Genomic DNA, 115,343 nt, shown 5'->3' with positions numbered 1-115,343 from the left:
TAATCTTAATGGAGTCATCTTCTGATCCGTCACTGACGCACAGAATCTCAATCTCCCGGAATGTCTGCGCTTCTACAGAATCCATCATCTCTTCCAGGTGACTCTGCGCATTATGAAACGGAATGATCACTGATACCTTCGGCACATGCTCTCCCGACTCTTCTCTGACATTATTCACTTGTATCATTTTTTTATCTTCGTTCTTATCTCTGCTCCTGTTCATAAACTCTCCAGCTTTTCTTTCGAATATTCTGATACTTGCGGTATTCTCCCTTCTGGTAAAAATAAAACGCTTTTTTTCCGTCTATTCCCAGTTCGTGAAACCAGGTTTTCTTTAATATCTGATACAGTTCTTTCTTCTTTGGGCCATTCAGCGTCTCCAGATTCCAGAGCGAAAAATGCAATGCATAATTGATATAGTCCTGCTCCAGTTCATGATAGAGTCCTCTTTTTTTCAACTCCTCTCGAAGTTCCAGAAGTGCTTCATAAAAGCAGGTCCATGACTGTTCTCTTGTGTTAGACAGCGAATTCTGATTGTCTCTGCGCTGATGGATGAGTACTTCATCCAGAATCTCTATATTCTTTGCGGTCACAATAGCAAGGAAGGTAAATAGCAGATCGTTTGATGTGCGCTGTTCCTGGAAATAAAGTCTCTGTTCCTCTACAAAGCTTCGAAGAAAAAGCTTGTCCCATGTCCATCCGACAAATACTTTGAATACATTATCGGTAAACTGTCGGTAATTCATCGGGCGGTATGGAGGAAGTGCATGCCGCCTGATCGTCCATGTCACACTTTTGTACTCGCCGGTTGTTTCGTAGTATTGATCTGATCCAAACACCAGAAGCTCTGCCCGACTTTCTTTTGCTTTTTTATATGCTTTTTCCAGCATATCCGGTTCAAAGAAATCGTCTCCATCCAGAATGGATAAATATTCTCCTCTTGCAATGCGAAGTCCTGCATTTCTCGCCGCTCCGGCGCCGCCGTTCTCCTGACTGATTATTTGGATACGGCTGTCTTTTTCCGCATATTTTTCAAGAATCTGCTGTGTCCGGTCTTTCGATCCGTCATTTACACATATGATCTCAATCTCTTTTAACGTCTGTCCGATGATACTGTCCAGACATTGCGCAAGATATGTTTCTCCATTATAAACCGGAATGATCACCGATATTTTGCACATTTTATCTGCCTCCACGAAGTTTCTTCTTTAAAAGACTCGGTGCTCCAAGGAGAAGTTTTCCAACACGAAATGTTTTGGAACTCCTGATCTTTTTAATCTCTTGGCGAAGTTCCTGATTTTCTTCTTCCAGCTTCGTAATCTGTTCGAACACCTGCTGATTGATGGTTCTTGGATACACGCACATTTTATAATAATGCTCCGGATCTTGCACTATCCGTTCAATGTTATTCCATGTTTTCTTTGTAAATGTATCCGGATTAACATCTCCTAATGCAATTCCTCTTTTTAATTCCTCACTGAACCGCATCAGATACTCATAGCGGTATTCTTCTGCGATCCGCCAAAGTGTACCGAGGTAATTGTGATATTTTTTAAACCAGTATACATGACGAAAACGATTCCACAACGCTTCATCCCGCATTAAAATATCTTTAATATAGTCATATTCCTGATTAATACAATATACCTTTTCACGGTTATTCACGGATGAATTCGGATTATCTCTGCGATTCATATAATAAGGTGTATCTAAAATCATTGCACGCTTCGCATAGATAAACGTCTGAAACCAGAAGCCATTATCCTGAAAAGATGCTCCTGGTGTCTCATGATGTCTTATTTTATACTGTTCAAGAAAATCTCTTCTGTAAATACCACTCCATGTATTCATAATAAAGCGGATTGCATCCGATGTTTCACTCGGATTAAACACATGATTATAATCTTCCGGATTCAAACTCAGATGATTATAATATAATTCTTTATTTCCATTCTCTGCGGTTACAAAACGGTAAAAATCAGCTTTCACAAAATCCAGATTCTGTTCTTTTGCTTTTCTATACAAATCTTCATACATATTTAACGGAACATAATCATCCGGCTCCACAATGCCGATGTATTCTCCGGTCGCCGCATCCAGTCCACAGTTCATCGCCTTCCCATAGCCACCATTTTTCTGTGAAATAATGCGAATCCTGTCATCTTTTTTCGCATACTGCTCCAGAATCTGCTGCGAATGATCCGTTGATCCATCATTAACGCAGAGAATCTCAATCTCTTTCAGTGTCTGATGGATCACGCTCTCCATACATTCTTCCAGATATTCTTCTACATTATAAACCGGTATGATCACCGATACTTTCTTCATATTCCAAATTCCTCGTTTCTTATTGTTCCTTCGCTTTTTTGAAAAGTTTGCGTATCATACGAATGGGAAATCCAATCACTCTGGCTACACGGTAAGTAGCCGAATATTGGATGCCCGACAGCTTTTTCTGTGTCTTTGTAAGCTCTTTTCTGGTTTCCGCAAGTTCTTTTTTCAGCTTCTTAATCTCCACTCCACGGTCAAATTTCTCTCCATATGTGATCTGAAGTTTACGGTTGATCTCGGATTTTTCCTTATATGTCCGAAACAGTTTTTCCGTGATCCGTGTATGCTCTCTCACCAGCGTCTGGAACTGGATCTTATCCAGCCCCCACAATCCTTCATATGCGTACTTCTGTGCCTCCGGCATCTCGGAATATTGTTTTGCCGCACGCCATAATACAGTATGCATTGTATCATAAAGGACATCTGCCATCTCTTCCGGCATGGAATGGATTCCCAGAAAATGTTCCATCGCCACATAGCTCTTCATCAGTCCATAAATATGTTCAAAACTGGTCTTTGCCGTCATAATAGAACCCAATCGCACTCTGCGGTGGAAGAATTCCTTCTTCCAATATCCACATCTCTCTGCCATCAGCATTGTCATAAATGTAAAATCAATATCCTCATGCAAAATACCCGGCTGAAAAGCAAAATGATGTTCCTCAAGATACCGGCGTTTAAAAAACTGCATGCCTACATTTGTGCGGTACTCTTTTGTTTTCTGCATCCTTTGAAACATTTCTTTCCCATCACAACAAGCAGGATAGTTGCCCTTTCTCTGGTAATATCCGTCAAATTCGTTGTGCACATCCTCCATGTCTTTCTCTTCAAAGAACGCACAGCCATCGTAGTATAAAACTTCCAAATCATGTTCCTGACATCTTCCGGCAAGCTGTTCCAGTGCCTCCCGTTCCAGCCAGTCATCACTGTCCATAAAATAAATATAATCTCCGGATGCTGCTTTCATTCCTCTGTTTCTTGTCACAGACAATCCGCAGTTTTCCTGTGTATATACAGAAATTCTCTCATCTTCTTCTGCATAATGCTTCAAAATTCCCAGTGTATAATCCGTGGAACCATCATCAATACAGATAATCTCCAACTCTTTTAAAGTCTGTCCTGTAATGCTGTCCAGACACTCTTCCAGATATTTTTCCACATTATAAGCGGCAATCACAACAGTAACTACCGGATGCCCGATTGACTTTCCTTCCTTTATGCAACGTATAGCTCCATAATTCTGTCTGCGTTCCCGTTCTTTTTTCACCTCTCTGGCGTATGGAAGTCCACGCAGATAATTGATATTTTCAGGCATATCGTATTCTTCATCCGCATGCTCCAACAAATGCATATCCAGAAATCTGTCCGAACATAATTTATCGATCACTTTCTGGCGCACCTGTTCCGAATGAAGTGTCCGGAGATTATAAACACAGCCGGATGCCACCATATTGCAGAATCCTATCTCCAGTTCTTCATAAATACCTCTTCTTGTCAGCTCTTTATAAACCGATTCATACGCTTCAAGAAAACAAAGCGGGTTCTGATCCTTTCTGTTCTGCAGGCTTCCACCATAATTGACTCTGTAATATACCAGATCTTCTCTCACAGCCGCCACACGGTCCGCTGCTCCAAGTGCCATTAATGTAAAATAGACATCATTGCTATTCGGAAGATTCTGGAACTTAAGTTTCTGCTCCTGAATATATTCTCGCCTGAAAGACTTGTTCCACGGAGCAGGTGTTGTCAGTGTAAACAGTTCCCCCTCCATGGTCTTTCTCGAAAACACTTCCTGTACCGGCAGTAATTTTCTCCAGAGATAACGCGGTACGTGCTCCGATCTCCCTGTCAGATCATCATACCTCCTTGCTCCAAAAAGAATCACGTCCGCATTTGTTTTATTACCTTTTTTGGCAATCTCTTCCACAAGTGTATCTGTGAAAAAATCATCTGCATCCAGAAACAACAGATATTCGCCTTGCGCACTCTCCATTCCCAGATTCCGTGCTGCTCCGGCGCCTTGATGATTTTGCCTTAGTATCTGCACACGCGGATCCTTTTCTGTATACTCTTTCAAAATGGAAGCCGAGGCATCCGTCGATCCATCATCCACACATATGATTTCTATATTCGGATTCGTCTGTTTAAGAAGCGAATCCAGTGCTTCTCTTAAATAAGGTTCTGTGTTATATACCGGCATAATCACCGATACGTCTGTTTTTCCTACTTTTTTCATCCTCTTATCAATTTTCTCCACATTCTGACCGGGAAGCCTATACATCTTGCAAGGCGGTATGTTTTACATCCTTTGATTCCGTCAATCTTCTTCTTCAGCTCTCTGTTGATCTGTTTTAATTCTTTAATTTCCACACCACGGTCGAATTTCTCACTATAAGTCTGTTGCAATTTCCTGTTAATCTCCGATTTTTCCTCATAAGTCCGCTGTAACTTTTCCTGAAGCTCCGTTCTTTCACGCACCAATCTGTCTTTCCATTCTTCCAGAAATTGATTCCGTTCTTTTAATTTATCATTTTCTTTTATTTTTTTAGCCGTTTCTTTCCAGGTTCTCTCTCTTCTTTGTCTTTCAGCAACCTTTATTCTTTCTTTCAGTCCCGGAAAGCAAGATTCAAATTGAATCCGCTTCTTATCTTCCAAAAGCTCTTCAGACCTCTGCGCCATCCACGGGAGCTGCATATACACTTCCTTTATTGTTGTATATTTATCATGCCATGTCTCATAATCCAGTGTATCCGCTTCGTTTTGTAATTGCTCAAACTTCTTATAAAACATATCAAATATCCCTTGATTTTCTCCCTGCAATTCTTCTCTTAATGTCAGCAGCTGCTCTACACGGCTTTCAAAGGAATATTCTTCTTGCAACACCTGCCACATCTGTTCTACCCGTTCCCGGATTGCAGGATAATCAACCTGTATTTTTTTTGCCTGTTCTACAAATTGTTCTTCATTAGTATAAAACAGTACCGAATCTCCAAATAATTTTTCTATAATATCTACATAATCGGAAAGAACAGGAACTCCACATGCCATTGCTTCCAGTATCCTAGTATTCATGAAGCCATGTTCCGTCATGTCTTCATAATGATCGTTCAATGTAATCTTCGTCTTCCAGTACAATTCCGGCAGCATATAATTAGGAATGTTCTCTGCCATGACTGCATCGGCGTGCTCCGGCAGTAACTTATCCCATCCTTTTCCCCATATCTTAAGCGGGATATGATGCTCCAGCGCCCAAACAACACTTTTTCTTTTAATTCCTCTGGAATTACCTACAAACACCCAGTCATATTTTTTTTCTTTCTCCACTCTTGCCGGGTGAAAGATCTCCATATCTGCACAGATTAACAACTGACGTACCGGAACCTGCACTTTCCTACAGATCTCTTCCAGATACTCTTCTTTTGCGGAACCAATGCAGACCAGGTCATAGGCATTATACTCTTCCTCCGTAACTCTGTCCGGATGGCTTAAATTCCACATAATGTAAATGGTATCCGGATCCCTTCTGTCCGGATAATATGCTTCCGGTCCCCGCAATGCAACTACAACATCCGCTGCACCTTCGTTTTCCCATTCATCTCTGGATTCTATAACTGTATATACGCCTGCTCTGTTCAGATATTTTTTTAATGTACAGGCAAAAAAATAGTCAGACCAGTTCTTCTTCGATGCATTATTCGGGAATCCGGCTTTGATGACCCATATTTCTTTTCCGTTTGCCAGTTTTCTTCTATCTTCCATATCTGATTTACCGCTTTCTCCTCTGGATTCTTATTTTAGACACAGTATCTCCATTTTCTATATCTTATTAATTATAGAGAATATTTTCCGGACCGTCTAATTGATTTTTTCTATGATAGGTATTTTCTATATATCTTCTTAAGTATAACGAATAAACAACAGAAAAGTCCGCTGCTTCTCCATAACGCACCGGACTTTTCTGTTTATAATTGAGTAAGGGATCTATTCCATTCATTTATGTAGTTTTTCAGCTCTTATTTATACAGCGGATATTTTTCACAGATTTTGTTAACTTCTGCACGGATCTCATCTGCTTTTGTATCGAAATCTGTAACTGTCATCTTGATCAGTTTTGCAATTGTCTTCATATCTTCTTCTTTCAGTCCACGAGTTGTAACTGCAGGTGTTCCGATACGAACTCCGCTTGTTACAAACGGGCTTGCAGGATCATTCGGTACTGCATTTTTATTAACAGTAATATATACTTCATCCAGACGATTCTGTAATTCTTTTCCTGTAATGTTCATATTCTGAAGATCAACTAAGATCAGATGGTTATCTGTTCCACCACTTACAAGGTTAAATCCTTCTGCTACCATAGCATCTGCAAGTGCTTTTGCATTCTTAACAACCTGCTGCTGATACTCTTTGAATTCTGGTTTCAGAGCCTCTCCGAAGCATACAGCTTTTGCAGCGATGATGTGCTCAAGCGGTCCTCCCTGTGTTCCTGGGAAAATGGCTTTGTTAATTGCTTTTGCATGCTCTTCTTTGCAAAGGATCAGTCCACCTCTTGGTCCACGCAGTGTCTTATGTGTTGTTGTTGTTACAACGTCTGCATACGGAACCGGGCTCTGGTGAAGTCCTGCTGCTACCAGTCCTGCAATGTGAGCCATATCAACCATCAGATATGCGCCAACTTCTTTTGCGATATCAGCGAAAACATCAAATTTGATCTCTCTTGGATAAGCAGATGCTCCTGCTACGATTAATTTGGGTTTGCATTCATGTGCAATCTTACGAATCTCGTCATAATCCAAAAATCCTTCATCATTTACATTGTAAGGTACAAAATTATATAAGAGTCCTGATAAGTTTACCGGTGAACCATGTGTCAGATGTCCGCCATGTGCCAGGTTCAGTCCCATAACTGTATCCCCCGGTTTGATGAGCGCCTGATAAACTGCTGTATTAGCATTTGCTCCGCAATGTGGCTGTACATTTGCGTGCTCTGCGCCAAATAATTTCTTCGCACGTTCGATTGCAATATTCTCCAGAATATCTACGTCTTCGCATCCACCATAGTAACGTTTTCCCGGATATCCTTCTGCATATTTGTTTGTTGGAACGGTTCCCATTGCGAGCATAACCGCAGGGCTTACGATATTCTCTGAAGCAATCAGTTCGAGATTTCTTCTCTGTCTTCCAAGTTCCAGCTCCAGTGCTTTTCCAACTTCGTCATCATACTCTTTGATATAATTTGTTACATCTTCAATTCTGTTCATCTTATTGTCCTCCTTCGATACGCCTGTTTCCCCCAATAAAAAACAGGCAAAAAACCTTTGCTTCATTTACTAAAGATCTTTTGTCTGCCTCTGTCCTTTTACCTGAAAGATTGCTGATCGTTTTTCCCCCATATAACTGCCAGTTTACTTCTTCGGTACAATTAAAAATATTGTTCTCCAGAGTGTCGTCCGAATCCATTCCTTTTACCTGAGAGTTTCTGCCTACCCCTTCGGCTCCGTTTCGGATAAAGCCTAGCCCCTGTTCTTTATCCATACGGTATCTCACGAATTCATCTGCCGACTTATCAACTGCCCTTAGTATACACAATGCTTTTGTTTTCGTCAATAATTACAAAATAAGTTATTTTTTTATCATTTTTTTGTGTATTTATTATATCTATAGAGTTATCAATTTTATAGATAATCTATCTGAAAACTTCTTTGATACTGTCATAATGCAGGAAAATGCCTTCTCCGGCAAGATCTTCAATTTCTTTCTTTGTCGCGAAACGGTATCCCGCTGTTTCTTCTTCCTGTAAATGTATATCACTCTCGTCAATATCCAGAACAAAGCGATAAACATCTACAAAGTAATTATCTCCTTCTCCCGGGTTCTCTCTGTGATATGTGAAACAATACCCACCTTCCGCATTCCTTACATCCAGCCCTGTCTCTTCCTTCACTTCGCGTATAACAGCTTCTTCCGAAGTTTCTCCTGCCTGTGCTGCGCCTCCGGATACTTCCCACCATCCCGGTGCCCACGCTTTTGTCATTACACGTTTTGTGATAAGATACGTGTGATCTGATCTTGCAACTACTCCAAGTACTGTCAGATGATATTCATCATCTTTCAAGCACCAGTCATTTCTCTTCATCGTGCGACCGGTTGGATTTTTGTTTTTGTCATAAATATCCCAAAGTTCCATTCTTCTGCCTCCTTCTTCTGTCTTGATATTACTGTCTGCAGTTTCTCTGCCTCATTGCCCCTGTTTATTATACTATAACTGTGCCTGAATTTCCTCTAACATTTCCCGCACTGTTTTTCCATATACCGGATGGCGTTTGTACGGTGCAATTTCGGCCAATGGTTCCAGCACAAAGCTTCTTTTGTGCATTTCAACATGTGGAATACAGAGATCATCTTCTTCCAGTACAATGTCATCATACAGCAGAATATCCAGATCCAGTGTTCTCGGTCCCCAGTGTATAATCCGCTCCCTGCCCGCTTCTTTCTCGATCCGGTTTAATTCTTTTAACAATTCTTCCGGATATAATAGCGTCCGCAGTTTCAGACATGCATTTAAAAAATCCGGCTGATCTGTCACTCCGTAAGGCTCTGTTACAAGATAAGAAGAAACTTTTTCAACTGTACAAGTAGGAATCTGTCCTATTTTTTCGACTGCTTCATTCAGATAAGTTTCACTGTCACCAATATTAGAGCCAAGTGCGATATATGTTGTATGCCATTCGCGCGAAATTTTAACACTGACTGTTTTCAGCGGAAGTCCTACCGGTGCCCATGGTTTCTTGATCTCCAGATCGATCTTGCAAAGTCCCGATATGCTCTTAAGCATCTCTTCCGCAAGGGTTTCTGCCACCCGTTCTAGCAACTGGTAGGTATGTTCTTTCATATATTTTGTGATAAATGCACTGACTTCACCGTAATGGATAGATGCCGTCAGATCATCTGTCTTCCCGGCTTTTCTTGTATCTGTATAAAGCACTGCTGACACAAGAAATTTCTGCCCCAGTTTGTTTTCCTCCGGAAATACACCGTGATTGGCAAATACTTCCAGATCTGTAATTTTTATCTGGTCATAATCCTGACTTGTTTTTTTATTTATATATTTCATAATTATTATTCCTCACACCTGTCACTCTTTCTGCCAGTCTGCTTTCCTGTTTGCAAAACTTCATGAGTATTATTGTCCTAATCAGCTACCTGTTTCCCATATTTTACACTTCATGCTCACGCATAATTGCCTGCGTCATGCGGATTGCGCGAAGATTTTTCTGTACATCATGCACACGCACAAACGCACAACCTTTCTGTACACCATATACAGTTGTAACAAGCGTTCCTTCTTCTCTTTCTTCTACCGGAAGATCAAGAGTAAGTCCGATCACAGATTTGCGCGACGTACCGAGAAGCACCGGATAGCCGAGCTTGTTCAGGCATTCCATTTTATCAATGATTTCCAGATTCATCTCACAAGTTTTTCCAAATCCTACACCCGGATCAAGAATAATCTTATCCTCTGAAATACCTGCTTTTTTTGCAAGTGTCACACACTCCTCCATATCTGTCATGAAATCCGTCAGAAAATCTGTATATTCTGCTTTTTCCCGGTTATGCATCAGGCAGCATGCCACATCATACTTTGTAATCACTCCTGCCATCTTCGGGTCGTATTTTAATCCCCAGATGTCATTCACCAGATCAGCACCCGCCTGAAGTGCCGCTTCGGCAACTCTGCTCTTGTAAGTGTCGATGGAAACAGGAACAGCAAACTCCTGTTTCAGTCTTTCGATAACCGGTGTTACTCTTGCAATCTCTTCATCCTCCGTAATCTGTACATGCCCCGGTCTTGTCGATTCGCCCCCTACATCAATGATCGCAGCACCTTCGTCTATCATCTGTTTTGCATGTGCAAGTGCTCTATCCATACCGTTATATTTTCCTCCATCCGAAAATGAATCCGGCGTTACGTTTAAAATTCCCATTACATACGTTTCATTTTTAATATCAAACTCTTTTTTCCCGATGATCATATCTGTATCTCCCTGTTTTTCTTTTCTTCACTCCAGTTACATTCTTTTTTCGCTGGGCAGGCAAAGCAATTTCTGGAACATTTATCACTTTCGTATAAAAGTCTTTCCAACTTTGTCATATCTTTTCGTTCTCTGCGATGCCCACGGATGGCTGTCAAAATTTCTTTTTTTTCTTCTTCCGTATAGGAGACTGCCTCTGGCAGTGAATCCAGAATCTTCTCTGCAATCTGCGCTCCGGCAATCTCGTGCGGAATCTTTTCTTTGTATTGCAATGCTTTTCCGATATCATGTAAAATCGCTGTCGTATACAGCAATTCCTTCGAATATCCAAGATTATTTTCTAAGTTCCGAATATATGCAATTCTTGCTACATCTAACAAATGTTCCATCTGATGACAGCAGAAGATCCTGTCTCTTTCTTCTTCTCTCAGTTCTTTGTAATACTGCTGATATAACGGATGTCTGAGTACTGTATTTAGCCGTTCCATCTTCTGTTCTTTCTCTGCATGTTCCATTAACTTCCTCTTCGCCATTTCATCTATTTCCCAAGCATCCGGAAGAACCGCTCTTCCAGAGTCGGATCGGTTTCAAATACGCCTCTTCTTGCAATTGTCACGGTCTGACTTCCCGGCTTTTTAATGCCGCGCATTGTCATACACATATGCTCTGCTTCTACCATAACCATTGCGCCTTTCGGACACATATACTGCATCAGCGCATCGGCAATCTGTCCGGTCAGTTGTTCCTGTAACTGCAGCCTTCTTGCAAACACTTCTACTGTTCGTGCCAGTTTGCTAAGTCCTACAACTTTTCCGTCCGGAATATAAGCGATATGTGCTTTCCCATAAAACGGAAGCAGATGATGTTCACAGGTTGAATAAAATGTGATGTCTTTTTCAATAACCATCTCGCTGCTGTCTACGGTAAATGTTTTTGCCAGATGGACTCCTGCATCTTCGTCCATTCCGCCATAAATTTCCTCGTACATTCTGGCAATTCTGTCCGGTGTATCTTTAAGGCCTTCCCTTGTTATATCCTCTCCCATACCTTCCAGTAATAAACGGACTGCCTGTTCTATTTTCTCATGATCGATCATGTCTCTCTCCCTCTATATTTCTACTATCTGTTTTATTCTATCAAAAATGTTGTTTTCTGCAAATATATCACTTTCATGCTTTATCCCATGTTTCCACAATCTGAATCACATCTCCCAGATAAGATAGAGAACCGCAGGCAATCACAACGGATTTCTGATTCTCTTCTATCTCTTTTTTTGCATTTCTATATGCAGTCTTCAATGCCTCTTCCAAATCACTATGTGCGTCTGCTTTTTCAAATGCAATTACGTTTTCACAATATTTCGCTGCGTCTTCCGCAAGCACTCCTGCCAATAATGTGCGTTCTTCATTCGGAAGATGAATCGCATATACACACTCTGCGTCCGGACACAACAATGCTGTGATCTTTTTATATTCTTTATCTTTAAAAACGCCCATAATCAGGTGGATCCTGTAATTCGGAAAATATCGTCTTATTGATATAGCGAGCTTTTTTGCTGCATCTTCATTGTGTGCGCCATCAACAATCAAAGGTGGATTCTCCCGCAGACTGGTAAATCTTCCCGGCCACTTTGTCTCTGCCACACCAATTTGCACAGCTTCTTCCGGTATTTTGTATCCTTCTTTTCGAAGCGCACAAACTATCTCCAGCGCTGTTGCCAGATTTTCTTTTTGATATTCACCTGTAAGTCCACTATGAAGATTTCCAAAATCCGGTGTTTCTACATCCATTCCTTTGTATGTTTCTTTTTGTATTATCAAAAGTTCCGGTTTTGCCTCCGTAAACGGGCAGCCTGTTCTTTCTGCCTTTTCTTCCAGTATCTTTTTCACTTCCGGCTTCTGTTTTGCAGACACAACTTTACATCCCGATTTAATAATCTCACATTTATCTGCTGCAATTTCTTCGATTGTATTTCCCAAAATCCCAATATGATCCATACTGATTGTTGCAAATGCCGCCAACACAGTTGTCTTTACAATATTCGTTGCATCCAGTCTTCCGCCGAGTCCGGATTCCAGCACAACCAAATCACAGCTTTTTTTCTTAAAATATAAAAAAGCCATTGCCGTCTCAACTTCAAACAGCGTCGGTATCGGTGCACCTGCTGTTTCTAATCCGGCAATCGCTTCTTTTATCTCTTCCGTCAACTCTGTAAGTTCGTTTTCGGAGATCCATTCTCCATCCACCTGAATCTTCTCACGATAGGAGAGCACTGTCGGTGAAACATATCGTCCTGTCCTGTATCTTGCTTTACTTAATATTGTTGAAGTATACGCAAGCACAGATCCTTTTCCGTTTGTTCCGGCAATATGAATGAACTTTAAATCCTCCTGTGGATTCCCCAGTTCCTCAAGCAGTCCCCGAATCGTATCCAAGCCAAGTACACTTCCGTATCTGGACATCGCATCCAGATATACCCTTGCTTCTTTATAAGTCACGTTTCTATTTCCTTTCTGAAATTGTTCTAACCTCTTCATAATAGCACTAACCTTTCATTCTCTCAAGAAAAATCACTACCCTATAGTATCATTTTTATTAATAAGCACTTTCTCTTTTGTCTATAATTCATATATTTTATCCCGTTCCTGTCAGGAATAATCTTAAAAGTTAAGAGGTACAGCAACCATTTTTCATTGTTGCTGTACCTCTTAATATCTCTATGTTATATGTCTGCCTTAACCCCAGTTCATTCCTTTTCCTGCTTCCAAGTATATCCTTTTCTGAAATGCTACCGTCCTTTATCGGAATCAATAAATCTCCGGTCTCAGAAAGCGCCGCCTCTTTGGAATCGCAGATGATTTTAGATGCTCTTGGAAGGATCGCCGGATCCATTTCATGCTTATGTGGCTCATAAGTGCCGACACAACTGATCGTTGCTCCGGCTTTGACTTTTGTCCCATCAAATACCGGCTTTGAAGCAGTTCATGGAATTTGCCGCACTCTGGAGCCAGGAACACCAGCTTCTTATATAATACACTGCCGGCGGTGGTCTTCTCGTACTGTTATCCAGTCTTGATTTCATCTACTGTAATCAGTTATCCTGTACCAGTCCTGCGATTACACAGACCATCTTATCTAACTGTATCGGCTTGGAAATATGTGCATTCATTCCTGCTTCTTTACTCTTGCGGATATCTTCTGCAAATGCATTTGCTGTCAGACGCCGGTTCGCAAGAAGGCTTTATACTTTATCATTCACCTTTTCTTCCGTGCGCATTGCCTTTAAAACAGCATCTTTGATGCACTGCGCATAAGCTTCTGCCCCTTTCGGAAGCAAATGTGTATCGTCCTGGTCAAAATATTCCGGATGATCTGCACTTGCCGTATACCAGTCGATCAGATAGGTATGCTCGTGTTCTTTGACAAACTTGCGGATTTCTTCATTATTAGAACCCTCAAAATCTTCCTTCGGAGCATGGACAGTGGTCAGGAACAGTGGTTTGTCTCCGACTTTCTGTCTTATTCGTCCAAGTGTATCGTACATTGGACCATTTGTTCCAAGTGCAAAGATCACGCCATCGCCGTCCCATTTCTTCTGTGTCTGGTATTCGTCAAATACTTTCACTCCTGTCAGGGTAGAACGTCCGATCTTCGTATCGCTGATACTGTTTGGAAGTACTTTGTAAAAATAATCTGTTACATCTACAGTAATGGAATCACCGATCAGCAGCATCTGTACATTTTTCAGCAGTTCTTCATCCGTCATTGTACTCTTGCTGGTCTTTGCTGTCTTTTTTGCTTTCGCTTTCTGTTCTTTTAATTTCTGATTCGTCAGCTTTGTTACTTCGGTTGCTTTCTTTTCACGCTTTGCTACCGTATCCAGTGTTGTCTTCTTCGGAACAAATGCAATACATAAGCTTAATGCAAGTCCTGTGGCTAATACTGCTGCCATCGCCTTAAGACTTCTCCGTGCCACCTGGATCTGTCTATGACGTTCTCTTCTGTTATGCGGTCTGCTGTTGATGATTCCGATATATTCTCCGATAATCCCATGACGGACCGGTGTCTCAATAAAACGATAGGAAAGTTCTGCAAACCCCACACTTAAGACTACTTCTAAAATCACAATCCACCATGCCGCTCTCTTTCCGCCGCTCATCAGCACAATAATCGGATAGTGCCACAGATAAATACTGTAAGAGCGGTCTCCGATCCATTTCAGTATGTTGGAGCCTAATATTATATTTAAAAGGCTTCTGCTTACTGTCACTGCATATACAACAAATGCCGCCAGGACAGATACGATTGCCTGACCTCCATAATATAAGAAACTGCTGTAGGAGCTGATGAGCATCATCATTCCGATCAGGATCAATACAGAAATACTTCCGATCACTGCCCATAGTTTTCCCCGCAGCTTTACCTTTATAATATGATATTCCTTCTGGATCGCAGCCAACGCTCCGATCAGAAGAGAAAATGCTCTTGTGTCTGTTCCATAATATACGCGGCTCGGATCTCCGTCCGGGCTGTAGAGTACGCCCATCAATACTACTGAGATCATCGCAAGCACTGCTGTGACTGCCGCAAACACTTTTCCTCTGTTTCTTGCCTTCGATAACAGAATCAAAAGGATTGGATAAATCAAATAAAACTGTGTCTCAATCGCCAATGACCAGCAGTGGGTAAATGGAGAAGGCGCTCCTGCATTTTCAAAATAGGATACTTTTCTGAAAATCTGCCACCAGTTGTTATACCCAAACACTGCGGATAACAAATCATTACAACCTTTCGTAAATACAACTCGGTTCACGACTGCGCTGACGAAGATCATCACAACTGCCATGGAGAGTACTGCCGGCAGCAGTCTTCGGATTCGCCGCAGCCAGAAGTTCTTCAGATCTACGCCACCGCTTTCTTCTATCTCATTTATCAGAATTCCTGTGATCAAGTAGCCGGATATTACAAAAAATACGGTTACTCCCAATAACCCGCTCTTCGCAAATGGCATCTTCAGATGATATGCCAGAACCATGATTACAGCAAGTGCCCTTAATCCGTCAATTTCTTTGATATACTTTCTCTTTTTCTGTATTTTCTTTTCCATTTTCTTTTCCTCATTCGTATGCTGTCTTTCGTATGTTGTCGTTTTATCTATTGATTATAACATATGCTCCTTCCTCTGCGCTTTCTTAAATAGTTAATATTTCTTTAAGTTTTCTTATTATAATACTTCTATTTCTCCGAATGCTTTCAGAAACTGTTTCTTGCCATATCCCGGAAATTCCATTTCTATCGTCATATCATCTTCTGATGTGATAATGCCTTCACCGTACTTTGAATGTCTGCCTCTCCGTACAACCCGCTCTTCTGTATTTGTCTGTCTTTCTTCTTGTTTTACAGACTCTGTTTCTGTCTGTCTTTCTTCTTGTTTTACAGGCTCTGTTTCTGCCATATTTTCCTCCGCAGATTTTCTCCTTATCGTTTCTACTGCCTGCCGTCTTAAACTCTGTAAATTTGCTTTTCGCTCTTCGCTTCCCGGTTTTTCTTCCCAGTCAAGCAAATGCTCCGGCAGGCGCTTCAGATATCTGCTCGGTGCTTCAAACACACCGGGAATTGTCGGATTCGTGTAATAAGATAATTCCAGATTCTTTCTCGCACGGGTAAGCCCTACGAAAAACAGACGCATCTCCTCTTCTTCCTGCTCCATACCGGTGCACCGAAGGGGAATCAGTCCCTGATTCAATCCGACAATAAATACATAATCGAATTCCAGACCTTTTGATGCATGCAACGTCATAAAATGTAGTACTTCTCCTTCTTTTCCGACATTGGAAAATGTAACCGGCAATTCCGCTCTTTCAAATACCTTTTCCAAAATTTCCGCCTGCAGACGGTTCTTATACTTGATCTTATATCCGTTCGCATCTGCAAGGTCAAGCAGCATCTGCAGCTCTTCTTCCGATTCTATCACTTCAAATTCACGATTCCAGTCGGTTGTCTCATTCTGATTCACTGCTCTATCTGTACCTTCGACTGTACATTTTTCAGGAAGATATTTACAGAGAAGCTGTCTTGCTACACTGTGGAATGTGCCGAATCCCCACATAGATTTTTCAATACCCAGCCGCTCCGCGGTAAGAATGTAATTCATCAATGACAATATATTTAAGATTTGCGAAAATCGTATCAAACCCGTAATTGCTGTGATTTGGCAAAAAAGCTCCATTTAACATCTCCGGGTTCGTCAGGATAATATTTGCGCTCTGTCTGATTCTCGTACGCTCTGCCGGTTTCGTATCTCCATCATATACCCCGGCAGATATCTTCCCGTCACCGAAAAACTCAATCGCCGGCTGCAGGGCACGATACTGGTCGCTTGCCAGTGCCTTCGTCGGGTAAACAAAAATCGCTCTCGCCAGCGGATTCTCAAGAATCTCCTGCAAAACCGGAAGCAGAAATGCCAGCGTCTTACCACTCGCCGTTGAAGTTGTGATCACGACATTCTTTCCCGCTTCCGCAGTTTTGAACATCTCCACCTGATGCGAATAAAGCTGCTGATATCCGTTCTCTTTAAGATAATCTCTCAGCTCATCCTTAAGCGATTCTGGATATGCTTCACAAACCGCCTCTTTTGCCGGTATCTTTCTTGTATGAATAATATAATCTCTGAATTCTTCTGTCATGTATTTCCAGCCCTCTGTCCCCGAACATATATTCGCATTTAAGTATAGCACAGAACTGTTGTTCTCGCCACATTAAAATGCCACCTAATAATAATCATAAAATATTTCCTAATTTCTTCAATTCGTTCGAGAAAATCTCTGTGTCTTCCTTCTCCTCTATGAAATGATCCATTCGCCTGATTCATTTCCCATGCGTGTTCCTTTCTTTGTGGTTTTAATATCCTACTATTTCTTATGATTGACAATATATATTCCGGTGCAGACCAAAAGTAAAGCCACCAGACTTCCAATATTAAATGCCTGACGTACCTCTCCTAATATCAGCGCAGATAATATCACACTGCACAATGGATTCACAAACCCGAAAATCGCAACTTTTGAGACATCATTCCATGCAAGAAGCACCGACCAGAGCGTATATGCAACCGCCGAAACCATTGCAAGATAGAAAATAATTACTACACCGCCAATCGTGACATTTCCAAGGTGTCCGCCCATTCCGGTGCCGATCAATGTCAGCACGATTCCGCCCATTGTAAACTGTGTTCCGCTTAATATTACCGGAGAAACTTTTCTTGAAAATATATTGATCAATACGGTAGAAATTCCATAGGAAAGCTGTGCGATCAGAATAAACCCTTCACCAGTCAGCTTAAATCCCATGTCCAGAGAATTTCCCATGATGTTGATCACAACAACTCCGGCAAATCCCAGTATGCAACCTGCTGATTTTCGTACCGTCATACGTTCATTTCTAAATACCAGACAGGATAGCAAAATTGCAATAAAATTGCCAAGTCCGGTAATAATACCACCTTTCACACCTGATGTATTTGCAACACCTATGTAGAAGAAAAAATACTGTCCGACTGTCTGCGCCAGGCAAACCGGTATCGCGTATTTCAGGACTTCTTTATCAGGAAACATCACCTTTTTCTCTCTTATTGATGTAAATGCCAGAACCAGCAGTCCCGCCAGCGTAAACCGTATTCCGGCAAAGACAATCTGGCTTGCCGTATCTGCTGAGTCCATCTGCATAAGGTGATATCCTGTTTTTATCATTGGTATTGCACTGCCCCATAAAATGCAGCAAACGCAGGCAAGAAGCGCCACGATGCCGGTTCTGGTTAATGTGCTTTGTTTTTGCGTCATTAGTTTATACTCTCTTTCCTGTTGTATGATATAAATTGTTATTTTCTGTTATTCACTATTATAAACTACTATCGCTTCCAAAGAAAACATTTTGTAAAAACATTTCCTAACAAAAAACTGATACCCCATAAATATGAAGTATCAGTTTTCTTATTCATAAGCGTTCTGAATAGTTATTATTTATAATATCTTACTCAAAAATTCTTTCAGTCTCTCATCTTTTGGATTACTGAAAAATTCCTCCGGTTCTGCCTGTTCTTTGATCTTGCCTTCATCGATGAACACAACTCGTGTTCCAACTTCTCTGGCAAATCCCATCTCATGTGTGACAACGACCATTGTCATTCCTTCTCTCGCGAGCTGCTTCATGAGATCCAGAACTTCTCCAACCATCTCCGGATCAAGTGCGGAAGTCGGTTCATCGAAAAGCATCACTTCCGGATCCATCGCCAGTGATCTTACAATGGCAATTCGCTGTTTCTGTCCACCGGATAACTGCTCCGGGTAAGCATTTGCTTTGTCAGCAAGTCCTACTCGTTCCAGTAACTCATCCGCTCTTTTATCAGCTTCTTCTTTTGTCATTTTTTTCAGTGTGACCGGAGCCAGCGTAATATTTTCACGGATCGTCTTGTGTGGAAACAGATTAAAATGCTGGAATACCATTCCCATCTTCTGTCTGTGCAGGTCGATATTGGTCTTCGGATCTGTAATCTCATCTCCGTCAAAAATGATCGAACCGCTTGTTGGCTGCTCCAGAAGATTTAAAGAACGGAGAAATGTAGATTTACCGGAGCCGGATGGTCCGATAACTACAACCACTTCACCTTTTTTAATATCTGTTGAGATACCGTTGAGTACATTATTTTTTCCAAATGATTTATGCAGGTCTTTGACCTGGATCATTGTATCCTTATTATCGCTCACTGTTTCTCAACCTCCTTTCCAGCTTATTCATAAAGAATGTCAGCAGCATAACAAGTGCCAGATAAATGACTGCTGCCGCCAGAAGAGGCATAAATGCATCGAATGTACGGCTCTGAATAATCATTGCCGCCTTTGTCAAATCCTGCTCCCCGATATAACCGATGATCGCTGTCTCTTTGATCAGCACGATCATCTCATTTACCAGCGCCGGAAGCACATTTTTAAATGCCTGCGGAACGATGATCAGACGCATTGTCTGTGCATAATTAAGTCCCAGGCTTCGTCCTGCTTCTGTCTGTCCGATTGGAATAGACATAATACCGGAACGCACAATCTCTGCAACATATGCACCGGAATTAATACCAAAGGCAATACCACCGATGATAATGGAATCCAGTGAAGAAGAGCCGAACACAACCAGATACATGATCAAGATCTGGATCATCGTCGGTGTTCCACGGATCACTGTCAGGTACACTTTACAGATTGCATTTAATATCTTTAATTTGTTTGTCTTATCATGGTAAGAACGAATGATCGCTACAATAAAACCAATGATAACACCTAAAAGCAAAGCCTCTAAGGTGACAATAATTGTCACCTTGAGACCGCTCACAAGACCGAGCCAACGGTCATCCTTTATAAAGTTCGCATAAAACTTTGCTGAAAAATCTGCCATGATTACTCCTATTTCTTAACGATCACTACCTGTGAAGCGTTAGCATATGTATCTGTGAAATCGGCATTTTCTTTTCTCTCATCTGTTACTGTCATACCTGCTGCACCGAAATCAGCTTTTCCTGCTGCAACTGCCGGGAGAATAGAATCAAATTCCATATCTTCTACTTTTAATTTGTATCCTATCTTATCGCAGATTGCCTGTGACATATCAACATCGATACCTACAATAGCATCTCCTTCGTGATATTCATATGGTTCAAACTCAGCATTTGTTGCCATTACAAGTGTTCCTTTGGAAGTATCTGTTCCTTCCGGAGTTTTGTACTGATATTTACCTGCATCATCACCGATGTAGTTACCGATGATCTTATCAACTGTTCCGTCTTTTTTCAGTTCTTCTAATGCTGTATTCATTTCTTTTAACAGTTTGGAATTACCTTTTTTCACGCAGATTGCATACTGCTCATCATCAAAGATACCGTCAATGATCTTCAGATTGTCATTCTTCTCAACAAACTTCTTAGCCGGCTGAGCATCGATAACAACACAGTCTAATTTTCCAGATTCCAGAGCCTGTACTGCTGCTGCACCCTTTGGATAACGTTTCATCTGTGTATCTTTCTTTACGATCTTAGAACTTTCCAGATCTCCGGTTGTTCCCTGCTGAACACCAATTGTAAGATCTTTCAGATCTTCTGCTTTTGTTACTTCTACTTTTTTGTCTTCGCTTTTCTTGTCACTTCCGCATGCTGCAAGTGAAAATACACAGGCAGCTACTAAAACAACACTTACTAACTTCTTGAACTTCATATTTCTTCCTCCTAAAATGATCTTTCTCATTCATACAACTTGTATCGTATTAAACAAGATTCTGTATAATCATACAGCTATAACCTTCATTTTACCATGTTTCAAATAAAAGGCAAGTATTTTTATGCAAGAAATGCTTTTACAACCGTCATAATTATGATGATTGCACCGAGAATGATACGGTAATATCCAAATACTTTGAAGTCATTTTTCTTAATATAATTCATTAAGAACTTGATCGCTACGATGGACAGTCCGAAGGATACGATACATCCGAGCATCAGATAGCCAACCTCAGCTCCTGTAAATGCAAATCCAAATTTGACAAGCTTCAGTAAACTTGCTCCGAACATAACCGGAATTGCAAGGAAAAATGTAAATTCTGCTGCCACTTCTCTGGACACACCGATTAGCAATGCTCCGACGATTGTTGCACCGGATCTGGATGTCCCCGGAATCAGTGCAAGCATCTGGAAGGCACCGATCCAGAGCAACATACGGATATCCAGTTCTGAAATCTTCGTAACCTCTGGTTTTCTGTTTTTATTACGATTTTCAACAACAATAAACAGAATACCATAGACGATCAGCATGATTGAAACCGGAAGTGGTTTATAAAATACAGAATCCAGCCAGTCATTTAACAAAATACCAACAACTGCTGCCGGTACACATGCAATGGCTACTTTGATCCACATCTGCCATGTCAGCAATTTCTGCTTATGAGTCTTCTTCGGTGAAAATGGGTTCAATTTGTGGAAATATAATACAACGACCGCCATAATCGCTCCAAGCTGGATCACGACATTAAACATTTCCATAAAATCATGACTTAAATTCGGTGACAATACATCACCTACCAGAATCAGATGTCCGGTACTGCTGACCGGAAGCCACTCGGTAATTCCTTCTACAATTCCGAGAATAATAACTTTTAATGCGTCTAACATAGTTTCTTTCCTTTCTACTATAATATATAGTAACATCTGGTGGGAAAGCTCCAAACTTTGCCACCTGTTAATTTCTTCGTGTTTTACAATATATATTTTTCAATAAATGTTGCGACACCGTCTTCGTCGTTCGTTCCGGTAATATAATCGGAAACTGCTTTTACCTGATCGGTCGCATTTGCCATTGCAACTCCAATCCCCGCTTTCTTAAGCAGCTGGATATCATTATTGCCATCGCCGAAACCGGCCACTTCCTCATGCGGGATTCCCAGATGATCTGCAAACCACAAAATTGCATTGCCTTTATCTACGCCGGCAGCATTTACTTCTATATTATTGGAAAGTGCTCCGGTCACTTCTATACCTTCTACTGCTTCTAGACGCTTACGTGCTTCTGTCCGCTCTTCATCTATCTTAAATACTCCCTGTACTTTGTCTGTGTCCTGCCCTTTTTCACGAATCAGTTGTAAAATATCCGGCACCGGTGTTCTAGTCGCACGTACATATGCCGCCATCTGCGGAGAACGCATATATTCTCCGACTCTGGAAAATTCTTCTGCTTCTGCATATCCTTTTCCACCATAATAAACTTCGCGCAGTGCGTCATAGTCACTGAAAATCTCCATGATCTGCTCAGCTGTCTTCACAGGTACAAGCCGTTCATAGAGGCATCCACCTGTCTGTATCTCCATGATCCTTGCGCCGTTCGCTGTAATCGCATACTGGACTCCCGGAAATTCTACGACTTCTTTTGGCAGTCCGCCAAGTGGTCTTCCTGTGACCGGCAGAATCCAGATTCCCTGTTCGATTGCTCTTGTCAGTACTTCTCTCGTATGCTCTGCGATATGCTTCTCGCTGTTCAGCAATGTCCCATCCAGATCAAATCCGATAATCCTGCACTTAATTTTCATAGGTTGTCAGTTCCTTTCTCTCTTTTGAAAAGAAATACGGCTGCAGACTGATCTTATCGCCTTCTGCTTCATAGGCTCCTTTTGCATGATCGCGAAGCTGCTCTACAACCTTCTGCTGGCTCGCCGGTGCAAAGATTACGGTATCTTTGTGCGGCACATAGATAACCAGATCGTCTTTTAATTTGTCAGCACACACCTGCCAGATATGGCGAAAGCACACAGAACTTGCCTCATGTACGCCATCCGCAATAATTCCAAATCCGCCGTACCATGTATTTCCAATGACAAATTCTACGTCACGCACCAGATTCTCGCATGCTGTGTGATACAGCTCCTCCACTGCGATCTCCGGTGGGAGCATAGCATCTTTTAATACTTCGTAGCTTTCTTCGCCTCTCTTAATTACAAAAATGATCTTCAGATCTCCGGCAAACCCAATCACCGGTGTATCTTTCTCTGAGAAATTCTTACCATTAAGTGCCTGCTGATCTGTCAGCTCATTTTTCACCCATGGATAAATCTTGTCTTTGATCTTATCATATTGATAGTGTTCTTCTTCATATTTGCGCATCTCATGAATCCCTTTCTTCTTTATACAAATATAGTTTATCTCTTAATTTGGAATATTTTCTTTAGATTAGTTAAATAATATATAAATTTCCATTATCTTTTATTTTACCAAAGTTTCTTATAGAAAGCAATTACATCCGCCTTTTCCTCTTCTCACTGCCTTGACGCTTCCTCTGTGTTACGGTATAATATACTGACACTTGCACAGAAACAGAAAGGATATGTATATAATGAATAATAGAAAGAAACGAGTTTTACTGGCAGCTACAGGGCTTCTGTGTGCCGTATCCATTGCTTCTGCCCAGACTTTCGTATATGCTGCCCCTTCTACAAAAGATCTTGAAAAAAAGACATCGGATCTCAAGGATGATCTGCATAGCATGAACAGTGATCTTGCTTCACTTAGCAAGAAACTGGATAAAACATCTGGTAAGATTGAGAAGATGTCCGAACAGGTCGAGAAAGCCAAACTTGATCTGGCCGCTGCGAAGCTAAACGAAGAGGCACAGTTCAAGTCTATGAAAGAACGTATCAAATTTATGTATGAAGGTGGGAGTGTATCTCTATTCGAGATTCTGCTGACTTCTGAGAATATGGCAGATTTTCTGAACAAGGCAGAGTACGTTTCTAACATCAGTGACTATGACCGCAACATGCTGGATAAGTTCCAGACTGCGCGCGAAGAAGTTGCAAAGAAGGAATCCGGATTGAAAAAGCAGCAGGCTGATCTGGCTTCTATGCAGAGTTCTCTGAACGAACAGAAAAGTAACTTAAGTGATAAGATTTCCAATACTTCGAGTAAACTGTCTGATTATAATGCACAGCTTAAGAAGGCAAAGGCTGCCGAAGAAGCGATGCGTACTGCCCGCAACAACGATGTATCCGGCAACACCGGTAAGCAGAGTTCCGGCAATGGCGGCGGTACTTCCAATTCCGGCAAGAAGTTCAATGCGAACACTTCCGATGTTGCGCTCCTCGCCGGTATTCTGGAATGTGAAGCCGGTGCTACTTATGAAGGCATGCTTGCAGTTGGAACAGTCATTATGAACCGTGTGGAGAGTTCCCGTTTTCCAAATACGATTTCCGGTGTTGTTTATCAATCCGGTCAGTTTGCACCGACATGGAATGGTGCATTGAACCGTGTACTTGGACGTGGACCTTCCTCTTCCGCTTATTCTGCTGCCAAAGCAGTGCTCGGCGGAGCCAGACATAACAAAGTCCGGAATTGTTATTTCTTCTGGGCTGCCTTTACCGGACATGCCGGGATTAATGTAGGTGGCAATGTATTCTGGTAGATTTAATACTATATATTCAATAATCTAATTATAAAAAAAGAAACGAGCAGGCATTCATTTTGCCTGCTCATTTCTTATATATTGCAAATTACAGATATCGAAATTACATTAATTTTCTAAAGAGGTCTTTCAACTCTTCTACATTTGTATCTTTCGGGTTACCCGGACAGCATGCATCTTCTCCGGTGTAGATTTTCTATATCCCAATACCCACTGCGTTGTCATATACACGGAGCCCTGGCAATACATTTCCAGCAGAAATTTAAGTTTTTCATTAAGTTTCTGACCGGTTCTGGATTCTATCTGTCACCTCACTATTACCTCTGCTCCACCTGATGAGCTACGGAATCATCTCCCGGTAGCGCAAATGTCTCTATATCCACCATCCGATTCAGTCTTCCTTCTCTCCATATCATCAGGTACACATGAAATTCAATACTGTCTCTTGCTGTAATAAAAGGCTCTTCCCGGAGAATCACCGTTTCCCTTCCTTCTCTTTTTAATTCCATTTTGCGCTTTCTCGCTGCATCCATGATGAGCTTATATTTTTCCATCGACGCTTCATCGTATTTACGTTTTGGATAAACAGCGCCTGCATGACGGAACTTCCGCATCAAGATATCAATTGTCTTGGCGTGGCTTTTGCGGTGCAGTTTCACAGCAATCCATTTTGCCATCACGCGTGCAAGAACCGGATTCGATACACATTCGGATGCATATTTCCGGTAAGTCTTAAGACTGTGCACGAGGCTCATATCCTCTGCCTCTGCCGCGATCTCTTCCAGAACTTTGATTCCTTCTTCGTCCGGAACCCACAAATGCTCTTTCGGAACAATATATTTCTTCGGCGCTGAAGGATAACAGCCATAACTAAGCGGTGGAAATCCGGCAAGTTTCACAAGCCACTGCTCTCTTTCTGTGCAGTAGGTATCACCCAGGTATTTCCATTTGTCCTGTAAAATAGCAATTTTATATTCCAACTGTCTGAGATATTCATAGCCTCTCACCCAGAAATGCCCGATTTCTCCGTAATCATACAGCATATATTCAAATTCCAGCCGCTGAAAAAATATCGTTACCATTGAATCGCCGCAAAGTACCGCCAGAATATAACGGTCCTTGTCCCGCTTCAAGGTTGCATCAACCGAACCTTCATAACCTTCTTCATAAAATCCGGTCATCTTTGCTTCTTTGAATACAAGAAAGCTCTCGACTGCATCATTCATCAGATAAACAAGTCGAATTTCTTTTTTCTCTTCATTCGGAGGCAACAGCTCAAACTGGTTCTGTGCCAGTAATTCCTCCAACATATCAAATGTATTTAATAACCCCATTTCGACATCCGCTTTCGTAATATTTTTTGATCTTAATATCATTCTAACAAATCATGCCGGAAAATCCAATCGAAAAAAACGCACCAGACAGATTTCCTGCCTGATGCGTTCAGTTAGTTTTTTAGGAGTTTTATAAATGAGTTTATAATTAATTCTATCTTTCCATACTTGCGATGTGGTCTGTGTGAAGCAGCATATGTGCTTTGTGAGAATTTGGTTTCTCAAAATATTCTTCATACATCTTAAGTACATCTTTGTTTTCATGTGAGAAACGGATATCTGCATTCTTATCCAGATAATACAGATTCTTTCCTCGCTCAAACGCAAGCTCTTCTCCATCGTGGATCGGCTGTCCGCCACCGCCTACGCATCCGCCCGGGCAAGCCATAACTTCTACGAAATCGTAATGGACATCTCCGCGCTCGATCTTCTCAAGCAAGGCTCTTGTATTTGCAAGTCCACTGACAACTGCCGTCTTTACAGTGATATCGTCAATGGCAAAATCAGCTTCTACAACACCGTCGTTCTCCTGGAATCCCTGGCTTCTGACAACTTTGAATGCGTCAGCTTCCGGATTCTCATTCTTAAGCAGGTAGTAAGCGCTGCGAAGTGCAGCCTCCATAACTCCACCGGTTGCTCCGAAGATCACACCTGCTCCGGAACCTTCCTGCATCGGTCTGTCACTTGCAATATCTTCTAATGTATCCGGACTGATATGAGCAGAACGGATCATTCTTACCAGCTCTCTTGTTGTAATAACTGCGTCAATATCATGTCCTGCATACTCTTCATAATACAGTTCCATCTCACGCTCGCCCTTCTTAGCCACGCACGGCATTACGGACAGTGTGTAGATCTTCTCCGGCTCTACACCCAGTTTTTCTGCGAAATACGTCTTCATAGCAGCACCGAACATCTGCTGTGGTGATTTTGCAGTTGAGAGCTGTTTTACCAGATGTGGGAACTGTGACTTAATGAAACGAATCCAGCCCGGACAGCAGGATGTGAACATCGGACGTTCTTTTAACTCTCCGGATGTGAAACGTTTCAGGAACTCCGTTCCTTCTTCCATGATCGTAAGATCTGCTGAGAATGTGGTATCAAATACATAATCAACGCCCATTCTCTTCAAAGCATCCAGAATCTTTCCAACTTTGGCATCTTCCGGTGCAAGACCTAACTCTTCACCCCATGCTGTACGAACAGCCGGTGCAACTTGAGCTACTACGATCTTGTCTTTATCCTCAATTGCTTTCCATACTTTCTCTGTATCGTCACGCTCACGAAGCGCTCCTACCGGACAATGTGTAATACACTGACCGCAAAGTGCACAGTCTGCTTCATCAATACTTCTGTGACCTGCAACATTGATCGTTGTTCTGGAACCGGTACCTTCTACATCCCAGATTCCAAGTCCCTGGATCTTATCACAAACCTGTACGCAACGCATGCACTTGATACATTTGGAAGAATCGCGGATCAACGGGAAATGTTTGTCCCATGGCTGTTTCTCCAGCTGCATCTTGAACGGAATATCAAAAATATTCAGATCATTCGCCACTGTCTGTAAACTACAGTTGCCACTTCTTGAGCATGTCACACACTCGCAATCATGCTGAGATAAGATCAGTTCCACTGTTGTTCTTCTATGTCTACGTACCTTCGGACTGTTTGTATAGATCACCATGCCTTCCTTTACAACATTGTTACAGGATGTGATGAGTTTTTCTTTTCCTTCTAATTCAACAACACAAACACGACAGGCTGCAATCTCATTAATTCCTTTGAGATAACAGAGTTTTGGAATCGGAATTCCATTTGATGCGGCAGCCTCCATAATTGTGGTATTCTCTTCTACTGAGATCTTTTTTCCATCTATTGTAAGATTTACCATAATGTCTCTCTGCCTCCTTTAAATATTCCGTATCCAAAGTGATCGCAGCGAAGGCATCTGCTTGCCTCCTGTTTTGCTTCCTTCTCTGTCATACAGTTTTCTACGCCTTCAAAATCACAGACTCTCTCACATGCTTCACGCTCTGTCAGATTGACTCTTCCACATGGAGTTCTGTCACGAAGGGCTGCTTCCGGAATCTCAACATCACAGGAAATCTCGTGATGGTATCCCAGATATTCATCAATATTGGCAGCAACAACTTTTGCAGCAGCAATTGCTTTAATAACAGATGCCGGACCACTTGCACAGTCTCCACCGGCAAATACACCTGGCATATTCTCAAATGTTCCTGTACTCTTTGTAACGATCTTACCACGCTCAACCGGGATACCTGCTTCTTCAAAATGACGCGTCTCGATATTCTGTCCGATTGCTACGATCAGTACATCACATGGGATATAAATGTCGTCTTCTCCGGTCGGTTTGATGCTTGCTCTTCCATCTTTGATAGAACTGATCATCTGCGGAGTTACATAAATTCCCTTAATATGGTGCTTCTCATCAATATCGAGTGAAGCTGGTGCTTTGAGTGTCTGTAATTCGATACCTTCTGCTACAGCGCCTTCTATTTCCCCCGGAAGAGCTGTCATATCTGCTACTCGTCTACGATATACGATACTTACCTTCTTAGCGCCCAGTCTCTTAGCTGTACGAACTGCATCCATGGATACGTTACCACCACCGATGACAGCAACTTCTTTTCCGGTCAAATCCATGATCTCGTTCTTTCCTACATTACGTAAGAACTGCACTGCGGATAAGATTCCATCTGCGTCTTCCCCGTCAAGGCCCAGTTTCTTATCTGTACTAGCTCCGATTGTAATCAGCACTGCATCGTACTGTTCTCTTAATTCCTGAATATTGATATCCTGACCAATCTTCAGACCGTATTTGACTTCTACTCCGGTCTTCAGGATTGCGTTAATGTCATCTTCGAGTCTCTCTTTCGGCAGACGATAGTTCGGAATACCATAACGTAACATTCCTCCCAGTTTCGGAAGCATCTCATATACAGTTGTCTGATGCCCCATTAACTGAAGATAATATGCTGCACTTAATCCTCCCGGTCCTCCACCGAGTACTGCGATCTTCTTACCTGTGCTCTTTGCACACTTCGGCGGCTCTACTTCTCCTGCGAAATCAGCCGCAACACGTTTCAGTCCGCGGATATTTACAGAATCATCTACCATGTTTCTGCGGCATCTTGCCTCACAAGGATGCTCACAGATAAATCCACATGTCGTCGGGAATGGATTATCCTTACGGATCAGGCGGATTGCATCCGCATATCTTCCTTCTCCTACTAATGCAACATATCCCGGAATATCAACATGTGCCGGACATAAAGACACACAAGGTACCGGCTGATTATATGTACAGGTACAACGTCCTCTCTGAATATGCTCTATATAATCATCGCGATATCCGATCAGTCCTTTGTATACCATGTTCGCAGCTTCGTAACCAATCGCACAGTCCGCTGATTCCATAATAGACAATGCTGTCTGCTCCATAGTGTCTAATGTCTCCATTGTTGCTTTACCATCCAGTACATCTTTGATGAACTGGTTTAACTGTCCCAATCCAATACGGCATGGTACACACTTTCCACATGTCTGTGCGTGACATAACTCCAAAAATGCTCTTGCCATATCAACCGGACATAAGCCCGGAGGGCTTGATTCGATTCTTCTCTCCAGATCTTTGTAAAGGCCTTCCATAACGATTTTCGCCTTTTTTGGAGAGGCAATTTCTAACCTACTCATTTCATACGTCCCTTCTTTGTATTATTATTGATGCAGTTTTCTTATTATAGCATTTTTTTTTTTATTTGTAATCATGCACAGCAAAAGTAGATAATTTAACGATTTATTGATGATTTTGTCACAATTTATTTATTTCATCTATACTTACTTGTACCGTTTTCTTTAACTTTTTCTAAATTAATCTTCGAATAAGTAACATCTCATAACTATCTCTTCTTTCAAAATATTTCATTAAACTTTTTACATATTTTCTTTTCACTTTTTCATACAAAAAAAGACTATGAAACAACTCTGCTTCATAGTCTTCCGATATTCTTTCAACAATCTGATAATTAAACCAGTTCGATCAGAACTTCCATTGCTGCATCACCTTTACGCTGTCCGATCTTGATGATTCTTGTGTAACCACCGTTACGATCAGCGTATTTTGGTGCGATCTCATCAAAGAGTTTTGCAACAAGGTCAACATCTTTTGTATTTTTCTTTCTTCCAGCCTGTGCTGTCGGAACTTCTTTTACAGGATAGAGAACTTTTAACATCTGACGACGTGCGTGAAGTCTGCTAGGCATATCTTTCTTGATTGTCTTGTCAACTTCATCGTATACTGTAACTTTCTTACCGTCTACAACTTCTTTTACACGTTTTCCGTCTTTGTCTTTGCGAGCAACTTTAGCTTTAACAGTTACTTCTTCAAAGTTGTCTTTTTCTCTGACAGCCATAGCGATCAGACCTTCAGCGATCTTGCGGATCTCTTTAGCTTTAGCTTCTGTAGTCTTGATCTTACCATTGTTAAGTAATGCTGTTACCTGGTTTCTTAATAAAGCTTTTCTCTGGCTTGATGTTCTGCCGAGTTTTCTATACTTTGCCATTATTCATATCCTCCATATTTACACTTGGTTATACTCTTCGGGCTTACTAGCCAAATGCTCTGCTGTGCACTTTCAGACTTATCAGCAGAAGGCACTTTTAGGAAAAACCGTGGAAACCCGATTTATTCCTCTCCTTTGCTTAAGCTTAATCCTAATTCATCAAGCTTAGCAAGTACTTCTTCTAAGGACTTACGTCCAAGGTTACGAACTTTCATCATGTCTTCCGGTGTTCTGTTTGTCAGTTCTTCAACCGTGTTAATACCGGCCCTCTTCAGACAATTGTAAGAACGTACAGATAACTCTAATTCGTCAATGCTCATCTCAAGCACTTTCTCTTTCTCGTCATCTTCTTTTTCGATCATTACTTCTGCAGCCTGAGCTACTTCTGACAGATCAATGAACAGTTTCAGGTGCTCACTGAGTACCTTAGCTGCCAAACTTACTGCTTCATCCGGGAGCAGTGTTCCGTTTGTGTATACATCTAATGTTAATTTGTCAAAATCTGTAATCTGACCAACACGAGTATTTTCAACGGTAAGATTTACACGTTCAACCGGTGTGTAGATAGAATCAATCGGAATTACCGCAATCGGCAAATCGTCGTTCTTATTCTTATCAAAGCTTACATATCCTCTTCCTTTCGTGATGGTTAATTCCATGTAAAGCTTGCTGTCTGCACCGCCGTTCAGTGTAGCGATTACTGTCTCAGGATTCATGATCTCGATGTCCTGATCCACCTGAATGTCTGCTGCTGTTACAACACCTTCACCCTCGAACTCGATATAAGCTGTCTTAGGCTCATCTGTCTCGGATGTATTCTTGATAGCCAGTGATTTCAAGTTCATGATAATCTCTGTAACATCCTCTTTCACCCCTGGAATGGAGCTGAACTCATGAAGTACCCCATCAATCTTCACCTGGCTGATTGCAGCACCCGGTAAAGATGAAAGCATGATTCTTCTAAGGGAGTTACCTAATGTTGTACCATATCCTCTTTCGAGTGGTTCTACAACAAATCTTCCATATTTCTTATCTTCTGAAATCTCAGTTATTTCAATATTGGGTTTATTAAAATCAAACACTAAGTCCACCTCCTGTGGTGTTACGGGTTATTATTTAGAATATAACTCGACGATTAACATCTCGTCTACTGGAACATCGATTGCTTCACGGTTTGGAAGTTCTTTAACTGTTCCTTTCAGAGCTTCAGCGTCAACTTCTAACCAATCCGGAACCATACGTCCGCCTGTAACTTCTACGATCTCTTTATATCTTGTTGAGCTCTTCTTAGCTTCTTTGATTTCGATCACATCACCAGCTTTGATAAGGTAAGATGGGATGTTTACCTGTTTACCATTAACAAGTACATGTTTGTGGTCAACGATCTGTCTTGCTTCACGTCTTGTTCTTGCAAGTCCCATACGGAATACTACGTTGTCCAGTCTGGACTCAAGAAGAACCATCAGGTTTTCACCAGTCATACCTGACATCTGTTTAGCTTTCTTGTAGTAGTTTCTGAAAGGTTTCTCTAATACACCATAGATGAATTTAGCTTTCTGTTTTTCACGTAACTGAAGACCATACTCGCTCATTTTTCTATTGGATCTTTTTAACTGTCTGTTGGACTTTTTATCAATTCCTAAATATACCGGATCCATTCCGAGAGAACGGCATCTTTTAAGAACCGGAACTCTATTTACTGCCATGTTTTATTTCCTCCTAATTTCAATCAGTTTACGGTAAGCGTATAATAAATCTAAAATAAGTATTACACTCTTCTGCGTTTCGGCGGACGGCAGCCATTGTGTGGTACCGGAGTAACATCCTTGATACTTGTTACGTCAATTCCGCATGCCTGCAGGGCACGAATTGCTGCTTCTCTACCTGAACCTGGTCCTTTAACCATAACGTCAACTGATTTCAAACCATGTACTAATGCTGCTTTAGCTGCTGTTTCAGCTGCCATCTGAGCTGCATAAGGGGTAGATTTTCTTGAACCTCTAAATCCAAGACCGCCTGCACTTGCCCATGAAAGAGCATTTCCCTGAGCATCTGTTAATGTAACGATTGTGTTATTAAAAGATGACTGGATGTGAGCCTGTCCATGTTCAACGTTTTTCTTGACACGTCTCTTTGTCACTTTTTTTGTAACTTTCTTTGCCATAATAAAACTAACCTACACTTTCCTTTTTAATTATTTCTTTTTGTTTGCTACTGTTCTCTTAGGACCTTTTCTTGTTCTTGCATTTGTCTTAGTCTTCTGACCACGAACCGGAAGTCCTTTTCTGTGACGGATACCTCTGTAGCATCCGATCTCCTGAAGTCTCTTAATGTTCAGAGCGATCTCTCTACGAAGATCACCTTCTACTGTCTGTGTCTCATCGATTACTGCACTGATCTTCTTAACGTCTTCGTCTGTCAGATCTCTGCAGCGGATATCAGCATCAACGCCTGCTTCTGCTAAAATACGTGTTGCACTTGCTCTGCCGATTCCATAGATATAAGTTAATCCGATCTCGACACGTTTGTCTCTTGGTAAGTCTACACCTGCTATACGAGCCATGTGATTGTTCCTCCATTTTCTTTTTACTTAATTTTCATTGTCTTTAATAGGGGATTCTCTTAATGAAATCCCAGGTGTGTCGGTATCCACACCCTTTCCGGCCACCGCTTCATAAAACGGTAATGACGAGCCGGCATTAGAAGCAATATACGAGGATAGTCACCGGCTACAGGTGTTTCCTTGTATATTTCAAATAGTCTACACACCTCCTGGTGTGTCGTCTATCAGCCGCCTTAATTAACCCTGTCTCTGTTTATGCTTCGGGTTCTCGCAGATAATGCGAACGCTTCCTTTTCTTTTGATTACTTTGCATTTTTCGCAAATTGGTTTTACTGATGATCTAACCTTCACGGGGATCCTCCTTTCATCCATTGCTCTGCCTTTTGTATCTTGCGCTTTTTCGCTGTAAAAACCGCAACTCATTCGTCTTTACACATAGAAATGCCCGAAAACGCGCTTATATAGTATAGCATCATTTGTCCAGCAAAGTCAATAGACTTTTTATAATTTATTTATCTCTCCAGATAATTCTTCCTTTTGAAAGATCATATGGGGATAATTCCAAAGTTACTTTGTCACCTGGCAGAATCTTGATAAAGTTCATTCTAAGCTTTCCACTGATATGTGCAAGTACCTGGTGACCATTTTCCAGTTCTACCTGAAACATTGCGTTAGGTAATTTTTCTACTACAGTTCCTTCAATTTCAATTACGTCAGCTTTTGACATCTCTAATCCTCCTGATTTTCTTCTTTCTTATTCCATTCCTTTATGATCCGTCTGATCTTTACATCGTCTGCATCCTGTATATCATATTGCTGCAATATGATCTGCACATGTTTCTTCTTTTTCTTTTTTGGTTTCTGCAACGTGCGAAGTCTTCCATCAGCCAGATATACATATGCATCTTCTGTTCCGGTTATGACAAAGATCTCTCCCGTATCATGTCCGGCTTTCGATCTGACAAGCATTCCTTTTTCAAATCTGTCCATACTATATGCCCTCAGTTAAAGAAAGAAGTTTCGGTTCGTTTTCTGTGATCAATACCGTATTCTCATAATGTGCAGATAACGAATGGTCTCTTGTTACTACAGTCCAGTCATCATCCATCCAGTCAACTTCCCATCCACCGATGTTAATCATAGGTTCAATAGCAAGTGTCATTCCGGCTTTTAACAGTACACCTTTACGCTTCATCTCATAATTCGGTATCTCCGGTGCCTCATGAAGTGCTGTTCCTATGCCATGGCCGCACAGGTCACGCACAACGCCGTATCCTCTCTCTTCGGCGTATCTTCCGATTGCCCCGGATATATCAAATAAATGATTGCCTTCTTTCGCGTATTTTATACCTTCGAAGAAACACTCTCTTGTCACGCGTACCAAATCCTGCGCCTCTTTGGATACTTCTCCAACGCAATGTGTACGTGCTGCATCCGAGTGATATCCTTTATAAATAACTCCTGCATCCAGACTGACAATGTCGCCTTCTCTGATGATCCTGTGTTCACTCGGAATTCCGTGAACCACTTCATCGTTCACTGACACACAGATCGATGCCGGATATCCATTATAATCCAGAAATGACGGGATACATCCATAGCTGCGGATGATCTCTTCACCAAGGCGGTCGATTGCCTTGGTCGTCATTCCCGGATGAAGTGCTTTTTCTAATTCCTTATGAACAATTTCCAATATACGTCCGGCTTCTGTCATTAATTCAATTTCTCTGGACGATTTTACTGTAATTGGCATGTTCTTATTCTCCTAAAATCTTTACGATTGTCTGGAATACATCCTCGATATCAATCGTTCCATCGACTGTAGTCAGTATTCCGGCTTTTGTATAATAGTCAATCAACGGCTGTGTCTGCTCATGATATACCCCAAGACGTTTCTTCACTGTCTCCGGCTTGTCATCATCTCTTAAAATTAGCTCTTTTCCGCATGTATCGCAGATACCATCTACTTTGGTCGGAGCATATTCCAGATGATATGTTGCGCCACAACCTACACATGCACGGCGGCCACCCATACGATGAACTATATTCTCATCCGGGACATCTACATCAATCGCATAATCTATTTTCTGTCCCAGTTTTTCAAGTGCAACATCCAATGCTTCTGCCTGCGGGATTGTTCTCGGAAATCCGTCCAGAACATATCCTTCTTTACAATCTTCCTGGTTCACGCGGTCTACAACGAGATCTACAACCAGCTCATCCGGTACAAGAAGTCCCTGATCCATGTACGTTTTCGCTTTTTTACCCAATTCCGTACCATTTTTAATGTTTGCTCTAAAGATGTCTCCGGTTGAAATATGAGGAATGTTATATTTTGCGGCAATTTTCTTTGCCTGAGTTCCCTTGCCCGCTCCAGGGGCTCCTAACATAATAATTTTCATATGAGTTCCTCCTTATAGCATTTTAACCCGCGGATAAAATCCGCGAGTCAAATTGCTTATATGCTTAACTGTTCAAAAATCCTTTGTAGTTACGTACTAATAACTGTGACTCAATCTGTTTGAGTGTTTCAAGTACGACGCTGACAATAATGATCAGTGATGTACCACCAAAGGATACTTTTGCACCTAACCATCCATTAAAGAAAATCGGAATAACCTGTACAATGACAAGTCCGCATGCTCCGATAAAGATGATATAGTTAAGTCTCTTTGTCAAATATTCTACGGTTGGTTTACCAGGACGGATACCCGGGATAAATCCACCGCTTTTTTTCATATTATTTGCAATCTCTAATGGATTGAATGTAATGGATGTATAGAAGTAAGCAAAGAATACTGTCAGTATAATGTATACGACTAATCCCCAGCTGTACTGGATCTGATCTGGATTCAACCAGTTACCCTGATTCATTCCCTTTAAGATCTGACTTCCAATTCCGTTACCGTTTCCCTTGCCTGCCAGTGAAGCAATGACAATCGGAAACTGCATCAGAGATGATGCAAAGATGATCGGAATAACACCTGCGGTGTTTACTTTCAACGGGATGTGTGTTGTCTGTCCACCGTATGTTCTTCTTCCTGTCACCTTCTGTGAATACTGTACCGCGATTCTGCGTTCAGCATCCTGAAGCAATGTAGTAAATACTACAAGTGCAAGAATGATTGCAAGAATAATTACTGCCGCGAGTCCGCCTTTGGCAATGCTCTTGCCTTTTACAAACTGACTGTAAAGTGTTGTCATATCATTCGGTACACGGGAAAGAATATTAATTACCAGAACGATGGAAATACCATTTCCTACGCCCTTCTCTGTAATCTGTTCACCTGCCCACATCAAGAATGCAGAGCCGGCTGTCAGTGTTAATACTACGATTGCAGCATTTACAAAGTTGTATTCTTTCAGAAGTCCCTGACGTCCAAAACCAACTGACATCGCAATTGATTCGATCAGAGCAAGTACAACTGTAAGATAACGGGTAATTTTTGTAAGTTTCTTTCTTCCGTCTTCACCATCTTTCTGCATCTCTTCCAACTGCGGAATCGCAATTGTAAGAAGCTGGATAATGATGGATGATGTAATGTATGGTGTAATACTCAGAGCAAATACGGACATCTGCTCAAAAGATCCACCGGTGAAAGCGTTAAATAAATTAAACGCTTCACCTGTGTTCTGTGCAAAAAACTCTTTGATATAGCTTGGGTTAACTCCCGGTGTCGGCAGTTCTGAACCGAGTCTAATCACGATTAACATTAAAAATGTATATCCGATTCTTCTCCGGAGATCCTTAATTTTAAATGCTCTTCGCAATGTATCAAACATTAGATCACCTCTGCTTTTCCACCTAAAGCCTCAATCTTAGCAATTGCCCCTTTGCTGAATGCATTAGCCTGTACTGTAAGCTTTTTAGTTAACTCTCCATTTCCAAGAATCTTAACTCCATCTCTAGGATTTTTAACGATTCCCTGTTCGATCAGTGTCTCTACAGAAACAACTGCATCATTCTCGAATACTTCAAGAGCATCTACGTTAATTCCAACAATTGTCTTAGAATTTCTGTTTGTAAATCCTCTCTTCGGAATTCTTCTGTATAACGGCATCTGTCCACCTTCGAAACCTGGTCTTGTGCCTCCTGAACGAGCTTTCTGACCTTTGTGTCCCTTACCGGCTGTTTTACCATTTCCAGATCCGTGTCCACGTCCTTTTCTGAAATTATCACTCTGTTTTGATCCATCAGCTGGTCTTAAGTTAGATAAATCCATTGTAACACCTCCTTATCTGATATCTAAATTCTTACGCTTCTTCAACTTTTACCAGGTGTTGTACCTGTTTTACCATACCTCTGGTAGCTGCATTGTCCGGAAGTTCAACTGTTTTGTTGACTTTCTTCAGTCCAAGTGCTTCTACAGTTTTCTTATGCTTCGGTACAGCACCAATTGTAGATTTTACTAATGTAACTTTTAAATTTGCCATTTGGTTCTCCCTCCTTAGCCTAAGATCTCTTCAACAGATTTACCGCGAAGCTTAGCTACTGCTTCCGGAGTCTTAACCTGACGTAATCCTTCGATTGTAGCAAGAACAACATTCTGTTTGTTGTTAGAACCAAGAGATTTTGTACGGATGTTCTTGATTCCTGCCATCTCGATTACGGCACGCGCCGGACCACCGGCGATAACTCCAGTACCTTCCGGAGCTTTCTTAAGTAATACGGAAGCTCCTCCGAATTTACCGATAAAATCGTGTGTAATACTTTCATTTTCATCTAATGCTACATTGATAAGATTCTTTGCTGCATCTTCTTTTCCTTTACGGATTGCTTCCGGAATCTCTGTAGCTTTTCCTAAGCCTGCACCAACATGACCATTTCCGTCTCCGACAACTACTAAAGCTGTGAATCTCATGTTACGGCCACCTTTAACAACTTTGGTTACACGCTTGATTGATACCACTTTTTCATTTAACTCTAACTGACTAGCATCAATACGTTCCTGTCTCATGTGTGCTCCTCCTTATTAGAAATTCAATCCAGCTTCTCTAGCTGCATCTGCTAATGCCTGTACTTTACCCTGGTAAATAAATCCACCTCTGTCGAAAACTACTTCTTTGATTCCTTTTTCAAGAGCTTTCTCAGCGATTACTTTTCCAAGATATGCTGCTGCATCAACGTTGTTTGTTTTCTCTAAGTTTGCCTTCACATCTTTCTGAAGAGTGGATGCGGAAACCAGAGTTGTCTGTGCTACGTCATCGATGATCTGTGCATACATATGATTGTTACTTCTGAACACTGCCAGACGTGGGCACTGTGCTGTACCACTTAAACGGTTACGTAACTTTCTGTGTTTGTTTACACGTACTTCACTTCTAGATTTTTTGCTAACCATTTTCACACTCTCCTTTCTTATTTCTTACCAGTCTTACCGACTTTACGTCTAATTACTTCATCAGCATATTTGATTCCCTTGCCCTTATATGGCTCCGGTCTTCTCTTATCTCTGATCTCAGCTGCATACTGGCCTACTTTTTCTTTATCAATACCTTTAACAGTGATCTTGTTCTGACCTTCAACAACAGTCTCAACACCTTCTGGATCTTCCATCTCTACCGGATGAGAATATCCAAGGTTCAGTGTTAATTTGTTTCCGGATTTAGCTGCTCTGTAACCAACTCCGTTTACTTCCAGAACTTTCTCATATCCTGCTGTAACACCTACTACCATGTTGTTGATCAGTGTTCTTGTAAGACCATGTAAAGATTTCATTTTCTTTAAGTCATTCGGTCTTGTTACGACGATTTCGTCGCCTTCCTGTTTGATTTCCATCTCTACAGGGAGAGCTTTTTCAAGTGTTCCTTTTGGACCTTTAACGGTCACATAGTTATTCTCTGCAATTGTTACTTCAACGCCTGCAGGAATAGCAACTGGATGTCTTCCGATACGTGACATATCCTGTTCCTCCTTAACTTAGATTCTCGGAGTGAGCTTACGCCCACTCTGTTTTCAGTTTGCAGTTACTACCAAACGTAGCAGAGTACTTCTCCACCTACGCCAAGTTTTCTAGCTTCTTTATCTGTGATCACGCCTTTGTTAGTAGAGATGATCGCTGTTCCAAGTCCGCCCATTACTTTCGGAATGTCTGCGCTGTTAGCGTAAACACGAAGACCTGGCTTAGAAATTCTCTTAAGACCTGTGATTACCTTTTCATTCTTGTCTGCACCGTATTTCAGTGTAATATGAATTGTCTTGAAGATTCCGTCTTCGATGACATCATATTTTGTGATATATCCTTCATCTAACAGGATGTTTGCAATCGCAAGTTTCATTTTAGATGCCGGTACATCAACTGTATCGTGTTTCGCAGTATTTGCATTACGAATTCTTGTAAGCATATCTGCAATTGGATCGCTCATAGTCATGAATTGTTTCCTCCTTTACCAACTTGCTTTCTTAACGCCTGGGATCTGTCCTTTGTATGCCAATTCGCGGAAGCAAACACGGCAGATTCCATATTTTCTCAAATATGCATGTGGACGACCACAGATTTTGCAACGATTATATTCTCTTGTGGAGAATTTCTGCTTACGCTGCTGTTTTACTTTCATTGCTGTCTTAGCCATAATTTACCTCCTTATTTTGTGAACGGCATGTTGAACTGTGTTAACAATTCACGAGCCTCTTCATCAGTCTTTGCTGTTGTAACAAAGATGATGTCCATTCCTCTTACTTTATCTACTTTATCGTACTCGATTTCAGGGAAGATGAGCTGCTCTTTAATTCCGAGTGCGTAGTTTCCTCTTCCGTCAAATGCGTTTGGATTAACACCTCTGAAGTCACGTACACGAGGAAGTGCAAGGTTGATCAGACGATCAACGAACTCATACATCTTTTCTCCTCTTAAAGTAACTTTACATCCGATAGCCATTCCTTCTCTTAATTTGAAGTTCGCTACAGATTTTTTAGCACGGCAGATAACTGCTTTCTGTCCTGTAATCTTCTCCATATCAGCGATTGCAGAATCTAACAGTTTTGCATTGTCTTTTGCTTCACCTACACCCATGTTGATAACAACTTTATCGAGCTTCGGTACTTCCATAATATTCTTATATCCGAACTTTTTCGTTAATGCATCAACGATCTCGTTCTGATACTGTTCTTTCAGTCTACTCAAAGTGTATACCCTCCTTTCCAGAATTAATCGATCACTTCGCCTGTTGATTTAGCGAAACGTACTTTTTTGTCTCCGTCCATCTTGATTCCAACTCTTGTAGCTTTTCCTTTGTGGATGTACATTACGTTAGAAATGTCGATAGCAGCTTCCTGCTGGATGATTCCACCAGCCTGGTTTGTTGCACTAGGTTTTGTGTGCTTTGTAACCATGTTTACGCCTTCAACAACAACTCTTGCGTTTTTCTGATCTACGGAAAGAACTTTTCCTTCTTTGTCTTTATCTTTACCAGCGATAACTTTAACTGTATCGCCTTTTTTAATCTTTAACATTGACATCTTCGTTCGCACCTCCTTACAGTACTTCCGGAGCCAAGGAAACAATTCTCATGAACTGTTTGTCACGAAGCTCTCTTGCTACAGGCCCAAAGATACGGGTTCCTCTTGGTGTCTTGTCATCTTTTATAATAACTGCAGCGTTCTCATCAAAACGAATGTAAGAACCATCTTTACGACGAGTGCTGTTTACAGTACGAACAACAACTGCCTTTACAACGTCACCTTTTTTAACAACGCCGCCTGGTGTTGCATCTTTAACAGTAGCAACGATCACGTCTCCGATACTTGCATATCTTCTTGTAGATCCACCAAGTACACGGATACACAGTAACTCTTTCGCACCTGTATTGTCTGCTACTTTCAGTCTGCTTTCTTGCTGTATCATGCAGGTTTCCCTCCTTATACTATTTTGCTTTTTCCATAATTTCAACAAGTCTCCATCTCTTATCTTTAGATAATGGTCTTGTTTCCATAACTTTTACTTTGTCACCAATGTTGCATTCGTTTGCTTCATCATGTGCTTTTAATTTGTATGTTCTCTTTACGATCTTCTTATAAAGAGGATGCTTTACATGATCTTCAACTGCAACTACTATGGTCTTATCCATTTTATTGCTGATAACCTTACCAACTCTGGTTTTTCTAAGATTTCTTTCCACAGTCTCTGCTCCTTTCTTTTATTGGATGCTTATTGAGCTGCCTTTTCAGTAATTACTGTCTGAATTCTGGCAATGTTTCTTCTTACTTCTTTGATTCTGCTTGTATTATCTAACTGATTTGTTGCGTTCTGGAATCTTAAGTTGAAAAGTTCCTTTTTAGCAGCTACTAATTCTTCATTCAGCTCTGCAGCTGATTTTGTTTTTAAATCTTCTACAAATGCATTAATTTTCACTGTTATCACCGCCTTCTAAGTCTGCGCGAGAAACTACTTTACATTTACAAGGAAGCTTGTGTGTTGCCAGACGAAGAGCTTCTCTTGCAACTTCTTCTGATACACCGGCGATCTCGAACATTACGCGTCCCGGTTTTACAACAGCTACCCAGTACTCTAAGGTTCCTTTACCAGAACCCATACGTGTTTCAGCTGGTTTTGTAGTTACAGGTTTATCTGGGAATATTTTGATCCAAACTTTACCACCACGCTTGATGTAACGTGTCATAGCGATACGGGCTGCTTCGATCTGGTTGGAACGGATCCAGCATGGTTCCATTGCAACAATACCATATTCACCGTTTGTAATCTTATTTCCGCGAAGTGCTTTACCTTTCATGGTACCACGGAACTGTTTACGACGTTTTACTCTTTTTGGCATTAACATGATTTATTTCTCTCCTTCCTTATGTGCTTTTTCCGGAAGAACCTCGCCTTTGTAAATCCATACTTTAACACCAACTTTTCCGTAAGTTGTGTTTGCCTCGGCGAATCCGTAGTCGATGTCTGCTCTAAGTGTCTGAAGAGGAATTGTTCCCTCGCTGTAGAACTCTGTACGAGCCATATCAGCTCCACCAAGACGTCCAGAAACAGATGTCTTAACTCCGAGAGCTCCTGATTTCATAGTTCTTGACATGCAGGATTTCATAGCACGTCTGAAAGAAATACGGTTCTCAAGCTGAAGAGCGATATTTTCTGCTACTAACTGAGCATCTTTATCCGGTCTCTTAACCTCTTTGATGTCTACGATTAACTTCTTGTCAGTAAACTGTGTAAGTTCACCTTTTACTTTTTCAATCTCTGCTCCACCTTTACCGATTACTACTCCAGGTTTTGCTGTATAAATAATAATTTTAACGCGGTCAGATGCTCTTTCGATCTCAATCTTAGAAACACCGGCGCTGTATAATCTTTTCTTAAGATACGTTCTGATTTCATGGTCTTCTACTAAGTAGTCTGCGAAATCTTTTTCTGCATACCATCTTGAGTCCCAGTCTTTGATAACACCGACTCTCAAGCCATGAGGATTAACTTTCTGTCCCATGTTTGCCCTCCTTATCTTTCATCAAGCACAAGTGTAATGTGGCTCATTCTCTTCTCGATTCTGTAAGCTCTGCCCTGTGCTCTCGGTCTGATTCTCTTCATTGTTGGTCCTTTGTTTGCATAAGCCTCTGCAATATACAGGTTCTCAGCATTCATGCCGTTATTGTTCTCAGCATTAGCAATTGCAGACTCTAATAATTTCTTTATTAAACTAGAAGCATATCTTGGATTGTATGTCAAAATACCAAGTGCTGTTGTTACATCCTTACCTCTGATGGCATCTAATACGAAGCATGCTTTCTGAACAGAAACTCTTGCGTAAGATAACTTAGCAGAAGGTCTTGTATCTTTGTTAGCATTTCTTTCTCTCTTAATCTGGGATCTATGTCCTTTAGCCATGGATGAACCCTCCTTTCACAATCTAATTATCTAACTTTTGATTTCTTTTCGTCTTTTCCATGTCCTCTATAAGTTCTGGTAGCTACGAACTCACCGAGTTTGTGTCCTACCATATCCTCTGTTACATATACAGGTACATGTTTTCTTCCGTCATGAACGGCAATTGTATGTCCAACCATGCTTGGGAAGATTGTAGAACGGCGAGACCATGTTTTAACAACAGATTTTTCTCCCGCAGCGTTCATTGCGTCGATCTTCTTAAGCAGGCTTGCGTCTGCGAATGGTCCTTTTTTAATTGAACGTGCCATAGGTTCTAACCTCCTTAATTATTTGATTGCTTTACCATCTCTTCTTCTTACGATCATCTTGTTAGAAGATTTATTTTTCTTTCTTGTCTTAAGACCAAGTGCTGGTTTACCCCAAGGTGTACACGGACCCGGACGACCGATTCCTGTCTTACCTTCACCACCACCATGCGGATGGTCATTCGGGTTCATTACAGAACCACGAACTGTTGGTCTGATACCCATGTGACGTTTACGTCCTGCTTTACCAATGTTGATCAGGTTGTGATCTCCATTACCTACAACTCCGATAGAAGCTCTGCAAATGATCGGAACCATTCTCATCTCTCCTGACGGAAGTCTCAGTGTAGCATACTTTCCTTCTTTAGCCATTAACTGTGCGCTATTTCCTGCGGAACGAACAAGCTGTCCGCCTTTTCCAGGATAAAGCTCGATATTGTGGATCTGAGTACCTACCGGAATCTCAGAAAGTGGCAGGCAGTTACCGATCTTAACTTCGGCTTCCGGTCCGTTCATAACTTTCATTCCGTCTTTCAGTCCTTCCGGTGCAAGGATGTATGCCTTCTCACCATCTTCATAACAGATCAGTGCGATGTTAGCTGTTCTGTTCGGATCGTACTCGATACCAATTACAGTTGCGTGAACATTATCTTTTCTTCTCTTGAAGTCGATAATTCTATATTTCTTCTTAGCTCCGCCTCCGCGGTGTCTAACAGTGATTTTTCCTTGATTGTTACGTCCTGCCTGTCTGCTCTTTGAAGCAAGTAAAGACTTCTCTGGTGTTGTCTTTGTGATTTCTGAGAAATCAGAACCAGTCATCTGTCTTCTGGAAGGCGTATATGGGCGGTATGTTTTAATTCCCATGATTGTTCTCCTTTCGATTGTTTATTGTCACGGTTTCTGTCCGTATGCTTTGTGCGTCTTACAGCCGCGTCTCATCCGGCATGCACACCCTCGTTAATTTTAGAGACCTTCGAAGATCTCGATATCAGCGCTGTCCTCTGTAAGCTGAACAACTGCTTTTTTAGTTTTAGCTGTCATACCAAACTGCATAGTTCCACGAACTCTTTTCTTCTTACCTTCGCAGTTCATTGTGTTGACTTTAGCAACCTTTGTTCCTTCGAACATTTTCTCAACAGCTTCTTTGATCTGAGATTTGTTAGCTTCCGGATGTACAAGGAATGTATATTTCTTCTCTCCCATAAGCTCCATACTCTTCTCAGTTACTACCGGTTTAAGGATTACATCATAATACTGAACGTTTGCCATTATGCGTACACCTCCTCAATTTTTGCAACAGCAGCTTTCGTAGCGATTACTGTGTTGTATTTCAAGACATCGTACACATTAATTGTATTGATAGCAGCAGTCTTAACATCTGCAATGTTCTTGGCAGAGATTACTGCGTTGTCATTTCCATCTTCTAATACTACTAATGCTTTGGATACTTCCAGGTTCTTTAAAATGTTTGCGAAATTCTTAGTCTTGATTTCATCGAATTTGATCTCGTCAACTACTACAAATTTCTTCTCTTCAACCTTAGCTGTAAGCGCAGATTTCAGAGCAGCTCTCTTTTCTTTCTTATTCATCTTGAAAGAATAATCTCTCGGTACTGGAGCGAATACTACTCCACCGCCTGTCCACTGCGGAGCTCTTGTAGATCCCTGTCTTGCATGACCGGTACCTTTCTGTCTCCACGGTTTTCTTCCGCCACCAGAAACTTCAGAACGTGTCTTTGCTTTCTGTGTTCCCTGACGATTATTTGCAAGCTGGTTAACAACTGCCATGTGTACCAGGTGTTCGTTAATTTCAACACCAAATACCGCATCGTTTAAGTCGATTGTTCCAACTTCTTTACCTTCGATATTATAAACAGATACGTTTGCCATCTTAAGTCCTCCTTCCTCGTCTAAGCCTAGTTAGCTTTTACTGCTTCTTTAATAGTTACTAAAGATTTCTTCGGTCCCGGCACAGAACCTTTTACTAAGAGCAGATTGTTCTCAGCATCTACGCGGACAACTTCAAGATTCTGAATTGTGATCTTCTTGCTTCCCATGTGTCCCGGCATCTTCTTTCCTTTGAACACCTTGCTCGGATCAGATGCAGCTCCGTTAGAACCGGCATGACGGTGGAACTTAGAACCGTGTGTCATAGGTCCTCTGTGCTGATTATGTCTCTTAATCGCACCCTGGAATCCTTTACCTTTTGAAATTGCAGTAGCGTCAATCTTGTCGCCTGCTTCAAAAATATCAACTTTAATCTCCTGTGCAAGTGTATATTCGCTTGCATTCTCAAGTTTGAACTCTTTTACAAATCTCTTTCCGGATACTCCAGCTTTTGCAAAATGTCCCTGCTCAGCCTTTGTTACACCGTGACGATGAACGATCTCTTTCTTACCGCTCTTGTCTTTGTTGATGATCTTGTCTTTCTTGTCAACGAATCCAACCTGAACAGCTTCATAACCGTCATTCTCAACTGTCTTGATCTGTGTTACTACACAAGGACCAGCCTGAAGAACTGTAACCGGTGTCAGTGTTCCGTCTTCGCTGAAGATCTGTGTCATTCCGACTTTTGTAGCTAAAATAGCTTTCTTCATTATAATTACCTCCTGTGATTTACAGCGGAACGCTTACGCGTTCATCCTAAATATAGGAATTACTGTGTCGTTATTGTGTCGATGAAGTCTTATTTGTTCTTCATCTTGATGTCGATGTAAACACCAGCCGGCATCTCTAATCTTGATAATGCATCAACAGTTTTCTGTGTTGGTGTTACGATATCGATCAGTCTCTTATGAGTTCTCTGTTCGAACTGTTCTCTGGAATCTTTGTATTTGTGAACCGCTCTTAAGATTGTTACTACTTCCTTCTTAGTCGGAAGCGGTACCGGTCCGCTCACCTTTGCTCCATTTTTCTTTACAGTTTCGATGATTTTCTTAGCGGATGCATCTACTAACTGATGATCATACGCTTTCAAAGTGATTCTCATTACTTGACTTGCCATAAAAAAAGTCGCCTCCTTTTCGTACTTTTAACTTCAGTACGACAAGCGGTGACTGTACACTCTCCCGTGTGTGTCGTGAGAAACTCACACGTTGTTTCATACCTTTTACCAGTTGGTAAGCAGTAATCAGTTTTGATTCGTACAGTGACTTGTCGCCAGTTTCCTAACTTGACATTCGCTCCACGGAAAACCTGCCACATTGTGGCAGCAACCTCGCGCTTCTTTGCTATCATGTCACAGCTCTCTTAGTATACAAGATGTTTATATGTTTTGCAAGCTCTTTTTCTATTTTATTGTATTTTTTCGCATACAATTTATTTTATATCTTTTACACGCTCAATCTGTGGTTCAAATGCTTTCATGCTCAGCTTTTCCAACGGTCCAAGAAGCAGCATTCCCATCACAGTACCTTCTCTTACTTTAAGGGACACGCCACCGAGGAACGACAACACCAGAGAAGCTGCGATACATACTCCGTCCAGTCCAATCCGAACCTTTGCGTAATCCACCTTTGCATATCCGCTGAGCACATTACACATTGCTTCACTCGGAATAGTGATCAGATTAAGCAGCAGCATAGGTCCAAGGAACAGACCCAGTCCCAGATAAGACGTGATCACAAGTAAGACTTTTGCCACATAAGCATGTACTTCAAATGTAAGTACATTATAATAGAAGAAATTCAACAACATTCCAAATACAATAACATAAGGAAGCTGGAGAATCTTTCTCTTTTCAAAATCCTTTCTCTGAATCAGAAACTGTACCAGTACACAGATTGCATGCAGGCACATGCTGACCGTTCCGACCTTAATTCCAAATATCTGGTAAACATTCAATCCCACCGCATCCCAGCATGCGCAGACACCAATATTCGCTTTCAACGCCAGCGTCTGTGAAAATGCTGTTCCTGCCGTGCAGATACCAAGTAGCACAAACTGTACAACCATGCTCTTCTTTGTCGCTATATTTTTTCTCTTTTCCACTTTCTCTCATCCTTTTCTTCCTTATATTAATACATTCACAGTATATTCACTCTCTCATGCACTCTGCTCCGTCTTTTTTCCTTATAAATAAAAACAAACAGATTCGCACTATTATATAAAAATACCCGCTGAGCGTTCCCTGTTTCACACAGGCTTACGTGCTTTAATTCTTTCTATATTATTCTATATTATATATAGGCATCTTCTATCTCAGCAACCTTTTCTTTGACATATCATGTTTTTCCTATGTTTTTTCCTCATTGCCCTTGTATTCCCCACCCTTTTGCTTTAGTATTAGAAATATAAATACTTACATAACGTTTTTTAATACAGAAATGAGGAATGACTATATGGATATAAAAAGATGGAAAGTTATGCTTGCAGTGGATGACTACGGAAGTTTCACGCGCGCAGGCGAAGAATTGGGGTATACACAGTCTGGCATTACACAGATGATGAAATCCTTGGAAAAAGAAGTCGGATTTTCTCTGTTTGTCAAAGACAATCACGGAATGACTCTGACCGCAGATGCCAAATCACTGATTCCTTCCATTCGTGCACTGCTCAATGCAGATGAAGTGATCAATCAGGAAATCGCTTCTTTGAAAGGCGCACAGGTTGGTACTATTAAAATAGGAACCTATTTGAGCTGTTCTATTCACTGGATCCCGAAGATCATCCGGGAATTCCAGCATGAGCATCCGGATATTCATTTTAAAATAGTAGAAGGAGTCGAGGGTGAACTTGCCGACTGGATCCAGGAGCGGCGTGTAGACATTGGCTTTATCAGCCATCAGAAGGGACATAATTATCAATTTCTCCCGGTAATGGACGATGAACTCTTTGCAGTCATTCCAAAGAACCATCCTTTTGCTGAATGTGATGCTGTGCCAATCGAAGCTTTTGAAGGGCAGCCATTTATCATTACAGAATATACTCCGGGAAGTGATGTTCACCGGATTCTGAAACAAGCGAAAGTCAAACCGGATATCCGTTATATCACTATCAATGAGTTTTCTATCATTTCCATGGTAGAACATGAACTTGGTCTTTCTATTCTTCCAGGACTGCTTCTGCGTGGTCAGGTCGGCGACTTTATAACACGCCCGATCAAGCCAACGGTATCACGCCAGCTCGGACTCGCATACACTTCCAAAGAAGAACTCTCTCCGGCATCGAAGATCTTTCTTGAATATGCGAAGGACTTTTTACTGGATGATGAGTAAGTATTTGTCATCAAATGCATTTGCGCAAACGCGTACACTTTCCTTGTCGCCATAACAAAAAACAAGGAGCAACCTTTACTGCGAGGAAAGTTGCTCCTTGTTTTTATATAACATTTCTTTATTATTCACTTAATTTTTCTAAAAATTTGCTTTTTTAGAAAATGATTATTTATGCATTTCATCCTGTGCTACAGTTATTACTCCGTAAAGCGCTACTGCTCCAACGATTGTCCATCCGATCATTTCTTACACCTCCCACATAACTAAGAATGTTTTATTTCTTTATCTGACTTGAGTATAGCCCATTTTTCACTGTTTGTGAAACGAGTATTCTTTATATTCTTATTACAGTTTCTTATACCTTCCCGTTTTTATGATTGTGCTTTCTCCCCTATACATATTGTCTGTTTTTCAATCATTGATTCAGATTTTATACAGCATTATTCATATTATTAGCATAAATATTTCTAATGTAGGTATAAGTATTTGTAATATTTGTATTGACTTTCTATTCTCCTGTGGTTACAATAGAAGAGAGGATTGAAATAGGCAAAGGTGCTCTCGCATACATGCAGAGTACCTTTTTTTATATCCATGACCCCCAAAAAGAAGATCCGGATCCCGGTTGTCATGTGGAATCTCAGCAGAAACTCCAGGACAATTTAGATGATTGTCCAGTAATTAATAAAGATAGGAGCGTGGAACTATGAGTAACAATACAAATCAAGCACCTCAACAATGGAACTCCCGCTTTGGCTATATTATGGTTGCTGCCGGAGCTGCAATCGGCCTCGGAAACATCTGGAAATTTCCATATCTTGCTTACCAAGGTGGCGGTGGAATCTTCCTGATCGTTTACATAATTGTTATTGCATTGATGGCACACCCGATGGTCGAGATGGAAACCGCAATCGGTCGACACAGCGCTTCTGACACCGTCACCTGTTTTGAACGGATCAACAAGAAATGGGGCTTCGTCGGCTGGATTGCCAACATCTGTACATGGATGATTAATATGTACTATGTTGTTGTCGGTGGCTGGGTATTAAAATATGCCGTACAGTATATCATCAGCGGTGACTTCGGTGAAGACAAACAGGCGTACTTCAACAATTTTACATCTTCTGCTGTTGAACCAATCATCTGGACACTAGTTATATTAGTATTCGTATCCATAATGCTTTTATTTGGAATTACAAATATTGTTGAAAAGCTTACTAAGTTCATCATGCCACTGTTGTTTGTATTTCTAATCGTCTGTGGTATATGGGCATTATTTGTAACCGATAATGCAATGGAAGGATTAAAATTCTACCTTCTTCCAGACTTTAGCAAATTCAGTTTTTCCGTATTTGCCAAAGCTGCTACACAGGTACTCTTTTCTGTTGGTATTGGCTGGGGTATATACGAAACTTTAGGAGCTAACATTCCGAAAGAAAATAACTTAAAAAGCGACGCAATCCTCGTATCCATCTGCGACACCGGAGCCGCTATTTTAGCTGGATTCGTTATTATCCCTTCTGCATTTGCCGGCGGCGTTGACGTGCAGAGCGGTCCGGGACTTGTATTCCTTGTTATGACTGACATCTTCGGCAAACTTCCAGGCGGACGTATTATTGGATGTTGTTTCTTCCTCGCGCTGATATTTGCCGTTATTTCTTCTTTATTTACATTCTTCGAGATTTCTACAAGAACATTCGAAGACAACTGTAAAATGGGACGTAAGAAAGCAACTGTTGTAACTGCACTGATTATCGGTATCGGCAATATCATCGTATCTCTCGGCTTTGGTGTGTTAAGCGGTGTGAAGCTTCCATGGATCGACGCAACCGGCATTTCACATCTTGGTCTTTACGACTGGCTGGATACATTCACAGGATATATCTTACTACCACTTGGGTGCTGGTTAGTTTGTGTTTTCGTAGCTAAAATTTGGGGATTTAAAAATTACGAAAAAGAATTAACAAATGATGGAAAATATGGTAAACTATCATTATATGATAAGATATTAACAATTGTAGTTGTACCTGCTTTTATGGTAATTGTCATTTTGAATGTCTTTGGATTTATCCAATAGATATATATTTTTCCAAAAGGGGGATTCTTATGAACGTAGCAACAATCTTACTCGTCGTTATGTGGGTATACGCAGCAGTTTATTTTATCTTTCTGCTTAAAGATGTTATCGCACACAAGGACGAAATCAACAACGAAAAACTGCCACACAACATTATCATCAGTCTGGTAGCAAACTTCTTCGACACGCTGGGGATCGGAAGTTATGCAATTGCAACTTCTGCCTGGAAGTTCACCAAATCTAATAGTGATGACCTGATTCCAGGATCCTTGAATGTAAGCTTTGCTATTCCGATCTGTGTGGAGGCAACCATTTTCATTAAGAAAGTGCAAGCCGACTCTCTGACACTGGTCCTTATGATCGCTTCATCTGTTGTCGGCGCAGTCATTGGTGCTAAGATGGTATCCAAGCTCGACATTACAAAGATCCGTACAGTTATGGGTGTTGCACTGATTCTGGTAGCAATCATCACTTTATGCAAGATCAATGCTTTTGGTCCTTTCGGTATCATCGGGACAGCACGAGGACTTACCGGCACAAAACTTGTGATCGGTATCATAGCGAACTTCATTCTTGGCATTCTGATGACTGTAGGTATCGGACTGTACGCACCTTGTATGGCTGTTGTCCTGTTATTGGGTATGAGTACAGATGTAGCTTTCCCGATTATGATGGGATCTTGTGCTTATCTGTGTCCTGCTTCCGGTTTTGAATTTATCAAGAGTGGTAAATATCACCGCGGAGCTGCAATCCCGATGGTTATTAGTGGATCTATCGGTGTATTGATTGCAGGACTCATCGTTACTAGCCTGCCACTTACCGTACTTACTTATTTGGTATGTGTAGTTATGGTAATTTGTGCATGTATGTTCTTCCATGATGCAAGAAAAGCAGCGAAATAATTCTAAACGCTAAGATTTTTGGTACAATTGAACAGGGGAATCATTCAAAGAAGCGCATGAAAATGCGCTTCTTTGCGTTTACCGAAAACCATCCCTATTATTTGGCATATCTTTATTTGCAAGTTTTGTTCTTGAAAATTGCACAATATCTCTTTTCATTTTAATATTTATTCGTTACAATTCATAAAAATATTATTAATTCTTGACGTTAACACACAAAAGTGGTATATTAAAAACAACTTAAAAGAACATAACTTGATAACCAATGGCGGTTTCCTATAGCGAAGAAGATGGGAACTGCTATTTTAGAATATCGAGTACTTTTAAGTTTGATAACCATTATGGTTGTTATTGCAGTTATGTCGATGCCGATTGTTTCCCCCAAGAACAATCCTGCAGAGATAAACTCCAATTAATATATACCTTCCGGAAGGAAGGAGCATTCCCCAGCTTTGTATATTAACAAAACTGCAATGCAACGAGGAAAACCTCTCAATGACATACCAAAAAGAAAAAACACAGCGCATCGGTGCTGTGTTTTTTCTTTGCCATATTCTGTCAGTTGTTTTGTTATTTTGTTCATATTTTTTCATACTTTTCTATCTCATTGATTGACTTTTAACAAATTAACTGATAAACTAGTGAAAAGAGGCATTTTACGGAATATGAATTGTAATACAAATCGGGGTGTGTTCAATTCAACTGGAGGGACGTATTATGTCTGTAGTACATTTACAATTTAATATTATTTTATAATCTGAAGGAGGAGTAATATGTTATTAGCTATCCAAATTTTACTCGGTGTCTTATTCGCAGGTACAGGTGTCGGACTCGTTGTTGACGTTGCCAAGAATCGAATGGACAAAATCAAAGATGCGACTGGTAAACAGTGGGCTTCTGCTTTCGTAGTAGGTATCATTGCCAACTTCCTTGATACGTTAGGATGTGGTTCTTATGCACCATCTACATTCATGTATAAGTTATTCAACCAGATTGATGATATCGATATTCCTGGTACACTGAATGTTGGAGATACTTTCCCTGTTATTTTCGAGGCATTCATCTTCACAACATCAGTTAATTGTGATCCTATGTTTCTGATCGTAATGTATGTTTGTGCTGCAGTTGGTTCGTTTGGTTTTGCTTCTATTGTTACCAAATGGCCTCGTAACAAAATCAGAATCGCTCTTGGTACAGTTATGATTCCACTTGCTGCTGTTATGCTCTGCAAGAATACAGGTGTTGGACCTTTCGGTCTCGTAGGAACTTTAACAGGTCTTACAGGCTGGAAATTAATCGTAGCCGCAGTTCTTAATATTCTGTGGGGTGCTCTGATGGATATCGGATTTGGTCTGTATGCTCCGTGTATGGCTACTTGTCTTCTGCTCGGAGTTGATGCGCAGGCTTGCTTCCCTGTATTCATGGGATCTTGTGCATGTCTGATGCCAGCTTGCTCTATCGAGTTTATTAAGACAAAGAGATACGATGTTCCACATACAATCGGTAACGCTCTTGGCGGATGTATCGGTGTATTTATTGCCTGGAAAGTGGTTACAGGACTTCCGATGTTCTGGCTGATCAACCTGATCTGTGTTGTTCTTCTGTGGACATCTTACACACTGTTAAGCTCAGCTAGAAAAGACGCTAAAGCAGGTGTTGCTTAAACAATAATTGAATATTAATTACAACAATAATATAAGGCGGTTCTTAAATTAAGAACTGCCTTATATATTTTAGCAATATTTTTTTATAAGTCTTATTGCTTAAACTTCTTTAAAAATACAATAATAAAACTACGGAGATTATTTACATGTTTATTAATGAGTATACAATGACTCGCAAGCGTTATGACAAATGGTCTGTTCCAAAGTTCTGGAAATCAGGTCCTATGTTTTTCATTTGGTGTTTTATTTTTATCGTCGGAACTCTGAGTTGGATTTACTTCAATACAATAACTGTACCGCTCAGATGGAAAACCGTATGTGCATTTCTTGTCTTTATATCCGTTTACCGCGGTGTATTTTTCAAATGGATGCACGCTGATAAAACATTTCGCGTAACACGCGGTCAATACTTTAACGGAAAAGACTGGACCTGCAAAGTAATTATCGGCGACAAAAATATCACCCTTTATATCAACAATAAGCTAAACAACAAAGTGGACTGGAAAGATATTAACAGATTTGAAGAGGCAAAGTCCTATTACAAACTTGCTTCTGGAGATCAAAACGAAGGTGTTATGCTAGACAAGGATTCTTTTACAGAAGGTGATTCTGAACAGTTTAAAACCTGGATGCAGGAACATCATCCGGATATCCCTTACGGACCAATTCATCCGGCATATGACAAATAGATATTTTTTGCAATTTTATGCGATATTTTACAAGAGCGAAAAAGACCTGAAACATTTATATTATGATTCAGGTCTTTTCTTACCACAGTTCTAATATTTTTCTAATACATACAAATTCTAACCGAAAATTCTATTTTCATTGTTCCTAAAACATTCAAGGAACAAGCTCTGCAGATTATTCGTTTTTTTCCGGCTGCTTATTCATCTGGCGTCTGATCATTCTTGCTTTATAAATATTTTTCCATTTCATTGGCATCCATATATATTTCGCATTACTTTTCTCTATGATAAATAATTTAAACGCCTCTGCTTCCCCAGTCAAAAATCCATTTTTGGGAAGTATGACCAGTTCATCGTTTTCAATTCCCAGATAAAATGTCTTCTCATCTTCCCACAAACTATATACGTTCTTATAATATCCTACACGTTCTTCGGAATGTTCTTTCTTTGCCCGGATATCCTCATTTCCAAATAAATAATTAATTTCTTCGTTTAAAGCAATATCCGGATTTCTCTTCATCAAAGCTATCGTTATATATTGTCTTCCTATTCCCAAAAGCGTCAGAAATGCCCCAAGAAGGGCGCTGACAGCAACACCTGAGATTCCTATATCCTTCTTTATCTCCGGTCTCACAAATGGCAATAGAATGAATGTAATGCCTATCAGAATCAAGCCCGGTGTTACCGTTGGATGTTCTACTCGATTTTTAAAATTGATGAATCTCTTCATTAGTTTCGTATCACGTCTTGTCTGCACCTCATAATGCACTCGCCTACGATCCTGTGATGTCTTCTTTTCCATCTTGTCACCTCTCATAACATGAAAAAAGGGGATACAGATTCTTAATCCGGAAACTGCATCCCTCCATTATATACTTATGAAATACCAGTAGATAAATTAAAATCACTCATTTTATACATCTTTTGTCCGAACGGCATTCCATATATATATCTACTCCCGGCGCTGCTCTTTCTGGCGCATCTTCAATTTCAGCAAAGCTTTCGCTTTCAGGCAGTCCAGTTTGACCATATTATTCTCGCCTACAACGTCTGTCTCTGTACCATCCGCACTCTTATTGATATCCACGATACCATCCAGATAGTCATTAACAACAACAAACTGTGCTACAGTTCCGCTGAAATTCAGTCCAGTAACCGGAATATCACGGATACCTAACTGCTCACATGTATTTGTAAAGTCTACATCACTGTTGCCCCATCCATCAGATGAAATAATTACGCCATCTGCCCGCATCATCTCTGCCATAGCAGCAGCTCTTGTACCCACACGGATCTTGTCTTTGTTATCATCCGGTGTACCTACAATAATAAGTCCCATCAGGTCCAAATCTGTATCTTCAGCCACTACTTCCAATAACGGATCTCTGAAGTGATGTAACGATGTTTCCTTTGTTGACGGTCCAATTCCCATACTAACACCTCCTACTGCATAGAGCGAATAATACCATCACGATACTCATTCGGAGTGATCATGACCGGCATATTGCCCATTTCAATGATTGATTTACCACCTTCAACCCCTGACGGTTCATCCGGAAACAGATGCGTATCGTACATTGCTCCCTGGCCTGCTACTTGACGAATAATCACCACTCTCTTCTTTCCAGGTCTTACTTTATCATGATATTCATGTCTTTCTGTGCATTTCTCACCTTTAAACTTTTTCAGTTTTTCACGATAGGTCTGAATAAATTTATCGCAAAGTCTGTGTGCAGTAAATGGTCCGTGTCTTTCTTGCCCCATACCTGATGCAAATGTAACGTCAAAGGAAATAATATAATCATCATCTCCCGGTGTACCAGCTCGATTCAAATATAACTGATCTTTCAGATTACCCTCTGACGATCCGAATTCATGACATTGCTTGCCATCTACATCTACACCTGTCAACATTACATATACACCTGTTACCGTATGTGTAATACCTTCTCCCAGCTTTCCAAGAACCTTTGTAGAAATCGGGATAATATCCATAATCGTGTTCGTCCAGCGATCATGATCTCCCGGTTTGATAATCTGGATATCAATCTTCTCAATGCAATCATCTTCTGCTGTCAACTGTTCCAGCATCCCCTTGCTGACAGTCATATGGCCATCCGTTGTAATATTGTTTTCATCGCCCCATTCAACATCCGTCATATGAAAGGCTTTGATAACAAGGCGACGTAAATTAATCTCTTTTTCAGCCATCTTCGTTACCTCCATATTTTTCTCGTCAATGTTTTCACATTATATATTTATTATACAATAAATTCTACGAACTTCCAACAAATTATCATGCAATTATTTTTTCTTTTTTAATCTATTCTTTATATTTTTATAAAAGCAAATGTGTCTTTATAAAAAAGGCAGATGCGCTAAACGCATCTGCCCCTTTTAGCTTAAATTAGATTTTAGCTACATACTCGTATGGCAACGGAACAATAGTTCCAGGTGTCTGGATTTTCTCTAACTGCTCCAGAGTTGCTTTTACAATCTGTGTCTGCTGTTCTACATTGTGCGGTCCACCAGCATTAGCACCCATAGGTACCAGCGGAGCTACTGCACGAGGAGTACCAGTCTGACGAACAACTGGTGGAAGAGCTGCAATAATAATTGTAGGAATTCCAGCTTCTTCAATCGCTCTCTGCACCAATACTGCAGAGCGGTGGCAAGTACCTCAACCAGCTGTGAGGATTACTGCATCAACATCCTCATTTTTGAACATTTCAGCGACAGCCGGACCAGTTTCATGTTTAAATTTCTCCTGGTTTCCGCCACCACCCATGAATCCAGCATGTACCGGAGCGCAAGCTCTGATAAATCCTTCTGCTGCTAATTCATGAATTCTGTCAATCGGGAACATACAGTTGATGTCTTTGTTAACATCACTGTTATCATATCCACCATGGGATACCATCAGATCGCTTGATGGTGTAGTGTTCTCTATCTTTCTCCAAGTGAAGTCACCTGCAAGGTTGAATCTCTCCTGACTCTTCTTATGAACACCTGCTGCTGTAGCAAGAGCGATAGACATATCTTTCAGCTCTTTTGTTACAGGAGTCCATACAGCCGGTGGAGTAATAGGAACGAATATTTCAGACTGTAAGCCTTTAACAACCGTTAAACTCATTTTTAATCCTCCTTATTATCATCCAAACGTGCGCGCATTTCTTCTTGTTTGCGTCGTTCTTTTTCTATGTTACTGACATATTTATCATTTACTTCAGGTCCTAATTGTTCCGGAAAACTCATGTTCCATCCGAATTCCTGACCAACTTTTGGCTCGGTATCACAGATAAACATTCTCTTCGGAGCTTTGAAGAATCCCAAACGACCTTTCAGGTCTATGCTGATGCTGCAATCATCAACGTCAACTACAACACCCTCCATATAAATGATTCTGTCTCCATAATTCAAACGCTCATTATTCATTCACGGTCACCCGGAATTAATCGTATTTCTCTTTACGTTTCTGGCTCATCGGAAGTGCCTGCTCATTGTCAACAAGATCAACTTTCTTGCCATAAGCTTCTTCAATCAGCTCAACGTTTGTAGATTTAACGTTTGGATTCCATTTCTTCTCAGCAGCTTTTACTTCTTCACCAGCCATTGCTGTCTTCAGCATAGCAAGTGCACGGATTGCATCTTCCTGGCAAAGAGTATTGCAACCAAGTACTTCGTTCTCAATACCGGACTCAGATTTGTTGTTATCAACCATGTACTGCATGTGTTTATTACCAACAACAAGTGCTCCCTGTACTGCACAGTAAGACATACCTACTGTCGGAACACCTCTCATACCGATCTGCTCGATATGACTTGCGAAGTCAATGTGGTTATTTCCGAAACCTTCTGTTGTAACGAAAGCTCCATCCGCATCCATCATCTCTACTGTATGACCTACACGACGAGATACATAGAACTTCTCAGCATTGATCTGAGGAGATCCTACAAATACAACTCCGCAAAGGTCAACTTCCGGATCATGAAGTGCTTCCAGTACAAGAGGCTCTCTCCAATAATGTCTGGACATCTCTTTAGATGCAGGTCCGATACATGTTAATGCATGGATACATCCATCCAGTACTTCCAGCGGAGATACGCAGATCGGAACGTTTCCTAAGTCTACGTTAGCTCTTGCGCCAAGGATACCAACAGGTTCTACAGGAAGGATGAAGTTATCATGCATAGCTCCCTGTCCCATGATTTCCTTAACAATTACAACTTTTTTCTTTCCAGGACGACGGATAGATTTCAATTCCTCTGTATCTGCTACAAGGCTTTCATCTAACTCTTTCATTACTTCACGGATTTCCTGTGTAATGATGTCAAATGCTGTATGAGCAGCCATAGGTCCACGACGCTCCATGTTTGTCTTCTCCTGGATTACGATATTACCTTTGATAAAGATCTCTCCTTTATCTGGGCAACCCGGACGTCCCCACATGATGTTCTCATCAAGGTATCCTTCTGAAGAACCGAACTCACCGATCTGAACTCCGCCTTCATCTGTACCAGTCAGCATCATAACAACGCCATCAAGTACTCTTGTAACACCTTCACCGATGATTGCATCGCCTTCTTTTGTAGCGATTGGCTGAACATCCATGATAGTTTCTGAATATGTGTGATATTTATCAGGAGTGATAATTTCCAGATGGAAATCTTTAACTAATTCCTGATTAGCAATAACGTCTGCTTCAATTCCTTCACGGATGTAAAGAGTTGTTCCTTCGATCTTTGTCTCCGGTCCTCTCTTAACTTCTGTGATCTTGAAATGTTTTCTTGTTAATTCACCAGCAACTTTTTCTACGTCAGCGTCTGCTGCAGCTACTGTGTCTGCTGTAGCTGCTCCTGCTGGAACTTCTGCTACCGCTGCTCCTGATGCTCCAAGAGCTCCAACCGGGATCTCAAGATTGATATCTTTTCCTTCTCCGATATGAATCTTTAATGTTCCACCTGCAACCGGTGCTGCTGCAACTGGTGGTGCTGCTTCCTCTGCCGGTGCCTCTGCAACTTCCTCTGCCGGTGCCTCTGTTGTAGGTGCTTTCACACCATCCAGGACATCATTTGTTAACGGGCAAAGAGAATCACAAGTTTTTGTAAGTTTTGCTCCTAATACCTCTTCGATTGTCAGGCATCCATCCAGAGTTAATAATCCTGAATCTACCAAATCATCAAAGATAGCCGGATCTTCCAGATTAGCTGGTTCAATTGTGATGCCAGCTTCTGCTCTACAGCATAATACCGCAGGATCATGAGCATGTTCTTTAGCTGTTTCAGCTGTGATTGACATATTGTTTCCCTCCTTGTATTGGTTGAAAAAATCTACCTGTGCTTTATCGCACATAGTAATGTATATATACAGCCACGCCCGGCAGAGAGATTAGTCTCTTTTTCCCCAGGCCGAAGAATCGGGGGTCTAAGGCCCTTGCCTGTACGTGACGGTATTACCTAAAATAGAATGTGATTAAAAGTCAATATCCTGACTTACCTGTTTAGAAACTCTCAGAGTTCTGTACAGTGGATGTCCGACTGTTCTCATAACATGGTCTGTCTGATGGAATACTTTCAAGCCCATCTTCGGTCCGGATGCCATAACTGTGTTAGAGCAGTCAGAGCAGTTACCGATGATGACATATTCACATTTGTCTTTCTTGAACTGCAGGTTGTTCTTAACCTGTCCAGGGCAGTTACCAGGTCTTAAGCACTTCAGTGGTGCACCCGGTTTATTCTCGATCGCCTGTTTACATCTGCACATAGAAACAACGTTTCCGTTCATCTTCTTAGCGATCTCTCTCATACGTTCTTCACTACCACCGCAGGCACATACTAATATACCTACATTAGCTCCGTGAAGATCCGGGAATTCAACAGTTACAAGAATTGCTCCTGTTGTCTTGGTAATCGGTGCATCTAATTCTGTAGATTTACCAGTGAAGGCTCCTCCCATGATGATCTCACCGTATTTGCCATCAATTCCACCTGCTTTCTCGATCAGTTCGCCAACGCTTACACCGATCGGCACATCCATATATACGTGTGCTGCATTACCACCATTCAGTTTTCCGCGAACCGTTAAGTTCTTGCTGATACATGGTCTCTTCTCATCGATTGCTTCTGCAACTCGACAGGCAGTCTCAACATTTACAACTACTGCTCTTGCAGCTGATGGAAGCTGAGTTGTATCAAGATTCACACCCAGACACTCTCTTACTACCGCACGTTCTTCTCCCATTGGATAAATATCCGGAAGCAGATGCATTGTAATAGCAGACTCCTTCTCAAGAGCTTTCTGCAGAGCTTTGATTGCTTTGTGATGTTTTTTCTTAATTGCGATAATCGTCTTCTCAGCATGTGTGATTTCCATGCAGTATTTGATACCGCGGATTACTTTATCTGTCTGTGTCTCAATCTGCTGTGTATTGTGCTCCAGTCCTGGTTCACACTCAGCAGCATTGATCAGGATATATCCACAGTCGATGCTGAAATCCTTTGGCAGTTCCGGGTTGATCTCCGGATTAATCTCTCCCATCGGAGTCTCTGCCAAGTTAATGTTAAGCTTAACTCCTGTCGGGAATCCAGCTCCTCCCATTCCAACTACTCCGGCTGCTTTTACCATATCCAGTTTACTTGCATCTTCCGGCACATCGATCGGCACGAATTCATCCGGCTGCTCATCTGCAGCTTCAATGATGATTCTGTCATCTGTAATCTCTGTTACTTTTCCGTATACACTGGCATAGATGTTAGCTCCAAGTCCAGTCGGTGTAGCAATCAGTGTACCTTTTTTTACATCTGCCCCAACTTCAACGCACGGTGCACACGGTGCGCCAACATGCTGACGTAATAAAATCTGTACTTTTCCCATGACACTATTCTCTCCTTTTCTTTTATATATAAGTAAAAAACGAAACCTATACCATAGTTCGTTTACTTATTCTGACTTAACTTCGCTGTTACATTCTGTTCTTCTGACTTTTAAACTTTTAATATAATATGTAGATAATGCATACTCTCCAGCTTTCTGCTGTGAGAATATAAATCGTATAATCATTATTATTCTTTTTTATCCGTTGTTCAGCTCGCCACATTCCTTTATTCATAGATGCTTTCTATAAGTTATTTTTTTAACGCAACTTAGCTGCACTTCTTCTGGCGGAGGCATGTGGGAATCGAACCCACCCAGGACGCTCTTAACGCCCCACACTAGTTTTGAAGACTAGGAGGCACACCAGTCACCCATCTACCCCCATATTATGCGCTTTTCATTCGCTTGTTAAGAATAGCACAATATTCGTTATTTTTCAACACTTTTTATTTAAATTTATAATATCAAAAAAGCATTGACTTTTCAAGGGTTTTCGTAGATAATAGAAACAAGAGATTAAACGCGGTACTAGAATACGGTCTATTTGTTAATTTTATGTCGTACTTTTGTATGATTATTCGTGTTTATCACTGAATTTGCTCTCATTTTTTTGAGTCTATTTTAAAAAAGGCACATTGCAAACTCGGGGTTTCTATGTGTTTTTATAAAATTTATAGAGGTTTTCTATAAATAATAATTATTCAATATCTCATATTAAGGAGGGACTAATTATGGAGTTAAAAGCAAATGTGAATTTTGCAAACTACGAGGCAGCACTTCAGGTTGTTGACGCACATACAGCCGGAGAATTTTGCCGTATGGTAATCGGGGGATTTCCAGAGCCGGAAGGCAACACCATGATTGAAAAGAAAAAATGGATGGAGGAGAATTACGATCACGTTCGTACAGCTCTGATGCTGGAGCCTAGAGGACACCACGATATGTTTGGTGGTTTCTTATGCAAACCAGTCAGCGACGAAGCAGATCTGGGAGTTATCTTCATGGATACAGGCGGATATCTGAACATGTGCGGACATTGTACAATCGGTTCCGTTACTGTTGCAATCGAAGCAGGACTTGTTGAATCCCATGAAGGTGAAAACGAAGTTGTTCTGGAAGCTCCTGCTGGAATCATTCGTACAACAGCTGTGGTAGAGAACGGAAAAGTTACAGGTGTTACACTTACAAATGTACCTGCATTCGTTTACAAAGACAACTTAACAGTTAATATTGACGGAGTAGACATTCCTTATACTATTTCATTCGGTGGAAGTTTCTTCGCATTAGTTGATACAACTAAGCTTGACATCGGAGAGATCAACGCCAAGACAGTTCCGGCATACACAGCTCTCGGAATGAAGATGCGTGATAAGATCAATGCTGAAGTTAAGATTCAGCACCCAACACTTGACATCACAGAAGTTGACCTTGTTGAGTTCTACGGACCAACACCAAATCCGGATCAGGCTACTATGAGAAACGTTGTAGTATTCGGTGATGCTCAGGCTGACCGTTCACCTTGCGGAACAGGTACAAGTGCTAAACTTGCTACACTTCATAAATGGGGTGAGCTTGGCGTTGGAGAAGAATTCATTTACGAAAGCTTCATGGGAACACGTTTCAAAGGTGTAATCAAAGAAGAAACTAAGATCGGTGATTACGATGCAGTTATTCCAATGGTTACAGGTACAGCTTACCTGACAGGTGTTGCTACATATATTATCGATGGAGACGATCCGTTAAAATACGGTTTCCTTATCGGATAATTATTCATCAGATTATATTTACGGGAGAGAACCTGTTTCTTGGTTCTCTCTTGTTTTATTATAGCAGTATGGAAAATGTATCATGACAGCACGGCTACATCTCCACTGCTAACCAGCGATAAATCACATTTCACGGAATTTACCGCTCATATAACAACGAGGAAAGGAAACATCGTATGCCAAGGAAAAGACAATCCACAAAGAGCCGCATTGTTAAAGCTGCATGGAATTTATTTTTCAAAAATGGTTATGAAGATACCACTGTCGAGGATATCATAGCAGCATCCAAGACTTCCAAAGGTACTTTTTATCATTATTTCAAAGGGAAGGAAGCTTTGTTAAACAGTTTATCTTATCTCTTTGACCAGAAATACGAAGAATTATATGGTGTGATCGATCCTGCATTGTCTGCTTATGACAAATTGCTTTTCCTGAATCATGAATTATTTTATATGATCAAGACAAGTGTGGATATCAAGCTTCTTGCTTACCTGTATTCTTCTCAGTTGATCACCAAAGACAAAAAATCTCTGTCTGATCACAAGCGTTTTTATTTCACATGGATCACAGAGATTATTCAGACAGCTTTAGATAATGGGGAGTTCAAGAACACCAGCACAACTGAAGAATTAGTAAATATCTATGCTATGTATGAACGTGCCATTCTTTACGACTGGGCATTATTTAAAGGCAAATTTGATCTGACAGACTATAGTGACAAGCTGTTACCACATGTCTTGGATACCTTTGTCGAAGGAGTTTAAAATTTTATAACAACAGGAAAAGAGCAGATGGAAAACCATCTGCTCTTTTCCTGTTGTTAGTTATGTTGTAGTATACTTATACAAGACACTCATGCATATTTTCTTCCTGAATCCCGTTCTTCTCCATCATCGCTTTGATCTGGTCACGTTCATCCAGGTTCGCGCACCAGGAAAGTCCGCATCCCGCTGATATCGCACGCGGCACCGGAATAATCCTTCCCGGAACGTTCTGCTCTTTACAAGCCTTTTCCATAGCCATAGCATCTGCTGTTGTATGGAATGTAATTATAAGTTTCATTTCTTTTTTTCTCATGTCAGTCTCACTACTCCTCTTACTCGTCTTCTGCCAGTTCGTGAATCGCACGAATTGCAGTATCCACTTCCTCGTCTGTATTATAATGGGAAAAGCTGAATCTTACAGCTCCCTGTTCAACCGTTCCAAGCGCTTCATGCATAAGCGGTGCACAATGCCCACCTGGTCTTGTTGAAATACCATATTCAGTAAGAAGTTCATCACTGACTTCTGCGGAATCATAATCACCGATATTCAGTGTCACGATCGCGCAACGCTCCTTCGTATCGAAGTCGCCGTATATTGTTACACCCGGCACATCTTTTACGCCATAATAAAAACGCCACATCAGTTCTTGTTCACGGGCGCGTATTGCATCCACGCCTGTTCTCTCCAGATAGTCCATGGCTGCATGAAGGCCTGCAATTCCATGTCCATTGAGTGTCCCCGCTTCAAGCGCAGTCGGCATCTGCACCGGATGTTTTTTATTGTATGTCTGCACACCACTTCCGCCAACCTTCAGCGGTCTGACTTCCAGTCCTTCTCTCACATAAATTCCACCTGTTCCCTGTGGTCCCAGCAGACCTTTATGTCCCGTAAAGCAAAGAACATCGATATGCATCTTCTGCACGTCTATCGGAAATATTCCTGCAGTCTGTGACGCATCAACAACAAACAATACACCATGTTCTTTCGCCATATCGCCAATCGGTTGTAATGGGATATAATTTCCTGTCAGATTCGATCCATTTGTACAAATAATCATCTTCGTCTCAGGTGTGATCGCATCTTCTATATCACGGATATCAAGAGTCCCTTTCGGATTGCTTTTCACAATCGTAAGTTTCACTCCCTTTTCCTGCATCTCATACAGAGGACGTAATACTGAATTATGCTCCAACATCGTTGTAATCACATGATCTCCCGGATTCAGCAATCCTTTGATCGCTATGTTAAGACTCTCAGTTGAGTTTGCTGTAAATGCAATCTGCTTCGGATTCTCTGCACCAAAGAAACGGCATAACTGATCTCTCGTATCATAAATCACTCTTGCCGCACTCAAGGACGCTTCATTCGCCCCTCTTCCGGCATTGCCCATTGAACTCATTGCCTGCACAACTGCATCAATCACTTCCTGTGGCTTATGCATTGTTGTAGCTGCATTATCCAAATAAATCATAACTCTTATCCTCTCATACAGGCGGATAACCGTCTGCTCTTAGTATACTTGTTTTTAATTCTCCCGTCTAATAGATATATTATATGTTCGTATCGCTTTATAGATTCCATCTATTAGTCTCGTCATTATACCGCTTTCTCGTCCTGTTCTTTCTTAAGTTCATGGCTTTCAAGCCCATAAACTTCTTTTACAATTTTCACAAAACGCTCTGCACTTCTTGATAGCTGATAATTCTTATTATATACAAGATTGATATCTCTGCCGTCATCACTCTCCGGAATAGGGAATGCAAGGAGAAACCCTGCTGCCACTTCATCTTTTGTTGCCAGCTTTGATAATACAGAAATTCCCATTCCCTGTCTGACAGACTTCTTAATTGTCTCCTGATTCTCAATACTTGCAATGATGTCCAGGTCTGTCATCTTGATTCCGGCATCTTTTAACTGATTCTCTGCTTCCTTACGTGTTCCGGATCCTTCCTCGCGCATGATCACATGTTCCTCTTTCATCCAGGAAATATCTTCGGGATTCATCTTCTGCAGTTTCTGATATCTTTCTGTATTCGGCGTAATAATTACCAATTCGTCCTTATAGAACGGAATATATTTGCAATGTTTCTTTTCCAGAACCGTTCCGGTAAATCCGACATCTGCCATATGATCAATAATCTGCTGTACCACTTTGCTGCTATCTGTCTCAACAATTTTAATTTGTTCATCCGGATAACGCGCATTAAAACTCATAAGTGCTTTTGGGAGAAGATGCTGTGCCGGAATTGTGGAAGCTGCAATTGTAATTCCATGTTTTTTCTCACCTTTTTCCGTTCCAAAACTCTCTTCTATCTTCTTCTGCAGATCGATCATCTGCTTTGCATATTTGTATAATTCTGTGCCGTCATCAGACAGACTTACTTCTTTTGTATTTCTTACGAATAATCTTGCGTTTAATTCTTTCTCCAGCGATGAAATATGTGCACTGATCGTCGGCTGTGTCAGGAACAGATCTTTTGCCGCTTTCGAAAAACTACCACCTTCTGCTACTTTTACAAACGCTTCTAACTGTTTCAGATTCATTAGTATGCCACCCTTTCACTCTCTGCACCGGTTTTTTTCGTTACTTTGATACTGTCCATATACTCCAGAATCGGTTTTGCACTTTTTCTGCTCGTATCAAAAATGTCTCTTACCTGTGCAATTGTAATGATTGGATCTTCCGACAGTTTTGCTAAGATGATTTCCTTCGCTTTGCCCATATATTCAGCAAGCGTATACATGTCATCTGTAACTTTGACAATCTTTCCTTCTTCCAGCAAAATATTTAATATATCGTCTCCGATCTCCCGACTGACTTTTCCAAGATCAATCTCCGTATATTTCAGGAAATCATATTTTGCTTTGCGGAAGCTGTCAAGATAGGTCCCGGATACTTTCTCATAAGTATCATCTTTGGTGACTTCATAATCAGGTGTACATAAAAATTCATCTACACGTTTGATGTGTCCGTTGTTTTCTTCTTTTTCAATAATTTTATCAAATACATTTGGCTTCACTTTTTTGAAGAAAGTCATCTGTACTTCTGCTTTTTTCATTCCATAACGGTATGGATGCTCTTCTTCGTATTTCTCCAGTGCATCCGTCAGCTTCTTCGCTGCTTCACGCTCAGAATCCGCATGCCAGACATAAGTATCTTTTCTCATCGGGAATGTGTAAATCGTTCCCTCTTCTTCCAACTCTTTTACATCTTCTGCAACTTCTTCCGGTGACAGTGCAGTAAGCTTCGCAAGCTCTGTACAGGAAATCAGTGTATCGCCGTGTGCTTTCGCATGCAATGCGATAACATCTGCGGAGGAACCAGATTCCTTTCTTTCCAGTTCTTCAATGACATCGTCCTGGAATCTGCGCTTAATCTTCGGATTCGGCTCCAGGATCATGCCTCCACCGATCGTCTCCATCGGTGAATAGAAGCGGACAACAAATTTGTCTCCTCTTCTGACTGCAATCTCTTCTTCCAGGCGAAGCTGTACATAACCACTCTCACCCGGTCCGATTTCTTCCTTGTCAAGAAGAACTGCACGACATAAAATCTCGCTTGTTCCTGTGAAGAAATGAAGCCGCGAATGATTAGTCAGCACACGTAACGATGAGTCCAGCACATTCAGTTTTACATCAAGAAGATCTGTATTCTTCATACTGTTGACCGGCGCAAGCACGCATCCTCTCTTGATCTCCTTTTTCTTAACGTTGGAAAGATTGATTGCAACCCGCTGTCCTGCGTAACATTCTTTCTTATCCTCTCCATGCACCTGAATGCTTCGGATTTTACATTCTTTGCCAATCGGATACATCTCCAATGTGTCTTCTTTGGAAATCGTTCCAGATACAAGTGTTCCGGTGATAATCGTTCCAAATCCCGACAGTGTAAATGCACGGTCAATTGGAAGACGCGGGATCGTGTGAATATCCTTCTGGACAATGTCATCGCTTGTCAGATGCACGATCTCATCGATCAGTTTGTCCAGTCCCTGTCCGGTTGCGGCAGATACTTCCACCACCGGTGCTCCTTCCAGAAATGTGCCTGCCAGCTCGTCTTTTACATCTTCTTCTACGAGTTCCAGCCACTCTTCATCTACAAGATCACATTTATTCAATACAATAATACTTTTTTCAATTCCCAATAAATTCAGAATATCCATATGCTCTCTTGTCTGCGGCATGATTCCTTCGTCCGCTGCAATGACAAGCAGTACAAGATCCATTCCTACTACACCGGCAACCATGTTGTTAATAAATTTCTCATGTCCCGGAACATCGATGATTCCTGCACGATCTCCACCCGGAAGGTCAAAATACGTAAATCCAAGGTCAATTGTAATTCCACGGCGCTGTTCTTCTTCCCATCGGTCTGTATTTCTTCCGGTCAGTGCTTTAATGAGTGTCGTCTTACCATGGTCTATATGCCCGGCCGTTCCAATGATGATATTTTTCATAGCCATTCTCTCCTAACGTACTTCTATCAGACTCTTCTCTTCAAACACCTGCAGTTCCTGTAACTGCTTAGCGAGTAATTTGAAATTCTGTTCATCCATCGTTCTTACGTCGATCAGCACAGTGTCATTTGCTGTTCTCGGAATCAACGGCACCGGCATATGGCGCAGTCTTTCTTCAAGCTCTGTAATGCTGATCTTCTCAGGATTGATCGCAACGCCCATACTTGCGATACGCTCCAGAGGGAGAGAACCTCCGCCAATCTGTGATTCAAGTGGAACCACACTGATCTCGGCAGAAAGCTTTGCCGCTTTTAAAATACGGCATAATTTCTTAGCATCTTTAGTCACTTCGTCTAATGATTTTGTAATCATGCGAAGAACAGGAATGTTCTGAACTGCCTTTTCTTCAGACAGATATTCCTGTAATACAAGTTCCAGCGTTGCCGCTGTAAATTTATCAATACGGAGAGCACGGGTAAGCTGGTTCTTCTTCATCATATCAATGTATTTCTTCTTACCGATAATGATACCTGCCTGTGGTCCTCCCAATAATTTGTCGCCACTGAAGCAGACAACATCCGCACCTTTTGCAATGGATTCCTGTACAGTCGGCTCGTGTGTCAGACCGTATCTTTCCAGATCAATGAGCACACCACTTCCCAAGTCTTCCACTACCGGAAGATCATGTTCCTTCGCAAGCGGGATCAGTTCATCAATCCCTACTGTATCTGTAAATCCGACAATACGGTAATTGCTTGTGTGTACCTTCAGAAGTGCCTTTGTCTCTTCTGTGATCGCATCTTCATAATCATCATAGTGTGTCTTGTTGGTTGTTCCTACTTCCACAAGTGAAGCCCCGCTCTGCTCCATAACATCCGGGATGCGGAACTTACCGCCAATCTCTACAAGCTCGCCACGGGAAACAATCACTTCCCCTCCTTTAGCAAGCGAGCTCAAAATAAGCATAACAGAAGCAGCGTTGTTATTGACTGCCATCGCAGCCTCTGCCCCTGTAATTTTGCACAACAATTCCTCGAAATGCGAATAACGTTCGCCACGTCTTCCGGCTTCGAGATTATACTCCAGATTTGAATATCCTGTTGCAATAGCCGCTACCCTCTTCATATGTTCCGGGCTTATCGGTGCTCTTCCCAGATTGGTGTGGAGAATGGTCCCCGTACCATTCATTACCATGCGCATGTTCGGCGTATGCATTGCAGACACTGTCCGCTCGATCTTCTCCGTCAACGCTTCAATCTGTCTCTTTGCTTCCTCTTCGTCTTCACATTTTGCAATATAAGCACGCAGACGATTCATCTCCAGATGAATGGATTCCATAACCGTCTCCCGGCTATAAGTCTCTATCAACATCTGGACTTTCTCATCAGCAAGCAGCACATCCACTTTCGGGATACTGCGATACAACATATTCTTGTCCATATTTTTCTTCCTTCCACTTTTTCTTTGACTTAAAACAGTCGGATCAACTTGTCGCTCTTAGGTGCAACCTTTCCGATCACCGAAATCGTGGTATCCATGCTTGCATTCTTAAAATCTGCCAGCATCTCATTCAAATTATCCGGTGCCACACTGATTAACAATCCGCCGGATGTCTGTGGGTCATATAGCAGGTCCAGATAATACTCCGGAATAGAACCTGCGTCTACTTTCCCAATAGAATATCCTCGGTTCTTGTATGCTCCGGCCGGGACCAGTCCCATCTTCGCGAAATCGATCGCATCGGTAAGGTATGCAATGTCTTTAACATTGATTTCAAATGTCACATCACTGGCTGATGCCATCTCGACACAGTGACCGAGAAGTCCAAATCCTGTGATGTCTGTGCAGGCGCTGACGTCATATTTCTCAACCGCCTGTTTTCCTCTCTTATTCAGCGATGCCATAACCGTCTGCGCTTCTCTGATTGCTTCCGGTGATGCCATATCTGCTTTGATCGCAGTATTAACGATTCCGCTTCCTATCTGTTTCGTTAAAACCAGGATATCTCCCGGTCTGCATCCGTAATTCTTAAAGATCTTATCCGGATGCACAAAGCCTGATACACAGAGACCATATTTCGGTTCATCATCCTGCACCGAATGCCCTCCTACCAGAACAGCTCCTGCTTCCTTCACTTTGTCTGCTCCTCCGGCAAGGATATCCCCTAAAATAGCTGGATCCAGGCAGTTCGGGAATCCAACAATATTCAAAGCTACTGCCGGTTCTCCTCCCATCGCCCACACATCACTCAGTGAATTGGCTGCTGCAATCTGTCCGAACATATACGGCTCATCTACGATCGGTGTAAAGAAATCCACCGTCTGTATCATAGCAATATCATCTGTCACTTTATATATAGCGGCATCGTCCGACGTCTCAATACCTACGATCAGGTTCTTGTCCTCGAACTTCGGCAACTTACCCAGAACCTGGGCAAGGGTCTCAGGACCAATCTTAGCTGCTCACCCTGCCGTCTTCGTCAAGCTTGTCAGTTTTACATCTGATTTCATACTTGTTTTCTCCTCTCCTTGGTATTGAATGTAACTTCCGCCTCCTGCGAGGCTGTTTCCGCTATACATCTATTATATAGCCTGTTAAATATATACAAATAAGCCGGACTTCCTGTGCGACTCACAAGTGTCCGGCTCTATTACCTCTGTTACAAAATCTGTCTGGACAAATGATTAAGGTCTGATGATCTTACCAGCACCTGCCATTGTCTCAACAATACTGTACATATTTGTTACAGTTCCTACCACCAGTTTTTCTTTCAATCCATAATAATCAAGGCATGTTCCACATGTCAGAATCTGAACCCCCTGTGCTTCCAGTGACTTCAAATCTTCCAATGAATCAGAACCTTCTGTGGTCAGAGTCGCTCCACCATTATAGAATAACATAGTTTTAGGTAAAGTATCAAGCTGTGTTATTGCAAAGATGAAACCTTTTATTAATACTTTTCCAAGTTCATCATTACCAGATCCCATGCGGTCTGAATTAATTACTACAACTGTGTTATCTCTTGCGTCCGGCATACAAGTCTCCTCTCCTTCGCTTACTGTCTCAGGTGCTCCGTTCATCTGGATCGTAACTTTGTATTCTTTGTCAGCGATCTTCTCAGACTTTACTGCACCGCCTGAGCTTTCAGCCATCTTTGTTACGTTCTGAACGGCGATCTCATTGTCAACTAAAACTTCGATCGTCTCCGGGCCTGTGAGCGCCTGCATTGCCTTTTTGGTCTTTATAACCGGGATCGGGCAATTATCTCCCATAGCATTAACTGTAATCATAATGATTCTCCTTTCATGCCTTCCCTTTTTTATCTTATATAGATATATTCTATCATTGATGTGCGGAAAGGTAAATAGATTTCTTATTTGTAATTATATGATATTGTCCATCCTTATAAAAAGCCGGACACATCGTTCCTTTTTTAAACACTTCCAGAAATTCTTCCATTGTATGTACTTTCTCCGGAAAATAAGTGGCGCATACACCAACTTTCTCCGGTACATGGCAGTCACTAGAACCAAGTGTGAAAAGTCCAAGTTCTTCTGCATATTCAGCAGCCTTATAACATGCTTCAAGCGACGTACTTCCATTCAGGACTTCCAACCCATCCAGTCCGTGCACGGTGCGTAAATTATCTTCCAGTCCTCTGTTATTATTGCGAAATGGATGTGCTGCAAAACACACGCCGCCCTGCGCTTTGACAAGATCAATAAAATCCTGTGCAGGTATCCGTTCTTTCGGATACTCTTCAATTCCAAATGCCACTATATCGCCCTGCAGGGAGAAAAATTCAATTCCTGTAAAGATCGGAAAATTCTCACGTCTGGAATATTCTGCTGCATATTCCTTAAGCCCCATGCTGTCATGATCTGTAATGCAGATTCCGTCCAGTCCTTTTGCCCTGGCGATGCGTACCATCTCATCCAGTTTCAGAAAACTGTCTTTGGAATATGTCATCTCATGCATATGTGTGTCGATCAGCATAATCATTTCCTCCCATAGTTGTCTGTTTTTCCAACTGTTCTTCTCTTTCTATTATATAAACTCCTGTCCCGTGCTTCAAATAGAGTTTTTTAATATATATTCATTATTATAGAAGATGTCTATAGGCTTTCTTTTTCTTTTCCGCCATGCTATAATCTTTCATGAATGACTATGCTAACAAATCATGAGAAAGGTTTTTAATTATGTGGATTGCAGATCAATGGAAAGATTATGAAGTAATAGATTGCAGCAAAGGAGAAAAACTGGAACGCTGGGGTGATTTTCTTCTTGTGCGCCCGGATCCGCAGGTAATCTGGGATACCAAAAAGACAAACAGTGGCTGGAAACATCCGAACGGACATTATCACCGCAGTAAAAAAGGCGGTGGCGAATGGGAATTTTTCGATTTGCCAAAACAGTGGCAGATTCATTATAAAAAGCTGACATTTAATTTGAAACCATTCAGCTTCAAACATACCGGACTTTTCCCGGAACAAGCAACCAACTGGGACTGGTTCTCCGATAAAATCAAAAACGCCGGACGACCGGTAAAAGTTCTGAACCTTTTCGCCTATACCGGAGGCGCTACTCTTGCGGCTGCCGCAGCCGGAGCAAGTGTTACACACGTAGATGCATCCAAGGGAATGGTTACATGGGCGAAGGAAAATGCAGCATCTTCCGGTTTATCCGATAAACCGATTCGCTGGCTTGTCGATGACTGTGTGAAATTTGTAGAACGTGAGATCCGCCGTGGCAATCACTATGATGCGATCATCATGGATCCACCTTCTTATGGAAGAGGTCCGAAAGGAGAAATCTGGAAAATCGAGGATGCCATTCATCCGCTTATCAAATTATGTACGAAGATACTCTCTGCTGATCCGTTGTTCTTCCTTGTAAATTCCTACACAACCGGTCTGGCACCTGCTGTTCTGACTTATATGATCGCGACAGAACTTGCACCATGGCACGGACATGTAGAATCCCAGGAAATCGGTCTTCCGGTCAGCAGCACCGGCCTTGTCCTCCCTTGCGGAGCATCTGGACGCTGGTCTAAAGAGATATAGCATTTTTGTCCGATATGATGTATGCTATAACTATAAGATGATGTTTGGGAAAATATCCCAGACAAGGACACGAAAGGTTTCTAACGGAGGAGAAAAGATGGAAAAATATGTATGTCAACCTTGCGGCTATGTTTATGATCCGGAAAATGGGGATCCGGACGGAGGTATCGCTCCCGGAACAGCTTTTGAAGATCTGCCGGACGACTGGCTCTGCCCGATCTGTGGTATGGGAAAAGAAGTATTCGCAAAAGAAGACTAATACGGATACGCCGTGTAAACTTGTCAAAAAAAACATGGACATAACAAAAGGAGACCAGCTGTATATTGAGAACACCTCAGCATACATCCAGTCTTCTTTTTATTATGTACGAAACACACCATATTGCATAATTTCCCCATGATATCTCATTGGAAAATATAATTCTAAAGAGTTTTTATGATTGAAAATTATACACTCCCCTCTAAAAACGGAATCACTTCCCCAAGATCAGCAAACTTCCGGTAAATCAGCTTTTTTATCTCTTCTGTCGGCCGGAGCAGATCCGGAATCATGATGGTATGTAATCCTGCTGCCACCGCCGACCGGATTCCGCCCGGTGCATCTTCAAATGCCAGTCCGTTTTCCGGACGCAGTGCAATACTCTCACAGGCACGGAGATAGATTTCCGGATCTGGTTTTCCTTTTGTCACCATATCGCCAAATACACCGCCGTCAAACCACTGATAAAGTCCCGCATCCATCAACACGCGCTCTGCATACCCTCTGCTTGACGAAGTTGCCACTGCGGTCTTGTAGTCATGCGTCTTTGCATATTCCAGTAACTCTGCTGCTCCTTTTTTCACCGGAAGTCCCTCTGTATCTGTAATCTGATAAAAATATTTGGATGTCAGTTTCTGAAATTCTTCATAAGGAAAATCTGCGCTGATCGCATTTTTAAAATACTGTCTGCGGCTTTTTGCATTCATTCCCAGTGTATGGTAGATCTGCTGCCCCATTCCTTCTATTCCGAGTTCTTTGCCGGACAGCTCCCACGATCTCTGCACAATCCGCTCCGAATCAAGCAGCAGACCGTCCATATCAAATACAAGTCCTTCTATTTTATTTCCATTTATTTTCATGACAATGCTCTCCTGTATCTCCAATTATTACTCATGATAGTTATTTTACATCATTTACCTTAGTTCGATTGTTTTCTATTATACACAATTCCAAATCTAAAGAAAACCTTATGTCTTCCTGAAATTTTTGTGATATCTATTGTATCCATCCGATATAGATACTAAAATGTAAATCGTTTTAGGAGGGATTTTTTTATGAGTATGAATACTGCAAATAAGGGAAAAGATATCTTCGACAATGATTTTGAAGTTATCTACGAAGGGGATCTTCCTGATATTAACATCGATACAGATGATAATTACAAAGACGTACTTTCCAGTCTTTCCGATCTGGATACGACGAAACATATCGATTATGTGGAAGAAAATTATACTACTTCATTCGATGAGACGCCGGAAGAATATATGAAACGGAAGCGCGGCGGTAAGGTATCCGGCAATGATTCTGACAGAAAACGTTCTTCTGATAAAGGCGGGCGCAAAAAGGGCGGTTTTCATCTGCCAAATTTTCTGTCTCCTTTGAAGAAAGGCGCTGCAACCGGTGGAAAGGTCGCTGCTAAAGCAACACGCAAGACGTTAAATCTCCTGCTCCGTGCCGGAACTCTGGTACTCATTGCTATTATTTTCTGCATGCTGGGACTGACATTCTGGAAAAACGCTCCGGCTTACGGAAATATTGCTGCGGCGGTCGCACAGAAGAATTATATTCTGGGTGCTTATCTTGGTGTTGCCTTATTCCTGCTTCTCGTGGAAGCTGTCACATTTTTAATCGTGCTTTTCGGAAGCAGTACTTATGGGAAACGCGGACACCGTTACGATAAAGGCAAAGGCTGGTTTTCTTTTATTTTCATCTATGCAGGTGCATATCTGTCTCTGTATTTTGGAAATCTGATCCCGGCTTCTCCGGCTCCGCTTCAGGGTTTAAAAGGAGCACTGCAACTCTACGGCGGACTTGCTTCCGCTCTTCTGCCACTCTGCGCGCTGGGTGTTGTAAGCTGCTTTGTAAGAAAATATGTGATACGATAGTTAGTCAGTTTTCTACAGAGGCTATAGTTATTGAATATATTTAATAAAGCAAAAGCAGCTCCATGCTATGAAATCTCAACTGAGATACATAACGCGGAGCTGCTTCTCTTATGTTCCGGGGGAAATGTCCCCTTTTACATATTTACTTTTATTTATCCTTAATTTCTTATCAGTTAATCAATTGAAATGAGTGTACGCCGTGTGTACAACCATTGACATCAACGGTCATGTTATTATACTTTCCGACTTTTTCAGCAATTTCTTCCTTGGAAAGTGTTTGACCAAGGAGTTTTGTTGCTGCTTCTTTCTGTCCTGCAACAGTCTTTAAAAAAAGACCACCACTTTCGTGATGATCTTCTTCGTAATTGATATTATATCATGTAGCAAATGCGGATGACAGGACTTGAACCTGCACGTCGGGGACACCAGATCCTAAGTCTGGCGCGTCTGCCAATTCCGCCACATCCGCATGCGAACTGCCTAAATAATATACTATATTTTCTGCATATTTGTCAACTGGTTTTTTATAATCATCTGTTTCCTGTTATTGCCGGGACATTTCGAAAATTTTCCTTAAATAACCTGATGCTCCATCCATTTTCCACTTTTAAAGCGGATACTGTAAATAATCGCACGGACTGACCAGTCAGTGAACATTCCGATCCATACTGCAATCGGTCCGAAACCGAGCACTCTCGCAAGAAACATCGCAAGTGTGACACGACAAAACCACATGATGAGCGCCGATGTAACCATCGTAAATTTCACATCCCCGGCTGCACGGAAACCGTATGCCGGTATAAATGCCAACGACCACACAATTGGTTTTGCAATGGTGATACAGCCAACCATGAAGATACACATTTTTGCACTCTTTGCTTCCATTCCACCGAAAATCGTAATTGGATGTACGAGCGCAAAGATCAGCAGACAGCTTGCAATCACGACAACTTCTGACACGGCTGTCATCTTCTTAATATAGTAGGCTGCCTCATCTTTTCTTCCGGCTCCCATACATTCTCCGACTACCGTCATCAGTCCGACACCTATTCCAATTGCCAGAATACCATTCAGATTTTCCAGGATATTTGTCATTCCCTGCGCAGCAATTGCGGCCGTCCCCATCATAGACACCGTAGACTGGATTGCCAGTTTACCAAACTGGAACATACTGTTTTCGATTCCCGACGGAATACCAAGATACAGAATCCGGCGGATCTGTGACCAGATAGGGCGAATACTAAGATACCCCCTCAGGCGGATAATAAGTTCCGGACGGCGCAGAAGACACAGCACTGCAATCATCGAAAATGCACGCGACAACATGGTCGCTGTTGCCGAACCGATAACTTCCATATGAAATCCCCATACAAACAGTATATTTAATATGAGATTCAGAATATTTGCACACAGTGAAATCATCATCGGCGTTTTACTGTTTTCCTGTGCACGGAATATGGACGAACCATCATCATACAACGCAATAAACGGATAGGATATCGCTGAAATAATAAAATATTGTCTGGAATATTTCATAACCTGTGGTTCTACTTCTCCAAAGATCAGCCGCAGGAGCGGTCCATTTGCTGCCAGACAGATTGCTGCAATCACCACAGACAATACAAATGTGATAAACAGAAGCTGTCTTGCCGCTTCATTTGCTTCTTTTTCTTTTTTGCATCCAAGATATTGGGAACATACAACTGTTCCTCCTGCTGCCAGTGCATAAAACGCCTGAACGATCAGTACGTTGATGGCGTCTACCAGACTGACTGCCGAGATTGCCGCCGAACCCAGATTGCTGACTACCATTGTTCCAACTGTTCCCATCATGGAATTTAGCAACTGATCAAATGCCAACGGTGCCATCAGTTTCCACAATGCTTTATTAGAAAACATGTGTTTTCCCACTTTTTTTCCTTCTTTCTACATAAACAAAAAAACGCAAACCCCAAAGGATTTGCATCTATAATTCAGTGAGCGTGCGGGGATTCGAACCCCGGACAACTTGATTAAAAGTCAAGTGCTCTACCACCTGAGCTACACGCCCATATAACTGGGCTAGTTGGATTCGAACCAACGAATGCAGGAGTCAAAGTCCTGTGCCTTACCGCTTGGCGATAGCCCAATAATACATTCTCTCTTTACAGAAAAAAAGAAAGGTGGGTAATGGGACTCGAACCCATGATATCCAGAACCACAATCTGGCGCGCTAACCAACTGCACCATACCCACCATATATTACTTATCGAACTATAGCTGTCCAACTAAGTACCACATTATTAAATTGTTGTGGTTCTAACGAGCCTGGGGGGATTCGAACCCTCGACCTACGGCTTAGAAGGCCGTTGCTCTATCCAGCTGAGCTACAGACTCTTAAGGATAAGCTCCTCAGAACTATCACTTTCCCAAATGTCTGTTGACACTCGGAAAGCGGGTGATGGGAATCGAACCCACGTATCCAGCTTGGAAGGCTGGTGTTCTACCATTGAACTACACCCGCAAGATTATCGGGGTGACAGGATTCGAACCTGCGACCTCCTGGTCCCAAACCAGGCGCTCTAGCCAAGCTGAGCCACACCCCGATATTGTTTACTTCGTGTCATCTTGTTGTATCTCCGTGACACAATAGCTATTATATAGCAAGGTTCGAACATTGTCAATAACTTTTTTCATTTTTTTGCAATTTTTTTACATGTCTTTTCTTATACATATTTCAGCTCAATCTCCGGCATGCCCGATGCATCAATCTCCATGATCATATAGGTCTTCTGACGCCCGCTCTGACGCGGGTAAGAGATACTTCCCGGATTCAATATCGTCACGCCGTCTTCTTCATGCAGCGATGGCTTATGTGTATGTCCATACATCACAATGTCAGCGTCTCTGCCTTTAGCTTCTTTCAGTAAATCACTCTCTCCCATAGATACATAATAATAGTGTCCATGTGTAATGAAAATGTGATTTCCTTCCACAACGAATTCTTCTTCCTGCGGAAGATCACTGAAATAGTCATTATTTCCGGCAACGATATGTACCGGACAGCCCGCCAGTGCTTCTATATAATCAGCCCCGCCTTCCACATCTCCAAGATGGATAAGCATATCAATCGGCTTCTCCCGCTCCAGAACCTGTTCCAGAGATACGTGAGCCTTATGTGTATCACTTACGATCAGTATTTTCATTTCTTTTTATTCTCCAGAATCTCACGCATTTTCCGAAGTCCTTCTCCTCTGTGGCTTCGTCTGTTCTTCTCTTCCGGCGCAAGTTCTGCGCTGGTACATCCACATTCCGGCAGATAGAAAATCGGATCATATCCAAATCCGTTTTCTCCGGCAATCTCATGACCAATAATGCCCTCCATCGTGCCGCGCACAACTTCATGGCTTCCATCCGGAAGTACAGCTGCGATCGCACAGACAAACCGCGCTGTACGTTTTTCGTCCGGTACACCATCCAGACGGTCTAAAAGCGCCTGATTTTTAATATCATAGGAAGTATCCTCTCCCATGTACCGCGCAGAATAGATTCCCGGCTCTTTGTTCAGATAATCGATTTCCAGGCCGGAATCATCTGCCATCACAACTGCTTCTTTGTATTCCGGCATCTCATGTGCGATTTTCGCAATCTCGGATGCTTTGATCAGTGCATTTTCTTCAAATGTGGTTCCATCCTCTACAACATCTGCCTGAATCTCTGCTTCTTTCTGTGAGAGAATCTCCAGTCCCAGACCGTCAAGGATCATACGGACTTCCACCATCTTATGCTCATTTCCTGTTGCAAATATTATTTTCTTCATCTACTGCTCCTCTCTCGGTTTTCTCGGCGGCTTCGGTCCCATAAACTGATAGAAATATGTCTTCAACATTCCATTGTAAATCTTCCGGTTCTTATCCGCTTTCCGTCCGAAATAACGCTGTGCATCTTCATAAGAAGTAATCATGTAAGCCGACCAGCTGTCAAGTCCTGCAAAGCTTTCGCCAAATGCACGATACAGTTCCGGCAGGTCTTTCTTATCTTCCAGACGTTCTCCGTAAGGCGGGTTCGTCACGATAAATCCGTATTTCTTCGGATGGCTTAAGTTTCTTACATCTCTCTCCTGAAAATGGATCAGATGATCCACTCCGGCTTCTCTTGCATTTCTTCTTGCGATCTTAATGACCGATCCATCGATATCATATCCCTGAATGTCCACATCGATATCGTCCTTAATCAGATCATTTGCCTCGTTGATCACGTCATACCACATCTTCTTCGGGATCAGGTTCGTCCACTCTTCTGCCGTGAAGGAACGATTCATTCCCGGCGCGATATTTGCAGCCATCATTGCAGCTTCTATCGGAAATGTTCCACTTCCGCAGAACGGATCTACGAATACACGGTCTTTCTTCCATGGTGTCAGCTTGATGAGTGCTGCTGCCAGAGTCTCCGTGATCGGCGCTTTGCCGGAAACTTCACGGTATCCTCTCTTGTGCAGGGACACACCGGATGTATCGATTCCTACTGTCACGATATCTTTCATCAAAAATACACGTACCGGATAAGAAGCTCCGTCTTCCGGAAACCACTCGATTCCATAATATTCCTGCAGCCGTCTGACCATTGCTTTCTTCATAATAGACTGGATGTCTGACGGGCTGAATAATTTACTCTTAACAGACGCTGCCTTGGCAACCCAGAATTTTCCATTCTTCGGAATATAACGCTCCCACGGCAGGTTCTTTGTCTTGTCAAATAATTCTTCAAATGTTACCGCTTTGAAACTTCCTGCTTTTACAAGGATTCTCTCTGCTGTCCGCAGGAAAATATTGGCACGACAGATTGCGTCTTCATCTCCATAAAATGTCACTCTTCCATCTTCTACTTCTGCGATATCATAGCCAAGGTCTATGATCTCTCTTTTTAAAACTGCCTCCAACCCAAAATGGCATGGTGCAATCAATTCTATTTTACTCATATATTTCTCCTGTTTCTTCCGTACTTTTCTGTTTGTACTCTTTCTTAGTATATTCTACATAAAAAAAGCGTGCAAGGTTTTTATAACAAAGAATATGACTTTGCATATCTGCCGGAAGATTTTTATATAAAAAAGGCTTCCCTGAAAATACCTGTATCTTCAGGGAAGCCTTTTTGTTTACTTCATTATAAATGACTACCATCATAAAGCGCAAACTGCATCACACATTATTTGATTTTTGCTTTTGCTGCTTTTGACCATGCCGAATAGAGTTTGACACTCTTTCCGCCATATTTCACTGTCTTATAAGTGTGGATTGTTACGCCATTTTCTGATTACTGTCTCTCTTTGTAGCCGTGGCAGTTGCTATCAGAAGAATTTCTATTGGATTCATTCTTGTCGGACTGCCCATATGCATTCTTTTTGGATGCATTCTTATTATATCCGTTTTTGTTAGATGAGTTCTTGTCTGCGATGTTTTTTCCATAAGCATTCTTATCAGATGCATTCATGTTTGATGAGTTTTTTGCCATTTTAAATTCCTCCTAATTCTTTTTTAAGTTACAGGATTATTGTGTCCATCTGCATCTGTTTTATGTATCTTTTTCACAAAAACAAGCTTACAAATATATTAAGATTTTTTTAAGGTTTTTCTTGCTTTTTGACTCTTGCTATATTATACTTAAACTTGTAGAAAGGTTACTTTCTACAACCCCTTATTAATTATTTATACTCCCCTCAAAAGACCGATGGCTCCCCCATCGGTCTTTTACTTTATATTTTTCTTTTTATCACAGGGATTAATCAAATTTTTCTTCTGCTTTCATTTCTTATCTTCGTCTCTGTCCGATTACCCGGAGAATCCACATCAACACAATAAGCGGAAGAACAATCGGCGCAAGAATGCTGATAATCCCTCCGATCACTGCCACGATCAAGACGATAATTCCAACAAGCCCCAGTATCAGAAGCAGTTTCTTCCACCAGCTGTCCAATCCAAATACATGGACATTGCCATATCTATTCTGTTTGCCGGAATCATATTCGCCATTTGCAGTGGTCTCACTTCTGTATTCACCTTCTGTGTACTCCTGGTTCTCCTGTGCATCTATGATCGTACGGGCGATCGCCCATGGATCTCCCAATTCATCTATCACTTCTTTTTCGGATTTTCCTTTCGCTACTTCATCTGTAATATACTGCTTATAATAATTCACATTCTCACTTACAACTGTACCACTTAAGTCATTGCCAAGTGCGGCTCTTAATTTTTCCAGAAATTCCTGTTTTGTCATTCTATTATCTCCTTAATCAGCAAAATGTGCCTAATAAAAAACCTTGCACTTAGGATAGCACATACAAGTTGCCATTCCAAGTGCAAGGTTCTTAAAATTTTCTAATGAATTTATAAAAATCAGGAGTTCATATTTATCGTATCTTTTATCTATCGCAAAACCGATTACACTTCAAAGATCAGATCTCCATATGATGGCATCGGCCATGCTTCTTTGTCTACGATCATTTCCAGTTTGTCAACCGGTGTACGCAGAGTTTCCATTGCAGGTACTACATCGAAGTGATAGAATCTTGCCTGCTCTTCACCTTCATCCATAGCTGCTGCCTTATCAGTTACAGCACTGAGTGCATCCAGTGCGCTCTTTGTCGCAGCCAGGAGATCACTTGTCTCTTTCAGCAGTCCAGCCTGTACGGAAGCGTCTACTCCTGCTTCTTTCACTGCAAGTACTGTATCTGCCAGAGATTTTGTATATTTGATAACAGCCGGGATGATCTGTTTGCTTGCCATGTCGATCATTGTACGTGCTTCAATGTTGATAGCCTTTGAGTAGTTCTCATACTTAATCTCTACACGTGACTCAAGCTCTGCCTTTGTGAATACTTTAAACTTCTCAAACATAGATACTGTATCTTCTGTTACCAGTGCCGGTACAGCTTCTACCATAGATTTGATGTTCGGAAGTCCTCTTCTCTCAGCTTCTTCTACCCATGCATCTGCATATCCGTTACCATTGAAAATGATTCTCTGGTGCTCTGTTGCATATTTCTTGATCAGATCATGTACTGCCATATCGAAGTCATCTGCTTTCTCCAGGACATCACACGCCTCTGCAAATGCTTCTGCTACGATTGTGTTAAGTACAACGTTTGATCCGGAAATAGAATCTCTTGATCCTACCATACGGAACTCAAATTTGTTACCTGTAAATGCAAACGGCGATGTACGGTTACGGTCTGTTGCATCTTTTGCAAGATCCGGAAGTGTACTTACACCTGTCTCCAGTCTTCCACCTTTCAGACTGTGTGTAGCTTCTCCGGTATCTACGAGCTGGCGGATTACATCTTCAAGCTGATCTCCAAGGAAAATAGAGATGATAGCCGGAGGTGCCTCGTTTGCTCCCAGTCTGTGATCATTTCCTACATCTGCTGCAGATTCACGAAGCAGTGCTGCGTGTTTGTCTACTGCTTTCAAGATACATGTCAGCACCAGTAAGAACTGTACGTTCTCATGAGGTGTCTTGCCTGGCTCTAACAGGTTCTTACCATCATCTGTAGTCAGTGACCAGTTGTTATGTTTACCGGATCCGTTGACACCTGCAAATGGTTTCTCATGAAGCAGGCATTTCATTCCATGCTGGCATGCAATTCTCTTCAATGTCTGCATTACCAGGTGGTTGTGGTCAACAGCTACATTTGCTTCACCGTAAATCGGTGCAAGCTCATGCTGTGCCGGTGCAACTTCGTTGTGCTGTGTCTTGGATGCAACTCCAACTTTCCACAGTTCAATATTGACGTCCTTCATAAATCCGGCAATTCTCTGACGGATGGTTCCGAAATAGTGATCGTCCATCTCCTGTCCTTTTGGAGGCATCGCTCCAAATAAAGTACGTCCTGCATAAATAAGGTCTTTTCTCTGCTCAAACTTTTCAGCATCTACAAGGAAATACTCCTGCTCTGCTCCAACAGAAGGAGTTACTTTCTTAGCTGTTGTATTGCCAAATAAACGAAGCAGTCTCAGTGACTGTTCATTGATTGCCTGCATAGAACGCAGAAGCGGTGTCTTCTGGTCAAGTGCTTCTCCTTTGTAAGAGCAGAATGCTGTCGGAATACAAAGTGTAGCGCCTGCTGCATCATGTCTTACAAATGCCGGTGAAGTACAGTCCCATGCTGTATATCCTCTTGCCTCGAATGTTGCTCTAAGTCCTCCGGATGGGAATGAAGATGCATCCGGCTCTCCTTTGATCAGTTCTTTTCCGGAAAAGCTCATCAGCACTTTTCCGTTCGGCAGTGGTGCAGAAATAAAAGAATCATGTTTCTCAGCGGTAGCTCCTGTAAGGGGCTGGAACCAGTGTGTATAATGTGTAGCTCCTTTCTCAATCGCCCACTCTTTCATCTCGTGAGCAATTACATCTGCTGTTGCAAGGTCTAATTCTTTTCCCTCTTCGATAATCTTCTTCAGATCCTTATAGACCTTCTTTGGCAAACGCTCTTGCATGACAGTATCGTTAAATACATCTTCCCCAAAAATCTCAGCTACTTTCAATGCTTCACTCATGTCTTTTCGTTTCCTTTCTTAATCGTGTCTTGTTGTCTGTATTCAAATATTGTTGAATATGTAAGAAAAAGGCACTCCAACTTTCATTGGAACGCCTTTGTTCTCGCTACGCCTGTTAGTATAACTCAATTGTCTGAAAAAGGCAAGTATAAATTGAAATTATTCTGCTTTTCCAACAGATCCGAATAATTCCATCTTCTCCTTGACAGTTTCGATGATTGCTTCGTATCCTGGTTTTAAAAGCTTACGAGGATCATAGCCTTTTCCTTCCTGATCTTTACCCGCCTCGATATATTTGCGTGTTGCATCAGCAAATGAAAGCTGGCACTCTGTATTAACATTGATCTTAGCTACTCCGAGATCAATTGCCTTTTTGATCATGTCATCCGGAATTCCTGTTCCACCATGAAGTACCAGTGGCAGTTTTCCTGTCAGCTTCTGGATTGCATCCAGAGTCTCAAAACTTAATCCAGCCCAGTTTGCAGGATATTTTCCGTGAATGTTACCGATACCTGCTGCAAGCATTGTAACACCAAGATCTGCGATCTGCTTACATTCGTTCGGATCAGCACACTCACCCTGTCCGATAACTCCGTCTTCTTCTCCGCCGATAGAACCAACTTCTGCTTCCAGAGAGATTCCTTTCTTGTTGCAGACTTCAATCAGTTCTTTTGTCTTTGCAACGTTCTCTTCGATTGGATATTTAGATCCGTCAAACATGATAGAAGAGAATCCAGCCTCGATACACTTATAACTTCCTTCGTAAGTACCGTGATCCAGATGTAAAGCAACCGGAACAGTTGTTCCAAGCTCACCCATCATAGCTTCTACCATAGCAGCAACTGTCTTGAATCCAGTCATGTACTTTCCTGCTCCTTCAGATACTCCAAGGATTACCGGAGATTTCATCTCTTCAGCCGCATTCAGTACTGCTTTTGTCCACTCCAGATTGTTGATGTTGAACTGACCTACTGCATAGTGACCTTCAACTGCTTTTTCAAGCATCTCTTTTGCTGATACTAACATATCATATTCCTCCAATTCTTCAATTCACATTTCATTTTTTTATTATAGACCATTACTTTCAAAAAAACAAGGACAAAGAAATCAGCATTCCCGCACTCAGAAACGGGCCAAGCGGGATACTCGACTTCCGTTTCACCTTTTTGCACAAAAGCATCACGATTGTCCAGATTCCTGCCAGCAAAATGCCAGTAAAAAACGCTTGCCAGATTCCATTTGCACCAAATAAACTCCCACCTGCTGCCATTAATTTTACATCTCCGCCACCAACAGCACCCGGCTTCCATGCTGCCAGCAGAAGTAACGGCACACTGACAGCAAACACTCCAATGCACACCGCCTGACACGAAAGTTCAGGGCAGAGCGTCCGGTACGCTGCCGCCAGCGCTCCAAATACCAGCACGGAACGATTTGAAATTCTGTGTGTACGCGCGTCCTGTCCGGCAATCCACACCAGACAGGTGGCAAGCAGATACAGCATAAACCATCTGCACAAATATATTTTTGAAAATATCATCATAAAATTATATCTCCTTTTACTACATTATATGGTGCCAGGTCAAAAGCCTGACATCACGATGTGCTTGCACATGAGTGGTTTTATGGCTTAGCGCCCCTAACATCAATTATATTTATCTGTATGAAAGTAAAAATGTACTATTGCAATGTCATAATTTCAGGAATTATGCAGGCTGAACTGCCTGACTTGATATTGTAGATATATAAAACAAAACCGGAATTCATAATGAACTCCGGTTTCATACTGAGTGACTCCCAGGGGAATCGAACCCCTGATTCCAGCGTGAGAGGCTAGCGTCTTGACCGCTTGACCAGGGAGCCTTGCTCTTTCGTACTTGCCTAGTATAGCAAACATTCTATAAATAAGCAAGTACTTTTTTTCATTTTTTATGTTTTTTTGCAATTTTTTCTACAGCCCTGCATTTTTCGGCTGCTTTCGCTAGTTTTCTTTCTTGTGATTCACAGACAATTTCTTCATTTCATCTTCCGGAACCATTAGATGTAACTGTTTCTGCAAATTCTCAATGACAACTTCATCATGGCTTCCGCCATACTCCCCATCCAATGTCCATGGGATCTCTTCAATCGACTCAAATGTGATCTTGCCTGTCTTGAATGTGTACATATGCTTTGTGTCCACCTGTTCGATCAGAAGTGATGCGATGATCTCCTGTAAAGCAATTGGATTCTTCGGTGTCTTAATCAATGTAACTTCAAACAGACCGTCGTCAAATGCGACTTCCTTTCCTATCATATTGCGGAAACCGCCTACAGATCTGGAATTTGTTACCATTCCGAATACAAATTCGTCCTCGATCACCTCTCCGTCATGTTCTACTTTGATCCGGTAAGACGGAATGTTAAACAGACGCTTCGTTCCTTCCAGAAGGTATGCAAGATGTCCGAGCACGTTCTTCAATTCCTGCTTTGTCTCATAAGATACATCCGTAAATAAACCAAACGCGGCAATATAGACGAAAATACCGTCATTGAATTTACCGACATCACAGCAGAATTCGGAACCATTCACTGCATTGTCCGCAGCTTTCAGAACATCTTTCGGAATATGCAGGCTGTTCGCAAAGTCATTCGTTGTTCCAGCCGGAATATATCCGATCGGATCTCGGTCTTCACGTTTCATCATTCCGGTCACAACTTCATCCAATGTTCCGTCACCTCCGCTGCACACAACCAAATCATATGTACTGGCATCATATTCGGATATTTTCTTATATGCGTCATGATATGCCTGCGTCGGATAGATCACCACTTCATAACCTGCTTTCACAAAAATATCTACAACGTCTGACACCTTTGGTGCGAGCATGCCTTTGCCGGCATGCGGATTATATACAAACAGTAATCTTTTCATACTCCGCTCTCCTTTCACTCGTCTGAAAAAGAGTTCCTTAACCGGAACTCTTTTCTTATGTCTTATATTATCATTATGTATGATTATTTGTTAGCAACGAGGAATGCTTCCACACCTGCTACTGCCTCGGATTCATCCTCTCCGTCTGCTGCAACAGTAATCGCCGTTCCTTCTGAAAGATTCAGGCTCATCATTCCCATAATACTCTTTGCGTTAATCTTCTTATCATCCATCTCGATATATACCTGACTCTTATACTGGCTCGCTTCCTGCACAAGGTGTGCAATCGGTCTTGTTTCCATATCCATGCTGTTTCGAATCGTAACAGGCTTCTTAATCATAGTGTTGCTCCTCCTTATTTTCCCTTAACTTATTCGCTATCTCACTTAATTTCCTCAGTCTGTGATTCACACCTGATTTTCCTACAGGTTCACGTAACAGACTTCCCAGCTCCTTCAGTGCTGCATCCGGATATGCCAGACGTGTAAGGGCGACGTCTTTCAACCCATCCGGCAATTCATCAAAACCAATCGTATCCCGGATATATGCAATATCCTCCATCTGCCTTACTGCGGCAGAAACGGTTTTGTTAATATTAGCAGTTTCGCAATTCACTTTCCTGTTGACGGCATTACGCATCTCTTTCAGGATCCGGACATTCTCCAGCTCCAGTAATGCAACATGCGCCTCCATAACATTCAGCATATCCACAATCTGGGAACCTTCCTTCAGATATACAACATGCATTCGCTTCCGCTGTACAATCTTCGCATCGGTTCCGAAGCTGTTCATCAGAGTCTTCAGATGCTCTGCCCGTTCTTCCTGCGCACATACAATCTCCAGATGGTATGACTTCGTAGGATCACTCATTGATCCCGCCGCAAGAAATGCGCCCCGAATATAGGCTCTTTTACAACAGACTGCCTGAACGTCCGCATTCTTTACCGCAAGGAGTTCTTCTCCCCTCCAGAAAAGATGATAACTCCAGTTGTCCTTTCCTGCATGTCTGCGAATTACGATATCAGTCTTTATATTAAATGTTTTTCTCATTAATGTAAAGCATTTTCTTGCAACTGGATAATTTTCCGTGTCCACCTGCAAAGTGATTCTGCCCTTAAAATCTTCCGAAAAATGCCCACACATTTGCACAATTGCAGAAAGTTCTGCAAGATTGCAATGTCTTGCATCCGTCGAATGTTCTGCCAGTTCTTCTTTTATTTTCCCGGAAAATGACATTTCCTGCTCCTATCTTGCTTTCGTTTTAGCATCCTTTTCAATGTCTCTGTGTTCGATTCTAACACCATAGTTTTCTTCATTTTCCTGAAGTGTTTCATATAATGCATTCGCCAGAGTTACGGATCTGTGTTTTCCACCGGTACAACCGATTCCGATCACAAGCTGCGTCTTTCCTTCTGCCACGTAATTCGGAATCAGAAATTCAATCATGTCTGTCAGTTTCTCCAAAAATTCCCAAGATTTCTCATTTTCCATAACATAATCTCTGACTTCTTTGTCATTACCGCTCTTTGAACGTAATTCTTCTATATAATATGGGTTTGGCAGAAAACGGACATCAAATACAAGATCTGCATCACTTGGGATTCCGTATTTAAATCCAAAAGACAGAACTGTTATGTATAAGTTCTTGTATTCCTTGTTTTCTACGAAAATTTTATTCAGTTCGCCTTTTAATTCGCGCGTCAGCATATGGCTCGTATCCAACAGGTAATTTGCCTTCTTCTTAAGAAAGCTTAATTTTTCACGTTCCTCGGCAATTCCTTTGTCCACTCTCTGGCTGCTGCCGGACAATGGATGAAAACGTCTTGTCTCTTTATATCGTTTGATCAGCACATCGTCACTGGATTCCAGGAACAGAATCTCATAAGTAAGTCCTGCTTCATCCAGCTCACTAAGTACACGCTCCAGTTCTTTGAAACTCTGACCGCTACGGATATCCACGCCAAGCGCCGCCTTATTCATCTCTGTACCCGGCACACTTAAAAGCTCTGCAAATTTTGGAATCAATGGCACCGGCAGATTATCTGCGCAAAAATAACCCATATCTTCCAGCATCTTAAGCGCTGTACTTTTTCCTGCTCCCGACATACCCGTTACAATCACAAATCTCATACTAGAACTCTCCTAATCTTTTTACTTCCGGCTCTAATTTCACGCCGAACTTTTCCTCCACTCTGTCTGACACCTGCTGCATCAGTTCTACGATATCTGCTGCTGTCGCATGATCCTTATTAATAACAAATCCGCAATGTTTTTCGGAAACCTGTGCGCCTCCTACCCGAAAGCCACGGAGATCTGCATCCTGGATCAGTTTTCCGGCGAAATATCCTTCCGGTCGCTTAAATGTACTTCCGGCACTCGGATATTCCAGCGGCTGTTTTGTAATGCGCTTTTCCTTCAGCTCATCCATGTAAGCCCTGATCTCATCTGCATTTCCACTCTTAAGTTCAAGAACTGCCTCTATGACAATGTAGCCTTTTTTTGCGATTACGCTTGTACGGTATCCCAGTTCCAGCTCTTCCTTCGGAATCGTAAGGAATTCTCCCTCATCCGTCAAAACTGTCACTTCCTTCAGAACATCTTTCATCTCACCACCGTATGCTCCGGCGTTCATCACACAGGCGCCGCCGAGCGTTCCCGGAATTCCTGCCGCAAATTCAAATCCCGTAAGACTTTGCTCCAGCGCTTTCGCTGCAACCTGTGAAAGCAGTGCTCCCGCCTGTGCGCAGATTACATTTCCCTCGCAGGTAATCTCATTCATCTCTTTGAAAATCTGGATTACAACGCCTCTGTAGCCTTTGTCTCCGACCAGAAGATTACTTCCATTTCCAATTATATAATAAGGAACATTCTCCGCTTTACAGCATGTAATAACCTGTAAAAGTTCTTCCTTTGTCTTCGGTACCACGTATACGTCTGCCGGGCCACCTACCCGGAACGTAATATGATTCTTCATCGGTTCGTCTGCTTTCACCTGTGCAGACGAAAGAATCTGTTTCAATTTATCATATATATTCTGATTCATCTATGATTTCTCCTTATAAAATAGAGTTTGTCTTTTATTCCTTGTACATCATACAATAAATAAACTGCAAATTCAACGAACTCTTGCAAAATACCATGAAATGCGCTATATTAGTGCCATATACAAACCAAAAGGAGTGATATTTAAATTGGGTTCGGATGACGCCATACAATTTATAATTCTGATAATTCTGCTGCTTCTGTCGGGGTTCTTTTCTTCCGCAGAAACGGCTCTTACAACTGCAAGTCAGATTCGCATGCGCACATTGGAAGAAGAAGGCAATAAGCGCGCGAAGACTGTACTTCGTATCACGGAAAATTCCAGCAAATTGCTAAGTACAATCCTCATTGGAAATAATATCGTGAATACGGCTGCCGCTTCTCTGGCAACAACTATTGCCTACAAGCTGGGCGGATCTATGGTCGCTGTCACAAGTGCGATCATTACAGTGCTGATTCTTCTGTTCGGAGAAATCACGCCAAAGACAACTGCGACTGTTTACGCGGAGAAGATTTCTCTGCTTTATTCACCTGTCATCAGCTTTCTCATGAAAGTCATGACACCGGTTATTTTCATCATCAATGGACTGTCCTCTTTGATTCTTCTTATTTTTCATATCGATCCAAATGCGAAGAATCGTACAATGACTGAAAATGAACTTCGTACCATTGTAAATGTCAGCCATGAGGAAGGAGTTATTGAATCCGATGAGAAAGAAATGATCTACAACGTGGTTGATTTAGGAGATGCGAAGGCAAAAGATGTTATGGTACCGCGTGTACATGTAACATTTGCAGATGTGGAATCGACTTACGAAGAACTGATTGAGATTTTCCGAGAAGATAAATTTACAAGACTTCCGATTTTTGAAGATACAACCGACAATGTGATCGGTACAATCAATATGAAGGATCTTCTTTTATATGATAATACGAAAGAATTTCATATCCGTGATATTTTAAGAGAAGCATATTTCACTTATGAGTATAAGAATATTTCCGAACTTCTCGTTGAGATGCGAGAATCCTCTTTCAATATCGCCATCGTTCTGGATGAGTATGGCGAAACTTCCGGTCTGATTACACTTGAAGACATTCTGGAGGAGATCGTCGGTGAAATCCACGATGAATATGATGAAAATGAAGAAGATTTCGTACAGGAAGTCGGCGAACGGGAGTACCTGATTGAAGGTTCCACGAATCTGGATGACTTAAATGACCGTCTGGATCTTGATCTTACTTCAGAAGATTATGATTCCCTCGGTGGATTTATCATCGAACATCTGGATCGTCTTCCGGAAGTCGGAGATTCAATCACAACGGAAGATGGTATCCGTCTTATTGTCGAAAAACTAGACAAAAACCGTATCGAAACTGTCCATGCTTACTTGCCGGAACCACAGCCGGAAGAAGAGGGCGAAGAAGATTAGGGCAAAATTAAGAGGTGGATTATTCCACCTCTTCTCCTGCTAATTTCAGAATATCTGCGATCTCTGCTTCTGTAATTCCAAGCTTATCTGCAACTTCATCCACTGCAACTTTTCTTCCATTCTCCTCGGTCATATCACGGATCGCCTGATCCAGATCTGAGACTTTCTCTACCATGCGGTGATCTCTTCTCGTTGTCTCATCCTGTGACTCCAGAAGTACATCGATTCCTGCCCGTACTTTTTCCATAATCTTCTCTTCTTCCTCTGTCTGGGAAAGGGCGAGTACCAGACTTAAACTTCCTTCCTGTATCATATCTCCAAGGAATACATTACCGCGATGCATTTTCAATGCTTCATCCACGATCTTCGGAAGATAGTAAGCCATCTTCTCTTCCATCGGTTCTTTTGCCGTTTTCTTCTGTATCTCTTCGATACTTCTGCGGTATTCCACGAGATATGCCTGTTCTTCTGTACTGAGTTTTGTCGGCTCTTCCGCCATTCTCACTACGCCCGACTTCTTCTGATAACCATAAACCGATACTTTCTGAGACAACAGATAATCACACACAAGATCAATCTGCTCTTCGGAAAGTCCGTCTTCTGAGAAAAACTTCTCGACTTCCTCTTTCTGCATCTCGCCGCCCTGTGCAACTGCTTCTTTTAATATATCACCTAATTTTTCTTTAAACTCTAAACGACCTGCCATATATGCCTCCGCTTTTATATTATTTCCTGATATGTGTATCAATCGTATCAATAATAACATAAAAGCCGGTGGCGCGTCAAAATATAGTAATTATAGCAGTCCTGCTTTCGCTTGAAACTCTTCCACAGAATCTGCTCTCGCCACTGCTTTCAGCCAGCTTGTCAAAACCTGTAAATCTTTTTCTGATTTAATTCGAGTTTGAAGCGCTTCTGGAACATCGCCGAGTTCCTGTAAAATTTCCATCAGAGAATCTATCTTACCTTTTAGTTTGCCAACAGCTTCGCCCTCACGTATTCCAGCGGCTTTGCCTTTCAGCATTCCAGCAGCTTCGCCCTCACGCATTCCTTCCGCTTTTCCATCTGCATACTCTTCCATGCGTATTAATCTTTCCCGCTTTTCCCATGTGTAATCCAGATGTGTCATTTTCTTCACTTCATCCCTTCTGTTTTTGAAAAAGTCTTCCAATACATGATTATCTATGCAATCTTTTATCGCACTGTCCACTGCTTCTTCCAGATTCATTTCCTGCCTTTGATTCTCTCTTACCTTTTCCACAAAATATGTATAGCCTTCCAGTACTGTTGATTTCTTTTGTGAGTCCTTCACAAGAAATTTGTGCGGTCTTTTTAGTACCTTCAGGACTCCTGCTGTTATTCGTGAAATTTAAAAGCATGAATTCCTTTCAGATACTTTAGATATGAATAAGACACGTTCAAAAGCGCAAAAGAAAAAGATGCTTTTATAGGAGTTTAACACCAACAAAGCATCTTTTCAACTTATTTTTTATAACTTTTGTTAAAGCCTGTAAATCTTTTTCTGGTTGTATCCGGGTCTGAAATGCTTCTGGGATATTACCGAGTTCCTGCAAGATTTCCAATACAAAATCTATCTTGCACTTCCGGCTCCCGGTCTGTGATGGCGGAACAGATAGAAAATACCTCCGAACAATCCGAAGATGATTGCCGCATAAAGTGCCATGCACATTACATTTACAATGCATCCTGCCGATGTAGATCCTGCTGCCATTACGCAAAATAACATTCCAACACCAAATACCAGCACGCACCAGCCTACGATCAACGTTGTCAGGAACACACCGTCTGCCATATTTTCAGGGACATATTTATTTACCGTTTCCCATATAAAGTTCATAACTTTTCCCTCCTCATCCGGAACAAAACCTCTATTATGCTTATATCTTTGTGAATCCTTGGAATTTACAGCCACTTATGAGCGGCGCTCATGTGGCTTTCGTTCTCTGGTTCTGGTATCATTATAAGTATAGAGCGTAAAATCTAAGGAGTATCTTATGTTAAACTCTTGTAAAACTCTGCCTGAAATTTTATGAGCATCGGTATTTTATTTTCCCCGGATGACAAGTGTATCGTACCCGTCTCTGCGGAGTTTTCTCTCCATACGGACAGCTTCCATAAGCGTCATGAATGGACCAACCTGCACGCGGATATACGGACCGGATTCATCCAGATATGCCGGATAGCCTGCCGCCAGAAGTTCATCTAACAGGCGCTGTGCATATACCCAATTGCGGTACAGACCGACCTGTACACGGTAAGCACCCGGACGTGGCAGGCGGGCTTTCTCAGATAATCTGTTGTCTGAGATGACGTTGCCCGAAATTGTATTTCCGGATGGTTCTGCGCTGTTGTTCGTTGTAATGTTTCTGGTTGTTTCTATATTATTGTTCAATGTAGCAGTATTCCCGGATAACTCTACGCTTTGATCCTGTCTCATATCCTGTAAAACTCCTGGATTTTCTGCAGCACCAGCGATTTTATCTGAAACATTATCTTCAGAATATTCCACATATGCTTTATTTCTATCTTCAAAATATGTCTCGTTTTGTTTATTTTCACTATTCTCAAAATATGCTCCGTTCTGTCTGCTTTTACCGCTCTCAGATGACAACATTTCCTGCCCGGTTTCCGTCTGGTTCACAGCACTTTCTCTCGCCACTTCTTCCAGCGTTTCCAGTATCCCATCTGCAATTGCAAGTGCGATATCATCAAAATTCTCGTCAAATAACTGATTGTCTGTATTTGAATTAAGGAATCCGACTTCAACGAGAACTGCCGGCATTTTTGTCCGTTTCAGAACAACAAGATTTGGTCTTGCTTTCACACCCAGATTTACAAAGCCTACCGTTTCGAGATTCGCATTGATATTTTCCGCCATCCTGTATTTGATTCCGGAAAGATCGTAAACCAGGCTTTCTACACCGGATACAATATTATCCTGTTCAAAAGAGTTGCGATGAATAGAAACAAAATAATCGACACCTGCTTCATTTGCCTCCATTGCTTTCTGAAACGGTGTCTCATAAATATCTGTCGTCCGTGTATATTCTACATCTACTCCGCGGTTCTGCAGAATCTGTCCGATTGCAAGTACAAGCCGCAGAGTATCATCTTTTTCTCTTCTGCCATTATAAACAGCACCCGGATCGGTTCCTCCGTGTCCCGCGTCCAGCATAATTGAATATGGCATAAGCTGCCTCCTGCATATTTTTTCTTATTTAGAATATGCGAAAAGGCAGCTTATGTGTACGAATGTTATTCATTTTTTGATCCCATATTTAGCTTAATCAAGAAAAGCACCAGAAGTATCTCGGATGGCTCTGCTTTCGTATTCACTGTCGGAATCAGTATCAGATCTGCTCCCATCAGCGCTTCTGTAAAGAAAATGCTGAAACTTGAACAGTCCCAGCATTTTCTAAATCAATCATCCCATAAACGTGATGAACCTTACATATTTAAAACAATTCAGATAGAAACCTGATTATCCAACAATACGATATTTCTTATCTACTGCGTTCAGAAGTTCATGTCCGTCTTCCGTTACAAGAACAAGGTCTTCTACACGGACACCGTATTTGCCTTCGATGTAGATTCCCGGCTCGATAGAGAAGATCATTCCCGGCTCAGCAACATTCTTGTTGATCGGGCTTACATCACCGTACTCGTGATCTTCCTGTCCGATGAAGTGTCCAAGACGGATTCTCCAGTACTCGCTGTATCCAGCCTCATCGATCAAATCTCTTGCCTGTGCATCGATATCGCAGAAACGCATACCCGGTTTGATTACTGCTTCTGCTTTCTCAACTGCCGTACGAACAAGATCGTGAATAGCAGCCTGCTCATCATCTACACTCTTGCAGTAGAATGTTCTTGTCATATCTGAGCAGTATCCTTTCCAGATACATCCCATATCAATCAATACACATTCACCGGCTTTTAATGTACGTGTCTCACTTGGTGTGTGATGCTGGTCAGCAGCATTTGGTCCGAAGCATACGATTGTATCAAAGCTTACTCCGCTTGCCCCCTCTTTTAAATACTCAGCATCAATGAAATCAGCAACCTGTTTCTCTGTCATGCCTTCTTTGATATACTCAGCAGCTCTCTCCATAACTTTATCGTTGATAATGGAAGCTTCTTTCATGATCTGGATCTCTTCTGCGTTCTTGCAGGCACGAACATCATCTACACAATCAGATCCCCAGATTGTTTTCATCTTCGGGCAGCGCTCCTGAAGCGGGATCAAGAAACGAGCCGGCCATGTCTTGTCGATTCCAAGTGTGCTCTCTGTATCGATGTGTTCCATCAGAACACCGATCTGGTCATCCATATCGCTGAACCATACTTCTTCAAATCCTGTGTTTGATACATAATACAGGTAGTTTAGGAATAAAGTATGTTTTCCGTTTGCTCTCAGAAGCAGTGCGTATAATCTCTCTCCCGGATTAACCATGATTCCTGTCAGGAAACGGATACTCAGCGGATCAGATACTAATAACTGAGACAATCCTTTATCTTCCATTTTTTTCAATACGCGGTCAATTCTTTCGTTCATTTCGAAATACCTCCTAATGTATAATTTCGTTTTTTTTATCATATCACAATTAGTTCACGCAAACCAGTACTTTAGTCTAAACTACGGTCGAAAATTTTATATCTGCGCAACCTTGTGCGGATTCAGAATATTCTTTGGATCAAATACCTGCTTGATTCCGTTCATCAGGCGAATATTTTCTTCCGGAAGCGACTCCATAAGATATGGCTTTTTCGCAAATCCGATACCATGCTCCCCGTACACCTGTCCTCTTAACTCATGCGCCTTTCGATAAATCAGTTCCATTGCGTTTTTCATTCGCTTTTCCCATTCTTCGTCACTCAGCTCATTTTTCAAAATATATGCATGCAGGTTTCCATCTCCTGCATGGCCGAAGCTCTTAATCCGGATATCGACTGTTTTCTGCAGATCATGCAAATAAGTTACCATCTCATTGACACGATTTCTCGGAACAACCATATCCACTTCATCCATATAAGTGGTAGACCCTTTGATTGCTTCCTGATACACCACATGTGATAATGAGTTTCAGGCGTACTGTACGTCCGCTTAAGCCGATCTGGCATTTTGCCGGAAGCCATCCTGCCTCTGCCACCGGTCTTGTACAGGCAAGCTGTCCGCCAAGAAGATCTGCCAGTTTCTGTAAATTTGCCAGATCCTCCGGCTTTTTTGTATGACGAAATTTTCATATCGTTATAACATAAAAAGAGTCCCCTTAAGTAGATTTGGGTTATTTACCATGTCTACTTAAAAGAACTCTTTCAAATATCTACAGAGCTTTTCTTAACCAAGTACTTCATCGATCATCTCGAAATGCCACTTAAGTGCCTGAAGTCCTTTCTCTCTGTCACCTTCTCTGAGTGCATCCACAAGATGTCTGTGACACTCGTTTAATTCTGTTTTTCGATTTTCGTTTTTCAAAATCCCATATCGCATATCTTCAATAAAGATATCAAATACACCGGAGCACTCTTCCATCTTTGCAAGAGCCTCCTCCCTCACACGATCCAGAGCCAGTGTAAATGCAAGCACTTCCAGAGAGTATCGTACCTGTGAGATCTGTTTGTCATTGACCTGATCCATGGCAAACATCATCGCCATCGTCTCGGTGATGCTCTTCTGAAATTCACAGGTAACATAATTGCCGGAGCCTTGCTGTGAGCTGACAATTCCCATCATATCCATAATCCTTATCGCTTCCCGCACAGAATTACGGCTGACTTCCAGTTTCTCTGCAAATTCCCTTTCCGGTGGCAGCTTTTCACCCGGTTTTAATTCACCGGACAAAATCATTGTCTTTACTTTTTCTATAACTCTGGCATATGCTTTCTCTTCGCGTGCCATACTTTTCACCTTCCGGTCTTACATTCTTCTCCATATAATCCTGTACATATCCTCTATGCAATCACAAGAGAGATATTGGATTCCTGCGCTTTTTTAATGTTCTCTCTGCTCACATCACTGTCCGTGATAATCTTATATACATCCTGGATCGGGCAGATCACAGAGACGTATCCGCCTCCGAATTTACTGCTGTCAGCAAGTACATAAACCTGTTCCGCAACTTTCAGTATCGTACGTTTCACCTGCATCTGCGGTGTCGCAATCGACGTCAGTCCCACATCAAAATTAATACTGTGCACACCAATAAATGCTTTATCTACATGGAACTGTTCCATATTCTGAAGTGCTGCTTCTCCCATTGTTGCGGACAGATGTCCGCCTACATGTCCACCAATCATATAAAGTTCTACATGATCTACCCCAGCCAGCTCATTGCCCGCAAGCAGGGAATTTGTTACAACGGCAAGTCTCTTCTCCGGATGTTCTTTGATATAAGCAGCCAGGTAAAAACTGCTTGATGCATCATCTATAATAATCGTATCTCTGTCCTCAATAAATGCGTAGGCACAGGCTGCGATCTGTTTTTTACGCTCTACATTGCGGTAAATACTCTCTGCCGAATATTTTCTTACCGTCTTGCTGTCAATCTGCAATGCCCCGCCATGGGTACGTTTCAGAAGCCCTTCCTGATCCATATTTTTAATATCGTTTCGGATCGTCACTTCTGAACATCCCAGTTCTTTACTGAGTTCTGCTACTCTGACACTTCCCTTTTCTTCCAGTTTTCGTAATATTGCCTGTCTGCGTTCTTCCATTTCTATCACCTTATAATTTATTACCGAGAACATTTGCTCTCTTCTTATACTTTTCCTCTTATATTTCATATCATCTTAAGACTCTGCCACTGGCAGTTTTCTCCGGCAGAATCTATAACAACAACGACTGCATTGCCATTAGTGCATACGCACTTTGCTCTGCCCAAGCTGCGTTGCAATGATCGTAAAAATCGGTACAAACTGATCACCAAAATCAACTTTTGGAATGATCATTGCATTATCTTTTCCATAATAAATACCTATCGTCTTCGGCGTTACCACTGCACGCTCGATCTCATCCCATTTATAATTCTTTGTATTTCCATCATTTTCTGCAACAATACCTTCATCTGAAAATGTATAATCCACAGGATTGCAATATTCCTGGTTCACTTCCACTTGCTTTGCTGCACGCATCTTAAGCTGCAACGGTGTACCGCCAAGGAAAATCACTGCTGCGATCAGGTAAAAAACAAGACCTGTCACTCCTGTATGATTCGTCGTATACATAATGACTCCCATAAAGGCAACTGCCAGTCCAAGAATGTTGATCAGAAATCCGCTGAATTTTGAATAAGCATGAAACAAAAGGAAATCATAAAGATATTCTTTTGTCATGCGAACGGTAATTTTATTCATGATACCAAAAACCTCCTGCAAATATTTTCTTTTAATGCGTATAAAACAAAAAAGCCCTTTTATATTATACCATACAAAAGGACTTTTTTTCAGTAAATAATTCTTAGTGAGCCATTTTCTCGTATGCCCATCCTTCCGGACTATAGATACCTTTCTGTCTCTTCTGCATATATTTATCAAATGCAGCAGTGATGAACGGACACAGGAACAGTGTAATAATAGATGCTGTTGCACACTGTGCTGTTGCCAGACTTACAGAATCTGCCAGAGTCGGATCTGCCTCTGCAACAGCTGCCGGTGTCATAGCTGAGTTCAGAGCTGTTGTACCGATTGCAGCACCCATAGCATTTCTCTCTTTCTTCGGAAGCAGTAAGTTGATAATGAAGAAGAACAGTACTGCAGTTGCTGCTGAAATCAGTCCAAGTACAATTCCTGATGCTCCTGCTTTTAAGATTGTCTTTACATCTGTCTTAGCTCCGATAGAGATTGTCATGAAGAAAGTTACGATCGGCTGTGCTGCTTTACAAGCATTACGGAAGCCTTTATCTAAGTTACCCCATACAAATCCAATCAACAGAGGAATGATAACTGCGATCAGAGAGTTGATCGGGATATTGGCAAGTCCTGTTGCTCCAAGTGCGATCAATGTGAAGAACGGACCGTCATTTAATGCCAGGATGGATACAGCTCCTGTATCTGTTGCATTACCAAACTGAGAAGATAATGAAATATACAGAGAACTGTTAGAGTTTGTAATCGCTGCAATAAATACGAATGGTGCGATTCCTAAGAATCCCTGTGGTCCGCAAAGCTTACCAACTACAACTCCTACGATAACTCCAAGTAAAAATTTAACACCAGTCATAACAACACCTTTATATAAAGGCAGACCAACCTGTTTTACGTCGATCATAGATCCACATACAATCAGGAAAAATCCCATCATGCAGGCATTTCCTTCATAAAACAATGCTGTTACATATCCACCGATCTGGAAGAACTGTGGAATAAATGTTGCAATTACAACTGCGATAACCAGCGGGATGATTACAAGTCCACCCGGAAGGTTTTTCATTTTTTCAAGAATTGGGTAATCTTTGCGTTCACTTTGAACATTTGTCTTTTCGTTGCTCATTTTCTCTCTCCTTATCTCTTATCGTGCAGATTCTCTGAACAGTCTGCTTACAATATCACATGCGGTATTGTCATTTCCGGTAAGTCCCCCTTTACCGACAACCGGGAGTCCGCTGTACTTACTGCCTACGAGGCGTCCGACATCTGTCTGTGGGATGACATAATCCATAACTTCGATACACTCTACTCCAAGCTGGTAGCATACATTTACCATGGTGTCCCCACCGGTTGTGTAAAGTCCTGCGACTTTCTCTTTTCCGACTTTCTCCAGAAGCTGTGAAACAATCATACCCAGACCTGCATTGATTCTGTTCGCGCTCATGCCACCTGCGTAGTGTCTCTTGTTGTCTTCTTCATCCAGATTCAGAAGTTCTCCATGAAGAGCTGTCTCAAAAAGGATCGCTCTTGGCTGATTGTCAGATTCCAGAAGTTCTGCCGCTTTGTTTACAGCTTTGAATACTTCATCCAGGGCAACATCACCGCCCTCAATAAGTGGAAGCGGTTCTACACTAACTCTCACATGACGAGGATCCTGACACAAGATTTCCATCTGTTTCTTTGTAACCGGAGTCGCGCTTCCTGCTGCGATCAGAACTGTCTTTCCTGCCTCATCAGCCTGCGGAGGAATATTCGGTTCCTCGGCACTGATCAGTTCTCTATAAAATGCAAGTTTTGAAGTAAACGGTCCCGGATCTACTGCAACAACATCCCATCTTAAGTTGATACATGCCTTTGCAATGTTTTCTACATCTTCCAGTGTGATTCCGTCTACGACAATCACTTCACATCCTGCTTTTTTCTGTTCTGCAAGAGCTTCTTCAATGACTTCTTCTCCTGCAAGAACTTTATCTAATGTAACCAGACCGACTTTTCTTCTTGTCTGGCCTTCCAGTAATCTTGGAATATAATTTTCTTTTACCGGAGTACGCACATCCTGTGCAACCGGCGTATTGATCAGCGCCACACCATCGATAACGGAATATCCGCCAACCAAGATTCTTCTGGACTGTGGCATAGCAGGTACTACTACTGCAACTGTACCTTCTTTCATCTGATCCAGCATTGCATCGATTTCTACACCAACACCGCCGCGAAGTGTAGTATCAATACGTTTTGAAAAATATTCAACGCCCATTTTCTTCAGAGCGATCGTTGCTGATTTTACTTTATCATAAGCTTCATTTGCAGGAAGCGGACGGCTGTTACTGCTGATCAGGATTGCATCCAGTTCATCAATTCCTTCTGTCTTCTCTGCTGCTTCTTCGTTAAAAAATACCGCTGTTCTGGCTTTGGATCTTGCAAGGAGCACACCTGTTGTTGTTGCTCCTGTCAGATCATCTGCCACTGCTCCGATTAATGGCATTTATTTACCCTCTCTTTCGTGCTGTTTTGCAGCATACTCAGCTACAACCTTCGTAGATTCGATCAGACTTACACATCCTGCGATTCCTTTTCCCGCGATATCAAATGCTGTTCCGTGATCTACAGAACTTCTGATAAACGGAAGTCCGAATGTCAGTGTTACGGATTTTTCGAAATCAAGTGTCTTACAAGCAATGTGTCCCTGATCGTGATACAGAGAAAGGATTGCATCGAATTTACCGGATTTGCCAATGTTAAATACAGAGTCAGCCGGGCAAGGTCCGATTGCATTGATTCCTTTTGCTTTTGCAGCTTCAACAGCCGGTCCGATATCTGTAAGCTCTTCTGTTCCGAATAATCCGTTGTCTCCGTTGTGTGGATTTAATCCGGCAACTGCGATCAGTGGATTCTCGATTCCGACTTTACGAAGTTCTTTATCAATGTTGATAACGTTCTCTAAGATTACGTCTTTTGTTGCATAGTGGCAAGCGTCTACCAATGACATATGACGGCTTACAAAGAACACTCTTAATTTATGGCAGGAGAACATTGTCAGCGCATATGGAGAATTTGTCTGATGCTGATAAATCTCTGTATGTCCAGGCTCTTTTACTCCGACTAATTTGATAGCTCCTTTATGGATCGGAGATGTAGAAACTGCATCTACTTTCTTAGCCATTCCAAGTTCGATAGATTTCATAACCCAGTCGATTGCCATCTGTCCTGCAAGCTTCTGCTCTTTTCCCCACTCGATAGAGTCTGTATCGTAATCTCCTGTTTCCAGAATATCGATTGTTCCAAATTCATATTTTGCTTCGGAAGGATCTGTGATCTTGTTGTATTTTAATTCTTTTCCAAGAACCTTTGCAGCTCTTTCCATGATTGCCTGACTTCCGATCACAAATGGTTTGCAGCATTCATGAATCTCTTCTGAAAGCATAGTTCCTACTACAATCTCTGGTCCGATACCTGCCGGATCTCCCATTGTAATTGCTGTAACTGGTCTGAATTTCTCGCTCATTTTTCTCTTCCTTTCGTTTTTGAATACTTTCGTTTTATGTTTTATATTTTTGTTTTGTTTTCATTTGTTGGTTTTATTTTATTACTTTCGCTTTCGTTTTTCAATAGTTTTTTATCATTTCAGTAGATTCAAACACATTTGCATTACAGTTTTTGTGAATATTTACTATTATTTGCGCCTATTCTTTCGTTTTTTTTCGTTTTTTCGTTTTGTTATTTTTTTGTCATGGATTTTGTTGCATTTTTTTCGTTTCGGATGTATAATGAAACCAACAATTTTTCATATAGAATCGAGGAGGATGACATGAAGAAAAAGTTATACTTTGGAAGTAACCTGAAAATGTACAAGCCTATCAAGGAGACTGTAGAATATCTCCAGTCACTGGTTGAACATACAAAGGACATCAGCCGTGACGAGATTGAACTGTTCATCATTCCTTCCTATACAACACTGGAAAGTGCAGTGAATAAAGTAGACCGCAATTATGTAAAAATCGGTGCACAGAATATGTGTTGGGAAGACGAAGGTCAGTTTACCGGAGAGATTTCACCGGTTATGTTAAAAGAACTCGGGCTGGATCTTGTAATGATCGGACATTCCGAGAGACGTCATGTATTCGGAGAGACAGACGTTGAAGAGAATAAGAAAGTAAAAGCCGCTCTGAATCATGGCTTCACAACTCTGCTCTGCATTGGTGAGACTGCTGAAGAGAAGAATTTCGGTATCAGCGCAGAAGTGCTCCGCACACAGTTAAAGGTCGGCTTCCACGATGTTCCGGTTTCACAGGTTCCGAATATCTGGGTTGCTTATGAGCCGGTATGGTCCATCGGTGTAAATGGAACACCTGCTTCCGCAGATTACGCAGAAGAGATGCACAAAGTTATCAAAGAGTGTCTGCAGGAGATCTTCGGTGATGCTTCTAAGGACATTCCGGTTCTGTACGGTGGAAGTGTCAATCCCGGCAATGCCAATGAACTCATTGTTCAACCATCTATTGACGGATTATTTACCGGACGTGCTGCATGGCAGGCAGACAAGTTTGACAAGCTGATCCGTGATGCAAAAGCTACTTACGAAGCAGCACAGGCATAAGTCCTTTTGCTGTTTGCTTACTTATATTATTTTTCAATTCCAAAAGAAGCTCCGTTTCACCGGTATGTGTGAAACGGGGCTTCTGCTGTTATTTCCCTATTAGTTTTTATCCACAATACAGACTTTGAATTTTGTAATTTATCCACACTGCTTTTTACTTCTCTTCACAGATATTCTCTACAAATTCACGCATTCCCTGAATGATCAGCCACACAGACGTTGCTCCTGCATCCTGGTATCCGATGGCACGTTCCATCAGTGATTTGGCGCGTCCAAATGCTGCCTGATATTTCTTCGTGTTCTCGACACCTGCTTTTGCGGCTGCCTCCGCTGCGCGCAGCATCTCGGCCAGGCTCTTTTCACTGTTTGCTTCCATTGCCTCTACTGCCGGAGCAAGTGCATCCACCATCGTCTTATCACCGACTTTCGCTTTGCCTCTCTCCTGGATTACTGCAAGGCTTTTCTTTTCCATATACGCCAGTTCTTCTGCACCGATAGCCTTCTTCGCTTCCATGCCTTTGGCACCGGCAAGATACAAGCTTCCGAAAATAACACCGGATGCGCCGCCCATTGACAGGAGCATTGCCTTTCCTGCCGCCTCGAAGAGTGCATAGACATTCTCTTCATTCTCCATGTGGGAGAGTTTTTTCTTAACTTTCTGCATGCCGCCCGCCATACCGATTCCATGGTCTCCATCACCAATGGCACTGTCTACTTCTGTCAGATATGGTTTCTTTGCAATGATCTTATCGGCAATATATAAAAGCATATTTCTTGCATCAGCCGCATTCAGTTCTTCCAGAATTCCGGCTTTGCTTCTTACAATCTCTGCCGCTTCCACGTCATTTACATCAAATTCCGGTTCTGACTTAATCTGTACATCTTCCGTCTGGCCACCGGCCGCTTCACCGGTATTTCCCGTAAGCTCTCCCTTCGCGTAATACGGACAGTAACATGGCATATCGTAGTATTTCTTCAGTTCTTCATCCAGTTTAAATAAAGTAATGGAAAATCCACCCATTTCCTGACTGGTACAATAATTGTTCAAATCTGTATCGTAAACTTTGATTCCATCTGCATCCAGAAGCTTTTTCACTTTGCGGAAAGCAATTGCAAGTTCTGTGATCGTTGTAGAACCGAGACCGTTTACAAGTACACACACTTCATCGCCCGTTTTCAAATCCGAATCGTCCAGAATTTGCTTATACATCTTCTCGGCAAGAACATCTGCATCTTCCCACGTAGTGCGCAGCACACCGCGCTCGCCGTGCAGTCCCATGCCGTATTCAATCTCGCCTTCGCCCAACGTAAATATCGGCTGTTCCACTCCCGGAAGCTGTGCAGGTGCAGTTGCAACACCAATCGTTCTTGTATTATCTCTTGCCTTCTCCGTAACTCTGACAACTTCTTCTAATTCCAGTCCTGCATCACATGCCGCTCCTGCGATCTTCACAACAAATACATCTCCTGCGATTCCACGTCGGTCCTCGATACGCTCCTGCGGTGCGGATGCTACATCATCCCACACGCGCACATGTGCTGTCTGGATTCCATCGTCATTTAAAAACTCTTCGCCCATATCAAAATTCAGATTATCTCCCGCATAGCAGCCATACACAAAAAGAACACCTTTTCCCTGCTCGACTGCCTTCGCTGTCTGGTAAATCGTGTTCGGATCGGGGGATGCAAATATATTGCCGCACGCCGCTGCATCTGCAAGGCCTTTTCCGACAAAGCCGGAAAACATCGGTTCATGTCCGCTTCCTCCACCGATCACCAGTGCCACTTTGTCTTTTCTTCTCTGTTTTAAAATCACACCGTTCACATCCGGATGTTTAACATAATATCTACTGTAAGCGCTGATATAGCCTTCCATCATCTCATCTACAACGTGTTCCGGATTATTTATAATCTTCCGCATCCTGCTGTCACCTCTTCTGTCATTATTTATATCTAAATATCTGCCGCTGCTGCTCTCTTCTGGCTGCTGCCTCTATTATGATTGTCACGTCATTATAGATTTAAAGTTAAAAGATGCCCTTACAGGCATCTTTAACAGACCATTTCTTAGTTATCTTTATTCTCAATCGCCATAATCATATCGACACGAGTCTGGTGTCTTCCACCTTCAAACTCAGCGCCAAGCCATTCATCAATGATCATCTTTGCAAGCTCAATGCCCACAACACGTGCACCAAACGCTAAAATATTTGTATTGTTGTGCTGTTTGGACAGTTTTGCAGAATACGGTTCTGAGCATACAACTGCTCTTACGCCTTTTACTTTGTTGGCAGCCAGCGAGATTCCAACTCCTGTTCCGCAGATCAGAATTCCGCAGTCTACTTCGCCGGATACAACTGCACGTCCGACTTTCTCACCAAATTCCGGATAGTTACAGCTCTCCGGTGTGTTGGTCCCATAATTGATAACTTCATATCCTTTCTCTTCCAAATACTCCATTACCTGATTCTTCATCTCTAATGCTGCATGATCGTTACCAATTCCAATTTTCATAGTATCTATCCTCTTCTTTCATTTAATTTCTTTTTATATTATAATAGTTACGGATTTAATTAGCAAGATACGAAAAGGAGAATACACTTTATGATAAAATACATCGCCAGCGATCTGGATGGAACATTACTTCAAAACGGGGCGCAGAAACCGGATAATGAAACTTTAGAACTTATCCGCCGGCTCACCGAAGTCGGAATTCATTTCATTGCCGCCAGCGGCAGACAGTATATCAATATGTACCGTATGTTTGGTCCTGTGCAGGATATGATTTCTTATGTTTCGGAAAATGGTGCCCTCGTCATGGATCAGCACAAAGCCGTCACCAAAGGCTCTCTTGACCGTGATCTTGTCCTTCGCATCACCGAATATGCCAAAGGATATCCGGCATGCAACTGCCAGCTTTCCTGCGAAAGCTGCTGTTATACCGATTCCAAAGATCCATTTTACATAAAACATATGACTGACGTTGTCCAGTATGATATGGCGGTTGTGGATAATTTAGCTGACATAAAAGAACCGTTTTTAAAGCTTGCCATGTGTGATTTCTCCGGCAAAGGAACTTCCGCAATTGAGCCTTTCTTCCGCAAGGAATTTGGTGATGAGATTAAGATCGTCACTTCCGGGAACGAGTGGATTGATTTTGTCGCACCGGATATTAATAAAGGAACTGCTCTTGAAAAACTGGTACATTATCTTGGATTTGATATGTCTGAAGGAATTGCTTTCGGCGATCAGTTTAACGATATCGAAATGCTTCAGATGGCAGGCGACAGTTATGCACTTTCCGGATGCGCGCCGGGCGTTGAAGCTTATGCGAATCACATGACAGATTCCGTGCAGGAAGTACTGAAGAAAGTGCTTGCTGAATTATAAAGACTACTTTACAACAAAAAAGCACCGCCCCATAACCGATACAAATCAGCTATGAAACGATGCTCTTTCTTATGTATAAATTATACCGCTCTCAATAACTTGTCCTAAGAGTTCTTCTTACTCTTCCGGAACAATGATCAGATCTTTTGTGAAGTCATTCAGAACTTCGCATCCGTCTTCTGTGATGATTACAAGGTCTTCGATACGAACACCGATGTTCTCATCCGGAAGATAGATTCCCGGTTCAACTGAGAAGCACTGTCCAACCTGGATGATATCTGTATTTACAGAAGATACATCACCAAACTCGTGGTCTTCCAGTCCGATAGAATGACCTGTTCTGTGTGTGAAGTACTCTCCGAAGCCTTTCTCCTCGATGTAATTTCTTGCAGCAAGATCAACGTCGCACATTCTTGCGCCCGGTTTTGCAGCTTCGATACCACGTCTGTTAGCTTCTACTACGATATCATAGATCTCTTTTGCACGATCGGAAACTTCTCCGATGAAGACAGTTCTTGTCATATCAGATGCATAGTTGTCTTTGAATCCACCGATATCAAGGATTACGCAATCTCCGCGTTTTCCTTTGGAATCATCTGTTACATGATGTGGATCTGCTGCTCCGTGTCCATAAGCTGTGATCGGATCAAAAGATACATCCTCACATCCTAATTCTTTGTAGATCTCACGCATCTTAGCGTTCAGTTCTTTCTCTGTCAGACCTTTTGATACCCAAGGAATGATCTTCTCCATAGCAACATCGTTGATCTTAGAAGATTTTCTCATTAAATCCTGCTCTTTTTCATCTTTGATCATACGGATATAATCGATGATCGGAGAACCATTGACAAATTTGCTTCCTCCGCCAAGTTCCTGCAGACGGATTAAGAATTTGGATGGCCATGTCTTGTCAATACCCATGGTCTTGTCTTTCTCTACATATTTGCTTAAGATCTCTACTCCGTCCTCAATATCATCATAATAAATGATATCTACTCCGAGATCTCCTTCCTGTGGAAACAGTTTGTTGATTACAAACTTATGATTTCCATTCACATTCAGATACAGTGCTAAAAGTCTCTCTCCCGGGAAGATCCATCTACCTGTCAGATAAAAAATCGCAACCGGATCGGATACGATCATCTGTGGTACATCATGCTCCTCCATTGATTTTAATACTCTTGTTACTTTTCCCTGATCCATTGTCTGTCCCAGCCTTTCTATTTATTTATAGACATTTTAAATCGGCAGTGAAACACTACCGATTTAATTTTGATTACATTATATGCTTTTCCATAACAAAAGTCAAATTTGTCAGACGATTTTTTGTATCATCTTCTTTTTATTATACTTTTATTTCCCGTATACTCTTAATCTGCTGATCTGCTTTCGATATATCCTGCATTCCGGAAGTCGGATTGTCATATCCGTAGCAGAAAATGCCTGCTGCCTTCGCAGCTTCGATTCCCGCACGGGAATCTTCTACTGCCACAGCTTCTTCTGCATTCACTCCGGTAAGTTCAAGCACTTTCAGATATACATCCGGTGCCGGTTTCTTCTTCGGTATCTCATCTCCGGAAACCGTCACATCAAACTGCTCTGCAATTCCCAGAAGCCTGAGCGAATCATCTACAAGAATACGGGTAGATGAGGAAGCAAGCGCAATTCCCATTCCTTTTTCCTTCGCATCCATTATCAATTCTACCAGCCCGTCCGATGGCTTTACATCATTCTCTTCGATTTGCTTTGCCACCAGGTGATACTGCTCTTTTTCCAGTGCGTAAGGCTCTCCCTCAATCTGATAAATCTCGATTACCTTCCGCCAGAATCCGCTGGATGATTTACCCACGGCTTCCGGCATCTTCTCATCCGGAATGATCCCATATTTCTTAAACATCATCTGCCTTGCATTCTCATGCAGTGGCTCGCTGTCTAAGATCACTCCATCCATATCAAAAATGATTAATCTTGCATCTTGTTTCCCCATAATTCTATCCTCAGTCTCCATCCTTCTTATTATCATTGTTTCCTGCACATTTTTTAGAACTGTGTCGCTTATTATTTTACATTTTTTATTTGATCTGTGCAAGTGCCGCAAACTGCGATTTCAAACTTTGATAAGAATCCAGATAGATCTGATATAACTCTTTATATATCGGTATCCATTCTTCCACCGGCTCTACAATTTTCTTAATCTGTAATGCCGCCCTTGATGCGTCTTCCGGTGTCTTGTACTCGCCCATAAATGCTGCATTCATGTAGCCGAGTCCACCCGGTGCTCCAAGATTTACTGACGGTATCTTGATCTCCTGGCCGATGACAGATGCCTTGATCTTCAGCCAGATATCACTCTTGCTACAACCACCGCAGCAGATGAAATCGCGAATTGGGATTCCTGTCTTGACCGCCTGATCCAGATTATCCTGCAGTGCAAAACTGGTGCCTTCCATAACCGCACGTAACATTTCCGCACGGGTTGTATTCATATTCAGCCCCATAAAAGTTCCTCTTGCATTCGGATCCCAGATTGGTGCACGCTCTCCTGCCATATAAGGGAGGAAAATAAGTCCTGTCGGATTTTTTGCACCGGCTTCGATTTCTTTATTTATTCTCGGATAAGCGTCATTTTGCGGTGTCTCGCCGCCGTACAACGCATCGCGAAACCACTTCAGTGAACCGCCGGCTGTATTCATAGCACCGAATAAAATGGTTGTGTTCTCTTTCACACCACGAAGATAAGAAAGCTCATTACATGTCACAAGTCCGTCAAATCCAAACATGACAACAGAACTTGTTCCTGTCATCTCTGCAATGCTTCCATCTCCGTAAACGCCTACTTCCAGGGCTGCTGCCGATGCATCTACTGCACCACCTAAAACAACCGTCTTCGTAGAAAGTCCGGTCTCTTCTGCTGCTTTCTTTGATACATGTCCAATGACATCCATACAGTCATAAATATCCGGCATGATCTTCGTATCTCCGCCAATCGCTTCAAATAATTCTTCGCTCCAACAGTTGTTATGCACATCGTAAAGCTGTGTCAATGATGCATGTGTCGCATCAATGGAAAATACTTCTGTCAGTTTATAATTGATATAACCATTCACCTGAAGAATCTTATGACATTTCTTCATCATATCCGGATGGTTACGTAAAAACCACATAAGCTCTGTCAGCGTAAAATACGTGTCCAGACGGTTGCCGGTGATTTCATACACCTTCTTCGTACCGATCTTCTCTTCTAATATTTCTAATTCTTTGGTGCTTCTCCGATCCATCCAGATCAACGCATCGTGCAGCGGCTCGCCTTCTTTTGTCATAGGAAGAACTGCCGGTGCCTGACTGCTGACAGAGATTACTTTAATATCTTCTGGGGCAATCCTGCTCTCGGTGAGAATAGACCTTATGGACTCTGCGACGCCCTTCCACCAGTCTTCCGGATTCTGTTGTGCCCATGATGCCTTCGGAAGCAGTGTCTTGTACTCTCTTCCAGCTTCTGCTACGACCTGTACACCCTCGCCAAAGAGAATACATTTTACCGTAGTCGTTCCTATATCAATTCCAATGGAATATTTCACCTTGAACGCCTCCCCTCTACTTCAATACCTCCGGATTGCAGATGAATTTCGGCTGCTCATGTGCCAGAATTTTCTTAACATCCGTAAGCACGATTTCTGTCTGATGTCCAACAATATCTCTTGCTGATCCTGCAAGATGCGGTGTCAGAACAACATTTCTCAGAGATAGGATCTTATCTCCTGCCGGAATAGGTTCAACCGGATATACATCCAGACCTGCTCCGGCAATCTTTTTTTCTTTTAATGCATCGTATAATGCGTCATAGTCCAGAACTTTCGCACGTGCTGTATTTACAAAGTAGGCTGTAGGTTTCATAAGTGCGATCTTCTCTCTGCTGATCAGTCCGACTGTCTCCGGAACAACATTACAGTTTACACTGATGAAATCAGCTTCTTTCATAACTGTATCCAAATCTACTTTCTTGGCATCCAGATAATCCATCTGCTCCTGTGATACATATGGATCATAAATGATCAGGTTCATGCCAAGTGCATGTGCTCTCTTTGCAACTTCTCGACCGATCATACCGAAACCGATCTGTCCAAATGTCTTGCCATACATCTCCGGTCCGCCGCCATATAATGCGAAAGGTGCATCCGGATCCATGGACCACTCAGACATTGTCTCAGCACGCTTTCCACCGTTGTCGTGATACTGTACATTTGTAAGCTGGTCTGTATATTTTAACAGATGATCTGTTAAACTCATGTTCTTGGATACACACATCAGAAGTGCGATCGTGTGCTCAGCAACAGCAATTGCATTTCTTCCACCGGCTCTTAATACCGGAATTCCTTTTGCTGTAGCAGCTTCGATATCAATACTTGCAAATGCTTCGTTACGGCAGCATACGATAATCTTTAATTTTTCTGCTGCATCAATAACTTCTTTTGTAATATCTTCAAATTCGGAGATCAGAAGTTCCACGTCTTTAATTTTCTCTTTCATCTCCGGTACCGGCATCTTAATTCCGGTTACACCATATCCTGCGAACTCATAATCTGTAGTGATTGTTTCCAGCATATCTGTGTAGTTTTTATCAAATCTTGCTGTAATTAATGTTTTCATTGGTCATATCTCCTTTTTTTACATCCATCTCTGCTTAAATAGCGCCGGGAGCTTTAAAGCCCCCGGTTATCATGCCTGTAAACAGCTTATTTCTGTCCGTATTTGTGAAGGAAGAAATCATGGAAGAATGCAATATCTTCATCGGAGATCTGTACCGGTCCACCGATAGACTGTACATTGATATATACCATAGCTGCTTTTTCCAGAACCTGCGATCCTGTTAATGCTTCGGAAAGGTTTCTTCCGATTGTAATCTCTCCATGGTTAGCGATAAGAGCTCCTGTACGATCTTTTAAAGCTTCTACAACTGTCTTAGCCATCTCCTGTGATCCTGGCATTGTGTAGTCTGCAACACGGACATCTCCACCAAGAATCTGTACCTGGTCATCGCAGATCGGAGGAATTGGTTTTCTTGCTGTAGCCATTACCAGTGCGTAATTAGAATGTGTATGTACGATACCGTTCATTTCCGGTCTGTCTTTGAAAATAGCTGCGTGGATCGGTGTTTCTACAGATGGTTTTAATCTTCCTTCATATTCCAGAGTGTTCATATTTACAAGAACCATATCTTCCGGACATAAGCGATCATAATCCATTCCTGAAGGTGTGATTACCATATATTCATCATCTACACGAGCGGAAATATTTCCCCATGTTCCTGCTACCAGTCCGCTGTGGTACATTTTCTTAGCTGTTTCACATACTTCAATCTGTGCTACTGTCACTTTGTCTCTGTTCATTTTCATTTCCTCCTTAACCCTTTAAGATCCTTCTTTTTCATTTTATTTTTAAGATGCCTGCCCATGCAGGCACCTTAAAGTTCTTCTTAGTATCTGTACTGATATAATAAATGTTCGCCGTTCAGGAATCTTCGAACGTCAGATACAATCTGTTTTGTATGATTTACAAGTACGTCATTTGTTGCTCCTGCAATATGCGGTGTAATTACAACGTTATCCAGCTCTGTTACATATGGATGGTTGCTTGCGATCGGCTCACTTGCATATACGTCAAATGCTGCTCCCGCGATTCTCTTCTCACGAAGTGCTTCGATGAGTGCTTCTTCATCCAAGATCGCTCCTCTGGAAGCGTTGATGAAATATGCAGTTGGTTTCATCAGTGCGATTCTTTCTTTACTAATGATTCCGGTTGTCTCCGGTGTAACTTTCATATGGCATGTAATGAAATCAGACTCTTTCATCAGTTCTTCTACTGTATTGACTTTGCGGATACCGATTTCCTCAATGTCAACTTCTCCCTGATATGGATCGTAGATCAGAAGCTGCATGCCAAATGCTCTTGCGATATGACCTACACGTCTTCCGATACTTCCGTATCCGAGGATACCAAGAGATTTACCTTTTAACTGCGTACCTTTAAATACCATGTAAGGTGCATCCATCTTCATATCCCAGATAACGTCTGCTTTCAGTCCTTCTTTTGTTGTCTTATGTGCATCCGGGTTGCCGGTATATTTTCCTTCTTTTAATGCTTTGTATGCCATCGGAATCTTTCTTGCGATAGAAAGCATCAGACCGATTGTCATCTCTGCTGTGGAATCTGAGTTTCTTCCAGGTGTATACAGAACCGGGATTCCTCTTTCTTTTGCAGCTGCCATATCAACATTTACCGGCGTTGCTCTTGTGCATGCGATCAGTTTCAGATTCGGTGCACCTTCGATAACTCTTCTTGTAATATCATCATAACTTGTGATGATAATGTCTGCATCTTTTGTCTTCTTTACAAGCTCGTCCTCTTCCATCTTCGGAAGTCCGAGTGCCCATCCGTCCAGCACGACATCGCCCATCTCATATAATGGCTTTAATTCTTCTTCATTGTACTCTGCGGTAAAAAATATTTTCATTTCTCTAATCCTCCTTGATTGCCTGAATTTTCTTATTCATCTGGTGTCTGTAGTCCCAGATCTGTTGATTGTGAATCCGTACCTGTCTGAAAAGTTCATATAACAGATCGTATTTTTCTGTACGTTTCAGATTCGGTTCGTATGTCTGTTTAAATACACAAGCTTTCTCTACCGCCTCCTCATAAGACCTGTATATTCCAAGTTTCACACCTGCGATCAGCGCAACACCTTTTGCACCAAGTTCTTTTCCTGCAGGGATCATAACTTTCATTCCCATTACATCTGCAATCATCTGTGCCCATACCGGACTCTTTGCTCCGCCACCGGCAAGATATAAAGTCGCATGTTTATCTACATTCTGCAGACAGTCGCGGATAGAAAGACTTAAGCCTTCATATACTGCCCGGATCAGTTGTTCTCTCGTTGTAACCTGGCTGATTCCGAAGAAGCTTGCTCTTGCATATGGATGATAAAACGGAGCTCTCTCTCCCGCCACGCTGATGTACGGATGATAAACGACTCCGCCGCAGCCTACCGGCACGCTTTCTACCATTTTATCAATCTCAGTGAAATCTTTTGTATTTGAAATATTCTGAAGCATCCAGTCAATGTTTGGTGTGCCGTTCAGTGTCGGCTGTAATTCTACATACAATTCTTTGATCGGATGTTTTTCGTATCTGGAATTCTCTGCTCCAAAATCGCAGTCTTCCTTGCGCATAACCATCTCACTGGCACATGTTGTGCCGAGGATGACGCAGGCATCTTTCTCATGGATCGCACCAAGTCCGATTGCTGTTGCTGATGTATCCAGTGCTCCGGCAACGACCGGTGTACCTTTGGCAAGTCCGGTCTCTTCTGCCACGCTGTTAAGGATTGTTCCGACTACTTCATCTGAATCCACCGGATCCGGAAGGTAATCACGATATTCAAAAATATCTAATTCTTTCATCAGATCTTCTGCAATCTTACCGGTCTGTGCATCGATCAGGGAAGTGAAACTGTCGGTGATCTCTGTTCCGATCTTGCCGGTCAGATTATAACGGATCCAGTCTTTACAGAATAATATCTTATACCCCTTATCCAGCACATCTTTGCGATGAGACTTCATCCACCGCAGAAGCATCATCTGATTGCCAAGAAGCGGCGGGGTTCCGGTTGTCCGGTGATAAAGTTTACCGATCTCAGGATGTTCTTCCGTGATCTTATGTACTTCTGCAACTGCACGTCCGTCACACCAGAGAATTGCATTCTGCAATGGCTTTCCTTCTTTGTCGATCAGCCAGCATCCTTCTCCCTGTCCGGTAACTCCGATGCCTTTGATATCTTCTGCTGCAACTACTTTTGAATCCATCAGTTCTGTAATGCAGGCTTTGACTTTTTCCCATACGATTGTCATATCCTGTTCTTCATTGTTCCCACCGTCGTTGATCGTCTCGCTCACACGGCTTGCAACCTGTATCTCTGTACCTTTCTCATCGAACAGGACTGCCTTGACATTTGACGTTCCGACATCAATTCCCATAATATAATCCATGCTTTATCACTCCTCTTCTTTTACGATCTCAAGAATCTCTCTTGCCGTCGTTTCATCTGTAATCAATGTATCTATACAATTCGTACGAAGAGCTGCTTTGATTGCCTGCACTTTCTTGGCACCACATGCTACAAGAATTACATTTGGAATTCCCTTCAGGCATTCTACATTGGCACTCAGCAAACGATCTGACAATGGACAATTATCCCAGGATCCGTCTTCTCTGATTGGATTCATTGCAATATCTCCAATAAATCCCTCTGCACGGAGCATCTGTATATCTTCCTTTGTAATATGTCCTCTTGTGCACATCGTAGACTGCTCTGTTAATTCACCAACTCCAAGTACCGCTATATTGCACTTCTTCATTAACTCAAAAGAAGCTTTGATACTTCTCTCCTGCATCAGCATCTTCTTTGTATCTTCATGCTCTACAACCACCGGCGCATATAACATATAACTTGCACAGTCCAGCTTGTTCGCAAGATTTCGTGCGATCTCATCAGACTTTTCAACCTTCTGTTCTATATTCTGCGCTCCCATAAGCTGTACAACCCGGCATTCGCTTCTCTTGTGATAAACCATCTGATCTACAACCTCTGCCAGTGTGTGTCCCCAGGAAACTCCTACTGTGTCTCCCTGCTGAATTTTATCCTCCATATACTGGGCCGCTACGTTTGCTACTTTATATATTGCTGTATCTCTCTCGCCATAATCACTGGCTACAATCACCTGTTTTAAAGTATAGGCTTCTTCCAGCTTACACTCCAACTCAATATTATCTCTTTCGTAGCCTTGGATACTGATATTTACAATTCCAAGATCCATCAGCGAATTGATGATCTGATTCACTTTCTGTCTTGTGAAGGAAAGACGTTTTGCAATCTCATCTTGTGTCATTCCCAGGGTGTAATACCAATATGCAATCTTTATATATACATCTTCTCTCATATATCTCTCCTTGGTTACATTTGTAATTTTATATTACATTTGTATTTAGTATAGCATTTTTTATGCTTTTGTCAATAGTTCTCGGACATATAAGATGGCACTTTTTTGCCTTAAATACGCCATTTTTCAAGCTTTTCATGACACTTTTTTCACAATTCTAAAAGAAGCCGGAAGATGAGTCTTGCTCTCTATCTCCCGGCTTCTTTTAAGCTATCTCAGAACTGTCTTTCCGATGTATGATAGTTCCTTATGCTGTTTAGGTCTAAAAATGCCATACAAATTGTTTCGTACTTCGTACTCCCACAATTCTGCCCTACATTCGCATATCGTGAAGCTTACGATCCACTTTTATGCCCATATTCGGGGCGGAGCACTAAGTCATAAAACCTCTCACATGCAAGCACACCATGGTTTCAGACTTGTGCCCCTGGCATCTTATAATAGTTCGCTGATTCCGTCCGCCATTGCGCTGAGGA

At 41.8% G+C, this 115,343-nt stretch carries 125 protein-coding genes, 9 tRNA genes, 3 pseudogenes and 1 riboswitch (1 of these 138 running past the window's edge); of the genes and pseudogenes, 14 read left to right on the top strand and 123 right to left on the bottom strand.

Annotation, left to right across the window (positions count from 1 at the left end):
* From DXC04_RS07675 to DXC04_RS07565, 24 genes and pseudogenes are all read right to left on the bottom strand, one after another.
* A protein-coding gene (locus DXC04_RS07675; protein WP_118288394.1) for a glycosyltransferase family 2 protein crosses the window boundary here: on the bottom strand, positions 1-223 show its beginning. 989 nt of this gene lie to the left of the window's left edge; only the first 223 of its 1,212 coding nucleotides appear in the window; its start codon is at positions 221-223; the stop codon falls past the left edge of the window.
* Entirely contained in the window at positions 204-1,181 is a 978-nt protein-coding gene (locus tag DXC04_RS07670) for a glycosyltransferase family 2 protein (protein ID WP_118288393.1), read from the bottom strand. The genes DXC04_RS07675 and DXC04_RS07670 overlap by 20 nt, the downstream gene beginning before the upstream one ends.
* Before the next feature lies 1 nt (position 1,182).
* Entirely contained in the window at positions 1,183-2,328 is a 1,146-nt protein-coding gene (locus DXC04_RS07665; protein WP_118660646.1) for a glycosyltransferase family 2 protein, read from the bottom strand.
* A gap of 19 nt (positions 2,329-2,347) precedes the next feature.
* Positions 2,348-4,567, bottom strand: a complete 2,220-nt coding sequence (locus DXC04_RS07660; RefSeq protein ID WP_158580463.1) for a glycosyltransferase family 2 protein — start codon at positions 4,565-4,567, stop codon at positions 2,348-2,350.
* Positions 4,564-6,090, bottom strand: a complete 1,527-nt coding sequence (locus DXC04_RS07655; protein ID WP_118660644.1) for a glycosyltransferase family protein — start codon at positions 6,088-6,090, stop codon at positions 4,564-4,566. The genes DXC04_RS07660 and DXC04_RS07655 overlap by 4 nt, the downstream gene beginning before the upstream one ends.
* A 254-nt stretch (positions 6,091-6,344) precedes the next feature.
* Positions 6,345-7,592, bottom strand: coding sequence for a serine hydroxymethyltransferase (gene glyA / locus DXC04_RS07650; RefSeq protein WP_118519891.1), 1,248 nt, complete (start codon positions 7,590-7,592; stop codon positions 6,345-6,347).
* Between the two features lie 80 nt (positions 7,593-7,672).
* Positions 7,673-7,783, bottom strand: a riboswitch (glycine riboswitch).
* Positions 7,784-8,017: 234 nt separating this feature from the next.
* Complete coding sequence (locus tag DXC04_RS07645; protein WP_118660642.1) at positions 8,018-8,518, bottom strand: NUDIX hydrolase; 501 nt, start codon at positions 8,516-8,518, stop codon at positions 8,018-8,020.
* 72 nt (positions 8,519-8,590) lie between these two features.
* Positions 8,591-9,445 carry a 2-amino-4-hydroxy-6-hydroxymethyldihydropteridine diphosphokinase gene (gene folK / locus DXC04_RS07640; protein ID WP_118660640.1) on the bottom strand — a complete coding sequence of 285 codons (855 nt, stop codon included), beginning with the start codon at positions 9,443-9,445 and terminating at the stop codon, positions 8,591-8,593.
* A gap of 103 nt (positions 9,446-9,548) precedes the next feature.
* Positions 9,549-10,364 (bottom strand): dihydropteroate synthase, encoded by an 816-nt coding sequence (gene folP, locus DXC04_RS07635; protein WP_118660638.1) that lies wholly within the window; start codon positions 10,362-10,364, stop codon positions 9,549-9,551.
* Positions 10,361-10,852: an HD domain-containing protein gene (locus DXC04_RS07630; protein WP_118660719.1), complete on the bottom strand. Its 492-nt coding sequence runs from the start codon at positions 10,850-10,852 to the stop codon at positions 10,361-10,363. Before DXC04_RS07630 ends, folP begins: the two co-directional genes overlap by 4 nt.
* A 50-nt stretch (positions 10,853-10,902) precedes the next feature.
* Positions 10,903-11,460 carry a GTP cyclohydrolase I FolE gene (gene folE / locus DXC04_RS07625; RefSeq protein WP_118660636.1) on the bottom strand — a complete coding sequence of 186 codons (558 nt, stop codon included), beginning with the start codon at positions 11,458-11,460 and terminating at the stop codon, positions 10,903-10,905.
* Positions 11,461-11,533: 73 nt separating this feature from the next.
* Positions 11,534-12,862: a bifunctional folylpolyglutamate synthase/dihydrofolate synthase gene (locus tag DXC04_RS07620; RefSeq protein WP_243112118.1), complete on the bottom strand. Its 1,329-nt coding sequence runs from the start codon at positions 12,860-12,862 to the stop codon at positions 11,534-11,536.
* A gap of 169 nt (positions 12,863-13,031) precedes the next feature.
* The gene (locus DXC04_RS07615; protein WP_330426442.1) at positions 13,032-13,256 is read right to left on the bottom strand and encodes a hypothetical protein; all 225 of its coding nucleotides are present in this window, start codon (positions 13,254-13,256) and stop codon (positions 13,032-13,034) included.
* 67 nt (positions 13,257-13,323) lie between these two features.
* Entirely contained in the window at positions 13,324-13,446 is a 123-nt protein-coding gene (locus tag DXC04_RS16035) for a hypothetical protein (RefSeq protein ID WP_279220497.1), read from the bottom strand.
* 159 nt (positions 13,447-13,605) lie between these two features.
* Positions 13,606-15,471, bottom strand: a complete 1,866-nt coding sequence (locus tag DXC04_RS07610) for an acyltransferase family protein (RefSeq protein WP_243112117.1) — start codon at positions 15,469-15,471, stop codon at positions 13,606-13,608.
* A gap of 117 nt (positions 15,472-15,588) precedes the next feature.
* Positions 15,589-16,473 (bottom strand): 3'-5' exonuclease, encoded by an 885-nt coding sequence (locus tag DXC04_RS07605; RefSeq protein ID WP_279220498.1) that lies wholly within the window; start codon positions 16,471-16,473, stop codon positions 15,589-15,591.
* Positions 16,474-16,486: 13 nt separating this feature from the next.
* Positions 16,487-17,050, bottom strand: a pseudogene (locus DXC04_RS07600) (DEAD/DEAH box helicase); the annotation flags it as partial.
* Between the two features lie 225 nt (positions 17,051-17,275).
* Entirely contained in the window at positions 17,276-18,202 is a 927-nt protein-coding gene (locus DXC04_RS07595) for a DMT family transporter (RefSeq protein ID WP_118660630.1), read from the bottom strand.
* Between the two features lie 180 nt (positions 18,203-18,382).
* Positions 18,383-19,105, bottom strand: coding sequence for an amino acid ABC transporter ATP-binding protein (locus DXC04_RS07590; RefSeq protein WP_147323698.1), 723 nt, complete (start codon positions 19,103-19,105; stop codon positions 18,383-18,385).
* A gap of 10 nt (positions 19,106-19,115) precedes the next feature.
* A complete protein-coding gene (locus DXC04_RS07585) occupies positions 19,116-19,805 on the bottom strand; it encodes an amino acid ABC transporter permease (protein ID WP_021860943.1) in 690 nt (229 codons plus the stop codon).
* 8 nt (positions 19,806-19,813) lie between these two features.
* On the bottom strand, positions 19,814-20,617 hold the full coding sequence (locus DXC04_RS07580; protein WP_118660628.1) for a transporter substrate-binding domain-containing protein: 804 nt from the start codon (positions 20,615-20,617) through the stop codon (positions 19,814-19,816).
* 122 nt (positions 20,618-20,739) lie between these two features.
* Positions 20,740-21,567: an undecaprenyl-diphosphate phosphatase gene (locus DXC04_RS07575; protein ID WP_118660626.1), complete on the bottom strand. Its 828-nt coding sequence runs from the start codon at positions 21,565-21,567 to the stop codon at positions 20,740-20,742.
* An 83-nt stretch (positions 21,568-21,650) separates the two neighbouring features.
* Entirely contained in the window at positions 21,651-22,478 is an 828-nt protein-coding gene (locus DXC04_RS07570; RefSeq protein ID WP_118660624.1) for an HAD family hydrolase, read from the bottom strand.
* Entirely contained in the window at positions 22,468-23,049 is a 582-nt protein-coding gene (locus DXC04_RS07565; protein WP_117537802.1) for a DUF1444 family protein, read from the bottom strand. Before DXC04_RS07565 ends, DXC04_RS07570 begins: the two co-directional genes overlap by 11 nt.
* A 229-nt stretch (positions 23,050-23,278) precedes the next feature.
* Between DXC04_RS07565 and DXC04_RS07560 the strand changes: the two genes are divergently transcribed.
* Positions 23,279-24,343 carry a coiled-coil domain-containing protein gene (locus DXC04_RS07560; protein WP_021860948.1) on the top strand — a complete coding sequence of 355 codons (1,065 nt, stop codon included), beginning with the start codon at positions 23,279-23,281 and terminating at the stop codon, positions 24,341-24,343.
* A gap of 317 nt (positions 24,344-24,660) precedes the next feature.
* Here DXC04_RS07560 and DXC04_RS07555 read toward each other — a convergent pair whose 3' ends face one another.
* The 36 genes from DXC04_RS07555 to DXC04_RS07375 all read right to left on the bottom strand — a co-directional run bounded on the left by DXC04_RS07555 (position 24,661) and on the right by DXC04_RS07375 (position 46,956).
* Positions 24,661-25,677 carry a DUF3878 family protein gene (locus DXC04_RS07555; RefSeq protein WP_117537870.1) on the bottom strand — a complete coding sequence of 339 codons (1,017 nt, stop codon included), beginning with the start codon at positions 25,675-25,677 and terminating at the stop codon, positions 24,661-24,663.
* A gap of 154 nt (positions 25,678-25,831) precedes the next feature.
* Complete coding sequence (locus DXC04_RS07550; protein WP_021860950.1) at positions 25,832-27,571, bottom strand: [FeFe] hydrogenase, group A; 1,740 nt, start codon at positions 27,569-27,571, stop codon at positions 25,832-25,834.
* Positions 27,565-29,397, bottom strand: a complete 1,833-nt coding sequence (locus DXC04_RS07545; protein ID WP_118288380.1) for an NAD(P)-binding protein — start codon at positions 29,395-29,397, stop codon at positions 27,565-27,567. The genes DXC04_RS07550 and DXC04_RS07545 overlap by 7 nt, the downstream gene beginning before the upstream one ends.
* A 332-nt stretch (positions 29,398-29,729) precedes the next feature.
* Positions 29,730-30,266, bottom strand: a complete 537-nt coding sequence (locus DXC04_RS07540; RefSeq protein ID WP_021860952.1) for a bL17 family ribosomal protein — start codon at positions 30,264-30,266, stop codon at positions 29,730-29,732.
* A gap of 122 nt (positions 30,267-30,388) precedes the next feature.
* Positions 30,389-31,348: a DNA-directed RNA polymerase subunit alpha gene (locus DXC04_RS07535; protein WP_118660622.1), complete on the bottom strand. Its 960-nt coding sequence runs from the start codon at positions 31,346-31,348 to the stop codon at positions 30,389-30,391.
* 30 nt (positions 31,349-31,378) lie between these two features.
* Positions 31,379-31,972 (bottom strand): 30S ribosomal protein S4, encoded by a 594-nt coding sequence (gene rpsD / locus DXC04_RS07530; protein ID WP_021860258.1) that lies wholly within the window; start codon positions 31,970-31,972, stop codon positions 31,379-31,381.
* A gap of 62 nt (positions 31,973-32,034) precedes the next feature.
* The gene (gene rpsK, locus DXC04_RS07525; protein WP_117537799.1) at positions 32,035-32,430 is read right to left on the bottom strand and encodes a 30S ribosomal protein S11; all 396 of its coding nucleotides are present in this window, start codon (positions 32,428-32,430) and stop codon (positions 32,035-32,037) included.
* Positions 32,431-32,460: 30 nt separating this feature from the next.
* Positions 32,461-32,829, bottom strand: a complete 369-nt coding sequence (rpsM, locus tag DXC04_RS07520; RefSeq protein ID WP_117537798.1) for a 30S ribosomal protein S13 — start codon at positions 32,827-32,829, stop codon at positions 32,461-32,463.
* Between the two features lie 237 nt (positions 32,830-33,066).
* On the bottom strand, positions 33,067-33,180 hold the full coding sequence (rpmJ, locus tag DXC04_RS07515) for a 50S ribosomal protein L36 (RefSeq protein ID WP_005339020.1): 114 nt from the start codon (positions 33,178-33,180) through the stop codon (positions 33,067-33,069).
* Between the two features lie 157 nt (positions 33,181-33,337).
* Positions 33,338-33,556: a translation initiation factor IF-1 gene (gene infA, locus DXC04_RS07510; RefSeq protein ID WP_004607275.1), complete on the bottom strand. Its 219-nt coding sequence runs from the start codon at positions 33,554-33,556 to the stop codon at positions 33,338-33,340.
* 2 nt (positions 33,557-33,558) lie between these two features.
* Complete coding sequence (locus DXC04_RS07505; protein ID WP_118288378.1) at positions 33,559-33,819, bottom strand: KOW domain-containing RNA-binding protein; 261 nt, start codon at positions 33,817-33,819, stop codon at positions 33,559-33,561.
* A gap of 1 nt (position 33,820) precedes the next feature.
* On the bottom strand, positions 33,821-34,582 hold the full coding sequence (map, locus tag DXC04_RS07500) for a type I methionyl aminopeptidase (protein WP_021859533.1): 762 nt from the start codon (positions 34,580-34,582) through the stop codon (positions 33,821-33,823).
* Positions 34,583-34,586: 4 nt separating this feature from the next.
* On the bottom strand, positions 34,587-35,231 hold the full coding sequence (locus tag DXC04_RS07495) for an adenylate kinase (RefSeq protein ID WP_118519877.1): 645 nt from the start codon (positions 35,229-35,231) through the stop codon (positions 34,587-34,589).
* A gap of 64 nt (positions 35,232-35,295) precedes the next feature.
* On the bottom strand, positions 35,296-36,612 hold the full coding sequence (gene secY / locus DXC04_RS07490; RefSeq protein WP_021859531.1) for a preprotein translocase subunit SecY: 1,317 nt from the start codon (positions 36,610-36,612) through the stop codon (positions 35,296-35,298).
* The gene (gene rplO / locus DXC04_RS07485) at positions 36,612-37,052 is read right to left on the bottom strand and encodes a 50S ribosomal protein L15 (RefSeq protein ID WP_021859530.1); all 441 of its coding nucleotides are present in this window, start codon (positions 37,050-37,052) and stop codon (positions 36,612-36,614) included. Before rplO ends, secY begins: the two co-directional genes overlap by 1 nt.
* A 31-nt stretch (positions 37,053-37,083) precedes the next feature.
* The gene (rpmD, locus tag DXC04_RS07480) at positions 37,084-37,263 is read right to left on the bottom strand and encodes a 50S ribosomal protein L30 (protein ID WP_021859529.1); all 180 of its coding nucleotides are present in this window, start codon (positions 37,261-37,263) and stop codon (positions 37,084-37,086) included.
* Positions 37,264-37,277: 14 nt separating this feature from the next.
* Entirely contained in the window at positions 37,278-37,787 is a 510-nt protein-coding gene (gene rpsE, locus DXC04_RS07475) for a 30S ribosomal protein S5 (protein WP_021859528.1), read from the bottom strand.
* Between the two features lie 15 nt (positions 37,788-37,802).
* Positions 37,803-38,171 (bottom strand): 50S ribosomal protein L18, encoded by a 369-nt coding sequence (gene rplR / locus DXC04_RS07470; protein WP_021859527.1) that lies wholly within the window; start codon positions 38,169-38,171, stop codon positions 37,803-37,805.
* A gap of 17 nt (positions 38,172-38,188) precedes the next feature.
* Entirely contained in the window at positions 38,189-38,731 is a 543-nt protein-coding gene (gene rplF, locus DXC04_RS07465) for a 50S ribosomal protein L6 (protein WP_021859526.1), read from the bottom strand.
* A gap of 68 nt (positions 38,732-38,799) precedes the next feature.
* Positions 38,800-39,201, bottom strand: coding sequence for a 30S ribosomal protein S8 (gene rpsH / locus DXC04_RS07460; RefSeq protein WP_118288376.1), 402 nt, complete (start codon positions 39,199-39,201; stop codon positions 38,800-38,802).
* Between the two features lie 15 nt (positions 39,202-39,216).
* Complete coding sequence (locus DXC04_RS07455) at positions 39,217-39,402, bottom strand: type Z 30S ribosomal protein S14 (RefSeq protein ID WP_021859524.1); 186 nt, start codon at positions 39,400-39,402, stop codon at positions 39,217-39,219.
* An 11-nt stretch (positions 39,403-39,413) separates the two neighbouring features.
* Positions 39,414-39,953 (bottom strand): 50S ribosomal protein L5, encoded by a 540-nt coding sequence (gene rplE, locus DXC04_RS07450; protein ID WP_117537797.1) that lies wholly within the window; start codon positions 39,951-39,953, stop codon positions 39,414-39,416.
* Positions 39,954-39,976: 23 nt separating this feature from the next.
* Positions 39,977-40,288 (bottom strand): 50S ribosomal protein L24, encoded by a 312-nt coding sequence (gene rplX, locus DXC04_RS07445; RefSeq protein ID WP_118288375.1) that lies wholly within the window; start codon positions 40,286-40,288, stop codon positions 39,977-39,979.
* 16 nt (positions 40,289-40,304) lie between these two features.
* Positions 40,305-40,673 carry a 50S ribosomal protein L14 gene (gene rplN / locus DXC04_RS07440; RefSeq protein WP_006427393.1) on the bottom strand — a complete coding sequence of 123 codons (369 nt, stop codon included), beginning with the start codon at positions 40,671-40,673 and terminating at the stop codon, positions 40,305-40,307.
* A 19-nt stretch (positions 40,674-40,692) separates the two neighbouring features.
* Positions 40,693-40,947 (bottom strand): 30S ribosomal protein S17, encoded by a 255-nt coding sequence (gene rpsQ / locus DXC04_RS07435; protein WP_021860016.1) that lies wholly within the window; start codon positions 40,945-40,947, stop codon positions 40,693-40,695.
* A gap of 29 nt (positions 40,948-40,976) precedes the next feature.
* Positions 40,977-41,180 carry a 50S ribosomal protein L29 gene (gene rpmC, locus DXC04_RS07430; RefSeq protein ID WP_021860015.1) on the bottom strand — a complete coding sequence of 68 codons (204 nt, stop codon included), beginning with the start codon at positions 41,178-41,180 and terminating at the stop codon, positions 40,977-40,979.
* A complete protein-coding gene (rplP, locus tag DXC04_RS07425) occupies positions 41,170-41,607 on the bottom strand; it encodes a 50S ribosomal protein L16 (protein WP_117537796.1) in 438 nt (145 codons plus the stop codon). Before rplP ends, rpmC begins: the two co-directional genes overlap by 11 nt.
* Before the next feature lie 3 nt (positions 41,608-41,610).
* A complete protein-coding gene (gene rpsC, locus DXC04_RS07420) occupies positions 41,611-42,264 on the bottom strand; it encodes a 30S ribosomal protein S3 (RefSeq protein WP_021860586.1) in 654 nt (217 codons plus the stop codon).
* 11 nt (positions 42,265-42,275) lie between these two features.
* A complete protein-coding gene (rplV, locus tag DXC04_RS07415; protein WP_004607294.1) occupies positions 42,276-42,662 on the bottom strand; it encodes a 50S ribosomal protein L22 in 387 nt (128 codons plus the stop codon).
* A gap of 26 nt (positions 42,663-42,688) precedes the next feature.
* The gene (gene rpsS / locus DXC04_RS07410) at positions 42,689-42,970 is read right to left on the bottom strand and encodes a 30S ribosomal protein S19 (protein WP_021860954.1); all 282 of its coding nucleotides are present in this window, start codon (positions 42,968-42,970) and stop codon (positions 42,689-42,691) included.
* Positions 42,971-42,988: 18 nt separating this feature from the next.
* Positions 42,989-43,831 (bottom strand): 50S ribosomal protein L2, encoded by an 843-nt coding sequence (rplB, locus tag DXC04_RS07405; RefSeq protein WP_117537795.1) that lies wholly within the window; start codon positions 43,829-43,831, stop codon positions 42,989-42,991.
* Positions 43,832-43,930: 99 nt separating this feature from the next.
* On the bottom strand, positions 43,931-44,236 hold the full coding sequence (gene rplW, locus DXC04_RS07400) for a 50S ribosomal protein L23 (RefSeq protein ID WP_021859837.1): 306 nt from the start codon (positions 44,234-44,236) through the stop codon (positions 43,931-43,933).
* On the bottom strand, positions 44,236-44,856 hold the full coding sequence (rplD, locus tag DXC04_RS07395) for a 50S ribosomal protein L4 (protein ID WP_117537794.1): 621 nt from the start codon (positions 44,854-44,856) through the stop codon (positions 44,236-44,238). Before rplD ends, rplW begins: the two co-directional genes overlap by 1 nt.
* A gap of 26 nt (positions 44,857-44,882) precedes the next feature.
* Positions 44,883-45,563: a 50S ribosomal protein L3 gene (gene rplC, locus DXC04_RS07390; RefSeq protein ID WP_021859839.1), complete on the bottom strand. Its 681-nt coding sequence runs from the start codon at positions 45,561-45,563 to the stop codon at positions 44,883-44,885.
* 89 nt (positions 45,564-45,652) lie between these two features.
* Positions 45,653-45,970: a 30S ribosomal protein S10 gene (rpsJ, locus tag DXC04_RS07385; RefSeq protein ID WP_117537792.1), complete on the bottom strand. Its 318-nt coding sequence runs from the start codon at positions 45,968-45,970 to the stop codon at positions 45,653-45,655.
* A 314-nt stretch (positions 45,971-46,284) separates the two neighbouring features.
* Positions 46,285-46,956, bottom strand: a complete 672-nt coding sequence (locus DXC04_RS07375; RefSeq protein WP_118660620.1) for a YczE/YyaS/YitT family protein — start codon at positions 46,954-46,956, stop codon at positions 46,285-46,287.
* A 350-nt stretch (positions 46,957-47,306) separates the two neighbouring features.
* On the opposite strand from DXC04_RS07375, the gene DXC04_RS07370 reads away from it, so the two are divergent.
* The 5 genes from DXC04_RS07370 to DXC04_RS07350 all read left to right on the top strand — a co-directional run bounded on the left by DXC04_RS07370 (position 47,307) and on the right by DXC04_RS07350 (position 53,514).
* The gene (locus DXC04_RS07370; protein WP_117537789.1) at positions 47,307-48,182 is read left to right on the top strand and encodes a LysR family transcriptional regulator; all 876 of its coding nucleotides are present in this window, start codon (positions 47,307-47,309) and stop codon (positions 48,180-48,182) included.
* Between the two features lie 706 nt (positions 48,183-48,888).
* A complete protein-coding gene (locus DXC04_RS07365; protein ID WP_118660618.1) occupies positions 48,889-50,259 on the top strand; it encodes a sodium-dependent transporter in 1,371 nt (456 codons plus the stop codon).
* A 29-nt stretch (positions 50,260-50,288) separates the two neighbouring features.
* Entirely contained in the window at positions 50,289-51,161 is an 873-nt protein-coding gene (locus tag DXC04_RS07360) for a sulfite exporter TauE/SafE family protein (RefSeq protein ID WP_118660616.1), read from the top strand.
* Positions 51,162-51,934: 773 nt separating this feature from the next.
* On the top strand, positions 51,935-52,825 hold the full coding sequence (locus DXC04_RS07355; RefSeq protein WP_117537786.1) for a permease: 891 nt from the start codon (positions 51,935-51,937) through the stop codon (positions 52,823-52,825).
* Positions 52,826-52,971: 146 nt separating this feature from the next.
* On the top strand, positions 52,972-53,514 hold the full coding sequence (locus tag DXC04_RS07350; RefSeq protein WP_117537785.1) for a YcxB family protein: 543 nt from the start codon (positions 52,972-52,974) through the stop codon (positions 53,512-53,514).
* A gap of 175 nt (positions 53,515-53,689) precedes the next feature.
* Here DXC04_RS07350 and DXC04_RS07345 read toward each other — a convergent pair whose 3' ends face one another.
* From DXC04_RS07345 to DXC04_RS15525, 8 genes are all read right to left on the bottom strand, one after another.
* Positions 53,690-54,316 carry a YcxB family protein gene (locus tag DXC04_RS07345; protein WP_158580459.1) on the bottom strand — a complete coding sequence of 209 codons (627 nt, stop codon included), beginning with the start codon at positions 54,314-54,316 and terminating at the stop codon, positions 53,690-53,692.
* A gap of 150 nt (positions 54,317-54,466) precedes the next feature.
* Entirely contained in the window at positions 54,467-54,946 is a 480-nt protein-coding gene (locus tag DXC04_RS07340) for a glycine/sarcosine/betaine reductase component B subunit (RefSeq protein WP_021859778.1), read from the bottom strand.
* Positions 54,947-54,957: 11 nt separating this feature from the next.
* Positions 54,958-55,725: a proline reductase cluster protein PrdD gene (gene prdD, locus DXC04_RS07335; protein ID WP_021859779.1), complete on the bottom strand. Its 768-nt coding sequence runs from the start codon at positions 55,723-55,725 to the stop codon at positions 54,958-54,960.
* A 196-nt stretch (positions 55,726-55,921) separates the two neighbouring features.
* On the bottom strand, positions 55,922-56,647 hold the full coding sequence (prdB, locus tag DXC04_RS07330) for a D-proline reductase (dithiol) protein PrdB (protein ID WP_117537783.1): 726 nt from the start codon (positions 56,645-56,647) through the stop codon (positions 55,922-55,924).
* Between the two features lie 2 nt (positions 56,648-56,649).
* Complete coding sequence (locus tag DXC04_RS07325; protein WP_021859781.1) at positions 56,650-56,949, bottom strand: CBO2463/CBO2479 domain-containing protein; 300 nt, start codon at positions 56,947-56,949, stop codon at positions 56,650-56,652.
* A 16-nt stretch (positions 56,950-56,965) separates the two neighbouring features.
* Positions 56,966-58,813, bottom strand: coding sequence for a D-proline reductase (dithiol) proprotein PrdA (gene prdA / locus DXC04_RS07320; RefSeq protein WP_118660612.1), 1,848 nt, complete (start codon positions 58,811-58,813; stop codon positions 56,966-56,968).
* 174 nt (positions 58,814-58,987) lie between these two features.
* The gene (locus tag DXC04_RS07315) at positions 58,988-60,388 is read right to left on the bottom strand and encodes a proline reductase-associated electron transfer protein PrdC (protein WP_118660610.1); all 1,401 of its coding nucleotides are present in this window, start codon (positions 60,386-60,388) and stop codon (positions 58,988-58,990) included.
* Between the two features lie 285 nt (positions 60,389-60,673).
* Positions 60,674-60,771, bottom strand: a tRNA-Sec gene (locus tag DXC04_RS15525).
* 348 nt (positions 60,772-61,119) lie between these two features.
* Here DXC04_RS15525 and DXC04_RS07310 point away from each other — a divergent pair.
* On the top strand, positions 61,120-62,154 hold the full coding sequence (locus tag DXC04_RS07310) for a proline racemase family protein (RefSeq protein ID WP_021859784.1): 1,035 nt from the start codon (positions 61,120-61,122) through the stop codon (positions 62,152-62,154).
* Positions 62,155-62,330: 176 nt separating this feature from the next.
* Positions 62,331-62,918: a TetR/AcrR family transcriptional regulator gene (locus tag DXC04_RS07305; protein ID WP_021859785.1), complete on the top strand. Its 588-nt coding sequence runs from the start codon at positions 62,331-62,333 to the stop codon at positions 62,916-62,918.
* Positions 62,919-62,994: 76 nt separating this feature from the next.
* Here DXC04_RS07305 and DXC04_RS07300 read toward each other — a convergent pair whose 3' ends face one another.
* From DXC04_RS07300 to DXC04_RS07265, 8 genes are all read right to left on the bottom strand, one after another.
* On the bottom strand, positions 62,995-63,231 hold the full coding sequence (locus tag DXC04_RS07300; protein ID WP_021859786.1) for a DUF3343 domain-containing protein: 237 nt from the start codon (positions 63,229-63,231) through the stop codon (positions 62,995-62,997).
* A gap of 19 nt (positions 63,232-63,250) precedes the next feature.
* The gene (locus DXC04_RS07295) at positions 63,251-64,390 is read right to left on the bottom strand and encodes an aminotransferase class V-fold PLP-dependent enzyme (protein ID WP_118660608.1); all 1,140 of its coding nucleotides are present in this window, start codon (positions 64,388-64,390) and stop codon (positions 63,251-63,253) included.
* A gap of 125 nt (positions 64,391-64,515) precedes the next feature.
* On the bottom strand, positions 64,516-65,463 hold the full coding sequence (locus DXC04_RS07290; protein WP_021859788.1) for a selenium metabolism-associated LysR family transcriptional regulator: 948 nt from the start codon (positions 65,461-65,463) through the stop codon (positions 64,516-64,518).
* The gene (selB, locus tag DXC04_RS07285) at positions 65,463-67,376 is read right to left on the bottom strand and encodes a selenocysteine-specific translation elongation factor (RefSeq protein ID WP_021859789.1); all 1,914 of its coding nucleotides are present in this window, start codon (positions 67,374-67,376) and stop codon (positions 65,463-65,465) included. Before selB ends, DXC04_RS07290 begins: the two co-directional genes overlap by 1 nt.
* Before the next feature lie 12 nt (positions 67,377-67,388).
* Positions 67,389-68,816: an L-seryl-tRNA(Sec) selenium transferase gene (gene selA / locus DXC04_RS07280; protein ID WP_021859790.1), complete on the bottom strand. Its 1,428-nt coding sequence runs from the start codon at positions 68,814-68,816 to the stop codon at positions 67,389-67,391.
* A gap of 29 nt (positions 68,817-68,845) precedes the next feature.
* Positions 68,846-69,886, bottom strand: a complete 1,041-nt coding sequence (gene selD / locus DXC04_RS07275; protein WP_186855938.1) for a selenide, water dikinase SelD — start codon at positions 69,884-69,886, stop codon at positions 68,846-68,848.
* Between the two features lie 174 nt (positions 69,887-70,060).
* Complete coding sequence (yedF, locus tag DXC04_RS07270; protein WP_021859792.1) at positions 70,061-70,666, bottom strand: sulfurtransferase-like selenium metabolism protein YedF; 606 nt, start codon at positions 70,664-70,666, stop codon at positions 70,061-70,063.
* 52 nt (positions 70,667-70,718) lie between these two features.
* A complete protein-coding gene (locus DXC04_RS07265; protein WP_117537773.1) occupies positions 70,719-71,372 on the bottom strand; it encodes a PHP domain-containing protein in 654 nt (217 codons plus the stop codon).
* A gap of 203 nt (positions 71,373-71,575) precedes the next feature.
* Here DXC04_RS07265 and DXC04_RS07260 point away from each other — a divergent pair, with 203 nt between their 5' ends.
* Positions 71,576-72,439, top strand: coding sequence for a class I SAM-dependent methyltransferase (locus DXC04_RS07260; RefSeq protein ID WP_118660606.1), 864 nt, complete (start codon positions 71,576-71,578; stop codon positions 72,437-72,439).
* Between the two features lie 97 nt (positions 72,440-72,536).
* Positions 72,537-72,698 carry a rubredoxin gene (rd, locus tag DXC04_RS07255; protein WP_117537772.1) on the top strand — a complete coding sequence of 54 codons (162 nt, stop codon included), beginning with the start codon at positions 72,537-72,539 and terminating at the stop codon, positions 72,696-72,698.
* Positions 72,699-72,886: 188 nt separating this feature from the next.
* On the opposite strand, the gene DXC04_RS07250 is transcribed toward rd, so the two are convergent.
* Positions 72,887-73,558 (bottom strand): HAD family hydrolase, encoded by a 672-nt coding sequence (locus DXC04_RS07250; protein WP_118660604.1) that lies wholly within the window; start codon positions 73,556-73,558, stop codon positions 72,887-72,889.
* 195 nt (positions 73,559-73,753) lie between these two features.
* Here DXC04_RS07250 and DXC04_RS07245 point away from each other — a divergent pair, with 195 nt between their 5' ends.
* Positions 73,754-74,584 carry a hypothetical protein gene (locus DXC04_RS07245; protein ID WP_118660602.1) on the top strand — a complete coding sequence of 277 codons (831 nt, stop codon included), beginning with the start codon at positions 73,754-73,756 and terminating at the stop codon, positions 74,582-74,584.
* 388 nt (positions 74,585-74,972) lie between these two features.
* Here the strand turns inward: DXC04_RS07245 and DXC04_RS07240 are convergent.
* The 22 genes from DXC04_RS07240 to murB form a co-directional block, all read right to left on the bottom strand.
* Positions 74,973-75,053 (bottom strand) — tRNA-Leu (locus DXC04_RS07240).
* Positions 75,054-75,157: 104 nt separating this feature from the next.
* On the bottom strand, positions 75,158-76,483 hold the full coding sequence (locus DXC04_RS07235) for an MATE family efflux transporter (RefSeq protein ID WP_021859798.1): 1,326 nt from the start codon (positions 76,481-76,483) through the stop codon (positions 75,158-75,160).
* Positions 76,484-76,561: 78 nt separating this feature from the next.
* Positions 76,562-76,634: transfer RNA gene (locus tag DXC04_RS07230), tRNA-Lys, on the bottom strand.
* Positions 76,635-76,640: 6 nt separating this feature from the next.
* Positions 76,641-76,712 (bottom strand) — tRNA-Gln (locus DXC04_RS07225).
* A 33-nt stretch (positions 76,713-76,745) separates the two neighbouring features.
* Positions 76,746-76,819 (bottom strand) — tRNA-His (locus DXC04_RS07220).
* A gap of 67 nt (positions 76,820-76,886) precedes the next feature.
* Positions 76,887-76,960, bottom strand: a tRNA-Arg gene (locus DXC04_RS07215).
* A gap of 56 nt (positions 76,961-77,016) precedes the next feature.
* Positions 77,017-77,087: transfer RNA gene (locus DXC04_RS07210), tRNA-Gly, on the bottom strand.
* A 7-nt stretch (positions 77,088-77,094) separates the two neighbouring features.
* Positions 77,095-77,169, bottom strand: a tRNA-Pro gene (locus DXC04_RS07205).
* A gap of 120 nt (positions 77,170-77,289) precedes the next feature.
* Complete coding sequence (locus tag DXC04_RS07200) at positions 77,290-77,769, bottom strand: metallophosphoesterase family protein (protein ID WP_021860180.1); 480 nt, start codon at positions 77,767-77,769, stop codon at positions 77,290-77,292.
* Positions 77,766-78,383, bottom strand: a complete 618-nt coding sequence (gene rdgB / locus DXC04_RS07195) for an RdgB/HAM1 family non-canonical purine NTP pyrophosphatase (protein WP_021860179.1) — start codon at positions 78,381-78,383, stop codon at positions 77,766-77,768. Before rdgB ends, DXC04_RS07200 begins: the two co-directional genes overlap by 4 nt.
* Positions 78,384-79,541, bottom strand: coding sequence for a THUMP domain-containing class I SAM-dependent RNA methyltransferase (locus DXC04_RS07190; RefSeq protein WP_021860178.1), 1,158 nt, complete (start codon positions 79,539-79,541; stop codon positions 78,384-78,386).
* A 335-nt stretch (positions 79,542-79,876) separates the two neighbouring features.
* On the bottom strand, positions 79,877-80,074 hold the full coding sequence (locus tag DXC04_RS07180) for a hypothetical protein (RefSeq protein WP_021860176.1): 198 nt from the start codon (positions 80,072-80,074) through the stop codon (positions 79,877-79,879).
* A gap of 297 nt (positions 80,075-80,371) precedes the next feature.
* The gene (locus tag DXC04_RS07175; RefSeq protein ID WP_021860175.1) at positions 80,372-80,836 is read right to left on the bottom strand and encodes a DUF1700 domain-containing protein; all 465 of its coding nucleotides are present in this window, start codon (positions 80,834-80,836) and stop codon (positions 80,372-80,374) included.
* A 164-nt stretch (positions 80,837-81,000) separates the two neighbouring features.
* Entirely contained in the window at positions 81,001-83,112 is a 2,112-nt protein-coding gene (locus DXC04_RS07170) for a glutamine synthetase III family protein (protein WP_021860174.1), read from the bottom strand.
* Between the two features lie 159 nt (positions 83,113-83,271).
* Entirely contained in the window at positions 83,272-84,138 is an 867-nt protein-coding gene (gene fba / locus DXC04_RS07165; protein ID WP_021860173.1) for a class II fructose-1,6-bisphosphate aldolase, read from the bottom strand.
* 58 nt (positions 84,139-84,196) lie between these two features.
* Positions 84,197-84,655, bottom strand: coding sequence for a prepilin peptidase (locus DXC04_RS07160; RefSeq protein WP_021860172.1), 459 nt, complete (start codon positions 84,653-84,655; stop codon positions 84,197-84,199).
* Between the two features lie 248 nt (positions 84,656-84,903).
* Positions 84,904-84,975, bottom strand: a tRNA-Glu gene (locus tag DXC04_RS07155).
* Positions 84,976-85,093: 118 nt separating this feature from the next.
* Positions 85,094-86,026 carry a diacylglycerol/lipid kinase family protein gene (locus tag DXC04_RS07150; RefSeq protein ID WP_021860171.1) on the bottom strand — a complete coding sequence of 311 codons (933 nt, stop codon included), beginning with the start codon at positions 86,024-86,026 and terminating at the stop codon, positions 85,094-85,096.
* A gap of 83 nt (positions 86,027-86,109) precedes the next feature.
* Positions 86,110-86,367, bottom strand: a complete 258-nt coding sequence (locus DXC04_RS07145) for an HPr family phosphocarrier protein (RefSeq protein ID WP_021860170.1) — start codon at positions 86,365-86,367, stop codon at positions 86,110-86,112.
* Complete coding sequence (gene whiA, locus DXC04_RS07140; RefSeq protein ID WP_021860169.1) at positions 86,360-87,262, bottom strand: DNA-binding protein WhiA; 903 nt, start codon at positions 87,260-87,262, stop codon at positions 86,360-86,362. The genes DXC04_RS07145 and whiA overlap by 8 nt, the downstream gene beginning before the upstream one ends.
* A gap of 9 nt (positions 87,263-87,271) precedes the next feature.
* A complete protein-coding gene (gene rapZ, locus DXC04_RS07135; RefSeq protein ID WP_021860168.1) occupies positions 87,272-88,156 on the bottom strand; it encodes an RNase adapter RapZ in 885 nt (294 codons plus the stop codon).
* 1 nt (position 88,157) lies between these two features.
* Entirely contained in the window at positions 88,158-89,069 is a 912-nt protein-coding gene (gene murB / locus DXC04_RS07130; protein WP_021860167.1) for a UDP-N-acetylmuramate dehydrogenase, read from the bottom strand.
* 148 nt (positions 89,070-89,217) lie between these two features.
* On the opposite strand from murB, the gene DXC04_RS07125 reads away from it, so the two are divergent.
* A complete protein-coding gene (locus DXC04_RS07125) occupies positions 89,218-90,498 on the top strand; it encodes an HlyC/CorC family transporter (RefSeq protein WP_199692535.1) in 1,281 nt (426 codons plus the stop codon).
* A gap of 19 nt (positions 90,499-90,517) precedes the next feature.
* Here the strand turns inward: DXC04_RS07125 and DXC04_RS07120 are convergent, their stop codons facing one another.
* The 14 genes and pseudogenes from DXC04_RS07120 to pdxA form a co-directional block, all read right to left on the bottom strand.
* Positions 90,518-91,204 (bottom strand): sigma-70 domain-containing protein, encoded by a 687-nt coding sequence (locus DXC04_RS07120; RefSeq protein WP_021860165.1) that lies wholly within the window; start codon positions 91,202-91,204, stop codon positions 90,518-90,520.
* A 90-nt stretch (positions 91,205-91,294) separates the two neighbouring features.
* Positions 91,295-91,810, bottom strand: a complete 516-nt coding sequence (locus tag DXC04_RS07115) for a hypothetical protein (protein WP_118660598.1) — start codon at positions 91,808-91,810, stop codon at positions 91,295-91,297.
* A 279-nt stretch (positions 91,811-92,089) separates the two neighbouring features.
* Positions 92,090-92,356 carry a hypothetical protein gene (locus tag DXC04_RS07110; protein ID WP_021860163.1) on the bottom strand — a complete coding sequence of 89 codons (267 nt, stop codon included), beginning with the start codon at positions 92,354-92,356 and terminating at the stop codon, positions 92,090-92,092.
* 207 nt (positions 92,357-92,563) lie between these two features.
* Positions 92,564-92,956, bottom strand: a complete 393-nt coding sequence (locus DXC04_RS16190; RefSeq protein WP_226977400.1) for an SPOR domain-containing protein — start codon at positions 92,954-92,956, stop codon at positions 92,564-92,566.
* Positions 92,957-93,181: 225 nt separating this feature from the next.
* Positions 93,182-93,709: pseudogene (locus DXC04_RS16185) on the bottom strand (N-acetylmuramoyl-L-alanine amidase family protein); the annotation flags it as partial.
* A gap of 291 nt (positions 93,710-94,000) precedes the next feature.
* A complete protein-coding gene (locus DXC04_RS07095; protein ID WP_021860161.1) occupies positions 94,001-95,074 on the bottom strand; it encodes a M24 family metallopeptidase in 1,074 nt (357 codons plus the stop codon).
* Positions 95,075-95,170: 96 nt separating this feature from the next.
* Positions 95,171-95,548, bottom strand: a complete 378-nt coding sequence (locus tag DXC04_RS07090) for an FAD-binding oxidoreductase (RefSeq protein WP_118660596.1) — start codon at positions 95,546-95,548, stop codon at positions 95,171-95,173.
* Positions 95,549-95,564: 16 nt separating this feature from the next.
* A pseudogene (locus tag DXC04_RS07085) lies at positions 95,565-95,711 on the bottom strand (FAD-binding protein); the annotation flags it as partial.
* A gap of 146 nt (positions 95,712-95,857) precedes the next feature.
* Entirely contained in the window at positions 95,858-96,418 is a 561-nt protein-coding gene (locus tag DXC04_RS07080) for a FadR/GntR family transcriptional regulator (RefSeq protein WP_118660594.1), read from the bottom strand.
* 53 nt (positions 96,419-96,471) lie between these two features.
* Complete coding sequence (locus DXC04_RS07075; RefSeq protein WP_117537766.1) at positions 96,472-97,233, bottom strand: DeoR/GlpR family DNA-binding transcription regulator; 762 nt, start codon at positions 97,231-97,233, stop codon at positions 96,472-96,474.
* Between the two features lie 138 nt (positions 97,234-97,371).
* On the bottom strand, positions 97,372-97,872 hold the full coding sequence (locus tag DXC04_RS07070) for a YcxB family protein (RefSeq protein WP_118288346.1): 501 nt from the start codon (positions 97,870-97,872) through the stop codon (positions 97,372-97,374).
* A gap of 103 nt (positions 97,873-97,975) precedes the next feature.
* The gene (locus DXC04_RS07065) at positions 97,976-99,007 is read right to left on the bottom strand and encodes a 2-keto-3-deoxygluconate permease (RefSeq protein WP_117537764.1); all 1,032 of its coding nucleotides are present in this window, start codon (positions 99,005-99,007) and stop codon (positions 97,976-97,978) included.
* Between the two features lie 18 nt (positions 99,008-99,025).
* The gene (locus tag DXC04_RS07060; protein ID WP_118660592.1) at positions 99,026-100,369 is read right to left on the bottom strand and encodes a four-carbon acid sugar kinase family protein; all 1,344 of its coding nucleotides are present in this window, start codon (positions 100,367-100,369) and stop codon (positions 99,026-99,028) included.
* Entirely contained in the window at positions 100,370-101,389 is a 1,020-nt protein-coding gene (gene pdxA / locus DXC04_RS07055; RefSeq protein WP_021860154.1) for a 4-hydroxythreonine-4-phosphate dehydrogenase PdxA, read from the bottom strand.
* A gap of 303 nt (positions 101,390-101,692) precedes the next feature.
* On the opposite strand from pdxA, the gene DXC04_RS07050 reads away from it, so the two are divergent.
* Entirely contained in the window at positions 101,693-102,481 is a 789-nt protein-coding gene (locus DXC04_RS07050) for a triose-phosphate isomerase (RefSeq protein ID WP_117537763.1), read from the top strand.
* 154 nt (positions 102,482-102,635) lie between these two features.
* Here DXC04_RS07050 and dhaL read toward each other — a convergent pair whose 3' ends face one another.
* Both dhaL and rpiB read right to left on the bottom strand, forming a co-directional pair.
* Complete coding sequence (gene dhaL / locus DXC04_RS07045) at positions 102,636-104,402, bottom strand: dihydroxyacetone kinase subunit DhaL (RefSeq protein WP_118660590.1); 1,767 nt, start codon at positions 104,400-104,402, stop codon at positions 102,636-102,638.
* Between the two features lie 146 nt (positions 104,403-104,548).
* Complete coding sequence (rpiB, locus tag DXC04_RS07040; RefSeq protein WP_021860151.1) at positions 104,549-104,995, bottom strand: ribose 5-phosphate isomerase B; 447 nt, start codon at positions 104,993-104,995, stop codon at positions 104,549-104,551.
* Positions 104,996-105,085: 90 nt separating this feature from the next.
* On the opposite strand from rpiB, the gene DXC04_RS07035 reads away from it, so the two are divergent.
* Complete coding sequence (locus DXC04_RS07035) at positions 105,086-105,871, top strand: Cof-type HAD-IIB family hydrolase (RefSeq protein WP_118288342.1); 786 nt, start codon at positions 105,086-105,088, stop codon at positions 105,869-105,871.
* 117 nt (positions 105,872-105,988) lie between these two features.
* Here DXC04_RS07035 and DXC04_RS07030 read toward each other — a convergent pair whose 3' ends face one another.
* The 8 genes from DXC04_RS07030 to DXC04_RS06995 all read right to left on the bottom strand — a co-directional run bounded on the left by DXC04_RS07030 (position 105,989) and on the right by DXC04_RS06995 (position 114,867).
* Positions 105,989-107,074, bottom strand: coding sequence for a M24 family metallopeptidase (locus DXC04_RS07030; RefSeq protein ID WP_118660588.1), 1,086 nt, complete (start codon positions 107,072-107,074; stop codon positions 105,989-105,991).
* A gap of 142 nt (positions 107,075-107,216) precedes the next feature.
* The gene (locus DXC04_RS07025; RefSeq protein WP_118660586.1) at positions 107,217-107,858 is read right to left on the bottom strand and encodes an HAD family hydrolase; all 642 of its coding nucleotides are present in this window, start codon (positions 107,856-107,858) and stop codon (positions 107,217-107,219) included.
* 85 nt (positions 107,859-107,943) lie between these two features.
* Entirely contained in the window at positions 107,944-109,449 is a 1,506-nt protein-coding gene (locus DXC04_RS07020; protein WP_118660584.1) for a xylulokinase, read from the bottom strand.
* 16 nt (positions 109,450-109,465) lie between these two features.
* On the bottom strand, positions 109,466-110,518 hold the full coding sequence (locus DXC04_RS07015) for a 2-hydroxyacid dehydrogenase (RefSeq protein WP_117537758.1): 1,053 nt from the start codon (positions 110,516-110,518) through the stop codon (positions 109,466-109,468).
* Between the two features lie 86 nt (positions 110,519-110,604).
* Positions 110,605-111,258 (bottom strand): class II aldolase/adducin family protein, encoded by a 654-nt coding sequence (locus DXC04_RS07010; RefSeq protein ID WP_021860145.1) that lies wholly within the window; start codon positions 111,256-111,258, stop codon positions 110,605-110,607.
* An 86-nt stretch (positions 111,259-111,344) separates the two neighbouring features.
* The gene (locus DXC04_RS07005; RefSeq protein WP_021860144.1) at positions 111,345-112,382 is read right to left on the bottom strand and encodes a 2-hydroxyacid dehydrogenase; all 1,038 of its coding nucleotides are present in this window, start codon (positions 112,380-112,382) and stop codon (positions 111,345-111,347) included.
* A 4-nt stretch (positions 112,383-112,386) separates the two neighbouring features.
* A complete protein-coding gene (locus DXC04_RS07000; protein ID WP_021860143.1) occupies positions 112,387-113,916 on the bottom strand; it encodes an FGGY-family carbohydrate kinase in 1,530 nt (509 codons plus the stop codon).
* 6 nt (positions 113,917-113,922) lie between these two features.
* Positions 113,923-114,867: a sugar-binding transcriptional regulator gene (locus tag DXC04_RS06995; RefSeq protein ID WP_118660582.1), complete on the bottom strand. Its 945-nt coding sequence runs from the start codon at positions 114,865-114,867 to the stop codon at positions 113,923-113,925.
* Between the last annotated feature and the right edge of the window lie 476 nt (positions 114,868-115,343).

Origin of the sequence: Dorea sp. OM07-5, assembly GCF_003481355.1 — a bacterium.
Classification (GTDB): domain Bacteria; phylum Bacillota; class Clostridia; order Lachnospirales; family Lachnospiraceae; genus Dorea_D; species Dorea_D hominis.
The sequence above is the reverse complement of the archived record's forward strand: the minus strand, read 5'-3'. Positions and strand labels throughout refer to the sequence as shown.

Coding starts and splice junctions, on each gene's coding strand:
- DXC04_RS07670 (WP_118288393.1), bottom strand. CDS start 1,181: ATGTGCAAAATATCGGTGATCATTCCGGTTTATAATGGAGAAACATAT.
- DXC04_RS07665 (WP_118660646.1), bottom strand. CDS start 2,328: ATGAAGAAAGTATCGGTGATCATACCGGTTTATAATGTAGAAGAATAT.
- DXC04_RS07660 (WP_158580463.1), bottom strand. CDS start 4,567: ATGAAAAAAGTAGGAAAAACAGACGTATCGGTGATTATGCCGGTATAT.
- DXC04_RS07655 (WP_118660644.1), bottom strand. CDS start 6,090: ATGGAAGATAGAAGAAAACTGGCAAACGGAAAAGAAATATGGGTCATC.
- glyA (WP_118519891.1), bottom strand. CDS start 7,592: ATGAACAGAATTGAAGATGTAACAAATTATATCAAAGAGTATGATGAC.
- DXC04_RS07645 (WP_118660642.1), bottom strand. CDS start 8,518: ATGGAACTTTGGGATATTTATGACAAAAACAAAAATCCAACCGGTCGC.
- folK (WP_118660640.1), bottom strand. CDS start 9,445: ATGAAATATATAAATAAAAAAACAAGTCAGGATTATGACCAGATAAAA.
- folP (WP_118660638.1), bottom strand. CDS start 10,364: ATGATCATCGGGAAAAAAGAGTTTGATATTAAAAATGAAACGTATGTA.
- DXC04_RS07630 (WP_118660719.1), bottom strand. CDS start 10,852: ATGGAACGGCTAAATACAGTACTCAGACATCCGTTATATCAGCAGTAT.
- folE (WP_118660636.1), bottom strand. CDS start 11,460: ATGATCGATCATGAGAAAATAGAACAGGCAGTCCGTTTATTACTGGAA.
- DXC04_RS07615 (WP_330426442.1), bottom strand. CDS start 13,256: ATGGATCCGGCGATCCTTCCAAGAGCATCTAAAATCATCTGCGATTCC.
- DXC04_RS16035 (WP_279220497.1), bottom strand. CDS start 13,446: ATGAAATCAAGACTGGATAACAGTACGAGAAGACCACCGCCGGCAGTG.
- DXC04_RS07610 (WP_243112117.1), bottom strand. CDS start 15,471: ATGGAAAAGAAAATACAGAAAAAGAGAAAGTATATCAAAGAAATTGAC.
- DXC04_RS07605 (WP_279220498.1), bottom strand. CDS start 16,473: ATGTGGGGATTCGGCACATTCCACAGTGTAGCAAGACAGCTTCTCTGT.
- DXC04_RS07595 (WP_118660630.1), bottom strand. CDS start 18,202: ATGACGCAAAAACAAAGCACATTAACCAGAACCGGCATCGTGGCGCTT.
- DXC04_RS07590 (WP_147323698.1), bottom strand. CDS start 19,105: ATGATCCAGGTCAAAGACCTGCATAAATCATTTGGAAAAAATAATGTA.
- DXC04_RS07585 (WP_021860943.1), bottom strand. CDS start 19,805: ATGGCAGATTTTTCAGCAAAGTTTTATGCGAACTTTATAAAGGATGAC.
- DXC04_RS07580 (WP_118660628.1), bottom strand. CDS start 20,617: ATGAAGTTCAAGAAGTTAGTAAGTGTTGTTTTAGTAGCTGCCTGTGTA.
- DXC04_RS07575 (WP_118660626.1), bottom strand. CDS start 21,567: ATGTTAGACGCATTAAAAGTTATTATTCTCGGAATTGTAGAAGGAATT.
- DXC04_RS07570 (WP_118660624.1), bottom strand. CDS start 22,478: ATGAAAATTAAGTGCAGGATTATCGGATTTGATCTGGATGGGACATTG.
- DXC04_RS07565 (WP_117537802.1), bottom strand. CDS start 23,049: ATGCGCAAATATGAAGAAGAACACTATCAATATGATAAGATCAAAGAC.
- DXC04_RS07560 (WP_021860948.1), top strand. CDS start 23,279: ATGAATAATAGAAAGAAACGAGTTTTACTGGCAGCTACAGGGCTTCTG.
- DXC04_RS07555 (WP_117537870.1), bottom strand. CDS start 25,677: ATGGGGTTATTAAATACATTTGATATGTTGGAGGAATTACTGGCACAG.
- DXC04_RS07550 (WP_021860950.1), bottom strand. CDS start 27,571: ATGGTAAATCTTACAATAGATGGAAAAAAGATCTCAGTAGAAGAGAAT.
- DXC04_RS07545 (WP_118288380.1), bottom strand. CDS start 29,397: ATGAGTAGGTTAGAAATTGCCTCTCCAAAAAAGGCGAAAATCGTTATG.
- DXC04_RS07540 (WP_021860952.1), bottom strand. CDS start 30,266: ATGGCAAAGTATAGAAAACTCGGCAGAACATCAAGCCAGAGAAAAGCT.
- rpsD (WP_021860258.1), bottom strand. CDS start 31,972: ATGGCAGTAAATAGAGTTCCGGTTCTTAAAAGATGCCGTTCTCTCGGA.
- rpsK (WP_117537799.1), bottom strand. CDS start 32,430: ATGGCAAAGAAAGTTACAAAAAAAGTGACAAAGAGACGTGTCAAGAAA.
- rpsM (WP_117537798.1), bottom strand. CDS start 32,829: ATGGCTCGTATAGCAGGTGTAGACTTACCAAGAGACAAACGTGTCGAG.
- infA (WP_004607275.1), bottom strand. CDS start 33,556: ATGTCAAAAGCTGACGTAATTGAAATTGAAGGAACTGTAGTAGAAAAA.
- DXC04_RS07505 (WP_118288378.1), bottom strand. CDS start 33,819: ATGGACAGATTTGAAAAAGGAATGCTTGTCAGATCGAAAGCCGGACAT.
- map (WP_021859533.1), bottom strand. CDS start 34,582: ATGCCAATTACAGTAAAATCGTCCAGAGAAATTGAATTAATGACAGAA.
- DXC04_RS07495 (WP_118519877.1), bottom strand. CDS start 35,231: ATGAAAATTATTATGTTAGGAGCCCCTGGAGCGGGCAAGGGAACTCAG.
- secY (WP_021859531.1), bottom strand. CDS start 36,612: ATGTTTGATACATTGCGAAGAGCATTTAAAATTAAGGATCTCCGGAGA.
- rplO (WP_021859530.1), bottom strand. CDS start 37,052: ATGGATTTATCTAACTTAAGACCAGCTGATGGATCAAAACAGAGTGAT.
- rpmD (WP_021859529.1), bottom strand. CDS start 37,263: ATGGCAAATTTAAAAGTTACATTAGTAAAATCTACAATTGGTGCTGTA.
- rpsE (WP_021859528.1), bottom strand. CDS start 37,787: ATGAGACAGGAACGTATTGATGCTAGTCAGTTAGAGTTAAATGAAAAA.
- rplR (WP_021859527.1), bottom strand. CDS start 38,171: ATGGTTAGCAAAAAATCTAGAAGTGAAGTACGTGTAAACAAACACAGA.
- rplF (WP_021859526.1), bottom strand. CDS start 38,731: ATGTCACGTATCGGAAGACATCCAGTTGCTATTCCTGCAGGCGTTGAA.
- rpsH (WP_118288376.1), bottom strand. CDS start 39,201: ATGACTATGAGCGATCCAATTGCAGATATGCTTACAAGAATTCGTAAT.
- DXC04_RS07455 (WP_021859524.1), bottom strand. CDS start 39,402: ATGGCTAAGACAGCAATGAAAGTAAAACAGCAGCGTAAGCAGAAATTC.
- rplX (WP_118288375.1), bottom strand. CDS start 40,288: ATGTCAATGTTAAAGATTAAAAAAGGCGATACAGTTAAAGTTATCGCT.
- rplN (WP_006427393.1), bottom strand. CDS start 40,673: ATGATACAGCAAGAAAGCAGACTGAAAGTAGCAGACAATACAGGTGCG.
- rplP (WP_117537796.1), bottom strand. CDS start 41,607: ATGTTAATGCCAAAAAGAGTAAAACGTCGTAAACAGTTCCGTGGTACC.
- rpsC (WP_021860586.1), bottom strand. CDS start 42,264: ATGGGACAGAAAGTTAATCCTCATGGCTTGAGAGTCGGTGTTATCAAA.
- rplV (WP_004607294.1), bottom strand. CDS start 42,662: ATGGCTAAAGGACATAGATCCCAGATTAAGAGAGAAAGAAATGCTAAC.
- rpsS (WP_021860954.1), bottom strand. CDS start 42,970: ATGGCACGTTCAATTAAAAAAGGACCATTCGCAGACGCAAGCCTGCTT.
- rplB (WP_117537795.1), bottom strand. CDS start 43,831: ATGGGAATTAAAACATACCGCCCATATACGCCTTCCAGAAGACAGATG.
- rplW (WP_021859837.1), bottom strand. CDS start 44,236: ATGGCAAACGTTCAGTATTATGATGTAATCCTTAAACCGGTAGTAACT.
- rplD (WP_117537794.1), bottom strand. CDS start 44,856: ATGGCAAACGTATCTGTTTATAATATCGAAGGTAAAGAAGTTGGAACA.
- rplC (WP_021859839.1), bottom strand. CDS start 45,563: ATGAAGAAAGCTATTTTAGCTACAAAAGTCGGAATGACACAGATCTTC.
- rpsJ (WP_117537792.1), bottom strand. CDS start 45,970: ATGGCAAGTCAAGTAATGAGAATCACTTTGAAAGCGTATGATCATCAG.
- DXC04_RS07370 (WP_117537789.1), top strand. CDS start 47,307: ATGGATATAAAAAGATGGAAAGTTATGCTTGCAGTGGATGACTACGGA.
- DXC04_RS07365 (WP_118660618.1), top strand. CDS start 48,889: ATGAGTAACAATACAAATCAAGCACCTCAACAATGGAACTCCCGCTTT.
- DXC04_RS07360 (WP_118660616.1), top strand. CDS start 50,289: ATGAACGTAGCAACAATCTTACTCGTCGTTATGTGGGTATACGCAGCA.
- DXC04_RS07355 (WP_117537786.1), top strand. CDS start 51,935: ATGTTATTAGCTATCCAAATTTTACTCGGTGTCTTATTCGCAGGTACA.
- DXC04_RS07350 (WP_117537785.1), top strand. CDS start 52,972: ATGTTTATTAATGAGTATACAATGACTCGCAAGCGTTATGACAAATGG.
- DXC04_RS07345 (WP_158580459.1), bottom strand. CDS start 54,316: ATGGAAAAGAAGACATCACAGGATCGTAGGCGAGTGCATTATGAGGTG.
- DXC04_RS07340 (WP_021859778.1), bottom strand. CDS start 54,946: ATGGGAATTGGACCGTCAACAAAGGAAACATCGTTACATCACTTCAGA.
- prdD (WP_021859779.1), bottom strand. CDS start 55,725: ATGGCTGAAAAAGAGATTAATTTACGTCGCCTTGTTATCAAAGCCTTT.
- DXC04_RS07325 (WP_021859781.1), bottom strand. CDS start 56,949: ATGAATAATGAGCGTTTGAATTATGGAGACAGAATCATTTATATGGAG.
- prdA (WP_118660612.1), bottom strand. CDS start 58,813: ATGTCAATCACAGCTGAAACAGCTAAAGAACATGCTCATGATCCTGCG.
- DXC04_RS07315 (WP_118660610.1), bottom strand. CDS start 60,388: ATGGGAAAAGTACAGATTTTATTACGTCAGCATGTTGGCGCACCGTGT.
- DXC04_RS07310 (WP_021859784.1), top strand. CDS start 61,120: ATGGAGTTAAAAGCAAATGTGAATTTTGCAAACTACGAGGCAGCACTT.
- DXC04_RS07305 (WP_021859785.1), top strand. CDS start 62,331: ATGCCAAGGAAAAGACAATCCACAAAGAGCCGCATTGTTAAAGCTGCA.
- DXC04_RS07300 (WP_021859786.1), bottom strand. CDS start 63,231: ATGAGAAAAAAAGAAATGAAACTTATAATTACATTCCATACAACAGCA.
- DXC04_RS07295 (WP_118660608.1), bottom strand. CDS start 64,390: ATGATTTATTTGGATAATGCAGCTACAACAATGCATAAGCCACAGGAA.
- DXC04_RS07290 (WP_021859788.1), bottom strand. CDS start 65,463: ATGAATCTGAAACAGTTAGAAGCGTTTGTAAAAGTAGCAGAAGGTGGT.
- selB (WP_021859789.1), bottom strand. CDS start 67,376: ATGAAAAATATCATCATTGGAACGGCCGGGCATATAGACCATGGTAAG.
- selA (WP_021859790.1), bottom strand. CDS start 68,816: ATGGACAAGAATATGTTGTATCGCAGTATCCCGAAAGTGGATGTGCTG.
- yedF (WP_021859792.1), bottom strand. CDS start 70,666: ATGATTACAGTTAATGCTATGGGAGATAATTGCCCGATCCCGGTTATA.
- DXC04_RS07265 (WP_117537773.1), bottom strand. CDS start 71,372: ATGCTGATCGACACACATATGCATGAGATGACATATTCCAAAGACAGT.
- DXC04_RS07260 (WP_118660606.1), top strand. CDS start 71,576: ATGTGGATTGCAGATCAATGGAAAGATTATGAAGTAATAGATTGCAGC.
- rd (WP_117537772.1), top strand. CDS start 72,537: ATGGAAAAATATGTATGTCAACCTTGCGGCTATGTTTATGATCCGGAA.
- DXC04_RS07250 (WP_118660604.1), bottom strand. CDS start 73,558: ATGAAAATAAATGGAAATAAAATAGAAGGACTTGTATTTGATATGGAC.
- DXC04_RS07245 (WP_118660602.1), top strand. CDS start 73,754: ATGAGTATGAATACTGCAAATAAGGGAAAAGATATCTTCGACAATGAT.
- DXC04_RS07235 (WP_021859798.1), bottom strand. CDS start 76,483: ATGTTTTCTAATAAAGCATTGTGGAAACTGATGGCACCGTTGGCATTT.
- DXC04_RS07200 (WP_021860180.1), bottom strand. CDS start 77,769: ATGAAAATACTGATCGTAAGTGATACACATAAGGCTCACGTATCTCTG.
- rdgB (WP_021860179.1), bottom strand. CDS start 78,383: ATGAAGAAAATAATATTTGCAACAGGAAATGAGCATAAGATGGTGGAA.
- DXC04_RS07190 (WP_021860178.1), bottom strand. CDS start 79,541: ATGAGTAAAATAGAATTGATTGCACCATGCCATTTTGGGTTGGAGGCA.
- DXC04_RS07180 (WP_021860176.1), bottom strand. CDS start 80,074: ATGGCAAAAAACTCATCAAACATGAATGCATCTGATAAGAATGCTTAT.
- DXC04_RS07175 (WP_021860175.1), bottom strand. CDS start 80,836: ATGACAAAACAGGAATTTCTGGAAAAATTAAGAGCCGCACTTGGCAAT.
- DXC04_RS07170 (WP_021860174.1), bottom strand. CDS start 83,112: ATGAGTGAAGCATTGAAAGTAGCTGAGATTTTTGGGGAAGATGTATTT.
- fba (WP_021860173.1), bottom strand. CDS start 84,138: ATGTTAGTATCAGCAAAAGAGATGCTTGAAAAAGCAGTTGAAGGTCAC.
- DXC04_RS07160 (WP_021860172.1), bottom strand. CDS start 84,655: ATGATGATATTTTCAAAAATATATTTGTGCAGATGGTTTATGCTGTAT.
- DXC04_RS07150 (WP_021860171.1), bottom strand. CDS start 86,026: ATGAAAAGATTACTGTTTGTATATAATCCGCATGCCGGCAAAGGCATG.
- DXC04_RS07145 (WP_021860170.1), bottom strand. CDS start 86,367: ATGATTAAGAAGCCTGTTACGATTCGAAACAGCATGGATATGGAAACA.
- whiA (WP_021860169.1), bottom strand. CDS start 87,262: ATGTCATTTTCCGGGAAAATAAAAGAAGAACTGGCAGAACATTCGACG.
- rapZ (WP_021860168.1), bottom strand. CDS start 88,156: ATGAGATTTGTGATTGTAACGGGTATGTCGGGAGCAGGAAAAAGTACA.
- murB (WP_021860167.1), bottom strand. CDS start 89,069: ATGAATCAGAATATATATGATAAATTGAAACAGATTCTTTCGTCTGCA.
- DXC04_RS07120 (WP_021860165.1), bottom strand. CDS start 91,204: ATGGCAGGTCGTTTAGAGTTTAAAGAAAAATTAGGTGATATATTAAAA.
- DXC04_RS07110 (WP_021860163.1), bottom strand. CDS start 92,356: ATGAACTTTATATGGGAAACGGTAAATAAATATGTCCCTGAAAATATG.
- DXC04_RS16190 (WP_226977400.1), bottom strand. CDS start 92,956: ATGAGACAGGATCAAAGCGTAGAGTTATCCGGGAATACTGCTACATTG.
- DXC04_RS07095 (WP_021860161.1), bottom strand. CDS start 95,074: ATGAACGAAAGAATTGACCGCGTATTGAAAAAAATGGAAGATAAAGGA.
- DXC04_RS07090 (WP_118660596.1), bottom strand. CDS start 95,548: ATGGATGAAGTGGATATGGTTGTTCCGAGAAATCGTGTCAATGAGATG.
- DXC04_RS07080 (WP_118660594.1), bottom strand. CDS start 96,418: ATGGCACGCGAAGAGAAAGCATATGCCAGAGTTATAGAAAAAGTAAAG.
- DXC04_RS07075 (WP_117537766.1), bottom strand. CDS start 97,233: ATGGAAGAACGCAGACAGGCAATATTACGAAAACTGGAAGAAAAGGGA.
- DXC04_RS07070 (WP_118288346.1), bottom strand. CDS start 97,872: ATGAATAAAATTACCGTTCGCATGACAAAAGAATATCTTTATGATTTC.
- DXC04_RS07065 (WP_117537764.1), bottom strand. CDS start 99,007: ATGAGCAACGAAAAGACAAATGTTCAAAGTGAACGCAAAGATTACCCA.
- DXC04_RS07060 (WP_118660592.1), bottom strand. CDS start 100,369: ATGCCATTAATCGGAGCAGTGGCAGATGATCTGACAGGAGCAACAACA.
- pdxA (WP_021860154.1), bottom strand. CDS start 101,389: ATGAGCGAGAAATTCAGACCAGTTACAGCAATTACAATGGGAGATCCG.
- DXC04_RS07050 (WP_117537763.1), top strand. CDS start 101,693: ATGAAGAAAAAGTTATACTTTGGAAGTAACCTGAAAATGTACAAGCCT.
- dhaL (WP_118660590.1), bottom strand. CDS start 104,402: ATGCGGAAGATTATAAATAATCCGGAACACGTTGTAGATGAGATGATG.
- rpiB (WP_021860151.1), bottom strand. CDS start 104,995: ATGAAAATTGGAATTGGTAACGATCATGCAGCATTAGAGATGAAGAAT.
- DXC04_RS07035 (WP_118288342.1), top strand. CDS start 105,086: ATGATAAAATACATCGCCAGCGATCTGGATGGAACATTACTTCAAAAC.
- DXC04_RS07030 (WP_118660588.1), bottom strand. CDS start 107,074: ATGGATCAGGGAAAAGTAACAAGAGTATTAAAATCAATGGAGGAGCAT.
- DXC04_RS07025 (WP_118660586.1), bottom strand. CDS start 107,858: ATGGGGAAACAAGATGCAAGATTAATCATTTTTGATATGGATGGAGTG.
- DXC04_RS07015 (WP_117537758.1), bottom strand. CDS start 110,518: ATGAAAACATTAATTACAGCAAGATTTGATAAAAACTACACAGATATG.
- DXC04_RS07010 (WP_021860145.1), bottom strand. CDS start 111,258: ATGAACAGAGACAAAGTGACAGTAGCACAGATTGAAGTATGTGAAACA.
- DXC04_RS07005 (WP_021860144.1), bottom strand. CDS start 112,382: ATGAAAATATTTTTTACCGCAGAGTACAATGAAGAAGAATTAAAGCCA.
- DXC04_RS07000 (WP_021860143.1), bottom strand. CDS start 113,916: ATGGATTATATTATGGGAATTGATGTCGGAACGTCAAATGTCAAGGCA.
- DXC04_RS06995 (WP_118660582.1), bottom strand. CDS start 114,867: ATGAGAGAAGATGTATATATAAAGATTGCATATTGGTATTACACCCTG.